Raw genomic sequence first — 115,343 nt, forward strand, 5'->3', positions numbered from 1 at the left:
TGTAGTGGGTGGGTGGGGGGCAGACGCCGGGCGCCTTTGTGCGCTACGTGTCCAATGGCGCCCCGCGCTGGTTTTCGATTGTTCGTCTGGCAAGCGGCAGCCCGACAACCGATCTCTAAATCGGTTCCGATGTCCAGCCGCGAATGCGAATGGTCGAGGGGTGGCGAAGCTAAGGCATCACATTTCCTGCGATGCGCACGCGATTTTACCCGACTCACGACTTCACTCCCGTCATGTTCACGCCGATGTCTCGGCGAAAACTCGAGAGGGATCTCCGGAACGGGAACCCGTCCGCCTCCAGCAGAAGGACAAACGTATACGCGGCAGCGCACGCTTTGCGAACGCACCTGCTTCAGCCGCGAAGTGGCCTAGCTACTCCAGAACTCCTAAACCCTCTCAAGAACGCCAACCCACCCGCGAACTGCGCGAGTGCCCTCAAGGCTGTACATTAGTAAACAGAAAATTAGGGATTTGTAAACTATAAGCGAACGGATATTTGATCAGGGAGCGGGTGCGGGCCATTCTTTAACGCAGTTGCTGAAAATTGTTCTTCAGAACCCTGCCCTTAACGTCTCCTGTCCAGCCCTTGCCATGTCGCAAATGTGAGCAACGTCAAGCGTGGCACTCCTCTGGCGGGATGCCACTTAGAACCTCGGATCAACGTTTCTCGATCTTGACGACACCTGGCAAATGGCGGTGAACTAATCGAGGGGTGGCGTGACGGACCGCCGCACGGAGCCGACGATACACAGATGACAAGCCACAAGCGCCTCTGCCTCAACATGATCGTTAAGAACGAGATGGCGAACCTTCAGCGCTGCTTCGCAGCGGTGGTCGACCACATCGACTGCTGGGTCATCGGCGATACCGGCTCGACCGATGGGACCCAGGATTTCATCAAATCCTACTTCGCTGCCCGCAACCTGCCGGGCGAGCTGCATGAGTTTCCCTTCCTGAATTTCGAGCAGGCGCGTAACGCAGCACTTGATCACGCCTACGCCTCGGCACTCGCTTACGACTATTTGCTATTTGACGACGCCGACATGGAACTGGTGGTCGAGAATGTAGGCTTCCGAGAACAACTCGTCAGTCCGGGCTACCGGCTGCTGCAGCGATCGGATTCCGGCCTGACCTATTGGAACACCCGCCTGGTCAGGCGAGACGCCGGCGCGCGCTACCACGGGGTGACCCATGAATATCTCGACGTGCCCGACGGTGTGCTGGAACTGCGCAGTGCCTGGTACAAGGACCACGCCAGCGGATCGAACCGGGTCGACAAGTTCGAGCGCGACGCGAGGCTGTTGCTCGAAGCTCTTGATAGGGATCCGGAAAATCAGCGCTATTGGTTCTATCTGGCGCAATCCTATCGCGACGCCGGGCGGACGGCTGAGGCTGCGGTGGCCTACGCCAAACGCGCCGCGATGGGCGGCTGGGACGAGGAAGCGTGGAACGCACGCCTGCAGGGGGCCCGCTGCTTGCGCAAGCTCGGCGACGAGCCAGGCTTCGTTGAGCAGGCGCTTGCCGCCTTCAATCAACGGCCGCAACGTGCTGAGCCGCTCTATGACCTGGCCAGGTTCTACCGCGACAAGGGAATGAACGATGCCAGTGTGCTGTTTTCCGAAGCGGGGCTGGCGATCAAGCGGCCCGAGCAGGACATCCTGTTTCTGGAGGACTACGTCTACACGACAGGCCTGCTGGAAGAGTTTGCGATCGCCGCGAACTATTCGCGCGATCCTGTGCGCAAGGACCGCGGCTTCGCGGTTTGCAACTGGCTGGCGCTGAGCCGGACCATTGGCGACGGCCCTAGGGAACTGGCGTGGTCCAACCTGTTCTTCTATGTGCAGCCCGCCAAGACGATGATGCCGTCCTTCAGCGCGCGTCCGGTGGGCTTCACGGCGCCCGATGGCTATCGACCGTCAAACCCGTCAGTGGCTCGATTGGGCGACCAGATCGTGCTCTTGCAGCGGACGGTTAACTACACCCTGGCCGAAGACAACCTGCAATACGACACGCCGGGCGGAGTTCCGGTTCACACGCGCAATTTCCTGCTCCGATTGAATGATGAACTCGCCATCCAGTCCGCAAGCGAGATTTTGCCGCCGGTTGATATGCCGGAACCCGCTAACGACCGTGTTCTCGGATTTGAAGACATGCGCCTATTCGCTTGGCGCAATGAGTTGTGGGGCATCTCTTGCGTGCGCGAATTGACGGAGGAGGGTTGGTGCGAGCAGGTCATAGCGCGCATCGACGAGAGTGGCTCCCGGCTGACCGACTGGCGCATGCTGCATCCGGCAGGACCTCGGCTGCACGAGAAGAACTGGATGCCGCAAGTCAAGCCAGGCACGGTGGGGGCAGAGGCAGAGACGCTGCACTTCATTTACCTCTGTGACCCCACGCGGATCGTGGACGAGCATGCCGCGACCATCAGCGAGACTCCCCCGGCCATTGCTGCCCAACGGTTCAGGGGCGGGACCCAGCTGATCGCCTTCGCGGGTGGTTGGCTCGCATTGGTTCATGAAGTGCAGTCGCCGGCTGAGGGGAGGCGACGTTACTGTCTGCATCGGTTCGTCTGGTTCGACGAAGTTGACACGTTGCGAAAAGTAAGCCTTCCGTTCTTCTTCGACAAAAAAGGCGTTGAATTCGCTGCGGGGCTGGCGTGGCACCCGGATGGAAGGCATCTGTTGATTTCCTACAGCATAACCGACAGCGAGTCCTGGATCGCGACTGTCGACGAGGCCGAGGTGAGATGGCTTCTGAAGAACATGGATGACCTGCCATCGGGTGGGGCTGTCACAGCGTCGAGGCTGACGCTGTCTTCTGCCGCCTCGCGGGCTCAAGCAGATTGTTCAGTATATGGCGGTCCGCCAGCTGAAGTGGGCATCAAGCCTGACCACACCGACGACAAAACCATAACTGATGTAGGCCAGGCGCTGCCAAGGGACAAGGATCTAGGGCCGGCCGGCACGAAGTCGACAGACAAAACCTTTGATGAGCTCGCGCTCTTTCTGCGCGATGTTGATTCTCCGCTGGAGCGGCGGACACGATCGCGCCAGTTCGACGCGCGGATGTCGCGCTTTCTTGGCAGCGACGACACAGCGCTTCCGCAAATCAACTGCTTCTACCAGGTGATGTCCGACAAGGCCGAGCATCGTACCCTCGTTGCCGCCATGACCTCAATGCGGGCAGTGGGCCATCCGGTGCGGGTGTGGAGCTACGCACCGGAGAAGCTTGCGTTCCTGGTCCCACATGGGGTCGAAATCCGCAATGCTGACGACGTCATGCCGCAGCCCTTGTTCGAGAGGATCGTCGCCGGCTCGGAGATCAGGTATTTTAGCGATATCTTCCGTTACGCCCTGCTCTACGAGCATGGCGGGCTGTGGATGGATTCCGACGTCATCCTGCTGCGGCCGTTCCCCTTTCGCGGCGAGCATTTCTTCAATCTGCAATGGCGCGGATCGCACAAAGGTCATTTTATTTGCGGCAACGTCATCTATGCAAGGCCGTACAGCCGTCATCTCAGGCAGCTGTACGAGTTGTCGATGGAGCGCTTTCACGCCTCACACGGCAAGGAATTTGGAGACATCGGCCCCAAGCTTCTGTCTGATTACATTGCGTCCGACGCAGGCGCCGAACTGCGGGAATGGGTGTTCAGCCCGATGTTCTTCAACGCGATCGACTGGACAGAGATCGACCGGTTCGACAAGCCGATAGCGGAATTGGCCGACTATTTGAACGATGACCGTGTGTTCGGCATTCACCTGTGGACGGCACGCAACGATGCGCGGCCGGGCGACGCAGGAGCGCCACTGATCTCGCAGTTGATCAATCCGCTCGACAGCTTCCCCACGCTCACCAATCTCGCCGATCGCTTCAACACCGACAGGAACCGGCATACAGGGAACCGACACGCTTATGCTCGCATCTACGATCGCCTGCTTTCGGGCCGGAGGTTGGCCATGCGTTTCCTCTTGGAGATTGGCCAGTCAATCAATCAGGCGCAAAGCACCCTGGCCGAAACGCCTTCGGTCGACTTGTGGAAGAGCTATTTTCCATTCTGCCGGGTGATCGGCGTCGACCTAACGGATCATTCGAGGTTCAACAAAGACAGGTTCGAATCGTTCGTCTGCGACCAGTCCAAGCTGGAGGATCTGCGTCGCGTCACCGCGAAGCTCGAACCGGGATCGCTCGACGTGATCGTCGATGACGGCAGCCACGCCTCGTTCGATGAGCAGCTCACGTTGCGCGAGTTTTTCCCTCTGCTTGCCGAGGGCGGCTGGTATTTTATCGAGGATCTCGACTGGCAGCCGCCGGGCGAGGATGCCGACAAGATCACTCCAACCAAGAACCTGATGCGAGAAATCCAGCAGCATGGTAGCGCGCGCTCTGTCGATCCGCTGGGGGTGAGCGCTCTTGCCGATGCATTCGCCGAAATCCTGTTTTTCGACAGCCATTATGAGTTGAATCGGGCAAAATTGCTCGGTGGGCTGGTGGCCATCCGCAAGGGGGTGCCGGGCATGTCCGTCAGGCACCATGTATCACGGCATCTTGAGTGAGGGGGATTCATTGAAAGTCGCCGTCTACACCATCGCCTTGAACGAAGCTGCAAACGCCGAGCGCTGGGCCAATTCTGCTGTCGAGGCGGATTATCGCATTGTGGCCGACACCGGCAGCACTGATGGTACGGTGGAACGGCTAATCGCTGCGGGCGTCACCGTGCACAGCATAGCGGTGCGCCCGTGGCGCTTTGACGACGCCCGCAACGCGGCAATGGCCCTGATCCCGGCCGACGTCGATGTTTGCTGTACCATGGACATGGACCGGTATCTCGAGCCAGGCTGGCGGGCGAAGCTCGAAGCGGCCTGGACCATCGAGACGACAGCCCTTTTTTGCCAGACGATCTACAGATCGAGAGTGGATGACCCAACACCTTTGCGAAGCTGGCCGGCGAAGAATTTTCATCATCGCTGGGGCTATCGGTTCAAGCGACCGGTCCACGAGGCGCTGGTCTTTACGGGAGAAAAGGAAGTCTCGGCGAACAGCAGCGATATCGTCATGTTTGAGGTGCAGGATCTCGCCAAGCCAACAAGAAACAGTTACCTGCCGCTGATGGAGGTAGCACACAAGGAAGACTCCGACGACGCTCAAATCTGTTTCTGGCTCGGGCGGGATCTGATGTGGGCTAACCAAGAAGAGCGGGCCGTCCAACTGCTTGAGCGCTACCTTGCATTGCCGACAAGCACCTGGCGAGAAGAACGCTCCGAGGCTATGCGTTACATCGCGCGCATGCAGCCGGAGGGGAGATTGTCCTGGCTGGACAAAGCCCGGATGGAAGCGCCGCACCGACGAGAAATCTGGCTCGACCTCGCAGAGGAGTTCCATGCTAAGGCCGACTGGCTGAACCTGTTCTGGGCCGCGACCAATGGGATCGAGAAGTCACACCGAACCGGTAGCTATCTGGACGACACGAATTGCTGGGGCTTTCGGCTGTTCGACCTTGGCGCGATTGCAGCATGGAAACTCAATTCGATGGATCGAGCCGTGGAGTGGGGACAGAAAGCGCTCGACCTCGACCGAGCCAACCAACGCCTCAAAAGCAATCTTAGCTTTTTTGTTCAGCGCAAACGGCAAGACCAGCTGGGTGACTTGACGAGGCGAATACGCAGCGATCTGTTCTCTCGAATTAGTCGAAGACCGGTCACGCTCGTGCAAGTCGGAGCGAATGATGGGACCGCGTTGAGCGAGCCTATCAAGCAACATCATTGGAAGGGGATATTGATTGAACCTGTCCCTTTCATATTCGAGTCTCTAAAAAGGACATACGAGGCCATTCCGGATATAATCACACTTAACGTTGCCGTACATGGCAGTGATGACGGTGGCTTTCAACCTTTCTATGCCGTAAAACCATTGAGCAACCCTCCAGTCTCATGGTATAATGGCCTGTCTTCCTTCAATAAAACTTTACTTCTGAGTCACTCCTCATCAATCCCGGATCTTGAATGCCTTATTGATGAGATGTTGATAAAGACGAGGACGTTGCGTGGTATCTTAACAGATTTGAACGTGGCCGATGTAGATTTTCTGATGGTTGATGCCGAGGGGTATGACGGCACCGTAGTTCGAAGCTTTCCTTTCGATATGTTTCGTCCCAAATTGATAATCTACGAGACTAGGCATCTTGAGATGGCTGACCGTGAACACACTGAAACGCTCTTGCAACAACAAAAATACTTCTGCCTTCACATGAACGATGGCGAAGATGTCTATGCGGTATCCGAGGATATAATGAGTAAAAGTGAAGCACGATTTCTCGAGTCTGTGATGGCCTCCTCTGAAATTCCGCTGTGAAAATTTGGGAGAATGTCTGACTTTGTCGAACCGTCCTATTAATTCGCCAGATGCCTAGATGGATAAAGAGAGAAGAGCTCGTCTGTTTACGATTTTTGGTACGGTGCTATACGTTGAGCCGTCATCAGGTGAGCTCCGGCATGGTGCACCTAATAGCGTGCCAGCGAATGTGGTTTTGGTTGCGGATCGACCCGCCTGGCAATGCCGCATCATGCACGATAACGGGTCCGAGCTCCTTCCGATAGAGTTTAGACCTGGTCAATCTGGGCGCCTAGCGATAGACCGAGATGGCGATTCACCGTCGCTCCGTATCATCACCTTGGAGAGAGGGCTCCTGAGCCTCCGATCCGAGCACTACTATCTCTGCGCCGAACCAAATGGCCAAGTCAACCTTTCGAGACTGAAGTGCAGCTTGTGGGAGTGCTTCTTATCCTCAGAAGACTGGTGCACTGCGTTCGCTTCCGATGCGGCGCCTGAGTTAGACGCGCAAATTGACTGGGGGGCCATCCGTCGAGCTATAATCGATCCAATGTTTAGGGTCCGCTCCAATCGAGCCCCGAGAGCGAAGAAGGTATTTTTCTTTGCTAATACGGAATGGTCAAATGGTCGCGTATACTACGACTTATGCAAGCGGTTGCACGAGAACGGGTACATATCGGACATCCTGAATTGGCGCATCTCGTACACCCGCAATCAAATAATAGATATGCTTGGGTACTACGACTTTATAATATCCGGTCTGGACGGCATACCATTTCTGATCGATAACTATCTTGTGGAACCTGACAGAATAATTGGTATATCTCATGGTGTATATTATGATTTTGATCTTCTTATACATAAAAAGGGCATCGGAATTTTCGATCAGCTGGCCAATTTTGGTGTTGTAAGTTACAGTATGGTGTCTGAGTCGGCGATTTTGGGAGTGCCACGGGTACCGTTGGTGACATCGTTGGGAATTAATTTCACAGAGTTTGATACTGCTATACCGGGCAGCCTCAGAACTGTCGGCTATGCTTCGTCAATGTCGCATAAAACTAAAGAAGGCATTGAGAAAAAGAGGGGGGAATTGGCCATCGAGTGCGCTGAGGGTGCTGGCCTTGATTTTCGGCCAGCGGGTAGTCACGAGAAGCCAGTGTCCTTCCACGATATGCCGGCATACTACAGCACTGTGGATTCGATTCTGATGACATCAATGATCGAGGCCGCTGGGCTCCCGGTGCTGGAAGCGGCAGCTGCTGGCCGCCTCGTCATTGGCACTCCAGTTGGCCACTTTCCGCTCCGCGCATATCAGGGAGGTGGCATTATCGCGCCGATTGATGCAGGGCGATTCAAGCTATTCACCATCAACGCATTATTATACTACAAAGCCAATCCCCAGGCATACGTGGATAAGTGTCATTCTATACGGGAAGCCGCCAAAATGTTTGATTGGGACTACATGATCGATGAATGGGTGGAGTTGATAGAGTCAGCCAAACCCGTCCGCGCCTAAAATGGTGGCCGGCAAGGGCCGTACAGCCCCCTGCCAAGGATCGCAATGACATTAATGGGGCTCAAGGTGCAGGATCTTTTCAATCTGACAAGTAGCAGCTACATGGCTCTGATGGAAGTGTCGCGCGAGGAAGAGGGCGACGACGCTGATATCCGCTTTTTAGCGCGTGCGGACGAGATTGAACCGGCGAGCCCTAGCGGCTGCTATCCAGGTAACGATGATCGCTGGTGTTTTCGGCTGAACCAAGTGCGAACGCATGCTGGCGCTTCAATGTCACGGACCCGGCGCTGGCGCGGAGCTAAATACGCTCGGACTTGATACGGCCAAACAGTGCTAGAGGACAACTCGGATTTTTTGGTTATACGAAATGACTTGCGGGCAGGAGCATGAGCAGTCTGTCCTTTGAGCCCGCGCGGTTGTTCACGGCGTTCGGCACCGTCATTTATGTCGAGCCCTTTACGGGTGAGTTGCGACACGGCCCCCTGGAGAGTAGTCCGCCGAACGCATTTTTTGAGCGGGGCGACCGTCCGGTGGGCGCAAGCGCGCACGGTCGGCTGATCCATGCCGTCGATGGTTCGGCCGAACCGATCTCCTGCTATTCTGGCACGTGTTTTTCCATCTCGCAGTCGCAGAGCGAAAGCCAGGCCGTCGATCCCACGGTATTTGAACTGATTCCGCTAGAGCGTGGTTTGCTGGCGCTCAAGTCGGCGGGCTTATTCTTGTCGGCCATACCTGACGGTCAGATGAAGCTCAGCGCTCTTGTATGCAGCACGTGGGAGCTATTCATCGCATCGGAGAACTGGTGCACTGAGAGTTCTGGAGGACTCGCTTTGAGCCTCCGTGACCCCACCCTCGATAGGAGAGCGATCGAGGGTTATGTCATTCATCCGGTAATACGGATGAACTCAAATAGGCGGCCTCATTCCAGGAAGATTTTAATTTACGGACATGCTAATTGCTCGCATGGCCGTATATATTATGATATTTGTAAGCATTTGCACAATGTTGGGTATATTTGCGATATGCTTGATTGCAGTATTAACCATATTGAATATATTCAGAGTATTATTCCCTACTATGACATGGTCATATCGGCCCTCGACGGTGTTTCTAGGTTGGTGGACGTTTATCGTGTTCCTTACGAAAAAATAATAGCTCTATCTCATCATGAATTCGACATTCGATTACTGATTGAGCAAAAAGGAATAAATATTTTTGAAAAATTCGCTAATTATGGGGTGGTCAGCGAATATGTTTACTGCGCTTCGGTGATGCGGGGCGTTCTAAGACCGCCAATGGTTGCGTCCTTAGGCGTCAACTACGACGAATTTTATACTGCAGTCTCAGAGCGCCTGACCACCGTTGGTTACGCATCAACGATGTCCGCTATGGCTTATGGCGTCGAGTGGAAACGTGGCAGACTGGCGAAGATGGCGGCGCTGGATGCCGGACTGGTCTTCAAGGTCCCCGGTTCGACATCCCACCAAATTTCATTTCACGATATGCCCAACTTCTATCAAAGCGTCGATGCTGTCGTGATGAGTTCCATCAACGAGTCCGGTCCCTTGTCGGTCCTGGAAGGAGCGGCGGCTGGGAGGCTCGTAATCGGTACGCCGGTAGGGCACTTCCCAATCAAGGCCGCCCAGGGGGGAGGGATCCTTGCTCCGGTCGAGCCCCAGAAGTTCAAAGAGTTCACAGCGGCGACCCTACGCTTCTATCGGGATAATCCGTCGGCGTATGTAGAGAAATGCAGATCGATACAGCTGGCCGCGCGAAAATTCGATTGGGAATATACAATTGCGGAGTGGGTTGAACTGATTGAATCAGCGCAGTCATCGAGTGCTGGAAAGCGAAAGGCACACCGACACATGGGTGAAGAAAAAGGTAATCATGCTCTGCACAAAGCCGTAATATGCGACATGGACTGGCTTTCATCGTACCTAGCTGACGAGCACGGCTACTTGATCGGTCTTTTGAACGAGCTCTATGACTTTGATATAATCGACTCCAGTTCGACAAATTTTTCCGACGAAGAAACCTTGAAGCATTTGAACTCTTATTCCGCGCTCTTAGTGGCCTATCAGGGAAAAGTCCCTATCCCGCTGGACCGCATTTCTGCCTACAAACTTCTTAAAGTTGACGATCTCGTAAGCTATGATTCAGGCTATGATGAACTGTTGAATTACCTTATTTCCTCGGCGGATACAATAATCAGCCCTTACGCTTACGAATTTAGGAATCACTTCGATCATGGTTCTGTTGTATGGGTGCCATATTCGTCATCTCTTGAGGGCTGCAAGGACCATGATCGAATCTCCTTCAATGAGGATCCTCTCCCCAAAATTCTGGTGTCCGGAAGCATCGCGTGGGATCGGCCCCTGAGGCAATATGCAGCTAGCTTAAACGACAGCAGGATCGATGTGTTAGGGCACCCAGGATATTGGAACAAATATAATGAGAATAGCAATGCCTTTGTAAAAACTAAATACTATGATGAGTTGTCTAAATACCTGTGTTGTTTCTGTGATGGTCACAGCTATCGCTACGTCCATCTCAAAAATTTCGAAATAGCCTCCGTTGGCTCACTGCTATTGACAGACCGCCTGATCGAAAAGGAAATGAACGCTTTGGGTTTTGTAGATTATCAAACATGCATTTTTGTTGATAAGGAAGACTTATTGGAGAAAATAGAATGGATAACTGATGAGCGAAACCGGTCTGCCGTGGATACAATCCGAAAGGCTGGAATGAGGCTTGCAAGAGAGCGGCACATGACGCGGCACCGAGCGCTGCAGATCAACGATCTGGTTAATTCGTGCGTCGAGGGGATCGCCTTTGAGAAAGGCGCTTCGCTCCGCACGAACTTGCATATGGCCCGGCTCGACTAAGTGTAGGGGAGAGTGCCCAATACATCAGTGATCACTTGGAATTTATGTCTGGCCGGCTCTGAGAGCTTGCTGACCCGGTCTCGCCTCTTCGTGAATAACGTATCAAACTCGACCGCATCACCATCGAAATTCGGTACCTGCCTCACCTGCCGTAGTGCGAAGCCGAAATCCCCCAACATGTCTACAATGTCACCGATTAGCTTCTGCCCTCGATATATCGGCACGAAATGCGTCTCCAGTTCGATGGCCAGGCAGGACTCGAGGAGGTGTCCAAAGCCGACTAGAACTTCGTACTCGAACCCTTGCACATCAATTTTTATCACGTCCGGAGAGGGAGCCTCCTGCATCCGGAATAGCTCGTCGTATCGAACACATTCAACCTCTTGCGTATCGATGGTTCGGAAGATCGGTCCAATCGAATAGTGCTGCAAGACCTCGAAATTTGGCTCCCTCAACGATGAACACCCCGACGCCGCAGCAATATGAAGTTTCTGAACGCCTGCCGCGTGCGCCAGCGCCTTTTCTACGACTCGGCCCCCGGGGATGCGGCTAAGGGTTTGCCTGACTAGTGCCGCCTCCGATGCTATGGGTTCGAAGACCACCGGCGTGATCTGTTCAGCCTTCAGCATCCACTTGAGTTGCAGCCCCCCTTGACCGCCGACGTCCACCAGCGTGATTCGCTCCTCTGCTGGTGTACGGGACAATTCGGTTTCTGCGTCAAACGCCTCAACCAGCACGCTCATGAGGACAAACTGCTCGCTCCCACTGCCAGTGTACATGGCCTGTCGGTTGTTGGAGCAGCCAATTGAGAGTGTGGGATGGCAACTCAGAAACGTTACCTCAACATCGAACGAGCCATCAGATAATTTCGCGACCGAAATCTTTTTGCTGATGCCATTGTTGATTACTGCGCCGTCGGCAGAGATCTCTGCAATATCTAAAGAGCCATAGTGGTGGATGTAGAAATTGGTGGTAGAATCAATGCAGAACTTGATCTGGACTTTCAGTTTTACAATTCTAAAGAGAACACCTGGATCATATACACGTAAAAGATGCCAGCCGTGCCGGGCGGTATCCGAGACAATAAGAGCTCCTTCTTCAAGGCGAATGGACATCTCGTGCGCCACCTGCCAACGTGAAAGATCATCTCCACTGTATGTTTGCGAAAAGATGGCCTCGCCCACTCCTGATTCCTATCCGCTCCCCGAGCCTTTGTCCTTGGTGGGCAGCATGCTAGTTTAGATCGGGCCGGTCGAACATTGGGAATCAAAGTGCGACGACGAGATTTCGTTACACTCTTGGGAGGGTTAGCGGCCGGAAAGGTGATTCTCCCCAGGTTGACGGATCGACACGCCGCCGCGGAGAGCTACGCAGCTATGGTCCCACCTACCACGCTTCCTGTCTCCCTCCTCACCGCCCCCATCGAACTCGCCGGCAATTGGGGTCACATGCTGCCACGCTCGGCCGAACAGGTCGTTGAGCGCATGCGGCACGCCTGCCTGGATGGCGTCCGCCTGCTGTCCGACCGCCAGCCGACGCGGCTGCGCGTCGATGAACATACGTCCGGCTCGCCGGCCGTGTGGCTGCATCCCGACGGCCCCAGCATGGCGTGGATCATTGTGGATATTGGCGAGCGCGACTGGTCGAAGCTCGCCTACCAGTTCGGCCATGAGCTCGGCCATGTCGCGGCCAACAGCTGGCAGGCCGATGCCAAGCCGGCACCGCCTTGCCAGTGGCTTGAGGAAGCAATGGTGGAGGCCTTTTCGTTGCGTGGCCTGGAGCGCTTGGCGAGAAGCTGGAAGGAGAACCCACCCTTTGCCGGCGACAGCGCTTTCGGCGATGCCATCGCCGAGTATCGCCAGAACGTCATTCGAGGCTATACCGCTCTCGCCGACAGCCAGGGGCTCACCGGCGACGCCGCCGCGTGGTTCGCCGGCCATCGCGGCGAGATCGAAATACCTGGCCTCAATCCATTCGCTCAGGCGATGTCGGTGACCATCCTCGCCGAATACGACCGGGCGCCGGACTGTGTCGAGGCGCTGGGCGCGCTCAACCGTTGGCCCGGCCGCACTGGTGTCCCGATCGCCGACTATCTGAAGCTATGGGAGGCGAGCTGTGTCGAACTGCAAGCCTCGCCTCGACTGCCGGTCCGCCTGCGCGAGCTCTTGCGCATCTCGTAATCAGGCACGGGGTGCCGGAAAAGTTCTCTCCGCAAGAGCAGGCGCGTTGAGTCTCCTGCCACTTGGCAGCCCGAGCGCGTCGTCTTGGCCGCCGATCCTGCGGCTATAAGTGAACTTACGACCTTACGACGACCTCTTTGCGTCGTCCTTACGGACACGCTGACCTCAGGAGGCGGCTGATCTCGTGAAACATCCCGGAGGCTCCAGCCCGCCTGTGCCATCCAGGCCACCGAATCAGCACCGGCTGCGATGCGCAGCGGTGCAGAGGGATCGTCGGCGGGCCGCCAGATCGCTTGGGCGATTTCAGATGATCGGGTCGTCGGACCCGAGCTGTCGCGGATGCTCGCCACGGTGTGCTTGATCATCGGCGGAAAGTCAGGATTGTCGCGGCCGCGCAGGTGCGGAACGGACACACGAAGCACCAGAAGCCTGGAGGGCACCGGACGCCAAACAACGGGCCGAGTCGAGACAATGTCACTCAGGCCCGCCCATTGTCGACATAGCCAACTGGGCGACAGCAACTAACTCTGCAGGGTCCGATCACGCCCTCGTTCGCATTCTCCCGGCTTATTGCGGTACCCACGCCACTGGGTTATTTTAGGAGTTGTGGGAACAGCACCTGCCATCCATCGCGGGTGCGACCTTGCCGTTTTGGGCAGATTGTGAAGTCTTTAACAGACCAGGTAGTCGCAAGCTGTGTCTTGTGCCCTCCAGGTCATGAGCAGTTAAGGATGCGCCATGCTGCGATGTTTTGCGTTCATTGCGGCCCTGATGCTCGCGAGCTTCACGGCATTCCAAGCTTGTGCCGATCGTAGGGTGGCCCTTGTCATCGGCAATTCCGAGTACCGCGAGATTCCGGCCCTCAAGAACCCGGACAAGGATGCCGAGGACGTGTCGAACACCTTTCGGCTGGCCGGGTTCGATGTGTTCGTCGCCAAGGATCTCACCAAGATCGAATTCGAAAAGCAGTTCCGCAACTACCTCGCAGCGGCGGACGGTGCCGACCTGGCGATCGTGTATTATTCCGGCCACGGCTTTCAGATCGGCGGAGAAAATTTCCTAATCCCGGTCGATGCATCGCTCAAGAACGCGGCCGACATTGAGGTCCAGGCCGTCAAGCTCGACGATGTGCTGCAGCAGTTGCGGACGAAATCGAAGATCCAGGTGATCATCCTCGACGCCTGCCGCAACAATCCGTTTCCGCGCAAGGACTATTGGTTGCGAGACCAGCTGATCGTTGCTGGCAACACCGGCCTTGCGCAGGTGAAAAGCTCGCTGAACACGCTTATAGCCTTCGCCACCGAGCCCGGCGCCGTCGCTTATGACGGAAATGGTGACCTCAGCCCCTTCTCCTCCGCCTTCTCCCGTCGCGCGCTGGCGCCGAACCAGGAGATACGCTCGGTCATGGCGGCCGTTCGCAGGGATGTGGTCGAGGCTACGGCCGGTAAGCAGGTGCCTTGGGAAAACTCATCGCTGATCGACGAGGTCGTCCTCATGCGTCGCGCCAACCGGCCTGCACTGCCGCCGGTCTTGGAAAAGGTCGTACCGTCCGGCGTCGGGCCTGTCGCGCTCGAATTGCCGGAGCCCGTCGACGTCGATGGCGGTGCGGTCACCGTCAGCATCGACAGGCAGCCGTCGCTGGGGCATCTGATTCTGGACGGCAAGCCGGTTGCGGCGGGGGAGCCGATTGCCGGCAAGGATCTCCCGCGATTGCGAATGGACGTGCCCAAAGGTGTGGGTGCCCAGGAACAAGTCGACATGCTGGCCTATTCAACGCGCGACAATTGGGGTGGCGAATCCCAGGGCATCCTGGTGTTCCGGGTCAAGAATGGTGAGGGTGCCGAGGGCAAGCAACTTATAGCCTCGCTGGAGTCCGAGCAGAAGCAGCAAGCGGTGGAACGCGGCATTCACATTGCCGGCGCCGCCGAAGCGATCGAGAATCGTGAAGTCCATGTTCCAGTTGGCGTCGGCCCGGTTCCGTTGCAAATGGATTTCCCAACCGCGGATCCGGCGGTCAGCCTGAAACTTGCGGGCTATCCGGCAACGGGAACGCTGTCGCTGCCGGATCGGACCTTGTCGCCGGATTCGAGCCTGATGGCCGATGAAGTCGATCACTTACGCTACGAACCCCAGATCGGCGCCGTCCAGCCACTGATCGTCGGCTTCGAGATCAGGGCCGACAACACGTCTTCGAAGCCGGCGACGATGAAGCTCTCGCCAAGCGTCGACCCCTGCGACAGGGAGGCCGGTGAGCCACTTGACCTGCAGGGCGTCGTCCCCGGTTTGTTGCCGAATGAGATCAGCAGCAACGCCGTGGACGTCTGCCGGGCGGCGGTGAAAGCCTATCCCGATGTTGCTCGATTCCACTACCAGCTCGGCCGGGCATTGCTTGCGGTTGGTAAGGTCGATGAAGCCAAGAAGGTGATCCAGGATGCTGCCGACAAGGGGCATGTGCGCGCAGTGTTCGAGCTGGGCTACCTCAACGCGACGGGAACGGGAATGCCCGTCAATCGCAAGCAGGCCAATGACTTCTATGCTGAAGCGTCCGACAAGGGCGATCCCTATGGGATGACCTCGTGGGGTCGCGCCTTGTTCAACGGATACGGCATCGAACGTGACACCGCCAAAGGGTTGGATCTGCTGCTCAAGGCGGCGGCGATGGGGCACACTTATGCCATGAACGATCTCGCCGCCATCTTCACCGAAGGCCGTAATGGTGTGCCTGCCGATGCAGCTCGCGCCGTGGCTTTCCTCAAGGCTGGCGTCGAGCGGCAGGACATGTACTCGATGAACCTGCTCGGCCGCAATTATCTCGCTGGCACGGGGGTCGAGAAAGACCCCAAGACAGCGCTCTCGCTTTTTCAGAAATCGATGGATCTCGGCCAGCCCTACGCTCCCGGCAGCCTTGCGCGCATGTACAGGGACGGTGTCGGCGTGCAGCAGGATCTTGCAGAAGCGCAAAGATTGTTCGAGCTGGCGACGGAGCGCGGCGATCAGTCGGCTGCGTATGATCGCGCAGCTCTGGAGATGCAAAGGGGCGAAAAAGCGGACCAGGTCATGGCGGTGCGCTATCTTGCCTTCGCGGCCGCGCTCGATCTTCGCAATGAGATTCCCGATGCCAGGAATACGCTGGCGAAGTTTGGCGCCAAGGCTAAGTCGGCAGCCTTAAAGCGGATGCGTGGGGACCTGAAGTCGAAGCTTTCGGCCAACGGTTCGTTGGACGATCAACTGATCAAGACGGCCAGAGCGGTCTGGGATCAAGCCAACCCGCGCCGGGACTTGTTCTGAAAACATGGAGGCAACAGGTGGGCTGGTCATTGAAGCAGGTAATCGTCGCAACGGTTCTGTCCCTTACGGTAGTAGGGTGCACCACCGTTGCACCCCCGGTCGAGCCGACGACGACGAAACATCGTGCGAAGTCGGTTCGCACGATGACCGCGCCAAAGGTGGTGAAGCACAAAAATGTGACCGCCAAGAAACTGCCCACACCGGTCAAGAAGGAAACCGCGCCTGTCATTGCGCCCTTGGGCGGCGGTAGCGGCGGGGGTGGCGGTGGCTGGGGATAGCGCCACCAGAGCGCACCACAAAGTGAGGGCAATCGTAGGTTTCGCAAGCGCTGGAACTTCTCGCCAAGCAGGGACAAGTGCTCTATGGTTGCCCTGTGCCGTTAGCGAGATCGGTGCCTGCGGGGGCGTTCCATGTTCGAAGTCGTTGCACTCTGGCGGGCGCGAGCAAAAGCGCAGCGTCCTGGCCTTATCGTCCTGGCAATACTTGGATTTATGTTCCTCGGACCGGAATCGGCGAGTGCCGCGCCGAACTGGACGCTCGATCCGGACGCTTCGGTGCTTACCTATCAGTCGGTCAAGAAGAACACGATCGTCGAAACCAACAAGATCAGGAATATCGCCGGCACGCTGACTTCCGCCGGTGATGCCAAGGTCAGCTTCGATCTCAATTCCGTCGACACCGGCGTCGACCTCCGCAATGTGCGCATGCGCTTCCTGTTCTTCGAAACGTTCAAGTATCCGACGGCCGAGCTGACGGCAAAGGTGGACCCGGCGGCCTTTGCCGACTTGCCAGCCAAGCGCCGCATCAAGGCAAGCTTGCCCTTCCGGCTCAGCCTGCATGGCGTCGACAAGGATCTGGAGGCGAGCGTCGTCGTCACCATGATCAGTGATACTCAGGTCTCGGTTGCTTCCGAGGCTCCCGTTGCGGTGCACGTGGAGGACTTCGGCCTGCTGCCGAACGTTGACAAGCTGCAGCAGGCCGCCAATGTGACGAACATAGTGCCCACTGCGTCAGTGTCCTTCGACTTCGTCTTTGTTGCCGAGGGCAGCAAGCCGGGTGCTGTGCAGACAGTCGCGGCCAACGCCGCCGAAGTCGGTCCCGTGGCCACCGACGCCGCGAAAGCCAATTTCAGCGACGAGGAGTGCCTCAACCGGTTTGCCGTTTTGTCGCGCACCGGAGCCATCTACTTCCGTGCAGCCAGCGCCCGACTCGATGCCAAGAGCCGTCCATTGCTCGCCGAGGTCGAGGGTGTCGTCGGCAAATGCCCGACCCTGAATGTTGAGGTCGCCGGCTATACGGACTCGGACGGTTCGCCAGAGGCGAACAAGGCGCTCTCCGAAAGGCGCGCCAGGGCGGTTGCCGATGCGCTGGTCGCCGATGGCGTGCAGCGCCGCCAGATCAGTGCCACCGGCTATGGCGAGGAGCGGCCGGTTGCCGCCAACGATACGGCAAAGAACAAGGCGCTCAATCGGCGCATCGAATTCTCCGCCACGAAGCTCGCGAACTGAGGTCAGGGTGGGCTCCCGTCCCTTGGCGTTTTGCGCAGGCTTGTTTCGCGGCACTGGCCTTGCCGCGATGGTCTTGCTTTTCACCTTGACCGCCGCCACTGCCGAGCGTCGTGTCGCGCTGGTGCTGGGCAACTCGCAATATCAGCACGCCGCGCCGCTCGCCAATCCCGCGCGCGACGCGCAGGCCATGGTCGAGCGCCTGCAGAACCTTGGTTTCGAGGTCGTCTCCGGTTTCGACCTCACCAAGCAGCAGACGCAGGCGACGGTCGCCCAGTTCGCCAAGCAGGTGCGCGGCGCCGATGTCGCCCTGTTCTTCTATGCCGGACATGGCTTGCAGGTCTCCGGCAAGAACTACCTGCTTCCGGTGGATGCCGCACTCGAGGACGAAACCTCGCTCGACTTTGAGGCCGTGTCGGTCGATTTTATTTTGCGTCAGATGTCTCGCGAGACCAGCATCAGGCTGGTATTTCTGGACGCTTGCCGGGACAATCCTTTGGTCGATGTGCTGGCCAAGACCGCGGGCATCAAAGGTGCAAGCAGCGGGCTTGCGGAAATTGGGATTGAGAACGGCGGTGCCGGAACGCTCATTGCGTTCGCTGCCAGTCCCAACCAGCTCGCCTATGATGGGTCCGGCGCCCACTCGCCCTTCACGACGGCGTTGCTTCAGCACATTGGCGAATCCAATGTCTCCATTACCGAAGCGATGAACAGGGTAACCAGCGACGTCTTCAGGGCGACAGGCGGTAAGCAGCGCCCCTGGACCAATGTCTCCCTGACCACCGAGGTTGTCCTGCACAAGGTCGATCTCAACGCGCCGCTGATCGTGGGTGAAGCGAGCACCTCGCCTGATGAAGCCAGCTCCGGGACGCGCAACACCGGCGGCTCGTCAGCCCAGACTGACGACCAGCTTGCGCTCGATGTTCTTCGAGCGAAGATCCCGAAGCTTGCCACTGACGGGCCAATCTTTTTCGATCGCCCGGTCACGTTCGGGGATCCGGTGATCGACGGCAAGAGCATCGCCCAATTGATCAAGGGCGAACCGCGTTTCAGTCCGGTCGAAGGTCTCGACAAGTCGGTGTGGGAAGGCAAGCACTGCGACAGCTGCCATGAGTGGAACGAGGCCCGGCTTTGCGAGCAGGCGAAGAATTTCGCTGCCAACGACGTCTCGGTCCTTCGCCTGCAGCATCCGCTGGGTACCCGATTCAAGGTCGCGCTGGCCAGATGGGCGCAAGGCGGCTGCCAGTAGTAGTGCTGGGCTGGTGCCAGCGACGAGGGAGGGCAAGCAGGGGAGGCGAACGGCGAACCCGTTACGCCTCAAGCTGAGCCATCTCGATGCCCATTTCGACAAAGGCGGAAAGCAAGGTAAATCGGTCCGCCAGCGCCGCGCGGGCCAGTCCCGCCAGGATTGCGGCATTGACGGCATGGGCGGCGGGGAATCCGCTGGACTCCATTTTGAGCGTCGGGTGACGCCATACCGCTGCCAGTGCGATCCAGGCGGCCGGGGTTGCCGGCGGCAGCTGCAAGGAATTGCTCAAGGCTGCTTGATGTTGAACATTGTCAGGCTCGCCGACGCGGGCATGGACAAGCGCTAGCAATTCGAGGTCCTGCCCAGCGAGCAGCTCGGCGACATTGCTCAAGCATTCATGTCCCCACCAGACGGCGGCTCGCTCGGGTAGCAGGTAGGCACAGAACGTGACTGCTTCTTCCGGCACGCGCCCGGCAAGCAGGCTGCGGCAAAAATCTAGGGGCGGCTGACCCGTCGCCAGCGATTTCATGTCCCTGGCGATGGCGGGACAAGCAATGAACAGATCCCGTGCCGTTCTGTACCCGAGTTCATTAGCCATGGCTGCCACATCCCCACGAGCCAGCAGAGAAGCACTCAAGCCTGTGGGCGAGCGCCGGTCAAGCGTCAGACCTCAACAGGTGGTCGCCACGAGCAGCATGCGTTTGGTCACAGACAATCGCTTCCCAATTTGCTATGGTAGGCGCCAGCAAATCCACTCACACTGGAGTGACGGTCATGCGATGGGTCAGTTCAGCCTTGGCATTAGCGGCCATGCTTCTTGCAACGCACGTCTGTGCCGATCCGCTTCAAAATTCGGAAGACATCGTGAAGTTCTTCGCCAATCAGCCCGGCAATCTCGGTGCCTCGCGCGGCATCTGCGTCGGTACGGAGGAAGAGTGCAAGAGCAAGGCGGAGAAGACCGGTTCAGCCCCACAAAAAGCTGGTCTCGACATGATGATCAATTTCGCCCTTGATTCGGCTCAACTCGACCAGATCGCGCGCACCGAACTCGATGAGTTCGCAAAGGCGCTCAAGGACAATCGGTTGAGCACGTTCAGCTTTGTCGTCGAGGGGCATACCGATGCGACGGGCTCGGATCGGTACAACCAGGACCTTTCGCAGCGAAGGGCGCAATCGGTGGCGGCATTCTTGACAGCCAACGGGGTAGAACCTGCCAGACTGGAAGCAATCGGCGTTGGCAAATCGCATCCGCGGGTCGCTAACCCTTACGATCCGGTCAACCGCCGCGTGGAGATGCGTGTCAGGACCGAGTAGGCTCGCCGACCGGCCGATCCTTAATTAGCCCGGCTCAAGCACACCTTGGATCGAATTGAGCAGCGCTGTTATCGCCTGCTTGTATTTTTCGAACTCCGGTGACGTCTGCCGAACTTCGGTGGTCGTCGCCGGCTGGCCCGCATCCGTCACCACGCGCGGCACTTTTTGACCCATCTTCCGCTCGGCCCAGTCGATGACATAGCCAGCGGTCTTGCCGATGAGGAAGGGATTGGCCTCGATCACCGCTGAACCCAAAACGGCGCTCAATTGCGACGTGCCGGACGCGGCCAGCACCTGGTGCGCTCCTTCCATGCCAAGGAAGTGGCACAGGTAAAGGCGACCCGCCGTTATCTGGTGGCCGCGGGCGCGCAGATAGGCTTCGCCTTCGCGCGCCAGATTGCGCACCATTTCACGCGACAACGTCACGTCATAGCGAAGCGCGAGCAGGTCGGCGGTCGAGAGCGAACGGGCTAGATCGGGACGATAGGTGTTCATCATCCGTATCCAGGTCTTGGTGATGAACTGGCCAGCCCCGGTTGCCGACGAGTTGGGATTCTTGGCGCGGGCGCTGCCGCCGCTTTCAACATGTACGATCCGGTCGGCTAGCGTTTCGACCGCGGCATCGCCAGAGCCTGCGGATCGGCCAGAGCTGGGGGACTCAGCGCTGGCAACCGTGGTAACCGTCCCGAGCGGATCGATCGCCTCGCCGTTTTGATAAAGTTCGAAATGCAGATGCGGTCCGGTCGAGAGCCCGGTCGTGCCAATATAGCCGATGACGTCGCCTGCCTTCACTTTGGTGCCGACGCCGCTGGCAATGGCGAATTTCTGCATATGGGCGTAGCGCGTCTCGCGCCCGTTTGAATGGGTGATCTTGACCAGATTGCCATAGCTGCCGCCGTCGCCTTGGAAGCTGATCTCGCCGTCGTAGGCGGCCATGATGGGCGTGCCCACGGGGGCTGCCCAGTCGACGCCTTTGTGGATTCGAACCGTTCCGAGGATTGGATGCCTACGCGGGCCGAAGGTCGACGTCATCACCCCGCTCACTGGCGTGATCATGCCGTTGGTGACGGTCTGCGAACGAACCTGATCATCGCCGGTGACGCAGGCATACTGCCCGTCGGCTTGCTGGTAGACGAAGCAGTCGAGGTTTTTGTCCTTACCCAGGACGCCGACGTAAAGCACCCGTCCGGAAATCTCGCCTTGGCCGCGCGGGGTCTGCGAGTAGATCAGCACCAGGCGTTGGTCCTCACCGGCGAAGGCGTCCAGATCCTGTCCTCTCGACAGATACATGATCGCTTCGCCGATCACGCTGGTCGGCACCTTGTTGCGCGCCGCCGTCGAGTAGATTGCGTCGAGCAGACGGTACTGCCGCTTCGGCCCACCCTGATCCGAACCACCGGAATAGTTGAAGAGGTCCTCGCGCACCCAGGGATCGACGCCTGCAACAAAGGCGCCCCCGACATTGCGGGTCAGTGTGCCGACGTAAAGGTTCCTTGCGTAGACGGAGACCTGCATCAGCGACATGGTCGTCGTCTCACGGTTCGGCCGGAAACCGCGCAGGGCCACCACAAAACCAGGCTCCAGCCGATCGCGGTTGAACACCGCTTTCAGCGCCTCGCCCGCAAGCCTGGCATCGTCCGCGGAGAAATGCGCGTCGAGCGCGACGCTGTCCAGACTGCGCTCGTTGAGAACTTTCACGAAAGTGTCCTCTGTTGCCTCGTAGCGCTGATAATCGCTGATGACGGTCGCGACCGTGGTGTTGTCCTCAATGGCGGTCTTCTCAAAGGCGGGCAGCGCTTTCTCGCCTTGGTCAATGGTCTCGCCCCAGCCGGCCTCGGGGTCGTCCGCGTCAGCTTTGAGCGCCGAACCCGGGGACATCTCCCCCCCTTCAGGCGCCGCCTGCAGGTCGTTCGCCAGATCATCGCGTTGATCCTCGGACGCGACGGCAGGTTCGGGCGCGGTCGGCTCGTGGCCCTCGGGTGCCGCGGCGGAGGGCTTCGGCGCAGCCTGCCGCTGCGCCTGGAAGAAGGCAAAGTCCTCCTGCGTGGAGGGGATCGTCGTCATGAACTTCTCGCTGGCGCTCAACATCACGTCGGACAGGATCTCGATCTGCGGCGAAGCCCCGGAACTGTCGAGTTCGGCCGGGCGCGCAATCGTGCGGCCCTTCGTGGCGGTCTCGTCATCGGGTGCCAGCGTGATCCACATCGGGTCACCGGCAAGATCGATGATGGCCGGCACATAGACCGAGGCGTCGGGGGGTATGTCATCCAAACCTTCGACGGGATGCAGCTCTTCATTCTCGTCGCCGAACGACCAGTCATCCCGGGTGAGATAAAACCCGGTGGCAATCGCAATGACGATGAGCGCGGCAAGGCCAGCAAGAAAGCGGTGCCAAAGTTTGCGTCTGCGCTCACTCTGGCGCGCCAGCTTCTTTTGTTTGAAGCTCGTGTCGATACGGTGCGTCACGGGCCGTTTCCGGTCAGGAAATAGGTCCAACGCACCTGCTCGAGCGTATCGACTTCGACGAAACGGGCCGCGATATGACCGCGCTGCCAGCACTCGTCGATGCCACGGATAGAGAAGCGGTGTCGATCAACACACATTTCGGTCGATCCGCTGAGGATCGCATGGCCGAACACGTCGGTCGCGTAGAGGTATACGTACCGGTTGGTCAGTTCCTCGCGGATGACGTTCACGCATTGGTTGGCGCCAATGGTCCACCAGCCATCGGTCTGGTCGGCATCGTCGATCTTTTGTCCGACGGCGAGATTGACGACGTCGAGGGTCTGGTTGCAGACGGTGAATTCCGCATGCGCGCTGTCGGTCGAGACGGCAAGGAGCAGTGCTGCGCCCAACAGCGCGGAAAACGCGACGCGGTTGGCCAGCAAGCGTCCAGACCAGCTACGCTTTATGCGTGCGGAAGGCGGGCAAAATAAATGCAGGGCGCGAAGGTCCATCGGCGTTCATATCTATCCGCCGAGCCTGAAATACTTCGCGGCGGCGGAGAATTGCGAGCCGTCGGCCTCGATCTCCTCGAGGATCTTTGGCAAAAGGTCGGAGGCTGGTGTCGGCCTGGAGAAGCTCGCGGCCCGAATGTCGTGCGGTCCGGTGATCACCAGCATGATCTGCGGCAGGGCTTTGCCGGCCGCCTTGTCGGCGGCGCCCAAACCAATCGGAATGCTGAAAGTCGCCTTGTCAGCCTGCGCCACCATGCGGTCATCAAGGTTGAAGGCGATGCCTCTGTGGTCGATCAGCATAACGTTGGAAACGAGCCCGCCATGGGTTGCCAGCGTGCCCCTGATCGGCGCGCCGTCCGGCACCGCCGTCCGGTCGAGAACCAGTTGCGGCCTTTCCACCTGGTTGCGGTCGAGCAAGCGCAGGAACCTGGTCACTTCACACTGGGGCTGGTCGATGACACGGACGCTGATATCGGGCTCGAGATGGAACCTCGACTGAAAGTCATTGAGCATCTGCTCGAAGGGCTGCACGGCGGTTGCGAAGCCTTCGATTGCGGCGGCGCTGGCGCTTTGGGATGTCAGCGACGCGTAGAAACAGTCGCCGCCACTGAAGTCGCGCACCCACAACGCACGTTGCGCCGTCTCGTCGACTGCCGCCGCTGGCGGCACCGCCGGCTTGGGCATGTTGATGGCGACGTCGGTGTGTTCGGGCTGCGTGGTCAACGGCGGCCGCGGTTGCTGGGACGGTTGCGGCGTGTTCGCCGCTGCGGTCGGCGCGGCTGGCAGCGGCTTGCTGGCGATCGCAGTCGGCGGCACCGGCTGAGCCGGCGGGCTGACCGGCAGAGCCGGCACTGGGCTTTGCGCAATCGTCGGCGATGAAGCCTCCGGCTTGGCCATTTTGGAAAGCTTATCGACCAGCTCGGTTGCGCTTGGTTTCGTCGCCGGCGGGTTTGCTTCCCGCGCCGGCTTGCCCTCTGCCTGCGTCTGACTTGCCGCCGACGTCCCCGGCGGCTCGCCGACTGGCTGCGGCGGGTTCGCCTTCGCCTCGGGCTTAGCCACCGACACCGCGTTTGACCGGGTCGCGGCCGGCGTCTCGGCAGGCTTGATCTCGACCGGCGGAGTAGCCGTTGCTTCGGGTTGAGCCATGGATGGTGCGGTCTCGCCGATGGGCGGCACCATAGGCGCCTGCCTGTCGGCGATCACCGGCTGGCCCGTCGGCTCCTGGCCGGCGACCTGCTGTGATTTTGTTGCCGATGGCAGCTCGGGGCGCGGGGTCGGCACCGGCATTTCGGGGGGCTTGGCCTGCTGCGGTCTCTGCTTGCCTGCTGCGTCCGCCTGGTCCGCGGCCGGTATTGTGGTCTTCACCTGAGCATCCGGCAGCGCAGGTGGCATTGCCGTTTGTTCGGTGGCAGCGTTGTCTTGTTTTGACGGCTCCGGCTGCAGCGGTGATGATGGCGCCGGCTGCGATGCTTCCGGTTGCGGCGTCTGCACCACCGGTTTTGATGTCAGGGGCTTGAGGGTCCCTTCGGCCGGCGGCCGCGCCAGGATGCCACTGACATAAAGGCCGCCTCCCAACAGGACCGCCAGCGTTACCAGGCCGGCAGCGATGGCTGGCATCCGCCCCGACTTTCGCGGCTCAGCCGGAACGGTCGTGCCGGGCGTCGACGCCGACGCTGCTTGCGACAGATGCGCCGGCCGCACATGCTCGACAAAGCGTTGTTCGCCCGGAGATGCCGAAGGCTCGAGCCTGGAGGTGGGCAGTGCCGTCCAGCCGGCGCGCGGCAAGCCGGAGCGTTCGCGCGAACCATACGATACGGGCGGCAATGTCAGCTCGACATCCTCGCCACGCGTTGCCCTGGCGATCTCGGCCATGCTGGCGGGCCGATCGCGCGGGTCGGGCTGCAGCATGGCGCCGAGGAGATCGTGGAACTCGGGATCGATGTCAGACAGGTCTGGGACGTTCCGGCGTTTTTCGATGACCTCGTACTGCGAGCCGCTCATGTCGAGTGGCTTTCCGCGCAGTGCGGCGGCGAGTACCAAGCCGAGACTATAGATATCGGACTGCTCACTGACCTCGCCGCCATAGAGGCCGAGCTGTTCGGGCGATACGTAATTGTATTTGCCGGCGAACTTCCCACCGATCAGCGTTTCACCGCCTGCGGTCGCCGAGCGAGCGATACCGAAATCAATGATCTTGGCGTGCTCCACCCGCCCGCCAGGCAGGATGATGTTGTCCGGCGAAAGGTCGCGGTGAATCGCGCCCGCCTGATGCACAGCCGCCAGCCCCGAGGTCAAGCGATGGCAAAGGCGCCGCACGTCTTCCCCCTGCATCGCTCCGTGACGCATCACATCAAAAAGTGATTGGCCGTCCACGAACTCCATTGCCAGGTAGGGGCGGCCGATCTTCGGATCGATGGTGAAGACGTGATAGCGAACCACCGCGTCATGCGACAGATGGTTGAGGATCGATGCTTCCTTGCGGAACAGCGACAGGATCGTCTGGTCACGGGCGAATTCGGGCAGGACGATCTTAATCGCCACGTGATCGCCGGTTTGGATGTTGTGGCCGCGATAGACTTCTCCCATGCCGCCGGACGCGATCCTCTCGTCGAGTTCGTAGATGCCGCTGAGCTGCGTGCCGGCGCCGGCATAGGTGACGTTGGTCGATATCCGCGTTTTATCGTCGTCGCTCATCTCGCGAGGCTCTCCGGTCCGGACCGATCCGGATGGGGCGCACGGTTGCGCCCGCCGCCGATCTTCACGAGTACGATGGTCACATTGTCCGTGCCGCCCCGCGCCAGCACCGTCTCCAGCAGGCTCCGGCACGCCGCCTGCGGCGTTGCCGATCTGACTGCGGCTTCGATCTCGGCGTCGCTGACATGAGCCGTCAGTCCGTCGGTGCTCAGGACGAAGACATCCCCCGCCATCAGCTCGCCCTGCTGGAAATCGACCTCGAGCTCGTCGCTCACCCCGACTGCATGGGTGATGACGTGGCGGCGCGGCCAGGTAAGCGCCTCTTGCGCGCTGATCATGCCGCGATCCACCAGTTCCTGAACCTCGGTGTGATCCTTCGAGACCTGAAAGATTGTCCCGTCACGGATCAGGTAGATGCGGCTGTCGCCGGCCCATAGGCCCGCGAACCGTCCATCCATGGCAAGCAAGGCGGCGAAGGTCGAGCCGATGGTGATGCCGCGGGATCGCGAGATCTCGCGGATCTCGGAGTTGGCGCGGCTCAGCCGGTCCTCGAAGCGCGCACGAAGGTCGGGTGCCGAGCTCGCTATGCCGATCGTTGCCAGATGGTCGACGATGCTGGCCGACGCGACCTCGCCGGCTTCGTGCCCGCCCATGCCATCCGCCACCACCCAGAGACCGGTCTGCGGCTCTATCAGATAGTTGTCCTCGTTGTGGTCGCGCACGCAGCCTCTATGGGTCACGCCGAAGCTTTCGATGGAAAGGGCGACAGTGCTCAATTTGCCACCTAGCGCTTCGCGAGCGTCCCCTGTGACCAACCCCGGGCAGCGTGCCCAGGCCACTTTGCCATAAGCGCATCCATTAGAGTACCAAAATGAGTGCCGCAGCCGGCGCTGCGCTTGTACAGGGCCATGTCAGAACGCCTTCGGACAGCTGAAGTCGGCCAGGGCTGACAACAGGAACGGATTTGCCGCCGGTCCGGTCTGGATCATGTAAGAGACGTCGCGTCCGCCGATCACGAAGCGGGCTTCGCCGCTGGCGGTGATGGTCGCCTTGTCCAGCAGACGCTTGAACGCCCACGGTCCCTCGAATTTGATAGCCGAGTCGCGGCCGGGCATTTGCGGCATCAAGGTGAGGCTGGCGGAAGCCGAGGCTGTGCTGTTTGGCCACGTCACCGTGCTCGGCGCGTTGTCCGTCTGGCTGCTCTGGATGGTCTGGCCGTCAACGTTGAGAAAGGCGTTGTCTGCGTCTCCATTGAGCGTAGACGGCGTGATGGTCATCGAAACCGAGGGCACAGAGCCGCCGGACGGGAAGAAGGCGCTGCGGATCTCTGCGGCCGACTGAAAGGATTTCAGGGTCGACTTCGCCAAGTCGTGGCCGGCGCGGGCATCCTGTCTCCAGGTCCATTCCTGGCCGCTCATGTCGATGAGCGACGCAAGGTTCTGCGCAAAGAAACGGTCAATCAGCCCGCCCGGCGCGAAAAGCTTTGCGAAATCCGCTATCGAGATCTCTTGCGTAGCGTCCCTTGCGAAGGGAAAGCGACCGCCGACCGCCTCCTCGCAGGCTCGTGTGACCGTCTGGTCGAGGTTCTGGTTGAGGTTGGCCAGCGAGGCTTCGGCGACACTGCCAGCAAACTCGTCCGCTGCCGAGTTGACCATGCGCGCAAGCGGCTTTGGAAGACGCGAGACATTGGCGCGCAGTGTGGAGATCTGCAGCTGCAGGTTGGCGTTGACGCGTTCGGTCTGTGAAGGATCGTCGGCCGAAAGCCTCAGGCTTTGAAAGATATCGCGGAAATTCCGCGTCAACGCATCGATGGGCCGCCCTCCGTTTGCGCCGCTGACCAGGGACTGGAACGATCGAAACTGCGCCTCGACGTTCGCCCCGGCACTGTGTGCGACAGCCGAGCCAGAGCCGGCACGGCTCTGCGACTTGCCGCCGGCGATCTGCAGGCCGATGCGAGCCAGGCCTTTGGCCATGCTGGCGAGATCCTCTTGCGCCGCGCCGCCTTCGCCTTCGACCATCTTATCCTTTGTCAACGCGGTCTCGTCGGCGATCGCCGTGGAGAGCTGAGCAAGAGGCGAGTCCGGCGCGGCGAGAGCGGAAAGCGACAGATATCGCGGCTTGTCTTCGAGCAATGCCTTGAACATCAGCTGGTCAAGGACGCCGTTCCACGCGGCGGAGAATTCCTTGCCGTAGCGGTCGATCAGTTCTGGACCGAGCTTGGGCAGATCCTGGTCGATGCCGCCCTGTTCCCCGCCGCCGCCAAGCACCCATTGGTCGTTGACGAGGATTTGCGCGATGCGCGAGAGCTGCGGCAGGAAGAAACGGTTGAAGCCATCGCGCGTGTAAAGCCCGGGAACGTCCAGATCCGCGAGATCGCCGCCATCCGCGCGTTCGAACACGAGCTGTGCCTCAGGGCCGGCTTTTGCTGCGACTGGGAAGCTCTGCAGCCTTGCCGCGTAGACCGCCGACTTGATCAGCGCTGAAGCGCGGTCGGCAAGGCTCATGCGGCCAAGCGAGCGCTGCGCGGCTTCGATCAATGGCTGGTTGAGCTCGAAGACGGGATCGTAGGCGTCATCCAGGGCAAGCATCGCGCGCAGATGCTTTTCGAGCTGCGCGCGGCCCTCGCGGTTGTTCTCGCCCGGATAGCGGTTCACTTCCCAATCCTGCTTCATCCAGGAAACAATCAACTCGTTATCGACCTTCGGAGCCTTTCCGCCGAGCATGAGATAGATCTTAAGCGGCTCGTAGAGTGCGATTGGATCGGCAATCTTGGCCTGGATGGTCCGCTCCGCCTGCACCAGGAGGCGGGAGCGGAATGTCCGCTCGAGCGCTTGCCGATAGGCATCCTTCGAGGCCGACAGCAGCCTGTCGCGCTGGCCAAGCCCGAACGTCTCCTCGATCGGCTTTCCCTGGTCGCCGGTCTCGAACCCCGCTGGCAGGTTGCGCAACTGGTCGAGCGGACCGATGACATTTTCGAGGTCGACGTCGCTCACCATAGTGCTCTTGAGCAGCGCATCGGCGCTGTCGCGATAGTGGGCCATGGACTGCCTGGTGGACGTGATCAGGGACTGGTTGGCGAAGAAGCTCAGCCCAAGCACGCCGAGCGCCGTCAACGTCGCCAGCGCAATCGTGGCGAGGCCACCCAATCTCGCAAGTCTGGCGCGCCGCTCGGCCACCCGGTCGAAAGATACCCAACCTGATTCCGGGAAGATCACCTTGGTCAGGAGATCGTGCAGGAAGAAGCTCTTGCCGGTCCCCGAAAGATGCGCCTGCGAGGCGGTGCCGAAGCTGCGCCCGATTGTGCCCAGTACCTGGTCGAACGGTGTTCCTTCCTGAGTACCCGAGGAGAAATAGAGGCCCCGCAAGCTGACATTCACCCGCGATCGGGAGGCATCGAACAAACTGCCGATGAAATGCGCGGTCCGGTTCCTGAGGGCGCCGAACTGCGCCGGGAAGTCGAAGATGGCGATGCGCGCCACCGGGTCGGCCTCTTCCTGCAAGCGCTCGACGAGTTCTTCTGCCAAGCGCTGCGCCAGGCCGTCGAACTCAGCCGCTGCCTCGCCGGCCATGTTCCTTGTGCGATCGGCGGTCTGGAACGTCGCGCCCCATACCTGGCGCCTGCGCACGTCATCAAAGCCGCCGAAATAATCCATGAAGCCCGACAAGAGGTCGGCTTTGGTGAAAAGCAGATAGACGGGAAACTGGATCTTGAGCGTCTCGTGCAATTCGCGCAGACGGCTCCTTATCTCGGTGACATGCGCATCGATATGCTGGTCGTCGAGGCTGATGAGATCGGCGAGGCTGATGGCGAGGATCACCCCGTTGATTGGTTGCCTGGGGCGGGTTTTCTTAAGCAATCCCAGGAATGCAAGCCAGCTCCCCTGGTCGCGTTCGCGGTCCGATTCGTGCGTCGTGTAGCGGCCGGCCGTATCGATCAGCACGGCTTCATCGGTAAACCACCAGTCGCATGACCGCGTGCCGCCGACGCCAGTCACCGGCTGGGCGTTGCCGGAGCCCGCAAGCGGAAAGTTGAGGCCGGAGTTGACCAGCGCCGTCGTCTTGCCGGCGCCTGGCGGACCAATGACGACGTACCAGGGGACATCATAAAGGAAGTTGCGCTTGCGGCTCGTCCGCCTGAGCGTCGCGATGGCTTCGCTCATGCGCGCTTCGAGCATCAGTGAATCGTCGTTGCGCTCGTCGTCGCGCGCAATGGCCGTTTCGAGCGCCTGTTGCGCCTTGCGTCTTTGCCAGAAGCCAATGCCGTAGAAAGACGCAAGCACGATCGCGGTCGTGCCGATGATGAGTGCCCTGAGCCACACCGACCCAAGCGGGCGGGTGTCGGCGAAGCGGATCAGGGGTCCGGCATACCAGACGGCGGCCGAGAAGCCGACCAGGGCAAGCGCGCTGAAGATCCGCAGCACCCAGCCGATCAGCTCCTCGCCGCGCCGGCTCATAACGCGTCCTGCTTTGGGAGTATCACGTCGACGCGGCGGTTCTTGGCCCGGCCGTCGGCGGTCGCATTGTCGGCAATGGGTTCGTCTTCGCCCTTGCCTTCGACGCTCAGGCGCGACGGGTCCTTCAATTGCTTGGCCATCATGGCCTGCACCGCTTTTGCACGTGCAACAGAAAGGTCGAAATTCGACTTGAATGTGCTCGACTTCTTCGGCTTCACGTTGTCGGTATGGCCGACGATTTTGATCGGTCCGGGTTCGGCATCGAGCGCCGAGGCGATGTCTGTCGCGATGGGCTGGAACTGTGCCGTTACCCCGGCCTGGCCGGGCACGAACAAGAGCTGGCTGCTGATCTCTACGACGATGAAGTCGCCCTTGGTGCCGACGCTCAGTCCACCGCCCGCGACCTCCTTGGCGAGTGCGGTGCGGATGCGTTCGATCTGCGTGGTGTTCGCAGCCGTAGGTGGTGGCGGGTCGGCTCGCGCCGGCTCGGCGGGCGCCTCTACGCTGGCCCGTTCAATCATAACCGGACTGGATGGATTGAGCGCCAGCAACTCGCTGGCAGTGCCATCGCCTTCGTCGGTGATCAATATCCTCAGCCAGAAAAAGGCTACCGTCACCAGGGTCGCGGCGGCGGCTGCGATCGCCCACAGCGGCAGCCGCCCTGCTGGCCTGGGCATCGCCGCCGCCATGCCTTGCCACCTGGGCGAAATCTCGTCTGCGGCACGCGGCCTAAAATAGCGCAGTGTGTCGTAGACGTCGCGCCGGACGCGCTCGAGTGTGTTGCGCTCACCCGACAATGCCCGATACTGGCCTTGGAAGCCCAGCGAAAGGCAGGCATGCATCAATTCGAGCAGGTCGCAATGCCCTTCAGGCTTGGCGAGGATATTGTTCAGCGCCTCGTAAAAGCCCGTCCCTGTCGGCTGCGTGTGGAAGAACTTCATCACCATACTGTGCCGCAGCCAGGTATGTTTGTCCGGCCAGGGCAGATTGCCGATGAGGTCGTCGGCGGTTTCGCAAAGCGAAAACTTGGCGATCCGCGCGTCTTGTTCGGCAATTCCGGCTTTGGCCGTGGCACGGTCGAAGCTATCGATGTTGTCCGCGATATGCTCGGCCAAAGCGGCCGCTTGGCGTTCGACCGGCATCAGCCGCAACTGGCCGAACAGCATGAGCAAGGGGGCTGCGGTGGCAAGGATGGGATTGGCCGCGGCATACTTCACGCCAGCGGTGGCGTGGAGCAAGGCATCCTGCTGCAACACCGGTCTTTTTGCAGCAACCGCTTCGTTGTCCTGAACAACCACGGTTCCCGACGACCAGCCGGGGGGCAACTGCCGGCCGGCGCCGGGGTCGAACACTGTCGATTCCCTGGCGGGTGAGGGGAGAGGGGGCACGCTTTGCAGACCGGAACCAGCGGGAGCCACGAGCGGCCTTTGCCTTGGCCGTGGCACGCGGATGACGGTTTTATCCGGAGGCTCGGAGGAATCGTCCTTCGAGCTCATCGGCGCACCACCGACGAAGTCCAACGGGCGTCTTTCAGACAGGAGGAAAGCGGCATAGGAGGCTCAGTATCAGCAGCGAGCCGGATGGAAGGTCTGATTTTGCCGAAACATGACATTCCTGCACACGCCCCAAGCCGCGCCGCTTGCCAGCTTGGCAAGCGCTCCTATGCCATTCTAGTCGCACAGGAAGCCGATTGAAATCGGAAAGCAGGATGTCAAGGAAGCGGCTTTTCCATGAAGTTGCATAGCGAGTGCTACCAACGCCATCTGGCGCGAGGCTATTTCTGCTTGCCAGCCTTGGCGTAGGCTTCGGCGAAATAGGCAAGAAAGACATCCAGCATGCCGTTTTCGTGCTTGTCTTCCATCGTCCGCCACGTCGCGACGAGCGCATCCCAGGCTTGGCTCTTCCTGGATGAAAAGGAGGCAGGCGGGATTCTTCTGGCGATTGCCTCCGGCGACAGGTCGTCGAGCAGCCTTGAGAGCGCGGCCTGCATGGCTGCGTAGGTTGCGATTTCGTGGGTCTTCAGGTCGTCGAACGCATCCTCGATGCTGCGTCTGGCATCCAGATAACCCGCCCGCCGCTTGGCAAACATGATTTCCAGCATGTCGTCGGTGCCCGGCACGAATTTCAGCGGGTTGTTGTCCGCGGCGCCGATCATCGTGCGATGCGCGCTCTTGGCGAGCACCTTGGCCGCCGCGCGCGCCTTGAGCAGCAAGGACAATTGCTCGACTGTGGTTCGCAAAACCGCGCCGATCTCGGCAGCGACATCATGCGGGTCGCGCGACGCCAACAGCTCCGGCGACAAGCCGGCCGCCCTGGCGATATCACCAAGTATCCGGTCGGCTTCCGCCGGCTGCTTGACTGGGACATCAGGGCCGGGGCTCGGCGCCGACGACATCGACATTTTCGCTGCCTGGCCCGGGCTGTGTTCTGCCGGTGTGGGCAACGGTGCGCTGCCGGGCTCAAGCGACCGTCCCGTCGAGGCCGGCAACTCGCGTTGCGTCGAGCCGGTCCTGGCTTGCGGATGACCGGCGCCAACGCGCTCTTCGTCGATCGAGACAGTGATGACATACTGGCCGATCAGCAGCCGGTCGCCTCGGTCTAATCGATGGGGCGCATTCAGGCGCTGGCTGGAGCCGTTGACGAAAGTGCCGTTGCGCGACAGGTCGTATAGCCAGAACGAGCCCGTCTGATAGCGGATTTCGCAATGCCTCCCCGAGATGAGTTTGGCAGGGTCGGACAGCGTCCAGTCGCAGTTTTCGCGCCCGATTTCGAAGCCGCGGTCGCGGGCGGCATAGCTCGTCGCGACCCCTGGCGGCAGCCGGTCGACATTGCTGATCTGAAGCGAGATGAACATTGAAAGCCACTGTCCCCTGAAACCAAGGCATTCTAGCAGCTTGCCGGCGCAGTGGGAGAGGCGCCTTCCACGAACAATGCTCGCCAGGTTCATGCGTTGCTTTTATTTGGTCTCCGTCGAAGATATGCTAGCTTGCGGCGGTCAGATGCTGTGAACGTGATGCCGTTCACGGAGCGGGGCTTCAATCCATCATCCCGGCGGCCGCGTCGAGGAGGGGCACGACCCATGCCGAATGAACGTGCCACGGTTCTACAGACGCCGGTTGGGGCCGATTTGCTGACCTTTACCCATCTCGTCGGCCGGGATGAGATCAGCCGATGTTTTGCCTATACCGTGGGGTTCGTCAGCAAGAGCCGTGAGATCGATCCGCTGAAGATGCTAGGCGGCGTCGTTTCCGTCGAAGGCGAATCCGATCCAAAGCGTTGGTTCAGCGGTCTGGTGTCAGACTTCAAACTTACCCGCATAGAGGATCGGTTGACCTATTACGAGGCCAGTGTCAGGCCATGGCTCTGGTTCCTCGGCAACACCACCGACTGCCGCATTTTCCAGAACATGACCGCTGTCGAGATCGTTGAAAAGATCTTCTCGAAATACGGCATCGCCAAGTTCGAGAAGCGGCTGCAGGGGTCTTATCCCTCGCGCGAATATTGCGTGCAGTACGATGAGAGCGATCTCGATTTTGTGCAGCGGCTGCTCGAGCACGAAGGGATCTTCTATTTCTTCGAGCACGACGAGGGCAAGCACACGCTGGTGCTGTGCGATGCCATGAGCAAGCTGAAGCCGGCGCCAGGCTACGACAAGGTGCTTTACAATTTCGAAGGCCACGGCTCGCGCCGTGATGTGGAATACATTACCGAATGGATTCCGGGCAGCGCCGTGCGTCCAGGCGCCTACGTTCATACCGACTATGATTTCGAGAAGCCCGGCGCTGACCTGATGGCGAAATCCGCTCAGCCCTTCGCCCATCAGGAGGCTTCGGGCGAAAACTACCGTCAGCCCGGCGCGCATCTCGATGTCGGGCGGGGCGATAAGATTGCGGGTATCCGCCGTGAGGAACTCCAGGCTGTGCACCAGCACAGCACGGCGGTGGGAACCGTCCGGGGCCTTTTTTCAGGCTGCAAGTTCACGCTCGAAAGTTTTCCTCGCGACGACCAGAACCAGGACTATCTCGTGACCAGCGCCGACTACCGGCTGTTCGATCCGGGCTACCGGACCCAAAACGAAGCCCACAGCGAGAATTTCAAGGTCGTGCTTGGCATCGCGCCCACCAAACTGCCCTACCGGCCGCCGCGGATCACGCCGCGACCGCTCATGCGCGGGCCGCAGACCGCGACCGTCGTGGGCCCGTCGGGCGAGGAGATCTTCACCGACAAATATGCTCGGGTGAAGGTGCAATTTCATTGGGACCGCCTCGGCAAGAAGGACCAGAACTCGTCTTGCTTCGTGCGTGTGTCGCAGACCTGGGCCGGCAGCGGCTGGGGCTTCATCCAGATCCCTCGCATCGGCCAGGAGGTCATCGTCGATTTCATCGAGGGCGATCCTGATTTGCCGATCATCACCGGTCGCGTCTACAACGCCGCTGAGATGCCGCCCTACGGACTGCCGGCCAATGCGACACAATCGGGCTGGAAGTCCAACTCGTCAAAAGGCGGCGGCGGCTATAACGAACTGATGTTCGAGGACAAGGCCGGCTCCGAGCTGGTCAATTTCCAGGCGCAGAAGGACCACCATCTGCTGATCAAGCACGATCGCAACAAGACCGTTCAGCACGACCAGTCCGACCGCATCGACCACGACGCCAAGCACTCTGTCGGCCATAACCTTGACGAGGACGTCGGCAACAACAAGACGGTCAAGGTCGGCGTCGACCAGACCACCAACATCGGTAGCAACGACACCGAGACCGTGGGCGCGAACCGTTCGCTGACGGTCGGCGCCAACGAGACCATCCATATCGGCGCCAATTCGTCGGAAACAATCGGGTCCAACCATTCTCAGACAGTTGGCCTGGTGCAGACGGTGACGGTGGGCGCGGCGCGAATCGACACGGTGGGCGCCACCGAGACAAGAAGCGTCGGCGCGGTGCAGACGAACACCATCGGCGCATCGAGAAGCGTCACCGTGGGTGCGGGGCAGACCCACAGCATTGGAGCCTCGGACAACTGGACGGTCGGAGCCAGTCAAATCGTACAAGTCAGCGCCGACCAGAACTTTGACGTTGGCGGAGCGCAGGCCCTGCAGATAGGGAAATCCCGAGCGACCAAAATTGCCGACGACGACGCCGCCGATGTCGGCGGCGGCCACAATCTGAAGGTGGGTAAATCCAGTGCGGTCGACGTCGCCGACGACGGCAGTTTCAAGATTGGGAAGAATTTCGCGATAGACGCCGGCGACTCGATTTCGCTGACATGCGGCAACGCATCGATCACGATGAAAAAGGACGGAACTATCTTGATCAAAGGAAAAGATATCACGGTCAGCGGATCCGGTAAGATCAATATCAAGGCGTCGAGCGACGTCACCATCAAGGGATCGAAGATCCACGAAAACTGACGGTGGTTTGGGTCGGGAGAGGCGGCGCTGTGCTCTTCGCCGGTTTGCCTGTCCGGCCCCGGCGATGCGATTGGCTGGTTGCCTAAAATGACGGTGCTGGAAAACATTGTCGGGGAACATGCCGAGCGCTCCGCCGCCTTATGGGCGCAGCGGGACAGTTTGGCGCTCGACGATCCTCCCGATCTGAACGCCGTAAGGGCCATCGATGACAGACTGGAAATTAATCTCGATGGCCTGAGGGTTGCTGGCCTCGCAGCTTGGCCGTGCGTCCTTTCTATGGACGAGGAAGCGCCTGGCAAAGGCGCGCTTTTTGTCGTGTCTTGGACGGCTTTCGAATTCGAAACCGCCGATCACGTCGCAAAAGTCGTCGAGATCGGTCGCACCGCAATCGATGGTCCGGCTGGCTTGCTTGGCGCCTTGGCATGGCACGAACCACGCAAGATTGGGGCATGGGTGCGGACTTGGATTGATGAGGGCGACTCGTTCAAAAGGCTTCTTGGAATGTCGGCCTGTCTGGCACACCGCGTCGATCCAAAGCAGGTGCTTTTGCTGCGACTTCGCGACCCCGAGACATCGGTTCGTATCGTCAGCCTTCGCCTCGCCGGAGAGCTCCGTCGTGCCGATTTGACGGCCGAAATCGCGAATGCGCTTACGGATGAAGACCAGCAGGTGCGTTTCTGGGCAGCCTGGACCTTGAACGAACTCGGCCAAAGCGGTCCGGGCCTTGCGGAACTTAGAAGGACGGTTGAGCGAGGTGACCACAATGGTGTGCTCGCTCTCCGAGCCGTAGTGAAGGCGACTCCCGTCAAGCAGGTGCGAAGCTGGATCGGAACTTTGCTCCGCCTGCCGCAAAGCGCCCCTTTCGGCGTAAGAGCAGTCGGCATGCTCGGGGATCGCGCTATCTTGCCGTGGCTGATCGAACAGATGGGCTATCCCGCCCTTGCCGTGGCGGCAGGCGCATCGCTGTTGGAATTGTTTCCAGAGGCGCGGTGGGTGGGCGATCTCTTCACCAACGATCCAGACGCGGCGGGCACTCACTTCCGGGAGTATTTCGGCGACAGGATCGCTAGGGTGCCGCTGAAGGACGGGGTACTAGACTGGGCGCGACGACTGGGCTACGTCGAATGACGTGGTTTTGCAACGACCTAGCGTCAATCCGCCGGATGCAAGCTATTCGAAGCAGCGAGCCGAGCTGTTGACAAGCGGAGTCTCCGGCGCGCCTAATGCCAGGTCCAAAGCGGCGCCCCGTCTTGCACGCAGCGTCCCCTGGGCGAAGGTCTGCGCCAGAGTCTCTGCTCCTAGAGGCTTGCCATGCAAGTATCGCATGCCCTGACCAAAATTCGTTTGGTTTTGCCGCCACCATGCTCGAATCTTACCGACATCTGGCCAGACGAGGTTCTCGTCGCGAGAATAGCCGGGCGGCAGGTTTGCGAGGTCCATGTCTCCAGGCGCCTTAACATGCATTGCTCGTTCCTCAAGCGAGATCCCGGTGATGGTCGCGAAACTTTCGCCGGCCAGCCGGGACAGATCGTGGTCGCGCATTCGTGTAGTCAGCCAAGGTACAAAGATGGGGTCCCCGACAACGGCTGCCCCGGCCGCGATCAGCCTCTCCTTCGAACGATCGCCTCGCAGTCCCAAAAGCCATTCCACGGCGTTTTGATGATCGGCTGCGCGCAGCATAAGTTGCGCGCCTTTCCAGCCGATCCCGTCCGCGCTGGCGTGCATGCGCAGGACCTCCAGTGCCTCACATCTGTCCCCTAAAAGCACGCAGGACCAAGCTGCCCAAAAGCCACATGTCTCGTCGGGGTCATGGAGAGCTGCCTTTATGTCTGAGAGTAGGTCGACGCGCCCAATCTCTCCCGCAAGGCGCAAGGCTCTGGCGCGCACTGCGGGGACTTCGTTGAACAAATTTGACAGACGGGTTGCCGGATCGATGCGACGAACCGAACATGCGGTTATCCCAAGCAGGCGCCTGGAAGGGAGCGGGTCCTCCAACAGCCACGGGATCCATTTCTGGACACGATGCGGCTCTACCCAGCCCAGCGCCGATACGACGGCGCGCAACAGCTGTGGTGATGCCTCGGCAAGATTGAGGATGTAACCGATCCGGTTTTCTGACATGCTCTCGAAGGCGAGAACAGCGGCCACGAAAGTCTCGCCTGGCTCATGATACCGGTCGAAAGCCGTCTCAGCGGCTTGCCACCCCCATTCGCCAGCAACACGCAGACCATCCACATGCGCCTCGATCCGATCGTCCACCCGTCTTAGATTCTTGAGATGCTGATCGGGAGCATCGACTGCTCTGTCACGTTGCAACCAGAGGAATGCCGCGTCTTCGGCATGTTGCTCGACGATATGCTCAATAACGTGGGGTGACATCCGAGGCTCTAGTTAAGCTGGATCGAGCCTCCTTTGATCTTGTTGGGACCGGACGAACGGCTGAGGATATAAGTGCCCCTCAAGATTATCTTGCCGGTGCGGGTCAGTGTAATGCTGGCTTTGCCGCAGCGAAGGACGATTTCGCGCTCAGCACAAAGTTCCAGTCGCTCGCCATCGAGGGTTGCGGCCACGTCCTCGGCGTCAACCGGCTTCGGATGCTGCAGGCGCCCCAGGATGATCGCCTGGTCCGGATCGCCACCCGCGAACATCACCACCACGTCGGCCCCAAAGTCCGTGGGCTCCAGCAAGATCGCTGCGCGAGCGATTGCTACCCTTGGTTCGATTCCGTCGGGAATTGATACCATTGCTTCGCCGGACTGGTCGCGTCCGATGAAGGTACCGATGATGAGGCCATTGCCGAGATTGCTGCCAGCGCTCGAAAAATTAGGGCGATCATTCATCGTGCTTAACCCCTTTCCAGACTTGTCCAAGCATAGTCGCGCACGAAAAACCAGGCAACTCCGCAAGGCTCACGCGGCCAGCGCGGCATCGGGAGCCGCCATTTGTACACACAGAACGTAGTTTTCCATTGTGCTGTATTTCACCTGCAGCGAATATTCCACGAAGTGCCAGGTTGCATAGCCGTCGAACTCTTCGTCCAGCAATTGATCCGGGGCACGGCCGATCTTTTGCGTTACCTGTTCTGGCGAGTCGTCGAACGAAAGCTCCTTCGGCAACTCCCCGGGCCAGCGTGCACCCTCTGCCTCGTGCTCCCGGTAGAACAAGACGTTTGCGAGCGACTGCTCGCGACCTCCACCGAGATAGCGAAAGCGTAGCTCTATGCCGAAGTGCCGTGTGAGGCTGGCGACCGAGCCGGTTTCGTCTTCCTCCAGATTCTGCTCCAGCCGTAACGGCGCAAAAGTCAAACGAACCTCGGGATCCATTAACGGCTTGGCCATCACGCGCGCGATCTGGGCGATGCTTGGAACCAGGGCGGCATCGTCGGCGTCGGCTGGCATGGCAGGGGGGCGCAGAAGGCAGAGAACAAATCCGATCCGCGCGCCTTCATCGACGTAGCTGACGGTCACCCGACACTCTGGCAGTTCCCAGGTGTCGCGCAGATAGGAGCGCCGGGTCGGTTCGTAAGTTGCGAACTTCGCCCTTACACCCTTCCTGTCATCGTCAGGCCCGATACTGAACGGCAGCCGTCCACGATACGGCTTGACGTCGGCATGATTGCGGTAAAAGTACACCTGCGAGAGCACCATGGGTTCGGTCGCGGCATCGAAATCATCCTCGCCCAGCAAGTATGCGCGCGCCACGAACCCGAGTTCCACGCCAAGCTGCAAATTGGTCAGCCAGTCTTCGGCCGAAAGTATCCGACCATCGTCGCCTTCGTCTATGTCCACCGAGGGCTGACGAATAATCTTCAGGCCGGCGAGAAGCGCCTGCACGTCGGGGTCGGTCGATAGTCGACCAAGAAGGTAAACTGATCTGCTGAAATCCATGAATTATGATCGCAATCGCGGTTTAAGCGGGTTCGGGCAGACTCAACATTAGGGCCTCGATCGAGGACCTGTCGCCCGTGTATTGCGCGGTGAGGGTGAGATTGCCTGATATGATCCAGCGGTCCCAGCCGATGTCGCTTTCTGTTTCACTTGGTTTTCCAAACTGAGCGCGCAAATCGGCCTGAGAGGAATCTCTTTTGATGCCGTACGGCAGTGGTCCGCCGTACGGGGCCGCCTTGTTCTTCTCCAGGCGGAGAACCACTCCGGTAAGGACGCAGTTGCCGGATCCGACTGGCGGCAGGTCCTCGAAGAGCTCAGCGTCCTGGAAATTCACGGTCATGCCCGTAATGTCGACGAGAAGATCCAGTTCGTCGCGAGGCATGACAAGCCTCTTGGTGACCCCAGCCGAGCGCAGCAGGGCTTTCACGGCCGGGTCTTCTGCGGTATGACCGAAAAGGCCAACCCAATCTTCGTAGTTCGTCTGAGCCATCGGAGTTCACCCTGTTGTGTGACTACTTGCATTCGTTCACGGCATCTCTGATCATCTGATCGAAGTCGAACTTCTTGAGTTCCTTCACCGCCTCCGCATAAGCTGGACCGCAGTCGGTGGTGTCCAGATGTTTCTGCAACGCCTTTGTATCCCGATTGACGGCCGCGGTCATGCTTTCCTTGGATTTTGCGTCCTGTCGGATTTGCGTCTTGGTGTTCTTGCTGCCGCAGGTCTTGCTGAACCCGCGATGGGATTTGCGGGGGATCACTATCGCCATGCCACGCGATTCGATCTTTCCTTTTGCGCATTCGTAAACGGCTGCAGACATTGTGTTGAACATGACTTTGGCTCGCTTGAAGAGCGTGGCCTTAGCCGGAATATGATCGCGTTCCCACACTCTCGAACCATCGGCTCGGCTCGCCTTGCCGTCGTTCTTGAGGCCGCCATAGCTTCCCACCTCGCCGCACTTGTGCATCGGCTTGGTGTCCGGAGCCTGCTTGTTTCCGGTCGAGGTGGCGGAGTTAGCTCCCATTGTTGGTCATCTGATCGCCGAGCAGTTGGATATTCTTGCCTTCTGCCTTCACGTCCATCGAGCCCGGCGCAACGAACTCGGTCTTTCCTTGCGTAGCCGACGATACCACGCCTCCGCCGGTGCCCTGGCTCGCCACGTCCGGCGAGGGGGCGCTCATGTAGTAGCTGCCTTTAATGGCTATTTTCTTCCCTTCGATCATTACCGTCGAGGTCGCGTCCGACAACCGGTCGGCGGAGCGTCCAAAGTTCGGTAGTGGAACAGGCACGAACGGCGCTGGCGGCCCTGGCATCTTGCAGACATTGGGCACGTCCGCAGGTGCCATATCGATACTTCCCTCAGTCACCGGCGTCTTGGGCGGATTGACCCCAACTGAAACCATCACGCGCCCTTTCTTGGGTTGCTAGGAAAGTCCAGCAGCATCACCGCCCGCTGGCCGCCTTCGGATCCGGCCCAGAGCGCCGCCCGCGAACCCCAACTGTAACCCTTGCTTGCGGCGGCGTGGGCAAGCGCCGCGAACAGCGGCCCCGACGCGGCGCCGACATCGCCCCAGCAGTCGGCCGGATGCAAAAAGTGCGTTGCCTGATCTGAAAGATGCTGTACTCGCAGGATTGAGTAGACCAACTCCTCGCTGCGGTAACGCTGGCCGTTGAGATCGCAATATGTATCGGTGATCTTGCGGTGGTCGCTCTCGATGGCGGGGCCAAGTCCAAGGAAGGCGGAACTCAGCCCCTCCCCGACGCAAACCTCCTCCCTGCCGTGCCGCTTGATAGTAATCCGCTCGGGCGCGGCGCTGACCGCGGTTAGCCGTCCCAAGAGTGCCAGGCCCAATTCTGATATCAGACTTTTGCTTGCCAGCAGGCAGGCGCCCGCCGCTTCTCCCGGGAAGAAGCCGTCTCGATTCGCCTCGGATTTGAGTTGCCCCGTCTCATCCATCCATTCGAGGGTCTGGTACTCGTGATAGGAATCCACCCCTGCTACAACCGCCAGATCCGTCTTGCCCTCATCGATCGCCTTGGCGGCGACACCAAACGCAAGCATGCCGGCAGCGTGTCCGTGGGCAAGGTATTGCACGCGGATATTCGCCGAGCCGAATCGTCCCATCACGGCACGGCCGAGCGTTTCGGCGACGCCGTCCGGCAACCCCGGCCGTGGCTCCGGCGCACAGATGATCAGGAGCGTTCTCAGGGCGTTAACTGATTGCGTCGCTGCCTGCGGCAGTTGCAGCAACGTTGAAAGCAGCAGTTCCTTCATACGCTCTGGCAGCGGCATATCAGGGCCCATGACCGCATCCTGCGCCAGTCGCATGGGTTCGCCATTGCGGTCGACGAAGAACGGATGCTCGGAAATTCCTGATATCCCCGCCCTCACCGCCGCCGCCGCGCTTTCTGGGCGCAGGCCAACCGGAGTCCGCGCTGCAAGGCCTGCCAGCCAAATTGGCCTCCGAGGGAAATAAGCTGCGAGGCTTGGCGGGGACATCGTCAATACCATCACATCAGCTTTTTCAGGCGGACAGTGGTTTGATCAAGATAGTCGATGTCCTTGTTGCATACGAGCCAACTTTGCCAGGCAATAACCACGCGCGGGGCATCCGGCTCTAGGATCACGGTTGCCAGCGTGCCCCGAGTATGAATCGTCTCGCGTTTAATGCGGGTGGTGAAGCCGAAGACCATTCGCGGCAGATGGAAGCGTATCGGGCCGTTGGGCGAGAGATTGATGATGTGGACGGGCTCGCCGCCGCGCAGGTAGCCGGCTACTTGTTGATCAGGCGGCGCACAGCAATAGTAGTGGGCATCGAGATCTTCCGCCCAGAGCGGGAAGCGAGTTTTCTGCCAGGCCTCATCATAGGTTCCGGCGAGTTCCCGGCGTGGTGACCAATGACAGGCCACGGCGTTGAAGCCAGCCGGTGCCGGGCGACTGGCGACGGACGAGACCAGGTTTGCAGGATCTTCTATGTTGGGGAGCGGTCGCCCGAGACAGCCATTTGGGTTGGAGATGAAGCCCTGCCCAACCGGATTCCTGGCTTCCAGTCGATGATCCTTCGGATTGCTGGCAGTACGATCCCAGCCACCGAAAGCGCGCTCATACTGAATCGGCATCGTGACGAACGGATCAGGGCTCGCAATAACGCGCTGTCCGGCAAGGTTCACGGTCCACCAGCGATTGCCGAAAACCTGCAGGCGCTTTTGCACCGGACCAACCTGAAATCCAACGTCGAGCTCCGTGGTCGGTCTACCATTCGGTGACCAGGCGGTGCCGTTGACGAGCACGTCAGTGCACGGCTTCACCCCAAAAAAATCGGCCTCATAGATCAGGCTTTTCTCATAGTCGCCGTCGAGGGGCTGCCCCTGTATAAACGGTGACACCTGATCGTCCGAGGGTCGCGTCCTTCCGTCCGGCAGTATATCGAAAGTGGCCTTCACACAGACTAGCCAGATCTTGTTTGCGGCCTTGTCCTGAACCCAGCTGCCCATAGCCGGGAATCCTGTGGTGTTGGAGACCTCCCACATCAGCCGGTCTTCCAGCTGCAGGCCAGCACCTGCTCGAGCCCGGGCCGCGGCGCTTGTCTGTCGACGTCGAAAATGTCCGTGTATGTGGTCCACATGACAAGATCGTCGATGAGATCGTCATTCTGTTCGATCAGCGGTACGGGCAGGGCTGCAAGCCGGGCGTCCAATTCGTCCGGTGTCAGCTCCCCCCGTTGCGCCGCAAAGGCCGCTTCCTCGATACTGTCGAACCAGGTGTCCGCGTAAGCCAGCTGAAGCGGAGCCGCGGCAAGCTGCGCCACGACGGTCAGCGGGAATTGCCTGCCAACCCCGTCGGCGCTCTGCAGGACGACGCCCGCCGAGGCGCCGAAGCAAGCGGGGCCAGCGAGAAAGCGAAGCGCCTTATCGTGCGGCCAGGCTTCCGAGCCAAACATCGGCACGATGTGCTGCGCCAGCCAGCGGTCCCATGTGCGCACAAAATCGCCAGGCAGCCGCCGGGTCACGAAATCGCCGGTGGTGGGCATCTTGCCGTAGAAGCCGGGCACGATCAGATCTGTGGCGGACATGTGAACTTCTTGAACATCTCGAGTGTGTATGGGTTCTCGACACTGGCGGCCTTGAGCTCGAAGTCGGCCCACATCCCCTTCGTGCCGAGCCGCAGACTGTAGACGTCAGTGAGCTTGGTCGCCGCGAAGCGGCCGCCGCGCAGCATTCTGAGCCAGGCCCAGCTGCCGGTTTCGTTGAGCATCACTTCAGGCGAGCCGTCGACCGGCTGGAAGGCAAGCGAGATCACCCCGGTGCCGTCCTTGCCGGGCCACGTCATCGGCTGCGGCCGGGTGGCATTGTTGTAGTAAACGAGGTTCTGGCCATCGAGGTTGAGCGTGACCCGCGCCGCGCCGGGTGCAAGGTCCTTGGGTTCCAGGGTGAAATTCATCACCGGGCCGGTGCCGCCTGGAAACAGGTCGTCGCGGATATGCCTGGCCTGCTCGAAGGCTGCGAGCGCCGCCGGGTCGAGACCGAAATCGGCCCGCCATTTCCACGGCTCGCTGGCGGTGTCGACGTAGTTGATCAGATGGTCGTTGATGAAAGCATCGATCAGGCCCGTCGGCCCGAACAGGCGCTGAAAGTCGCGCACATTAACGTCGACCGCGCTGTCGGCGCTGAATGGATAGCGGTTGTTGAGCGCCGCCTGGCAGAAGGGGAGTATGTCGGCCCGCCAGATGGCATTGAGCTCGTTGGTTACAGCCTTCTGCGACAGGCCACTGGTGTCGCCGGCAATACCGCCCAGCCAGTCGTTGACCGGCGAGGGCAGGATCTGTGCTTGTCTCGCAACCGCGCCCGTCAGTTCGGCAAGGCCGCCCTGCTTCTTGATCGCATCCTGGGGGTTGGGATTGGCGGTGACCGTCTGCAGCACGTTCGACAGCGCGGTCAGGGCCACGATCGCCGCGTCGAGCGCCGGCGGCTGGCCGTCGACCTGTGCGATGGTGCCTTTGAGCGGCTTGAAATGGTCAGCCACCAGGCTGCCGGTCATGTCCACCTGGTTGGCGGAGCCGGCGCGAGGCAGGAGCTTGGCGCCTGAGGTCACCACCTTGCCGAGCTTGCCAAGCTTGCTCAGCAGCTTCGAACCGGTCTTGGCGGCAGCGCCGCTTTGGCCCTCGGCCGGCGCCTCGTCGGAGCGGGTGAGGTCAGTCTCCTGCACCACTGCCGTCAACAGGCGCTTAAGCGCGGAGTCGGCGCTTGACAGATCCTTGAGGTTCTCACTGGCAATGTTGAGATCGGTCAGCGGTGAAAGCCGCATGTCCCGCAGGAAAGAGTCCCACTGCGCGATATAGTCGTCGTAGTAGAGCTTCAGGATGTCCTGGGAGAGGGCCGAGACCGACGTCTCCGAATTCTCCGCGCAGCCGCCGGCAAACACCGCTCGGTCCAACGCGGCCTGGCCGGCGACATCCTCGACTCGGTCGAGGATCGCGTCATGGAACCCGGCATAGGTATAGGGGCCCGGAACGCCAACACGCAGTGTTTTGTCGGAACGGCGCGCAAACACCTTGGCGCCGTTCGGCCCGGCGAAATTGGCCGGCACCCATTCCTTGACGGCTGCTACTTCCGGGTCGGCCAGGAGTTGCCTGTAGGCGCGCTCGGGCAGCGAGATCGTGCACACGGTCTTCAGCGCCTCTGCGACCAGTTGCTTGTCGGGGGCGATGTAGCTGTCATCGACTGCCATGCGGCCGATAGCGGCAAGCTGGTGCTCTTCGGCGTCGGCCGTGGGGAAGGGCGGCGCCGGCGCGAATTGCGGCAGACTGTTCACCCACCAGTTCTGGACGAAATCGGTGTCCATTTGCGACAGGCCAGTCATCATCCGGTACGTCTTCAGCGCGCCAAGCATGAAATCCGGATCGCGGATTTGCCGCCACATCGTAGCCTCGAGCAGGGCGACCATATGCGGCTCGAGCACGTTGCGCAGGGCATGGTCGTATGTATCCGTCTGTGCGCGCATCAACTCCGCCGACGCGGTCGGCCCGAGCAGGTTATGGACGCCGTCTGGCGGCGGCGTTCGTGCCGTCGCGACTGCGCCCATCGCCGCAAGCGCGCCATCCAAGGTCGGCTGCTCGACCGCAGCCGGCATGGCGGCCACCTCGGTGAGCGGCCGCTGTAGGGCTTCGAACTGGCCAGCCTGTTCGGCGATCGCATTGCGGTTGTCGAGGTAGGACCAGGTGAACAGGCCGCCGGCCAGCAGAGCCGCGAGCGCACAGGCGGCGGCAGCCCCGCGCCAGATCCAGGCGCGGCGACGCTGCGCCAGCGGATCGAACGTACCAAGGCCGGCCTCCTTGAAGATAACCTCGGTCAGAAGGTTCCTGAGGAAGAAGCTGCGCCTCTCGACCCGCGCCGCCGGCATGGCGCGGCGCGGCGGCAGGCCGAAGGAGGACGACAACGCCGCGGTCAGCCGGTCGATGGGAGCGCCTTCCTGGGTCGCCGATGTTAGATAAAGGCCGCGCGACCAGGCGGCTTCCTCATAGCGGCTTTCGCCGAATATTGCCTCGATCAATGTCTTGATCGGCTCGCCGAGGCTCGCCAGCTGGGCTGGAAAGCGGAAGATCTCGGCGCGCGAGGCGAGCTTGTCTTCGTCTTCCAGGCGTGGCACCAACCTCCGCTCCAGCTCGGTGGCGAGCCTGGATAGCTCCGCCTGGATCATGCCGGCGTTGACTTGGGCCTCGAGCGGAAAGGTTGTTCCCCATACCTGCTCGCGCGCGCTTGTCGACAAGCCACCGAAGAAGGCTTCGAAGCCTTTGATCAGATCTGCCTTGGTCAGCATCAGGTAGACGGGCAGGCGGATCTCCAGCCGATCATTCAGCTCGGCCAGTCGGCGGCGGATCTTGCGGCCGTGCGCCTTGATCGCTTCCTCGCCCTCCGAGAGCGCGTCGATCGACAGGGCGACAATGACGCCGTTGAGCGCTCGGCGGCCGCGGTGCTTTTTCAAAAGGTCAAGGAAGCCCAGCCATTCCGCGGCATCGACGTCCGGCTGGCTCTCCTGCTGGACGTAGCGGCCTGCGGTGTCGATCAGCACCGCGTTTTCGGAGAAGAACCAGTCACAATTGCGCGTGCCGCCAACGCCTTGCAAATCATCGGTGAGGTCGATCGGAAAATTGAGACCCGATTGGCGCAACGCCGTGGTCTTGCCGGTGGCCGGAGGTCCGACGATCACATACCACGGCATCTCGCGCAGGAACTTGCGTCCGCCGAGCTTGCGCCGCTTGAGCTCGGCCATCACCTCGCCGAATTTGGCGCCGACGGCTGCAACGCTCTCCTCGCCAGGGGTGAGCTGTTTTTCGGCTACGGGAGCTGCGATCTCGGCGACAAACATGCGATTGGCGCGGATGGCGCGCCGTTGCGCGATGATCAGCCAGATCAGCCATAAGATGATCAGTCCGGCGACAATGGCGATGCGCACATTGTCGGATTCGAATGGCGCGTAAGGACCGACCCTTACGATCGGGCCGAACACCCAGATCAACAGCGAAAGCAGTGCAATGCCGATCAGGGTCCACAGAAATCGCGAGGTGACGACCGCCCACAGGAAGCGCAGGATGAACATCTCAGAGCCTCTTCTCGACCAGGACCTCAACGCGCCGGTTGAGCGCGCGGCCCTCGCGCGTCGAGTTGTCGGCCACCGGATCGGTGTCGGCGCGGCCTTCGGAATGGATGCGCGCCTGTGGCACGCCAGCCTGCACCAGGAGGTCCCCTATGGTCTGCGCGCGTGCCTCCGAGAGCCGCTGGTTGCTCGCCAGCGGGTTGGACCGCTGCAGGCGAACATTGTCGGTATGGCCGATGATGGTGATGTTTCCAGTCAGCTCCTGGTTGGCGAGGATCACCTTGGCGATCGAGGCGATCAGCGGCTCATAGCCTTGGGACAGTGTCGGCCGCGAGGACTGGAAGAGCTCTGGGTTGGAGGACTGGATGATCAGCTTGGCCAGCGAGACGCTTTCGGTGCCGCTGAGCGCGCCCTTGAGGCTTGCCGGCGCTTCAGCCTTGAATGCGGGCAAAAGCGCGAAATCGACCGCCTGTGGCGGCTCAGGTTCGGGCGCATCCTGCTTTGGTGCGGCGCGGGTAACGTCCGCGCGAGATGCCGGCGGCAGGGTGCGCACCAGTGCGGACAATTCAACCGCCAGGCTGCTCAAGCTCATCGATAGGCCGATATAAGCGGCGGCGGCGATGGCAATTGCAGCAAGGGCCATCACCCATATCGGGACGATGAAGCGCTGTGGCTCGTCGGAAGCGACTACGCCTTTCCAGTTCGGCGATAGCGGCGCGCCGTCCGCGTCCGCATTGCGCAGGACGCGCGCGGCTGCCACACGCACGCCATTGAGCGAGCGGTCGCCGGCTCGGCCGGGCACCCGATACTTGCCGCGGAAGCCGAGCGCCAGGCAGTAATACTGAAGCTCCAGCATCTCGCGGTCGCGGTTGGGATGGCGCTCCAGCTCGTCAAGGCGGGTGAAAAACTGGGTGCCGGCATCGACGTCCCCACGCAGCATGACCACCAGCGGCTGGCGCGGCCAGGCGCTGGCGCCGCCCCATGGCGTGTTGAGCGCAAGGTCGTCGAGCAATGCCGCCACGGCCCATGCCGCCTGATCGGCGCGCTCCAGCGAGGAGCCCGCTGCCATAACGGCGTCGCGCGCCTGAACCAACTCGTCGAGCAGGCGTGTGCGCATTGCTTCGGGGTTTTCCGGCGCCAGAGCGCTTTCGAGCTCGGGGGCGAATTCGAGCAGTGGCGCGAAGATGTTGATGAGCGGGTTGGGATGGAAGCGCGCCCTCTTGACCGGAGCGCCTGGCGTCAGCGGCGCGAGCGGTCGCGGCGCAACGCCCGCCAGCCTGATGCGCGTGCGCTCGCGATCCTCCGACAGACCGAAAGGATCATCCCGGCTCATCACCTGTTCACCGAATAGCAGTCGACCTGGGGCTCGCTGTCCAGGACACCCGACACCCCAATGACGAATCCGGGCGCGTCCAGCAAGGAGGCCCAATGCTCGCTCTTCTGATCGAGCTCCAGGCACAGCCGGTCGCCATCATAGGGAATCTCGCGTGGCTGCGAATGGAGCGGTTTGAGCGGGATGCCCGGCAGGCGCGACTTCCAAAGCCCTTCGAACTGGTCCGCGGCGCCGACTGTCGCCTGGTTGACGAAGATCTTGCGCAGCGCGTCTTCCGAAAGCTCCGATCCGACGCGGATGACGATCCGGCTGGCGAGCAAAAGCTTGGGGTTGTCGATGCGTACTTTCCAGACATTGGTTGCGTGCCGCATCACCGGCAGCGCGCGCGATTTCGGTTCGATGTAGCGCAGGCTGAGGATGAGCGAACGCAAGGCGTCGGCCAGTGCCATATAGGCGGGGCCGGGGGCCATGTGGTCGTAGGCCGGCAGGTCGCCGAGCCGGCGCGAGCTCGAGCCGTAGGTTGCCATCTCGCCGGCGAGTCCGGCAAGTTCGAGATAGAGTTCGGCGGGATGAAAGACATCCTGCGCCAGCATATGGGCAAGGCGCGGGCGAGCGGCATTGGCCAGGTGCAGCATCAAGAGGTCTTCGACGCTACGGCCGGCGCCGCCCATCACCATCTTGCCATGCGCTTCGCCGATCTGCTCGAGGCCGGTGACGACCTCCTGCAGCAATTGCCTGTACCAGTGGACGGCGCCGGTGATCAGCGTCGGCGGCAGGAACGTCTCGTCGAGCGAGATGCCGCCGTCGGCGCGTACACCTTTTATGTCGGCGATCGGCAAGGCGGTATAGCCGCCGACCGATTTTCCGGGCGCAAGCAGCGCCGCTTGCGGCCTTGCGATCTCGATCTCCTCGGGATCGCCGCCAATTTGGACGGCATCGCGCACCGATACGATCTTGCCGTGGTAACGCGCGCCCGTCGAGGCCGCATGCGCCGGGTCGAATCCCACGCCTCCGGGGGGCTCGAGCGGCAGTGCGACCAGCACCGGCCCGGCGCCCGTGTCGGGCGTGACCGGTAGCGGCTTCGGCGCATCCATCAGGTCGGGAATGGAAAAAGGCGTGCCGTCCGGGAAAATGCCCCGGGCGGACACGATCGAAACCTGACCGGCGTCGAGCAGCGACTGGTCGAGGGCCAGTTGCTGGAACCCGAAAGTATGGAGCTGGCCGGCCCGCAATGCGCCGCGCACCATGCCTTCGAAGAACCGATCCTGCTGCTGGAAGTGTTGGGTCCTGAGAAACAGGCCCTCCGACCACAGCACCCTGTTTGCATCGCTCATGCCGCTACTTTCTGCATGCAACTATATGCTGCCTTACCGCTAGGCGGAAATGCCGCCCTTGCCCAGGCTGACGTTGACGGTGAATTTCGACCCTGGCGACACCGACTTGGTGGTGCGCCAGTTGCGTCCGCCTGGCTCGCGGATCAGCGCCACGAAGCCGAGCGCCGTCGCATTCGGCTCGACCGTGATGGTCTTGGCCACCGTTTTGCCAGGCGCAACCGAGATCGCGTCGGAGCCGATGAGGTCGGCACCGAGGGCCGAGCCCGCGTCGCCCTGCAGCGCGAAATAGTCGGCCGAGTTGAACTTGCCGGTGCTGGCAAGCCGCATCACCAGCACCGTTACCGGCCGATCGCCGCCGCCCGGCCCTGGATTCATCCCCGCACCGCCGGTCACATTGACGGAGATAACCGATGGTTTCGGCGGGCCGCTCTGGCAAGCCGCAAGTAGCCCCGCAGCGCCGAGGGCAACGACGAATTCGCGTCTGTCGATCATGTTCTACTCCTCCTCATATGCGTCCCTGAAGTCTGCGCCGATCTCGCCCAGGAAACTCGATTCGGCACTCTGGGCGATGTCGCGATGGCGTCTCTGATAGAGCTCCCACAGCTTGGCGTTGCGCCCGCCCGAGAGCAGATTGCTGATGGCGGAATTGGATTTGAGCTCTTCTTCGATGGCGGCTGGATCAAAACGGTCGATCATGCGCCGAAGTGCCGCCTGAACGCCCCGCCAGGCGCGTACGTGATGCTGTGCAAGGTCCTTCACCGCGTCGCTGATCGCCGCCTCGCCTGAGAGAAAGCCCGGGCTGCGTTCGGAGATGATGGTGACGACGACATCCTCGACCGTGGGCAGGAATTTAAGCGGATTGACCTCGGAGGCGCCGACCACAGTCTGGGCGACGCGCGCGCTTCCCTTCTCCTCGGCGCGTTTGCGCAGCAGCTGCATCAGGCCATCCAGCATCAGCCGGTATTCACGCCCGAATTTTTCCATTTCGGCGATCGCATCGCGCCCGGGAAAATCAGCCTCCTCGACGCCTATGCCGCGCAAGAACGCGGCACGAAGCGCCATATCGCTTGGCGCTGGCTGCGCAGCGGGCGCCGGCTTCGACGCTGGCGCGGCGCGGCGCGGCGCCGGCGATGCGGCTGCCTGCACCGGCATGTCCCAAGGATTGTCGGCGCGCGGCTTTTCAACCTGGTGCCGGGCACGTCCTGCCGGATCAGCGCCGTTGGTGACAGGCGGCGTTGCGGGGGGCCCGAAACTGAAATCGTCATCGAAGCTGGCCGGCTTCGCCGGCTGCCAGGACGCATCGTTGCGCGAAGACATGTCACCCAGCCCAAACGGATCCGGCTGACCCGCAGCCGGGCCGTCACCGGCCTGCGGCGTGGCCACAGGATCGAGGCTGAACGGGTCATCGAAGGCAGGCGAACTGCGCTGGTTCGATGCGCGATCGTAAGCCGCAGGGACAGGCTGCTCGAACGGGTTTGGCAGATCCGCCGGGCGGGGCTTGCGCGGTTCTTCCTCGATCTTGACCGAGAAGAAGTCATCGCCGCCGATGCTGGCCGGCGTTCGTGCTCCCGGAGGCGACCACGCCGGTATGGGATGGCTGGCGGCCGGGGCCAGGCCGACTGCGGTCTGGCTCATTTTGGACTGAACCTCGACGTGAAACACGTAGTCGCCCATGCGCAGCCGCATGCCGTTCTTCAGCCGCATCGACCTGCCAGGTCCAAGAGGGCTGTCGGCTTCATCGACGAACAATCCGCTGCTCGATGTGTCGGTCACGAAATAGCCGTCCCGGTCGCCCTTGATCGTGCAATGCGCGCGCGAGACGAACATGTCCGGGTCGTCGATCTGCCAGCCCGCATCGGCGCTGCGCCCGATCACCAACTCGCCCTCCTCCAGCCGGCTCTGCCGGACGACTTGCGAGCGGGGGCCCTGTTCCAGGGTCAGCAGCAGGCTCATGCGGCCGCCTCCGGCATTTCCGGCCGCCAGCCGACGATAGTGTGCAATCTCAGATCGTCGGCGTCGCCCATACTTGCGGGCCGATCCAGCCAGGCCGTGCGGCCAAGCTGGACGGTCCCGACCCGGGGCGGCGGTACAGCATCGCGCGCCAGCACGATGCGCAAATCGACATCGAGCGCCTCGCCGATCATATCGCGCACCGCCTTCTTGAACAGGCCGAGACGCCGCTCGCCAGGCAAGAACGACTTGAACTCGTCGAGGCTCAACGGACCGACGCGCAATTCGATCCTGCTCTGGCGGCTGAACACCCGCGGCCCGATCGTCGCGCCGCGTCCAAGTCCGGCATAGGCCTTGCCGAGACGCGTCTGCAATGCCATTGGAATGGTGATCCAGGCGGCAACGAACTCCTTGATCCGCACCGGAACCTTGAAGGCGGTCGCAAGGAACAAAGTAAGCCGCTCCACGCCGTCGACCTGACTGGCCAGCGACCCAGCCTGTCGCAGTCGCACAGCGTCGAGTTCGGGATCCTGCGTGCCGGGCAGGCCGATGCCGGACATGGCCTCCAGCATGGCGCGAACGCGCCCGCCGACGGAACGCTCGACCTGCACCGCTGGATGCGCGTCGGCCCAGGCGCGGTAGTAGAGCGCCATCATGCGGTGCTGCAGGATGTTGACGAAATCGACGAAAGTCGTGTCGCTGGTCTGCTCGGCATCGGCTCCGGTGAACCAGCGCTGCGAAAGCCGGTCGAGCACCCAGCGCGTCAGATGCAGCGGCATCGGTCCTTCCGGTCCAAGCAGCCCCAGATTGGCGACGGTCACCCTTGCCAGGGCCTTGTCCCCGCCCTCCTGGAACTTGACGACGTCGCGCGCCGAGAAGCTCAGATGCACATGCTGGCCCAGCCTCGCCGGCTCGCGCTCGGCCGTTCCGGAATGGCCGAACAACCCGCGGCGCTGCTCCAGCCGTCGCAGCAACTCGAAAAAGTCGAAGTCCTCCGACAACATTTCGGCGGCGACCGTTGCGGGCTGCGCTAGATCAGGTAGCGATTGCCGGGCGTCATCGGCCATGGCACATCCTCCTGCTTCTGCAGCAACCGCGTACGGGTCCGCACAAAACCGTTTATCCCCGCATGGCGGGCGAACAGCCGCGAAAGCAGGGCCGAAAGCAGCAGTGAGCTTTGCCCCGCCAGCACGGACTGGTCGACATGCAGCGTTACCTCGGTGCCGCGTCCAAAACACATTGGCCCGTCAATTTGCAGCCTCTCAATCACCGGGCGCGAATCAATGCGCACGATCGAATGCACGTTGCGGGCAAGGGCCGGATCGCCCCGATCGGCATAGAGGTCGAGCAAGGCATGCAGCGGATCGACTCCCCGGCCTTCCTTGGCAAGGCTGAGGAAGTTGAGCGAGAGCTGGGCCACCAGACGCCAGGCGAGATTGTCGGCGCGCGATTCGCCTTCAGCGCCGCCCGGCAGGGATGCCGGGATCGCCGGCTGCGGCGGCCGCAGCGCTCCAAGCAAGCGAACCGCTTCGACTGGATCTGCCGTCTCCAGCGTCAGCGTCGGCGTGTCGTCCAGGATCGGCAGGTCGCGATTGGTGCAAAGCGCCACGATGCCGAGACGCTTGAGCAGCCGGTTTGGCACGCTTCCTGCCGGCCGCGAGACGGCGATAAAGACGTCGTCGCCGGTGTAGGAGGTGCGGGTCAGGCCGTCGCGCCGCTCGTCCTCGGTGGCCCGGCGCGGACGCCGCTCGGTCGAATAGACCCAGCCGCTGCCGCGGTTCTGCCCCAGGCTGAACAATTCGGGAATCGTCGCCTCGCTGCTTTCGGCGTCGGCATCCTCGACTTGTGTGACCCGAAAGATCTCGAAATCCCGCGCCCGGGTGCGGTCGGCATGCAGCACCTGACGCGTTTTGCGCGGATCGATTTCGATGTCGTTGCATTCGCATTCGAAGAGATTGATGACCGGCGTCACGAACAACTCGAAATCGGCAGCCGTCACATCGGCGAGTTCTGGCACCGCACGCCGGAACAGGAAGATGATCTCGATCGCCGCCTCGCATGTGCGCACCACCGGCTGGAGGCCAGCAACCCGTACGTAATGGAAGCGCTCCGGGATCATAAAATATTCGCGCAGCAGCCGGTAGCCCTCGAAGGTCGTACGAGTTCGTGGCATCAACGCTTCGTCGTCGCGAATGCCTATCATTTCGGGCTCGGGCAGCGCTGATAGCGGATTGGCCTTGCCCTGGGCGCGCGCGCCGAGCGCCGAGCAGGCGCCGAAGATTGCATCGAAAAGCACCGGCGCCTTGGCGCGCCCGGCGAAATAAAGGTCGAGACGGTCGAGCGACAAGTCGCTGAGCTTTCCTTTTCCTGTCCGGGCGAGCGTTACCCGGAACGCCGCCTCGGCGCGCACGCCGCCGATCGGCGCGATTGCGGCGGCGGCGAGCGCGCTGCGATCCTGGAGATAGCTGACCGAGGTGACGGCGATCGGCCACAGCGTCACCTCCTGCGCGGTGGTAAAGGTGGAGCGTGTCGAAAGCCCTGGATGCAGGGCAGAGACCAGCCGTGTGCCGCGCGCGATGGCGTGACCTGCGAGCATCGACTGCACTTGCTGGCCGGGTTTTAGGACCGCCATCGCCGTCGCCGGCGCCGGCGCGACCAGATCGGGATAAAGCACATCGAGCACTGCGCGCGAGAAGCGCGAGCGCTCCGCGTCGACCTTCAGACGGGTCCGCGCCGCCAGGAAGGCGACGCCGTCGAGCAGCCGTTCGACATAAGGGTCGGGACATGGGACCGTGTCGAGGGAAAGATTGCGGGCGACCGCCGGATGCATGTCTGCGAATTCCGCCGCCAGGGCGCGGATATGGGTCAGTTCCTCTTCGTAATACTCCACAAAGATCCGATCCATCTCAGGTCTCCCTGAATTCGGTTCGTGCCAGCCCGTTGTCGAGATTGATCGTGGTGCGCAGCCGCATACGCTCCGGTGTGGGGGCCATGATCAGCACCGCGTCGATCTCGATCTTCAGGCCGATGTTTTTGTCGCCGAGCGTGACGTTGACGATCGTGGCACTCTCCTTCAGGCGCGGCTCGAAGGTGGCCAGCACCGCGCGGATCTCTCGTGCCAGCGAATCGCGGTCGAAATCCCGCGACGAACGGCCGGAAAAAGAGGGCACCCCGAAATTGACCACGCTTCGGCGCACCTGCGGAAAGTCAGTGAGCGAGGGCAGTTCGTCCAGGGGCTGTTCGTGTTCGGCGTCGGAGAGCATCGGTACGGATTCGAAGCGCTCGGTGTTGAACAGGGCCTCGATGTCGCGGCGCACGGCCTCTCTCAACACGCGTGCCGAAACGACCACGCCGCGGCCTTCGATCTCGGCGCGATGCTGGCTCTGGAAGACCAGCCGGTGCAGGCGCCGTTTTTGCTCGGATGTGAGTTCGGCGTCGGCGTCGATAGCGCGTGCGCTGCCGGCAAGAAGACCCTCGACGCGCTCGGCGCCGAGTTCTTCATCCAAGAGACGGCGCAGCCCCTCGATCTCCGACGTCAGCCCAGGCAAGTCGTTGACGAGGCGATCCCAAAGGGAAGGCTGGACCGCCTCGCGCCTTGCCCGCGAACTGCCGCCAGGCTGCGCTCTCGCGCCAGGCCGCCTGGTCTCACTTGCCGACATAAACGTCCATTTCGATCTCGTCGTCCTTGTCGTAGACGAACTTGATCTTCTTGTAGGCGAAGCTGACTTCTTCCTCGATCAGGTCCGCCTCGTCGGGAGCCTGCCGCATGTCGTATTCCATGATCGACGCGTCGGTGAGCGTCACAACCAGATAGTCGCTGGTCTCGCCGTCAATGGTGCGCCGTGCCGAAAACACCACCTCGTCGAGCGCCTTGTTCTCGAACAACGCCTTCTTCAGATATGGCGACGACTTGTCGTAGTGCTTGAAGAACTTGATCATTCCCATCGACACACGGCCGCGTCGCGAAAGCGAATTCGGATCATAAGGCGCCATCATCTTGTAATCGACGCCATGCACTTCGATCTCGTCTTCATGCCCGTCGCGCTTGCTGGGCCCCTTGATGTCGGGAACTTTCAAAAAACCATCAATCTTCATTGAAGGAGCATCGCTTCTGTCTGTGGTCGGCATTGTCTTTCTCCACCGCTTTCAAATGAAACAGGATGATGACTTCGCTGCGCTTCAGCCCTTCACGGACGGCAGTTCCGACACCAACCGCAGCGAGGCGTTGATGCCCTCCAACTGGTAATGCGGACGCAGATAGAAACGGGCGTTGTAGTAACCGGGTCTGCCTTCGACGCTGTCGACCTGAACCTCGGCCGCGGCAAGCGGTCGCTTGGCTCGCGCCTTGTCGTCGGCAAAGGCGGGATTGGCCAGCACGTAGCGGTTGATCCATTCGGTCAACCATGTCTCCATGTCGGTGCGTTCCTTGAACGAGCCGATTTTGTCGCGCGCGATCGCCTTGAGGTAATGCGCAAAACGCGAGACCGGGAAGAGATAGGGCAGGTTGGCGCTCAGCCTTTCGTTCGACTGGGCGTCGGGGTCGACCAGACGCCCGGCACGCGTCTCGTCGTCCTGAAGCGAGTGCGCCCCGATGAAGGCTGCGAGATCGGTGTTCTTGCGGTGCAAGATCGGCATCAGGCCGAGCTTCGCCAGTTCCGCCTCACGCCGGTCGTCGATGGCAACTTCGGTCGGGCATTTCATCGCAATCGAACCGTCGTCCGTCGGGAAAGCGTGCACCGGCAGGTTGAGCACCGTGCCGCCATTCTCGACGCCGCGGATCTGCGTTCCCCAGCCATAGAGCTTGTGGCTGCGGTTGATGTTCACGCCCATCGGGAAAGCGGCGTTCATCCAGACATATTTGTTGTGGTCGCCGCTTACCTCTTCCTCGAAGGTGAAGCCCTTCACCGGAACGGTCTCCGAGCCGTAGGGCAGGCGTGCCAATACGCGCGGCATGGTTAGGCCGATATAGCGGGCGTCCTCGCTCTCGCGCAGCGACTGCCATGAGGCATAGGCCGGGTTGTTCACGATCATTTGCAGGTCTTGCGGGTTCGGCAGTTCCTGCCAGCTGTCCATCCGAAACAGCCGCGGCGAGGCGGCCGCGATGAAGGGGGTGTGCGCCGAGGCACAGACACCCGAGATGTTGCGCAGCAGGCCGACGTCGCGCGGGTGGTTGGAGAACTCGTAGGCGCCGATGATGCAGCCGATCGGCTCGCCGCCCAGCATCGAGTACTCGTCGGTGTAGACTTTCTTGAAGATTGGGCTCTGGTCCCACATCTGGCCTTCATAGTCTTCCAGCGTGTCGGCCAACTGCTCCTTGGAGATGTTCATCACCCGGATCTTCAGCTTGGTATCCGTCTCGGTGTTGTTGATGAGGTACCAGAGACCCCGCCAAGTGCCCTCCATCTCACGCACTTCGGGGGCATGCAGGATTTCGTTGACCTGCGTCGTCAGCATCTTGTCGATGCCCGCGATCAGCGACTTGATCGACTTGATCGCGTTGGACGAGATGGTCGTCGTCTCGGATCGGGACTGAGCGGCCAGCGCCAGGTTGCGCACCAGTTGCTGCAGCTTCTCGGTGTCGTCCTTCCTGACCTTGAAATCCTTTTCAAGCAGGCCGCTGAATTCACCCAGATCTATGGCCTCCGCCTCGGCGGTTGCGACTGCGGTCTTTTGCTGTTCAGCCATGACTTACTCCTCGCCCTTGCCGTCGGACATCGCCTGGCTGGCGATCTTGCTCAGCAAAGGCTCGTTGTTGAGAAGCTGCGCAATGCGCTTTTCAGCATCGACGCGGCCATCCATGAAGCCCAGCAGTTCCTCGAGTTGCCGCCGCATCTTGAGGATCTCGGCCAGTTGCGGCACCTGCTCGGCGATCTTGTCGGGCGCGAAATCACCCATTTTGGAGAAGGTGAGATCGATCGCCATTTCCTCGTCCCGCTCGGCACCTTCGGCTTGCGGCAACGTGTTCTTCACGCGCGCCTTCACGCGCGGTCCCATCGCTTCCATGAATTTGGGAAAGCGGTTGGCGTCGGTTTCGACGAAATTGCGATCCAGAACCGACTTTGAAGCTTCCTTGGTCTGCGAGGCGCCGGAAAGGTCGGCAATGACAGCCATGACGAACGGCAACTCGATAGTCGTCGGGCTGCCGTAGGTTTCGACGTCATAGGCGATCTGCACGCGCGGGGCGCGGTTTCTTTCGATGACCTTCGCTTTGCTCTCTGCTGGCATGATTGTTACCTTTCATCCTTCTGGGCCGGCTTCTTGGGATCGGGAACACCGGCAAGCAGCCGGAATTCCTTCAGCCCCGACGGGGCGAGATCTTCCATCAGTTCCACGAAATCCATATGCACCATGCGGCGGACGCGCCGGGCGAGATGCGGGATCGGGCTGGACGGCTCGGTGCGATCGTAGAATGCGACCACGAGGTCGAGGCATTTGACGACTTCGTCGCGCGAATTGAGGCGCTCAGGCAGGCCGATGCTGGTTTCCGCCAAGTTTGCCACACTTGCCATCGTCTCGGCTCCATGGCCATTTCGGGTGGGTGTCGATGCCGGTTGAGACGGCTGCGCTGCAGGCTTTGCGGCACCGTTGGCGACCGCGCTGGCACTGGTATTCCACTCCAGCGTCGTCAGCAGTCGCTGCAGGAACTTCTTCAAATCCGGAACGGCTGCACCATTGCCGTCGATGCGGGCATTGAGCGCAGCATCTACCGCCTGCAACGCCGAAATGGCGGCGCGCGCATCGCGCAAAAGCGTCATGATGGCGTCGGCGTCCTGATCGGCCTGCGCCGCGCATCCCGTGCGTACCCGGTTCAGCATCTGGTTGTGGGCCGAAGTCAGCGCCGCCCTTTCGGCCGCCCCCAGGCCGGACGCAGCTTCCTGGAGCATGACGCGCTCGTCGAGCGCGGCCTGTTCGAGGTCTCGCCCGCTGATCGGCCCGATCGCACGCGGTGAGAAGAACACGGTCTGCCTCAGGTTGGCCAGCAGGCCGTCCTGGCCGTTTTGGAGCTCAAGCAGCGCATTGATGCGTCGCAGCGCCGCGTCGCGGCCCGTGGCGGCCGTGCGCAAAGCCGGGTGCATCGTATCCCAATACTGGTCGAACGTCCTTGCGATCAGGTTCAACCCCTGGGCGAGGCCCGCGAGCCTCTCTTCGTTGGCCAGCGCGCGCGTGACGATCACGAGAAGGCGCAAATCCCGGCCCCGCGATTGTAATTCTTCGGCTTTTTGCAGGACGGTCGCCCAGTCGACCGAAATGGTTGACTGCGAAGCCTTGTTGCCGCCCTCGTGAACGACCTTGATCTGTGCTTCCGTCAGCCGCTCCAGCTCGTGAAAAGCCGGGTCGTTGCGCAAATCCACTCCCGACGGGTTGTCACCGTCCAGAGGATTCAGCCAGAGTGCGAGATCAACCACACTTACCCCCCGCAAGCCGCCCCGTGCCCCCCATATGACGTAACGTTATCATCGGTCCCCTGCCACGACAATTGAGCAGATGCTCGAAAACTAACAGAAGCTGAATGCTCAGTTATCTTTCAACGAAACCCATGGGCGATCGGAGGACCCGGTATGCGCAACGTCGTTGGCATCGCAGTGCTGGTTCCTAGCGGGAGTTTGCTAGTCTTGTGTAACGACAAGGTGCCGCCCGAACGGGCCAAAAGGGCCCGCTCGTCACATGGCTTTGTCAAGCAGCCGCTTCTGTGGCAGGGTAGGGTCAGCAGATTTCGGGGGCAGGTTCGAATGGAACAGCGCCGGTCGTCGCAGAGTTTCAAGCGCAAGGAACTCGTTGCGAAGCTCAATCCCACGGGGGTGCGCGCCTTCAAGGCCGCCGCCGACACGGCCAAGTTGCGCGGCAACCCTTATGTCGAACTGGTCCACTTCGTCCAGCAACTGGTGCTATCTGAGCGCTCGGACGTGCAGATGATCGTCGCTAATGCCGGGCTGGATGTCAGCCGGCTGACGGCAGATATGACCCGTGCCGTCGACAAGCTGCCCTATGGCGCGACCTCGCTGGAGGAATTCTCCGATCACATCTTCCACGCCATCCAGGAAGGCTGGAACCTGGCCACACTGGAATTTGGGGTCGAGGAGGTGCGCAGCGCGCATATTCTTCTGGCATGCCTGAAGACACCGGTGCTGGACGGTCTAGTTTCGAAGATCAGCGCTGAATTCGACAAGATCGACGCGGATGGGGTTATCGCCCGCTTTTCGGATGTGGTCGAAGGCTCTCTCGAAGCCGGCTCACCGCCTGCCGCAGTTGCCGCCGAAACGTCGATGAATCGGGGCCGGGGGGGCGACTCGGCACTCGCCAAATACGCCACCGACCTCACCCAGCGCGCCCGCGACGGCAAGATCGATCCGGTCGTCGGACGCGATGCGGAGATCCGCCAGATCATCGACATCCTGATGCGGCGCCGGCAAAACAACCCGATCTTGACCGGCGAGGCGGGTGTCGGCAAAACGGCGGTCGTCGAGGGCTTTGCCTTGCGCATTGCCCAAGGCGACGTGCCGCCGGCGCTTCAGAACGTCAGCGTACGCATGCTCGATGTGGGGCTGATGCAGGCGGGCGCCAGCGTCAAGGGCGAGTTCGAAAAGCGGCTGAAGGCCGTCATCGACGAGGTCCAGCAGTCAGAGATCCCGCTCATCCTGTTCATCGACGAAGCCCACACGCTGATCGGCGCCGGTGGCGCGGCGGGAACCGGCGACGCCGCCAATCTCCTCAAACCCGCTCTGGCGCGCGGCGAGCTTCGCACCATCGCCGCCACGACCTGGGCCGAATACAAGCAGCACATCGAGAAGGACCCGGCGCTGACCCGTCGGTTCCAGGTCGTCAAGATCGACGAGCCTTCCGAAACGGTCGCCGTATTGATGTTGCGCGGTGTCGCCGGCGTTCTCGAGCAGCACCACCAGGTGCAGATCCTCGACGAGGCGATCGAGGCCTCGGTTTCGCTTTCGCACCGTTATATCGCGGCCAGGCAGTTGCCCGACAAGGCGGTCAGCCTACTTGACACCGCCTGCGCGCGCGTTGCCATCTCGCAGCACGCGACGCCTGCCGAGGTCGAGGACATTCTGCGCCGTCGCCAGGCGCTCGAGGTCGAGGAAGGGATCATCTCCCGCGAGGCGGCGATCGGCATCGACGTGACCGACAGACAGGCGCGCGTAAAGGCCGGGTTGGCGGAAGCCGAGACCGCGCTTGCGGCAGCGCAAGAGCGCTGGGACCGAGAGAAGGCGCTTGTGAGCGCGATTCTCGATCTGCGCGCCAAACTCCGTGGCGAGGGCATGCCCCTTGAGGCGCAGGAAAGCGGGGAAGCTCCGGGGCAAGCTGTCGACGCGCCAGCGGGCGAGGCGCCTAGGACACAGGCTGCCCACGAGCCTGCTCCTGCGCCCGATACCGCCGCTGATCTGGCGCGGCTTCGCGAATTGATGGCGGAACTCGCCGCAGCGCAGGGCGAGACGCCGTTGATCCTGCCCTCGGTGGACCGTAACGCGGTGGCGGCGGTTGTCCAGGACTGGACCGGCATTCCGACCGGAAGGATGCTGTCCAGCCAGACCGAGAAAGCGCTCAAGCTCGCGGCTACCTTGTCCGAGCGCGTGGTCGGTCAGGACCATGCGATGGAGATGATCGCGCGGCGCGTGCAGACCAGCCGCGCCGGTCTCGGCGCACCGGAAAAGCCGGTCGGCGTGTTCCTGCTTTGCGGCCCCTCGGGCGTCGGCAAGACCGAGACAGCCCTGGCGCTGGCCGAGACGCTCTATGGCGGAGAGCAGAACCTGATTTCAATCAACATGTCGGAGTTCCAGGAGGCGCATACGGTCTCGACGCTGAAGGGCGCGCCGCCCGGTTATGTCGGCTATGGCAAGGGCGGCATCCTGACCGAGGCCGTGCGGCGCAAGCCCTATTCGGTGATTCTGCTCGATGAGGTCGAGAAGGCGCATCCCGACGTGCACGAGATCTTCTTCCAGGTCTTTGACAAGGGAATGATGGACGATAGCGAAGGGCGCAGGATCGACTTCAAGAACACGCTGATCCTGCTCACCTCGAATGTCGGTTCCGAGGTCATCATGGACCGCACGAGGAACGGCACCCTGCGCACCGGCATCGACGATCTGGACACTGCTTTGCGCGGTCCGCTGCTGAAAGTGTTTCCGGCCGCTTTCCTCGGCCGCGTGGTGACAATCCCTTACTACCCGCTTTCGGACACGATGATCGAGGCGATCACCACACACCAGTTCGGCAAGATCGCGCGGCGTCTCAAAGCCAGCAACCAAGCAGAGTTGGTGATCGGCGAGGGTGTCATGGACATGGTCAAGGCGCGCTGCACCGAGATCGAATCTGGTGGGCGCATGATCGACGCCATTCTCACCAACACGCTGCTGCCGGAACTCAGCCGCAGCGTGCTCAATCGCACGCTCGAGGGCAAGAAGATGACAAAAGTCATCGTCGGCGCCTCGGCGCAAGGATTTACCTACTTGTTCGAATAGAGCCCGAGATGGGATTCGCGGTCACGCATTCGCGCAATCTAAGATCTTGAAGCACAATGCATGGACGGACGCCGTTAATCAACGCACCTTCGCCGCCAATCGGAGCTCTGCGTGGTCCGCAAATGACGCGCAGCCGCAGAGAGCGTGCCGTGCTTGGCGACCGCGAGCACAAATCTGAAATCATCCCAGTTCAATGTGCCCGCCACCTTTGCGGCTTGGACTGTCGGCTCGCATCCCGGCCGAAACGGCGTCTCATTCGTCAGGCGAGCCTCAGCCCAATTCCTCTCCGCACTGTCACAGAATCAACGAACAAAGGAGCGCCATCCGTAACTCGTATCGTATGATGTTCGTTCTCTGGATCGACGCTAGACAAATACGCTCACCCTTGAGCAGTGCTGGACCAGCGTTCACTCTCGACGGACGCGCTCGAACCATGGGGGCCGTCCTCTCCCTCCAACGCGTAAGCGCCCGGCTGATCCCTGCGCCTTCACCCGGGTGCGACACCGCAGGCCGAGCAATCGGTTCGCGCGGCTCAATGAGCAGTGGGAGGTGGCGATCTGGTAGCAGTGGCGAAATGCTGGCGCGAATGCGCGCGCCGCGCCAACTCATTCGGATCGCAGAGTCACGCGACTAGAAGGCGACCTTCAGTCCGAGCTTGGCGCCCATAGTGGAACTGTCGGACGACACCTTACCACGGACTTCGCCGTTGACGGTCGTCAACTCCGAGACCTTCAGGTTGAAGCCGGCCGACAGCGCCGCGGAAAAATCGGCATCCTCAAAGGAGATCGTCCTGGTGTCGATTTCGGTCGTGTTCTTGTAACCGAAACGCTGCTGCAATTCGGCCCGTGCATAGGGGCTGAACACCATCCCGTTGCTTAGCTTGTAGTCGCCATAGATCCCAGGCTCGATCTTAAACGCGCCAAAGGAAAGCCGGCTCTTGCCGAACTGGTTACCGCCGCTGTCGGTAAAGGAATCGCCGCGGAATGACACGCCAAGCAGGCCACCACGCAGGTCGAAACGGGTGCGCTCGCCCAAGGTGAAGATGTGGCCGACCGATCCCGTAACCGCATAGCCCTCGGTGTCATAGCTGCCTGTGGTGCCGAGCACGCCGTTGGTCACGTCGCTTCCGCCGAAGAAACCGGAGGCGGAGACCAGGGCGTAATTGGCGTCCTTGCGCAACAGCGCGTAGCCGCCGAACATGCCGGCCTTGTTGGTGCCCTCGCCTATGGCGTCAAATCCACGGAACGCGCCAAGGTTGACGTCTGTCGAGGCATAGCCGGCGAAAATACCGATGTTGAGACCATACTCATTGTCGAACTGGAAATGCTTGGCGGCATTGAAATCCAGGCTGATCGCGGCCGAAAAATCATTGGCATCGAAGCTCGGACCGGGGCCATTCAAACCGCCGCCACTGATAGTGTAGCCGTCATGCTCGCTATGAGCGAATTGGCCGGAGGCAAAGACGCCGAAGCTGGACGAAACCGGCACCATTCCGGATCCCGATGCGGGCGAAAGGGGGAGGTCAGCATCGATCGCGTCGCGGTTTATGCCGTAGAGAGCATCGATTGCCACCGTGACCGCCCCGGCGTTGGTGGCGCTGATCGGCGCCGCCGCAATACCGAAATTGGCCGGCGTTGCGCGCAGGAACAAGCCCCCATTCGGGCCAGTGACGATCGCATAGGTGAAAAGTGAGCCCAGGGTGCCTGGAGTGCCTTGGATGTTGAAAATCCCGGCGATCGGCCCGCCGGTCGAGACGATGATCGGAATATCGGTCGCCTGCGTGAATTGGGGCGTGCCCAGCAGGTTGACGATGATGGTGTTGACCCCGGTGGCCGAAAATGCGTTGGCGACGAGTTGATCCGACTGCAGCGTCTGTTGATTGATGTCGAGGCCGATGCTTGCTCCATTGAGGGTGAGGCCGCCCAGCGTCAACACGTCATCGGCGGCACCGTCCGTCAGGTTGATCAGCGAATTCGTCGCGATGATCGAACCTGGCATAGTGACGTTGCCGTTGATGAACAGCGTCGAGCCGTTGCCGAGATTGAGTTGGTTGATGCCTTGCGTGCCACCGCTGAAACGGAGCGTGGAATGGTCGGCGGAGAAACTATCGAACCCTGCGAAATTCTGGCTTTTGCCGCCGGCAGCAAGGTCGGTATCGGTGACGGTGCCATTGGCATTGGTTCCACTGAAAAGAACGTGATCGCTCAGATTGAGCGGATCGACCGCGCCGGATCCGTTGATGATCAGCGTGTCGGGTCCAAGGCCAGTGATGTCACCGCCGATGGTTCCGCCGGAGAGCTGGACGTGGTCTGCGTCGATGCCACCCATGATGGTGCCGCCGGAAACCGAAACTTGGTCGAACCCGGCTCCGCCGCTGACATTGCCGTCGACGGTGCCACCAGATACCGTGATCGTATCATTGCCTGCGTCTCCGGTCACGGCGCTGTGGACCGTGCCACCGCTGATAGCCAGCGTGTCGTTGCCATCGTCACCGCTCAGACTAGCGTCGAGGACGCTCCCGGTCATGGTGAAGTGGTCGTCGCCGTCGCCAAGCCCGATGGCACCTCCTCCTTCCGAATCGCCGTGAATAATGGCGCCCTTCTTGATGGTGACGCTGTCGGCGCCGCCATTTGTCAAAACAGAACCCGCGACAATGCCGCCGTCGCCATCGGCCAAGCTTGTATCGTGTCCTATGATGATGGTGTCGGCGCCATCGCCACCGATGACTGAGCCGCCAATTTCACCGCCGGTCAACTCCAGCGAATTGTTGCCTTCGCCAAGGGAGACGCTCAGAATGGTGCCGCTGTGGATGGTGACCGTGTCATCGCCCGCACCAGTGTCGAGATTGGCATCGACTTGCGGCGCAAACGGCTCACTGTTGAAAACCCCATCGGACATGTCGAACCGGTCGTTGCCGCCAAGGAGTTGAATGGTCCCCGTGCCCGGCTGCAAGGAGGTCGTTACCTCCGAGCTTATCGGCGGCAGGCCACTTACGCTGGGTGTCGCCGTACTGTTGTTCAGGATGCCGCCAACGATGTTCACAACGTCGTCGCCATTGCCGTCATAGTCGTTGACGATGACAGTCGACGAACTGTTGTCTTGCCCTTGGTAACCCTCGAACCCCGTCGTGAATACGCCGCCGAAGTCCTGGACAGTTCCGGCTGTGTTGCACGAGGCCGTGACGGACGTCGTTTGGAAGGTCGTTACGGCGGAGACGCCAGACCCGACTGTTGTCGAGGCGCCCTCGGCGGTGGCGGTGCAGGCTGCCGCGCCAGACATTTGGAACGTGGACGCTGCCGCTAACGCAAGCAACGGGACACCCCCCAGTTGATAAACCCTGCGCGGCACTCTCATTCGACCTCACTTACGAGAAATCGATACCGTCACAAATTAGGCTATTAAAATCGCTCGGCGACCCATCTGGTGGGTTCGATGCCTTGCTGACCGGAAGTGTACGCGGCGCGCTGCCCTATGGCAATGGAAAGGCGTTCGCCCTCAGACCATTGTAACGCCATATGTGGCGACAAGGTCACTATCGAAAACTCCGATCGAACTGCTGACATGGCAGTACATCAACGTCAGAGGAGACTGTTACAGCTCAGAATAGGCTGCCGAAACGGTCATATCTCCTGCATGGGCGACCTTGCGGTCAAAGCTCGCCCATATTTCGCCGCCACATTGCTGCGCCCAGCGGTGGCAGAAAGAAAAATCGGTCGGCAAATCCACATCGGGCGTCACGATCTTTGAAAACGGCGTCAGAAAGCTGTCGAACTGTGCGGTGTATTTGTTGTTTTTGTAGCGAGACCGGTTCACCGTTTCCGGAAGTTTCTCGATTATCTCGGTGACGCAGTCGCGGGACACCAAAAAGACGCCCGTGCCGCATAGCGACACCCGGACGAAGCCGCTCATCTCCTGGCGGGGTTCGATGATGGTTCCGACGAACTCCAGACTCCGTGCAAAGGCCTTTTCGAAGGGCAGTTTCGACAGCGAGTGAAGTCTGCGGAGATCGATCAGGCGCCGAGGATACAAAGTGCCGACCACCGGCTTCTCAAGCGCCAGCATCGCGGCGATAAGATCAGGCGAAAAGCCCATATCGCTGTCGATCATCAGGATGTGGCTGCAATCCGGTTTGTTGTAGTAGAAATTGGTCAGCAAATAGTTCCGGGAAAATGGGATATCCGTGTACTCGATTTCGGACAGCGTGAAGGCGTAGCTGGACAGGCTCTTGTGGGTCAGGGCTGCGAACAGGCTGCGGACGAACACGCTTTTGTAAGCGGCTCCATAAACCGGCAGCGCAAGGTTGATCTTGGTTGGCATTTTGTCCTCCACAATCCAGCGACTGAGCGCATACAAATCCCTTTCACCTATCTTTGATACGATTCTTGGTATAAAAATCTGCTGGCCTTTGGGGGCGCAGGTCCAGACGCTCGGGCAGGATTGCGTTTTGCGTCGTGGTGCGCTGTTTGGAAGGCTGCGAGATCAACATTGACGCAGGCCGGACCGAGCATGCTGACATGACCCATCGCCTCAGACTCTTGTTTCGTATCCCGCTGCTTCTGCTTCTGATGCTCCTTGGCTCGGCCGGCGCTCGCGCGGCGGTCGAACAGACCGCGTCGCCGCAACCACGCAACCGGCTGGCGATCGTCATTGGCAATTCGAACTATCAAAGCACCCGGCTTGAGCATCTCCCCAATGCAACAAACGATGCCATAAGGCTTTCAGGGAGCTTGAAGCGGCTGAATTTTGAAGTCCTGACTGGGACCGATCTTTCGACCCAAGGTTTTGCCAAACTCCTGCAAGACGCTGAAGCGCGGTTACCGAGCGCCAGGGCCGTTTTGATTTTCTATGCCGGTCACGGCGTCCAACTGAATGGCGAAAACTACCTGCTCTCGGTTGATACGCCCGATCCTGAAAGCCTGGAAAAACTGACGGGCAGCGCCATCAAGCTAAATGATGTGATCGCGCGGTTCGCGCGACGCGACCGCCAGACATTCATATTCCTGGACGCCTGCCGCAACAATCCGCTCGGTTCTGGCAGCGGCGCGAGCAATGGTCTGGCGCAAGTTGAAGTCGGTGAAAATACATTCGTTGCCTTTGCCACTCAGCCTGGAAATGTCACGGCAGATGGCGGCGGCGAAAACAGCCCGTTCACCACCGCACTGCTGAAGAATGTCGAGATCCCCGGGCTCAGCATTTCGGACATGATGATCCGTGTGCGCAACGAAACTGAGGCGCTGACGGTCGGCCGTCAAGTGCCTTGGGATCAATCCAACCTGCGCGAGCAGTTCTATTTCACCGAGCAACAGGTGCTCGATCCGGGACAGTTGAGCGCAAGCCTTTCACGCATCCTGGCAGACCCCACAGCAAAGAAGAGGTTGCAGGTCGAACTTGCCTCAAATGACCTGCAAACAGCCGTGGTCATCGTTGGACAGACGTTGCGGTCGGTCGAGATTCCCGCACCGTCATCCAGTTTGGCGCAGCCTGTTGGCACTCAGGTTGCCAATTTGTCGCCCGCTGAAGGGGTTGAAGACGCTCGCCAAAGTGTCGTCTCCGGTCTCGAAACCCTTATAATCGGCGCGTCCGCGGGCGTGGGGGACAAGGACAAGACGGCCGATCTTGCACGCAACATTCAGACGGAACTTCGTCGCCTGGGCTGCTACCGGATGCAGGTTGATGGGGATTGGGGCACGGGCTCAATTCGTGCTCTCACTGACTACTACAAAAACACCAAGCAGGTCGCAGCAACGACTGAGCCGAGCGTCGGACTGCTCGGCGATCTCTTTCTGCGCTCAGGCAGAATCTGCAAGCAACCGGTCATCGTCAAGGCCAAGCCGGCTAAAGTGGCGTCGGATGCCGCCCCGTCGCGCAACACCCCCAGGGGGATGACTGCAAAACGCTCGCCAGCCGCGCCGAGACGTCCCGCGGCTCCCCCACCCGACATTTCCGGGGGCATCGGCATTGGCGGTGTATTCTAGGCCGCCTTTGCTCACGCCCTCACTTCCCACGGAGCGAACGGGAATGACGGGGCCTTGGGGGTGCTTCACCGCATCGTCTAGCCGCCGTTCCCTTGCAGTGTGTTGCGCCAGATCTGTGCAAGCCCGGCAACCCGGCCGGTCTACAGCGTCCATTGCCCCAGTCGCCAAGGTCGCTCAAGCGACACGAGAGCTGATGGATGCAGTGAGGCAACGAAAACGAGACGGCGTATCACTCCAGTCGGAGACAGCTATGATCTGGCCCACTGAAACGGAGCGACTGAAGTACGTTTTGGGAAGGTTGGTGGGGCCCTGCTGAACACGGCCGATAGCGCCTGCGGACGCTTCGTGGTGATCGCGGATGTGCGTAACAATGTTTGAAGTTGCTAATTTCTTATCATCGCCGAGCAGCCTATCATCCTAGGTTTTCAACGGCTATGCGCTGGAACCCAGTTGGAAAATGCACGTTTCTCTTATGGTCACTTCAACGACCACACGGAGGATCAAATGAACATCAAGATGCTCACAATGGGCGTGCTGACGCTTGCCATGATGAGTGGTTCAGCACTTGCCGCTAACAACACATCCGCTCTCGACGATCCGGCGAAGATGTCGCCGTTCTTCACCGATGCAGGCATGAAAACGTTGAGGTCGGAGGCGGATTTCAAAACCGCTTGGATGTCCATGAAGCCCGATGAACAGAAGGCGGTACTGAAAGACTGCGGCGATACTACGCTTAACAAGGCGCATGCGGATTTCTGCGCTATGGCGAAAAAGATGGGCGGCTAAATTTAGCCTTTGAGGCCAACAAAAACGGGGGTGGACTGTTTGCCCGCCCCGCAGCGTGATCGCGCCCCGCGTCGCGATGATAGCGCGATCTTGGCGGCTCCGTTGCATAGCTATGATCGTTCAACGACGAGCACCGCGCCATTGCTCGTTTGAAGGCCCCCTGGGTCTTGAAGCACGGCAGCACGGGTCTCAAGTCGCAATGACCTCGGTTCTGCGTCGTGGCGACAGTGCTGCATCTTCCGCTGGGGCCGTGCCGCGGACGCGCTGCTCATCGAGCCAACCGGCGGCAATATAGGTAGATGCTGGTGTGAGGTAGCGTTGTCGAGGTCGGGAGCGCAATCAAACTCCGACAGAAATGACCCGACTAATCGCCAGGTGTGCTTTCCGAAGTGAGATGATTAGCCCTGCCGAGCATCGCCGAAATTCTGGGCTGCACTTGAAAGGATTTTACGAGATCGCTTTATAAGCCGCTGGTTTTGCTCGATAATCTCCTGAGTTTCCTTAATGCGGCGTTGCGTTTCATCCAAGCGGTTAACCAGCTTTTTGGTGTCGTCCATCTTTTGCATGAGAATGGCCGCCTTATCGTGATGTGTAACCTACTGCGTTAGCAACTCGCGCGGGCGGGAAATTGTTCCTTAGCCCAAGTCACGCGGCGCGGATGCAGCAGGCGATATCCCAACAGCAGCTACAATCTTTTGCATTTCGCCTTCCGATAGTGTCACGTGCTCCCGATTAAGGAGGGCACTCGCGCGTCGAGAGTACGTGACCCTTCAGCAAAACGAACTCGTCGCTCAAAGCGAAAAAGATGCGGACTTGAGCGATCCAGCAAGCAAGGCGATCCACTCGCCGTTCAGGCAGATCGTTGGAAAGGGAAGGTTAGTGGGGGAACATGTCCACTTCTTCGCGTTCTGTCGCATGTCTCAAAATCCAGATAGGTTAATATCGGTTCGCAGCAAATCAAGGTTCGGGAGCGGGCCGCACCAACTCCTGCGGCCTTCCCTAGTGACCCTGCCCGCTGGCTCCAGCCAGCGGGCTTTTTCGTGCCCGAAACACTACTGAGGGAGGAGGTTAACCATACAGTGGTCGATTCCGACGGGATGTGCCACGCCCTATGGAAGGCCCGTCGCGGGAGCGGCGGGCTTTCCTGATGCTGTTTTCATCTCGGCACAATTTGCATGGCGCCGAATGGCGTTCTATTCTCCGCATTGGTCACCAAGGTCCGGCAATTGCCTTGATTCTGTCTACAGACGCCGCCGCTGCCGTGAATAGACGCGGCCGGCTTGCGCTCTCTCCTTTCATCGCAGGCGGCTGACAAGGCTCGCTAGCTCGGCGCAGTTTCGCCGCCGCGGATAAGGCGAGGAGCCCCCAGGGCTGATCAAACGCGAGCGACTGTCGTCCGTGACTGCCCGGTCGGGGGCGTCGATAAGTCCCGCCGCCGCCACCGGTCCCTTGATATAAGTGGAATGTGTTCAAAGCCCGCAAGCTCTCGCCAGCGGGTCCTTTTACTGCACCAGTGACATTGCACTTAGGTGGGCGTGCCTGGGTCGCGCGGCATCTGCTGGTTAAGGAGTGTGGCTAGTGCCGTTACAATCTGCACGACGGCAAATGGCTTTGAAATCATGACGCTGTTTGGGACGCCCTGTTCAGCCCAATGGGGGGCACTGTCACCGCTGACGTAGACAACTGGCATTGCTGGTGAGGCGTGGCGGAAATATCTGGCGAGTTCCCATCCAGATTTTCCGTTCCCGAGACGAACGTCAGTGACCAGGGCGCGGATATTCGACGGGTCTGTGTCAAACACCTCGATCGCAATTTCCGCGTTTTTCGCACGAACGACCTCGAACCCAGCGTCCTCTAACCCGGATTCGATATCCATTAGGATCAGCGGCTCATCCTCTACGACCAAAATCACAACGCCAACTCACCGGTTCCCCTCAATGGAGGGCATCTTGCGACCTATCAGAAGATTAGTCCATGCTAATAGCCTCCGCTATTGACGTTAAAGGCGTGGGTGTCCGTCGCCGGCGAGAATTACCGGTAGCGGACGTATGGAAGTGAACATCATGCTTTCGCCGCTAACAGGCAGCTGAAGCATGGATTCCATCAAGGACCACCTTCGCAACATCCGTGATAGCGGCGGCTCGAAAGTTACTGGAGCCTGAAATTCCGCAAAGGCCGCTCTTTGGCGGCTGCATCAATGAGCGGAACGTAACATCTCTCGGCGGCTTATGCCCCGATGAGCACTCGCGGCGTCAACTTCCTCGACAGGTGGCTAAGCAGCAATCTGTCAGGCCTCGCCAGTTCAGACGTGATTACGGTTGCGGAGGCGATTGAAAAGCCTTTCGCCGACGCGAAGGCGATCGGGATCAGTAGCACCGAAATTGAGGAGGAGACCGGCAGCGTTTACGAAACAGTGCTCGACGCCATCGTTCATCATGGAGCGGGCGGGCTGTAGCCGCGAACGAAGATGCGCAAAAGAGGGGCAGACGACCGGGCAAGCGGGCGGCGGCGTAAAGCCCCGGTCGTCTATAGGCAACGTCAGCTGAGCTTGGAGGCACGCCGGCGCGGAGGGATGCGCTTGGAACGGCGCTTCTCCACGCTATGCCCATCAGCGGCGCCTACAATGGGGTTGCCGGCATATGGTGAATGAGCCGCTGCTATCTACAGGCACGCATTCCACCATTCTTAAGAGCACGGTCGGGGGCCTGCACTGGCCAATGTCGGGGTTTGCCTCACGTCTCCATCAAACAGTGCGACAAGCCTTCGTCGCCTGGCCACCCGCTGGTGGGGCTTTGTTATTTCCGCTTTGGAAATGCGATCACCTTCGCCTCCAGGCTCCGGCTCCAGCGGCTCATGAACGGGCCGCTCATGCCAGAAGACTTGGCGCAGTTCGCGCTGATCAACCCTTTGGCCACAGGGACGTGCAGTTGTAGAAGTGCAGATGCTCTTCAATATGCTGGGCGCTGTGCAACTTGCCGGGAATAGGCGGACCAAGCTCGGACAGCTTTGTCATGCGGGCTGCAACATCCCGCCCTGGTAAAGGTTCCGCAACCATTTTAGCCAAAACTGATTGAACTGCGGTTCGTGAGTGCTGTGTATGGGTTTGAAGGTTCAGTAAGCGGCTGATGCCGATCCTGGTTGAGAAGCCTCCCGAGGGCGAAGAATGGATTCGCGAAGTCAAGTGTGACGGCTATCGATCTCAGTTCACCAAGGATGAGGGCGGCGTGCGGATTTTCACGCGGCGCGGACTCGACTGCACGGCCAGATACCGAGACCTCGCCAAGGCAGCCGGCGACCTCAATGTCGAAAACGCCACCTTAAACGGCGAGATCATCGTGCTGAACGAGGCTCGGATCTCGGACTTCGGCCCGCTGCGCAATGCCATCACCAGCCGGCAGCATGACCTCTATTTCGTAGCCTTTGATCTGCTGCACCTCAACGGCCATGACCTTCGGGATGTGGCGCTGGAAGACTGTCGCGACATCCTGGCCGACTTGATCCCGCCGCACACCAGGATCCACTTCTATCAGCCTTTGCCCGGCGATGCTGCATTTTCCACCTTGTCGAGCAGCCCGGGCTGGAGGGCATGGTGTCGAAGCGCAATGACCGTATATACCGGAGCGGCCCATCGATGAACTGGGTGAAAGCAAAATGCCATACGGTGGCTGAATACGAGTTACTTGGCGTCGAACGTGAGCCGGGCAAGCCAGCCTTCGCTTTGATGGCCGATCGGAAGACCGGCCAGTGTGTCGGTTCTACCTTCACCAATTCCAGCCGAGCAATCCGAGAACGGCTGTGGAAACGCGTCCAGGAGCATGTGCGACCGGCGCCCAAGGGCATGAAGCGGCCGGCAACGCAATAGGTCAAGCCCGGCATCATCGGCCGTGTGAAGCATTTGCGAGGCGAGGAGGATTTGCGGCACGCTACATTGCAGAACTTTCGCGAGGAATGAGTAAGATGGTCGTCGCAAAGAATGATCAGGAGCGCATCACCTGTGCCTACGCCTGGATGTATGGCCAGCAGGCGCGCAAGGATGGCAAGGAACGCGCCGTGCCTGAGTATTGGCACGAGCATGCCGAGGCCTGGCTACAGGGCTTCGACGGACAGCCTTTAGAAGGGCCGGGTGCAGCGCCCCTTAGCAGAGGCGGAGCTTGACGAGGCCGCCATCGGCAAGCCGGGAAAGCAAAGCGCCGATCGACCTTATCGCCGAATGAGCACGCGCGGTGCGCCGTGCCATGGCCGCCCCGATCAATGATGCGGATTCAAGTTCGCTCATCCGCCGAGGTCGAACAGATGGGCAAACAGCTTCTCACTTTAAAACGGCGCGCCAAGCCTGGACTTATCCGATCATCATCCGCGAGGAGCTCTCGGCCAACATGGCGGGGTTTCCTGGGACTCGTGCCTGGTTGGGGATGGTGGCGGCCGCCCACTACCGGTCATCTCCCGCGGCGAGACCGTCGCCAGTAATGGAGGCCATTTAGGAAAAGTACGCCGACAGCACCACGGGCGAGTTGGTGCGATCCTTCGCTTGTCGGCCGAGGCCGACGGATCTCCGTGATGTTTGAACAACCGTCCTTTGACGCCCTCTCATCCGGACCGATGGTATTCCATTGGGCTAACCCACTCCCCTTTCTGAGCCGCACCGCGCTAGCACCCGAATCAGGTCAAATGTGGCGGAAATACAACTGCACGCGCCGGGAAGCTCTGCTACCAACGGACAGGTTATGGGGGCCACTATGAAAAAGCTGCTTCTTGGTCTGTCGCTGTCTCTGCTGGCGTCCTCGGCGTTTGCTGCCGACGCCATCGTCGGAGAAGCCGCGCCCATTTTTATTTGGACAGGCGGGTATGTCGGCGTCCAAGCAGGATATGCTTGGAGTGATGGCAACATACACCAAAATAATGGACCGGGGTTTATTGAGTCAGACCCTGACGGGTTCCTTGGGGGTGTCTTCGCTGGTTATAACTATCAGATGTCAAACGACGTCGTGATTGGTGCGGAACTGGACTTCGTGTCCGCCAATGTCGATGGCAGCGGCCAAATATTTGCCGCTCCTGGTCTGCCATTTCCGGGCGGCGTCGGGACTGAGGAGCTCAACTGGAGTGGGGCGGCAAGACTTCGCCTGGGATATGCCGCCGATCGCTTTCTTCCCTACATCGCGGGTGGCGTTGCATTTGGAGACATCGGCATCAGCAGTAACACCGGCGTAAGTTCTTTCGGAGATACATTCACGGGATGGACGATAGGCGCGGGCTTGGATTATGCCATGACGGCCAATCTGCTGCTGCGCGCCGAGTATCGCTATACTGACTTCGGCAAGGAAGCATTGCCGGCGGGGGTTGTTGATCTGACTACCAGCGAGGTTCGCTTAGGCTTCGCCTACAAGTTCTAGTCCTCTGAGCCCAATAGAGCCTGTCGCTTACCGCGATGGGCCTTTTGCGCAAGGATTAGCCGCTGACTGGCTGTTGTGAGCTTCGGCGATTTAGAGCTCGCATAGCTTTCCGCCCATCTTCGAGATTTACCTTCATAGGCAAAGGTAAAGGTGACAGTCACGTATCGGCCTTCGCGTTAGGTTCGTTCGCCCAGCCTTCAGGCAATCGGTCAAAGACACCAACCCTACTTAAAGCTCAGTGGGGGAATCACGCCGAGCTGTTTTTGGGAAGATATGTGCAACGACCAAGCGCACGAGGGAGCTAGGCGCAACGCAAGTCCCCAAAAAAGCCTTCACTGGGTATTTGGCCCGTTCGGGGGAAGGGTACTCCGGGGCAGGCAAGGGGCGCTGGTTTAGGGCAGCGCCTCCTTCGATGTCGTCGTCGCAAGTAGAGCGATCCTGGCAATAGCGAGGACGCGCCGTCGCGGTCGCACCTTTGGGAGGCGCACGACTGCCTCTGCATTCTGCATCCTGGGGCGCGTCTGCTTCTTTACCACTCGCAGGCTCGTTCGGGTAGGGCAGGATCGGAAACCTGCCGGTCTAGGCAATGCCAGGATGCTTTGGCGGCGGCTTGTTGCTCGTTCAATAGCAACCGATTGAACCCCGGGAGCTAATGCGACCGCGACGCTTTGAGTTTAGTTGAATAATGTCGGCCCTGTTGACCGGGCAAAACACCAGGCGACCTCGTTAAGTGACGTCCGTGATGGTCTACCGATGAGCGGCTTTACGACAACTCGCAGCGCCCGTCGGGCGCAGGATTGCCTCATAGGAACCTTTAAGAAAACCGGCCGTTGTTGGCGGTCCACCAGACCACAAAGGGGGCCACTTGGACCAGGATGATGCGGCACCGACACCGACTGGCGTACCAGGATTGGACTATGTCCTGCGCGGGGGATATGCCAGATACAGATCGCATCTAATCGAAGGACGTCCAGGCTCAGGCAAGACGACGCTCGGCCTGCAGTTCTTGATCGAAGGCGTCGCGGCAGGCGAAACCTGCCTCTACATCACCCTTTCTGAGAGCAAACGTGAGTTGCTTGCGGTCGCAACTCGTCACGGCTGGACCCTCGACGGCATCGTAATCCTTGAACTTGTGCCTCCGGAATTGAGCCTCGATCCATCACAGTTGCAGACGCTGGTGCACTCTTCCGACCTGGAACTCGGCGAAACCGTTCGATCCGCGCTGGCGGAGATAGAAACGCTGAAGCCTGATAGAGTTGTTTTCGACTCTCTTTCGGAGATTCGCCTTCTTTCGCAAGGTTCTTTGCGGTATAGGCGGCAGGTTCTGGCCTTGAAAAGCTTTTTCTTGCTCAACGACGCGACGGTCCTGCTTCTAGATGATCTCACCGCTGAGCATGACGACTTCAATCTACATTCCATTAGCCACGGCGTGATCCGCATGGAGCAGCTATCGCCAATCTATGGCAGTGAGCGCCGCCGTCTGCGGGTCATCAAGATGCGCGGTGTCGAGATCCGAGGTGGGTTCCATGATTTTGTCATCCGCCCCGGCGGAGTGATTGTGTTTCCGCGGCTGGTCGCGGCCGAACACGAAGAAGGATTGCACGGTCCCCCAGCCCTCAGCGACAGTTCTGTGGACGCACTCATGGGAGGCGGGCTCGCTAGGGGTACCAGCACCCTGTTGATTGGCCCCTCTGGTGTTGGGAAATCCACTATCGCCTCATCCTATGGCCATGCTGCGTTGTTGCGGGGTGAGCGCGTGCTGGTGCTCCTATTCGACGAAACCAAACGGATCTTTCTGACGCGTGCTGCCGGTGTTGGATTGGATCTGCAGAAGTTTGTTGACCAAGGGGCGCTTCTCCTCGAACAGATTGATCCAGCCGATTTGTCCCCGGGCGAACTATCAACCCTGATTCAAAAGGCCGTCGAATTGTCCGACGTGCGCATTGTTGTCATCGATAGCCTCACCGGATACTTAAACGCCCTAGCGGAACAACAGTATCTTGTCCTGCAAATGCATGAAATTTTGACTTACCTCAATCACAAAGGCGTTGTGACCATTCTGCTGCTTGCCAATCACGGGCTCATTGGCAACATGTCCGTCCCGATTGACATCACTTACCTCTGCGATGCGGTTATGCTGCTTAGGTTCTTTGAGAGCGGCGGTCGGCTCCGACGCGCGATCTCTGTTGTCAAGAAACGGGTCGGGCCGCATGAGGACACCATCCGGGAATTCAGGATCGGTAGCCAAGGTCTTGCTGTGGGAGAGCCACTGGCAGAGTTCCGGGGAATTTTGACGGGCGTGCCACTTTTCGAGGGAAAATCCTCGGAACTTCTGGACGACAAGGACCGGGCATGAACGCCCGTGAGGGAGACGTGCTAATCCTTGCTCCGCTCGGGCGAGATGCCAAGCTAGCGGCCTCCATTCTCGCCGAAAGCGGGATCTCTACACATATCTGCAAAACCCTTGATGAGGTGGTGGCAGCACTCGAGACTGCCAGATGTCTCGTCGTCACCGAGGAAGCTTTGCTTCACGCTGATCGTACTGCGTTGGCAGCCTGGCTCGACATGCAGCCGGCTTGGTCGGACTATCCGATCGTATTGCTGGTGATGCGGGAGACGGAGTTCGACAAGCGGCTAAATTTTCTCGACCGGCACTTGATCGTCCTTGAACGGCCGTTCCTGGCCTCGAGCTTGGTCAACTCGGTCCGCTCGGCACTGCGTGCCCGCAGCCGCCAATTAGAAGTCAAGTCGTACATCGAACAGAAGCAAGAAGTGGCTGATCGCCAGAAATTGTTGATCCGGGAACTCCATCATAGGGTAAAGAACACTCTTGCCAACGTTCGCGCCATGATGAGCGCCACAGCGCGAACGAGCGGGCGGGTGGAAGACTTTGTCCGCGACTTTTCGGCACGAATTGTCTCCCTCGCGGACACACATTCCATTCTGACTGACGACTACTGGCAGACCGCGTCTTTGCGCCAGCTTCTTGAGGGAGAACTTCGCCATTACGACACGAGCGGCTCTTCACGGGTCGTGCTTGAGGGGCCCGATGTAGCGCTGGTCGCCGACATTGCCATTCCTGTAGGCATGGCATTTCACGAGCTCGCCTCCAATTCCTCCAAGTACGGAGCTTTGTCCCGGCCGAACGGGCGGGTTGAGGTAAGTTGGTCGATCGAACGGGCCAGCGATCACCGGGTCGTTGCGTTGCGTTGGCGAGAAAGGGATGGACCTACAGTGCAAGAACCAAAGCGAAAGGGCTTTGGCACGGTACTGCTGGAAAAAGTTGTCGCTGTGCAGTGCCAGGCGAAGATCAATTTAGTCTACGACCCCGATGGGTTGCAGTTCGACATGGAGCTTCCGGTGCGAGATACCCGGCTCGTTCCCGCCTACGGATAGGAACGACACGAATGCCTAAATCCTCTCGTCAGGCTCGAGATAGCGGTCGAGCTCGGACAACCGATGCGTAGGTCTCGCCAGCTTCGCTCTCGCCAACTCCGTAAAGATCGCGCTGGCGGGCAATCGGCGATGCAGCTTTTCGACGGCGGGCTGTACCGCGGCAATGATACTGCCGGTTTGGCTCGATCCGCCGGCAGCGATAAGAGAACCTGGCAGGAGGATGTCACCTATTCGAACCAGACCTTGTCGATCCATAGGCTTGGGCGCTTGGCGGCATGCTGGATCTGCACCGTCGCCGTGCCCATGCCCATTTCGACTCTCGCTGCCTCGATGAGAGCGCTGCCGTCGGCTGAGACGCGGAGGCGCATTGTCGTGGGAAAGCGGAGACGGGACAGTAGGCAGTCGCCACGCCGATCAGCCATTGGCCGTCGCACTGAGACCGAGGCTCTCGTGCCTGAACCATCCCCGTCGGCGGCAACCTCGCATTCGAGCGCGAGCAGCGCCTGCTCGTCTTCATCGAGACGCGACGGCCGACTGTTCTCAGGCATGCCCTTATTGGTCGCCTGGTCGATCAGGTACTAGGGTCTAGGCCTAGTTCATCAGGATCGAGCGCTTCGCCTCCAGCGCCAGCGTCAGATCGCGGACCAGGTCCATAGGCGATGTCCAGCCATCCGAACCGGAGGATCGTCGGGAGTGGCCGCACTGTCGAGGGCGCGCCCGCAGCACTCCTGAAGGACGGCAAGTCCGAGCCGATCAAGCACAGCATCCGAGAAAGCTCGCGTCGAACTCCCGGCCTGTGCAGGCATCTCATCGAGCTGCAGGCAACGGCCTTTGCCGACCAGCCCGATCGGGGAGACGCAGGTCAGCCCCTGCTGCTCGGCGTAGCGGATGGCCGATTCCAATGTCGGAAAGCCAAGCTCGACCTGGGCCAGCGTGTCATCGCCGCTCGTCTAGCCCACCAGGGCTCGGCGAACGGCGCAGTGCTTCGCTCGAAACGAGGCGCCAGCCCCCCAAGCGTGCCTTGCCGGACGTGGTCAATGCGCGCGACCGCATCGTCCGGGAAGAGCGAGCGCTTCATCGAAAGGCTTGTGCAAGTTGTCGTTCGACGGCCACCCCTGTGGGTTATAACCTGGTTCGGTCTGTCGACCTGTCTGGTGTTCATCCCTGCCTGCCTGAAGGACGCTGCCGGCGGCGGCCAGCTGCCCGCCGCCGGCGCCTGCCACGGGTTAGCTCTTGATGGCGATGCGCTTGACCTGCGACTGCGCTCTCTCGCTCTTGGGCAAGGTCACGGTCAGCACACCATTGCTGAAGCGCGCGTCGACCTTGTCGTCCTTGACCTCGTAGCCGAGTGGGATGCGCCGCTCGAAGTGGCCATAGAAACGCTCGGAGAACTGCCGGTCCTTGTCCTCCGTCTCGGAGTGTTTTTCGCCCTTCAAGGTCAGCACTCCGTCGTCGAGCAGGACTTCGATGTCCTTCTCTTCGAGGCCAGGTATCTCGGCTGTCACCTTGATCTCCTTCTCACTGTCGGAAATCTCGACGCTCGGCCAACCGCCGCTGAAGGCGGAAGGAGTGTTGAAAGAGGGAAGGTTCGAGCCGAAGCCGCGAAAGACGTCGTCGAACAGCCGGTTCACCTCGCGATGCAGCGACAGGAACGGGTCGCGCTCGCTATCGCGGAACACAGTTGGAGCCTGGTTGCCGTTGCCTCGGTTCCAGGGGATCAGATCACGGACATTCATTGTTCTTCTCCTTCTGTTTGTTCGTTTGTTTTCCCGCCGGCGCCGGGGAGTGCCCAACGCCGTGCCCAATGTGCGCTTTGGGGGCGGCTTTAGGCGGCCTGCTTCTCGGTCTCGATCTGCTTCGTCTCGACCTTGGGCAGCGCCTCGCCGGCCGCAATCTTGATCTTGCGGGGCTTCATTTCCTCGGGAATCTCGCGCTTGAGATCGATCGACAGAAGGCCATTGACTAGGCTTGCGCCTATGACCTTCACATGGTCGGCCAACTCGAAGCGGCGCTGGAAAGAACGCTCGGCCATACCGCGATGCAGATAATGGCCGGTGTCCTCACCAGCCTTTTGACCCGACACCATGAGCATGTTCTGCTCCTGGGTGATGGTCAGATCGTCCTGCGAGAAACCGGCCACCGCCATGGTGATGCCGTAGTCGTCCTCGCCAGTCTTGGCGGTGTCATAGGGAGGCCAGTTGTCGATAGTTTCGACGCGGCTCGCAGCCTCCAGCGCGTTCAGCATTCGGTCGAAGCCGATGCTCGACCGGAACAGGGGAGAAAAGTCGAGAGTGGTTCTCATAGCCACATCCTCCTTTGAGCAATATGGATACAAGGTCTTCGGCCGCCGGATGCTCTCCGGCCGGCATACCGGCCCCGATGACGCCGGCGGTCATGATTTAGTTCACTGGATTGGCTGTTCAAGAGGCCGGCGTCTTACTACGAGGCCTTTAACCTGAACCCGACTGCGTGATGATGCGGACCCTGCCCCTAGCGAGTGCAGCATTGCTCTGAACGTCTGATACGCGTTGTGAGTTGTGAAGTGCTCGTGCCGAGATATAGCGCGCGTGCCGGGTCAGAGATCGTCTGAAGCACTTCGCGAATGCCGGCGTCTTCGATCTCGGAGAGGTCCAGCGCGATGGTCGCGCCGGGGACGGGTCAAATGACGGAGGCGTGAAGTTGTAGGTGCAGGTTCGGGTCATAGCGCCAGCGCCCGCTTGAGATCGTCGTGTTCGAAGGCGCTGGCCATCCGTGTAATTTCTGCAGAGCGGGCGCCCGCCGCCTTGGCGGTTTCACGCCACGTCGCGGTCACGGTCGCGACCTCTTTGACGATTGCGCGGGCCTGCTGCAGTGTGAGGCCGAAGAACTCCGAAGCCGCCTCAAGCAGGTCGAGCGAGCAGGTGCCCTCGTCCAGGTCGATGTTCGTCGTCAGCACACGCGCCTTGAGATCGGTGGGCACAGGATTGAGGTCGTAGGCGGGAGAGAGAGACCATCCCGCCTTGCCGAGCCAAAGGAAGCCATGGTTGCGCAGGTGGTCGTCGACATTGGAAATCAGCACGTTGAAGACGACCCGCCGATAGAGGACATGAGCGTCGGTCTTCCCCTGCGCGCCATGTTGCGTAAGAGCGTCAACGATCTCCGGGTAGCTGCCGCGCTCACCGTCCTTGGCGCCCATCATGGCCATCGCTGACAGGAAAGGAATGCGGATCGAGTCGGAACGATCGAAGCGTCGGGACAGCATCACCGCCTTGCCGGCAACCTCGATTAGCTCATGATGCGGCGTGGTAATGCCGGACTGCTCGGCCAGCCGCAGCGCGATCTCCTCCCATGTCTCCATGCTATAGTCGTCTGTCTCCTTCGGAAATTTGGCGATGGAGAGGTGTCCGTGCTGGTCGATGACCGATGCTTTCGGCCTGGCGCCGCCGAGGGAAGAGCCGGGGGCGAAGATGAGTTGAAGGTCCTCGTCCGTCTCCTCGTCCCGGAGGATCCGTTCGGTGATCTGCAGCAGCCGCCCGAGTTCGATCAGGGCGGGGACGCCGGCGCGGCTAGGCGCCTGGAACGTCTCTTCGCCTGCCCAGCGGAATCTGAGGGCACCCAGGCGGGTCTCGTCGGCGACGCCCAGCAGGTAATCGCTTTCCGCAAGGGTGCGAACGGCGCGACCTTCGCGTTCTGCAAGACGGCGCTCGGCGCGCTGCATAAGACGGCGCCCCCATGTGTCGGGCGCTGAGTCTCCTATGGAGCCGAAAGTCACCAGTCCGGCAGGAGGGGCGAAGGCACCGCGGGTCAGGGCAAGGGCGGGCTCAAGCGAGAACCGGTCTGGATTGGCGAGCCACGCGCCATCGTATTCAAAAAGGATAGTCTCCGTGCCTCGAACGCGATTACTCCTCGCCAGGCCGATAGGGCGCGTGCGTCCGTCCAGGGCGATATGTACCTCGAAGTCAGCCATCGCGAGATGATCCGACTGCTCGCTTGAGATGGACGTGCTTGGGCAGTTCCGCGCTGGCCAGCGCTTGTCCAACCGGGTCGTTGCCTATGTCGGCTATCTGGCCAAGACCGTTGAGCAGGCCGAGCGCCTGAAGGACACCTGCATAAATGCCGATGCTGACATTGGTGTCCCCAGCCTCGACCTTTTGCAGGGTCGAGCGGGACGTGAAGGCGCGCTCTGCGACGACAGCCATTGGCAGCCGCCGACGCCGACGGGCATCGTGGATGTCTGCACCAAGCTTGCGCAGGACGCGCCGCACAGCGGCGGGAGGGTTATGTGGTGTAGGCATTTGAAACCTTCACACTACAAATTAGCGAGATATGTAGCATGAAGCTTACAATTCTCCTAGCCCTCGCGCGATAGCCATCCCATTGAGGGAGGGGGGTGGCGAACCAAGCACGTGACGCTATAATTCCGAGAGGCTGAATCGTGGCCGGCGTTGTCTAGCGTAGAGACGGCGGTGCGGCCGAAGTGACTTTCGGGGTGTTGTCGCCGCCGTGCCTGCCGATAGAACCACAATTTTCGCGATCTGGCAGAAAAAGCCAATGGTTCGGAGGCCGGTACTTTTGACGGCCTATGTAACAGTATGCGGAAATCGAGAAAATATTTTAGTCAATACATCCATGTGCTTAACGTTACGACTGATAATCGAGTGAGCATGGTAGTCCTTTCGCGTGGCCAAGCGCGGATACAGCCTTGCCTGATTGGGACCAGATCGCGGCGGGGATCTGGCCCAGACCGACGACGTTGGGGAGGCCCGGTCCGGACACAGCCGCGTATCACGATCGGCGGATCGTACTAGAGGCGGAACGATTGGGGGGCTGGCTTGATCCCTCAGTATCCGCCGAATCCCTGATCCAGCCGCTTCAGGCGGGGACGCTGGGCGTGGACCAAGTGGGCGCACGAACCCTGTCGGCGGCGGTGAGGGCGCACCGATTCTCTTCATCTCCGCCCAGGTGACAGGTGAGCGGCGCCTGGTCGCTCACGACCTCCGCGGCCGCCGCTGACGCTTCGGCGGTGGTCGAGCATCTCGACTTGAGGAATGAGCCCCGTCGAATCCCTTCATCAAGGCCTAAGCAACGCACCCAGCCTTGCAAAGATGCCGCCATTCATAGCGGCGCGAACACGAAGTGCTACCCATCCGGCCTTCATCGTTGCGCCGACATGACAATGGCAAACAATGTCGTGCAATTGCCAGTTGGACAGTTCGAAAAACTTCCGGGCCGCACCATAAGTATCGTCCTCCAGGCCCTGCGCCCTCAGAATTGGGTCTTCGAACGCAACGCTGATCGGCGACGAAAGGCAACGCGCTTCGTTGCGGTCATGGGGGCTCATATATTCCGTGCCCGGGAGCGCTCCAAGGCATCGATCTGGTTGGTGTTCAAGGAGGTTTGCCCAGCGCTCAAGGCGTTGCCTACGAGTCATTGCTGGATATTCCGCGTTCACCTCCGCGATAACGTTCAGTTGTTCAAGTGTCTGGTGTTTCATAGCAAGCTGCTCCCATTGGGCCAGGTTTTCCTTGCTTTCCGAGATCGCGACAGGCCCGGTCGCCATCGCCAAGGCGTGAACCTTGCTTTCTCGGCAAAGTTCCATGGCGTCGAAAATTTGGGTGCCGCTGGCGGAGCCTCGCCGTCAACCCGGAAGTTGCCATCACCAGGCTCTCGAGCCGCAGGCTCAGAAGGCGCGAGCCACCAGGCTGGGAAAATCTGCCCTGGGCCTGCCGAACCCATTGGGAGACGCAAAATATCTGAGGGACCGCAGGCGCGCGGAGCGAATCCGATTGGCGGGACAAAAATATACCGGAGGCAACGGAGCAGTCGCGCTCGCCCAACAAGGTGGACTCTCGATTTCGGCCGACACACGGTTCTATGGTTGGCCATCAACCGCGCGGCCGCATTACTTCGGGTTCCGTTCGGCCGCCCGGCCGTTGAGGCACGGAAGAAGCGCTCTAGCCTGTTGGGCTTTCAAGCGCATATCCACCCAGTCTGACGGTGCGAATGACGTCGTGGTGAGGAGACTGCTTGATCGATCTTCTTAGCCGACTGATGTGAACGTCGACCGTGCGCGGGCCGACATAGACATTGCTGGGCCAAGCAGCCCCGATCAGTTCTTCACGGCTGAGCACCTTCCCCGGGTGCTCAAGCATATGCCGCAGCAGCTTGAACTCGATCGGCCCCAGCTCGATTTCCCGACCGCTGCAGCGTACATGATGCGTGTCGATCTGCATTTCTATGTCGCCATGGCTCAGCGATAGCGCGCTCTGCAGTTGCAATCGCGAGCGCCGGTCGGCTCCGAGCCTGGATCGCAGGTAGTCCAGCAGCTTGGCTGGCGCCAGCGGTCTGATGAAACTCTCATCGATTCCCGATTTCAGCAGCACAATGTGTTGGGGTTCCGCACCGGGCGCAATCAAGGCGATGACTGGAAGGGTACTGGTCCTGTCATCCTGTCTAAGCCGGGCGCAGCTATCCGCCATCTGATTGTCCGGCCGGCAGTCCAACAGCAAGGCCTGAACGGACAGTTCGGCGGCCAACTCGAGCATCTCGTCGACATTGGTTGCTAACGCGCTTTCAAAGCCGTCCACCGCAAGAATGTGGCTCAGGATCAGATAGAACTCCGCGTGATCCGAGCATATGATGATCAGTGGCTTCATGGCGTCGCTCGCGTTCGGCGGGTCGCTCGGTAGGTTGCTGGTCCCTCGTGCGCACCCGTTTACCCAACCATCTACCGGGGTTGCAAAACATCCGGCTTCGACCTTTTTCCTGTCGCTGGCCTGACGACAGTCAGCTCCTCAGCACGCGGGTGCTTTGCTGGTCCCGCACATCTGTGGGCCAGCCAACTCAGTTCAGTTGATGATTGGCAACTGCTCTGGAGAGAGCTCACTCAAAAACTGGACCCCGGCCTCGCGGATATAGATGACCTCTTCGAACTGGAAGACAGCGCCATTGATCTCCAGCTTGGGCTCCAGGTGCAAGATCATGCCAGGTCTTATCGTTTCTGGATTGGCCTTGGAGATGGACGGAGGTTCTGTGACATCGAGACCTCCACCGTGCCCGATACGTGAAACAAGCCCATAGGCGGGCGGAAGGCCGGCGTCAGACCAAAGCTGCTCGAAGGCGCCGAAAACATCCCCGCACGTCATCCCGGCCCTGACGCTTGTTGCAAGGGCCACGGTCAGCGCACGCGTTCGTTCGTAGGCCTCTATCTCCCAGTTTTCCGGCGCCCCGCCGCGAGCGATGCGGTTTCTGTCGGCAGGGTAGCCCCCATAGGTCGAGCGAAAATCCGTCCACACATACTGGCCAGCCTGCAGGGGATGCAGGCCTGGCGGGCGGCCGTAATTGAACTCGCCCCTGCAGAATGTCATGGCGATCGGATCGGCACGGTCGGCGCCGTTCATGATGATGCGGGCCTGGATCTGCCGGGAAAGCTCGACCTCGGTAATGCCGAGACGCGCCTGCGAAACAGCATCGTCGAAAGCTGCATTGACGATCTCGAAGGAAACGCGCTTTAGATCCGCTTCGAACGGCGATTTGATCATGCGCGTTCGCCACAGCATATCGACCGCGCTCTCAAGCCTGTGCCCGCGCGCCCTCAAGCCGTCGACGATCTCCAGCGAACCGCGACCGGCCATGTCCTGTCCATAGTCAACCGCGACCCGTGCAGTGGCGGCCAGGTCGCCGGTTCGGACCGCTTCGACGATGGTTTGCGCGCCTTCGGCCAGATACCCCGCGTAGTACACGATCGCGAAGGGTCGGTGCCGCGCTTCGAGATTTCTGGTCTCGATCCTGTTGGCGATGACGCGGACATCCTGATGGTCTATCACCAGGAACAAGGGGCGCGAGTGATAGCCCCAGGACAAGGTCCTGTAGTCGGTGAAGTATTCGACATTCTTCTGGTCGGTGAGGACCAGCGCGTCAATATCTTCGTCTGCCATCTCGCGTCGCACCGCGGCAAGCCGCCTGGTCAGCTCGGCCACCGCAACATCGGGTGAGGGTGAAACTGGAAGCATGATTGCCTGCTCCTGATCTAAAGCTCGTCGCGTCAGCCGGACGCCGGGTCGGTTCTCGTCCGCCGCTTGGGGGTTGCGTGATCGGCGTCGATTTCGACCACGCAAGCCAGCCGGTCGAACGGAGATTCGGTTATGCCGAACACCGAAACAGACCTTTCGGTGGTGCTCAGCCTGTAGAGGCGACGAAGGGTCGGATATCCGTTCGGAAGCGCGAACGTCTGCTGTGCTTCATTCGAGGCCGGCGCGGCATCGATCAGCAGCTTGGTCTTGGTGAAGCGCGTGCCGTGCTCGCGCAGGACATCGCCGATGAATTTGTCCCTGAACTCCTCAAGCATCTGATCGCTCACCGGGTGAGGCAGATAGGATGTGTCGTACATGATTGGTGTGTCGTCGGCTAAGATCACTTTGCGCACGCACAGCATCAATCCAGTGGGCGGCTCAAGCACGTCGAAGGCTGGGTCTTGTATTTTTTCGCGCGTCAACGAGATGAGCTGAATGGACGGCTTAAGGCCGAGCCGCAGGGCGTTGTCATAGGAGGTAAGAGAAAAATCGAGATCGCGAATGAACCGTCGCTGCTCCCGGACAAAGGTCCCCAACCCGGGTACCGACCGCAGGATTCCGGCCGACTGAAGATCCCGCAGCGCCCGCTTGATGGTGATTGCGCTGACGCCAAAGTCCTCGGCCAGCGCTGCGGCGGAAGGCAGCGGCTGACCGGCACCGTATTGCGCATCCCGCACCCGGCGCGTGATCTCCTGCCGTACGGTTTCATGAAGAGCAGTCCCGATCTGTCCGGCCATTCTCGCCCTCGCAAGGTATACTAGGAATACCTAGCGCAACGATAAGGCGATGTCCATCCCCACGCAGGCCGGAGCGCCGAACGCGGATTTAACAAAAATAAAACTTATCCTTCACCTGATCTTGACATACCTGATATACCTGGTCTACCTGATAACCTCGACGTTGACGTGGAGAACACCGCATGCCCAACACGGTCGGACTGCTCAGGAAAATGGCAACTGCTGCTACGGCGGCCTGCGCTATTCTCGTTGCAGGCGCGAACAGCCTCAGGGCTGAAACGACAGGTGAGCGGGTCTTGCGCGAGGGCAAGATCGTGATCGGCATTTCGAATGGCGCGCCGTGGGGATACCGCGGTGCCGACGGCGAGCCGGAAGGCTTTCACCCCGACCTGATCAAAGCTGCGTTCAAAGGCCTCGGCGTCGATCGGGTGGAAATCGTGGTCACCGAGTTCGGCGCCCTTATTCCCGGCCTGACGGCGCAGCGGTTCGATGCCATCGCGGCCGGACTCGCCATCACGCCGCAACGATGTGAGCTCGTCGCCTTCAGCGACCCCGATCTGAAGATCGCCGACGCCGCCCTGGTCGCCAAGGGCAATCCGAAGAACGTCCACAGCTATGCTCAGATCGCAGCAAATCCTCAGATAAGGTTTGGGATTGGGCGAGGCAGCGTGACGGCCAAGAATGCTGCGGCCGCCGGTGTCCCCGAAAGCACGATGCTGCTGTTTCCCGACATACAGTCGAATGTCTCGGCTCTGCTCACAGGCAGGATCGACGTCGCCGCATTTTCAGCGCCGACGGTGGCTCGCATCTTGTCCGACCCAAATGTCAACGGCATCGAACGCGCATTGCCGTTCCAAGGCCTGCAGGAGAACGGCAAGGAACGCTTCGGCTATTCAGCTATTGCCTTCCGCAAGGAGGATGGCGACCTTCGTGACATGTATAATTCCCGTCTCAAACTCTTGAAGAGCGACGGAACCCTGGCCCACATCATGGCCAAGAACGGCTTCAGCCATGAGGAGGCAGCACCGGATCTGACCAGTGAGCAGGTTTGCGCGGGGCAGGGCTGACCGGACGCCCCGGGGATCGGCGGCAAGACACGTCGCGGCATCAGCGCGGACGGTCAGGCTCTCGGAGCACGGAGCGGCAGGATCAGGGATGTGCAGGCGTGACTATCGTTGAGATATTGGTCGGAATTTTCGCCGGCTTCCGGACCACGGCAACGGTAACCCTACTGGGCCTGCTGTTTGCCGTGCCCTTCGCCTTGATCTTCGGCGTGGCGCAGTATCTGACACGCGGCATCGCTCGCATCGCCGTCAGCGCCATCATCGAATTCTGGCGCAGTTCCGCAGTCATCATACTGCTGTTCGTCTTTTATTATGCGCTCCCTATCATTGGTATCCAAATGCCAGCGACTATTGTCAGCGCCATGGTGCTGGGGCTCAATGCGGGAGGATACGCCAGCCAGGCCGTCAGAGGCGGACTTCAGTCGCTAGACCGGGGGCAGATGGAAGCTGCCGCGGCCCTCGGCCTGCCGCGACGCCACATCCTTGTATTGATCGAACTCCCTCAAGCGTTGACCAGGATGGCACCGACCTTCATCAACCAGTTCATCCAGCTGGTTAAAGGAACGGCGCTCGTTTCCCTCGTTACGCTGACGGACATGACCTTTCGGGCAAAGGAGATCGCCGAGCTCCAATACAATCCCGTCGGCGTCTACACATCGCTTCTGCTCGCCTATTTCGTAGTCTGTTACCCAGTCGCGCTATTTGGCCGATGGGTCGAGCAGCGCATCGGCGTGGCAACGAGGTTATCCAGTGACCTTTGATCTCGAATTCGCCCTCTCGACCGTCCCCACCATCCTCAGCGTCATAGCAACCACGATCGGCGTGGCGCTGGCGAGTTGCGCGGGAGCGTCGGCGCTGGGCTTCTGCCTCGAGATCACCAGGCGGGCGGCGTCCATTGCCGGCTATGTGGTGCGCTTCATGATCGACTTCATCCGGTCCACGCCGGTGCTGGCATGGCTCTATTTTCTCTATTTCGTGCTGCCGCACTACGGGATCACGCTGCCGGCGCTGTTGGTCGGCACACTGGCACTGAGCGTCTATTTCAGCGGCTATCTCGCCGAGGTATTCAAGGCGGGCATCGACGCTATTCCTGCAGGCCAGGCCGAAGCCGCCAAGGCGCTGGGACTGAGCCAGACTGACATCGTGGTATTCATCCTGGCTCCCCAGATGTTGCGCAACGTCGCGGCCCCGGTCGGCAGCTACTTTGTCTCGATCCTGAAGGCTACGCCCTACCTCGCCGTCATCGCCGTACCGGAGATGCTGGGCAAGGCGTTGGATATCGCCTCGGACACCTACCGCTATGCCGAACCGCTGACTGTGGCCGGCATTGCCTTCCTTCTCCTCGCGCTCGCGGTCGCATGGCTGGTCGGCCGGATTGAACGCCAGCTGCTTGGGCCGACTAGAAGATGAATGAGCTCATGCGACAGGGCAGCTCCCAAACCACCGATATCGGGCAGGCAGCTGGCGCGCCAAAATCCGCCCAGCCGCCAGCGCTGGAGACGGTAGCGCTCAACAAATGGTTCGGCAGCTTTCACGCTCTGAAGGACGTCGATCTCGTTGCGGCGCAGGGCGCGCGGATTGTGATTTGCGGTCCCTCCGGATCGGGAAAATCGACGCTCGTCAGATGCCTGAATGGCCTGGAGACCTTTCAGAAAGGCGCGGTTCGGGTTGGTGGCGTGGATCTCAGTCGAGACCACAGGCAATTGCGGAGACTGCGGCGCGGGATTGGCATGGTGTTTCAGCAGTTCAACCTGTTTCCGCATTTAACGGTGATGGCCAATTGCACCCTTGCTCTGAAGCGCGTGCTCGGCCAATCGAAGACCGGCGCCGCAGGCATGGCGCTTCACCATCTCGAACGGGTGAGGGTTGCCGACCAGGCACACAAATATCCCAGCCAGCTGTCCGGCGGCCAGCAGCAGCGCGTCGCGATCGCTCGCGCGCTGTGCCTGAATCCCAAGATCATGCTGTTCGATGAGCCGACCTCTTCGCTTGATCCGGAGATGGTCAAGGAGGTGCTCGACGTCATGACCGACCTCGCCAGGGACGGCACCACCATGCTTTGCGTCACCCATGAAATGGGCTTTGCCCGCGAGGTCGCCGACCAGATCGTTTTCATGGACCAGGGACGCATTGTCGAGCTCGCGTCCCCGACAACCTTCTTCACCGCGCCAAGCCAGGAGCGGACGCGGCTTTTCCTGGACGAGATGCTTCGCTGAATGGAGAAGGTAGACATGGCCGCTGAGACACGGATCTGGACCCCGGTTGACTACGAGGCCGACGGCAAGCAGTCGGACTGTCTGAGGCTGCCGCATTCGACCGACCTGTCCGCTTACGGTTTCGTACCCATACCGCTGGTCTGCATTAAAAATAGCGGCGGTCCAACGGCGCTGCTCATCGCTGGCAATCATGGCGACGAGTATGAGGGCCAGATCGCCCTTTGCAAGCTCGCCCGCGAGATCCGCCGTGACCAGGTTTCGGGGCGGCTGATCATCCTTCCGGCGCTTAACTTTCCCGCCGTCGCCGCCGGCCGCCGGGTATCGCCGCTCGACCAAGGCAATCTCAATCGTACGTTTCCCGGCGATGCCGCCGGTTCGCCCACCCAGATGATCGCCCATTACGTGTGCGAGGTGTTGATCCCGATGGCCGACATCGTCGTTGATCTTCACTCTGGAGGGCGCTCACTCGATTATGTGCCGAGCGCGCTCGTGCGGCCGGGGCGGACCGCCGAGGAACATGAACAACTGCTGCGTCTATTGCGGCTGTTTGGCGCCCCCATAAGCTTTGTCAGCGATGGCACAGGGGGTGGCGGACTGACCACCCTGGCGGCGGCGGCGCAGGACAGGGGCGCGCTGGTTCTAACCACCGAGCTTGGCGGCGGTGCGACCTTGTCCAAAGAAGGTCTGGCGCTCGCCGAATCTGGATTGAAGCGCCTGCTGAAAGGCCACGGAATCTTGCGCGAGGTCGTCGTCCAACCGGCTCCGCCGACGCGGGTCATGACCGTCAAAGGCCATAGCGCCTTCGTCTACGCCCGCGAGCGCGGTATCTTCGAGCCGGCCGCCGATATCTGCGATGAGGTGGTCGGCGGCCAGCTTGCCGGCCACATTCACTTTCCCGACCTGCCGACGCGCGAACCCGAAACGCTGCTCTTCGAAAGCTCCGGACTCGTCGCGTGCCGCAGGGCGCCATCGCTTACCGAGCCCGGCGACTGCCTGTTCAAGGTGATGGCCGACCTGGACGCCCGACCAAATCGGCTGGCACATGCTTAGCTCGGAGCCTCGGCTCAATCCGCGCGTGAGTGGGATGCGCTGTATTCGCTGCCACGCCGTGTTTGCCGTGGCGGATTACTTCGAAGGTTGCCCGGCCTGTCTTGAACAGAACATGCCGGCAAGCCTGGCGATAGAGTATGAGGAATTCCCCTGCTGCCTCGAGCGGCCTTCTGAATGGCAGGTCTACCCGTCCTGTCCGACCTTGGGTGAGGGCAACACACCTCTGGTGGGGATGGACGAGCTTGCACATGAGGTCGGCGTCCGCGCGCTCCATGTCAAGAACGAGGGCACCAATCCAACCGGGTCGCACAAAGACCGCATGAGCCGGTTTGTCGTCCAGCGCGCGTTGCAGAGCGGCGCCTCGACGGTTGCCGCCGCCTCCAGCGGCAATGCCGGCGTGTCACTTGCCGCCTACGCGGCTCAGGCGGGGCTCGACTGCGTGATCGTCACCACGCCTGAGATGAACCCGAACTGGCGGCGAGCGATCGAAATGCACGGCGCGACCTTGCTGGCCGCGCAAACACCGCAACGCCGCTGGCAGGTGCTCGCCGATCGCGTCCGCGCCGGCGACTGGTATCCGGCCACCAACTTCATTGTTCCGGCAGTAGGCAGCAATCCGTTCGGGGTGGATGGCTACAGATCGCTTGCTTTCGAGCTGTTTCTTCAGCTTGGCGCCCAGGCATGCAGCGACGTTGTCGTTCCGACATCGCGGGCGGATCTGCTTTGGGGCATCGCGCGCGGCTACCGCGATCTGCAAAGGTCCGGTCTCAGCGGCGAGCCGCCCCGCATCCATGCCGTCGAGCCCTTCGCACGCATATCAAGAGTACTTGCGGGCGCCGATTACCGCGGCCACTTCGAAGGTCATTCGGCTTTGACGTCGATCGGCGGATCGACGGTCACCTACCAGGCCGTTGAGGCGATTGCCGCGTGCGGGGGATCGGCAGTTGCCGTTGAGGAGGAACCGACCTACGACGACCAAGCGCGGCTGGCGCGCTACGGTCTTTATCTCGAACTGTCGAGCGCGGCAGCCTTGACCGGCTTGCGAAAGTTGGTCGCGCAGCGCACGGTCGGGCGGGAAGCCGCGGTCGTGCTGGTCGGCACTTCGAGCGGCGCTTCAGAATATCGCGCTTTTCCCAACGCCATTGCCTCTACAGACTAGTCTAGCAGAGCTTCGTTGCGGCTTGCGGTCACATCAGGGCATTTCCGCCTTATGCAGAACGCGCTAGACCAGCAACGGCGATGATCATCTTCAGCCTGCCCGCAGCCGATCGGGCTGTCTCGTCTGGGCCGCATTTGGTGTTCCGCGCCGAACGGCGGCTTGCGCCTATCTCGCCCGTTCACAGCGCAAGCTGAGCACCCTGTGGGTGAACGGCCGCGTCGGCGGCTGGCGGCACTTCCACCGGGCTCTGGTGCTCAAGTGGGACAGAACGGGCCCAGAACGGCCATTGGCGGTCAGTACCAATATACGCTAGAGGTTGGCGCCGGAGTTTCGCCGCGCTTGGCGCGGCAAACCGGTGCCCGTCCGCGTTGGGGACGCTCGGACCTGGGAACCGACCATGAGCCCAAGGAAGGGGCTGACACGTCAGCCAACCTGTCGCCTGGCATTAGCGATATCGAGGCGCTAGTTCAGCCCCGCGACCGGCATCGAACAGGGCGCGATTTGCGTCCCCGACAGCGGAGAGCTTACCCACTTGCTCCAGTGCCGGGATACAGATCGTGTCACCCTGCCGCAGGCCAGCCAAGGATGCGTTGACGACGTCACCCGGCTCCATCACCGGCACATTGGGCCTGAGGACCGGCTTGCCGTCGATATCATGGAATTCTGTCCTGACGACGGCGGGACAAAGCGCCTGGACGAGAATACCTTTGCCCTGCAGTTCAGCCGCGAGAAGCTCGCTGAACATCGTGATGAAGGCTTTGGTGGCGGCATAAACCGAGCGCTTCGGCATGAACGGGGATTTCAAGCTTCCACTGAAGCAGAGCAGGGAAGAGACATTGATGATGGCGCCTTCGCCGCGCGCAATCATCGCAGGAAGTGCCGCATGCGACAGACGCATGACCGCAGTTACCTGCACCGCAACCTCTTCCTGGGCGCGGTCGATCGACAGGTCGACGAAGGGCATGTAAGTCTGGAACCCGGCACTGTTGACGAGTAGCGACACGTCCCCGGCCTGGATTCGCTGCTCCACCATGTCGAGGCCATGCGACTGCGCCAGATCGGCGACGATGATTTCCGCGGAGGCGCCAGCGGCCTTGATCTCGCGGGCTACCGACTCGAGCCGGTCCCGTCGGCGGGCGACGAGCACGATGTCGTAGCCGTCGCTGGCCAGGCGCTCGGCAAAAGCTTTGCCGATTCCTGAGGATGCGCCGGTAATGACAGCGACGCCCAAAGAACTCCCTGTGGAATTGGTCACGTCCGTCCTCCTAATGTCCCGTGCCGATGAATTGACCCTGATTGTCCAACACTACCGCTTGCGGTCGGTTTTGTACTGGCCAATCTCGTCCTGAGCTCAGAGCGATGCTGCTCCTTGAAGACAGGATAGGGCTTTCTAGCGCGGCCATGCCGACAGCCACACGTCCCGAGTACACACGGACCGCGCCTGACACCGCCCTTGATGAAGCCAAATCAAGTGTGGCATTCACACGGCCGTCGCACTGTCCGGGTTTCGTAGCTTTCGAGGAGGAAGGTTATGTTGTACCCTGGTCAGTGCTGGGGCCTTGCGAGATCGATATGCTCTCTCACGTGTGCCGTATTGTATTCACGAGAACCGCACGCCCCTTGACTCGCAGCAGGCCTAGCGCATCGCGTCACACCTGCTCAAGCTGTTTTATCAACGGTCTGATAACCGAAGAGGAACTGCTGGACGCTGAAAGGAGCCGGCCGGACGGCTAAAGCAGCCGCTCCAGCATTCGGAGCTCCGGTTCCCGGTCGACCGCGAGCTAGGTAGCGCTCAACCCCTGGGTGCACATCTGCTCAGTCTTCCCACTGTGGGCCATTCAGAAGGCCGCCGCGGTGGTGCTGCGGTGCACGCCAAGGCGCGGGACGAGGAGCTGGGCAACTTCCTGGCCGAGGTGCAGATGGCTCTCGGCCACAACGTTCCGGGGCGAGGCCAGGAGCGCACTTGTAGCTCCGGTAAACCGAGACAGAGCGGATACTCACCTGGTGGGGGTAGAGAAAGCTCATGCCGCCCCGGCGGCCGACGCGTTTGTTGTCGCGCAGAGATCAGCCTGGACCCCTGGTGCTGCGAACGCAATATATTAGCAGTAGCTTGACGAAATGATTGGCCGCTCCAGAGTCATAGTTATGGCAAAGGGCATCAAAATCGGCGACGAGGTCGTAATCACCGCCACCGTGCGCAAGCGGGTCACTGAGGACCGGGTGAGCGTTTCCATCCCCTCCTATGGCCAACCCCACTCGGTGATCGACCACACAACGAAGGTACAGAAGGGGCAGCATATCGAGTTGATTGGCAACGTCATCCACATCGACGAAAACAGCGTGACGGTGAACCTGGGCGCTCCAGTCACAGTCGACGCCGCTGTCGTCAGGCTGGTGAGCGCTTACAAGCCGCCAACCAGAAGGGCGCCGCTGGACAAGCCGACATGACGCCGGCCCGTTGTGCATCATCCTGCCCGCACTTGCCGCTGGTGGGATCTCCCAAACAGGGCCGGAGCTAAGCCATCCTCTCATCGTTAGGGCGGCCAACGTATAATGGATGGTCCATGATGCATGACGGCAAAGTCCTAGTGGTCGAAGACGAGCCTGTCATATTGCTTGACCTCGATTTCGCGCTGACCAACGCCGGCTTCAACGTCGTTGCTACCAGCAACGCCGCAGGCGTGATGAGCACCACTATGGAAGAAGACATACAAATGGCCAGAACTGGAGAAGCGCGAGCGCTTGGGCAGCATCGCAGCCCAGTTGGTCATCGTATCCGGCCCAACCAAGGGCGGCGCGTGAGCTGCGCGACGATGAAAACCTACCAGAGACCCATCCCGACCAAGCGTGAACGTTGGTCCGATGCTGCGGCCGCGACTTCTTCGCCGATCACCGTCTCAGGCGCGATCGACTAACCGGAGCATCTGCCTTTCACCACCTGCCCGCTGGATCACGCCGGCGGGCTTTTTTGCTTGCGGCGGGAACCGATTGTATCGGCCCAAGTTCATTCGGTGGCGCCCCTCGACACCCCCCGGACAGGAGCGGCGGAGAGTTGGTCGAACAGCTTTCAAACAAAGCCCGCCACTGTCCCCTCAGTGGCGGGCTTTGGTATGTTTAGCGCGGCGAGGTGGGCTTGAGTACCTACCTGAGACAGCGGCTCGCTGAAATCAAAGCTGCTCCCAACTTCGCAGGCGCCTGCGAGCTAAGCGCCGGGCTTCGCTAGGCTGGGTCTCCGCTGCCTCGCGGGGCTATGCATCGAGCGGGCATGCCGCCGGCACGCCGCTTAGTCGAGGCCCAGATCACAAGTCGACCCCGGCGCGGAGCCTTTGGCACCTGGAATGTCGATATGCGCCGGCAGGTTTGTTCGTCTGACTGCCAGGCGGAAGTCTCGAATCCCCGTGCAGCGCATTTCATTGCTGATCCATACCATCAGAAGTCCGGTCGTTGCGCATCCTCGAATTCCGCAATAGGGAAGTCGAGGGGACAATACAGGAGTTACAATTGACCAATACCGAGAGCTTTGACCCGATAGGTTTGACGGCCGAGATCGTGGCCGCATATGTCCAGAACAATCCGGTTCCGACCGCAGGCTTGCCTGATCTGATTGCCAGCGTGCATGCCGCGCTGTTGAAGCTGGAGCAGCCGGAGATCGCCGCCAAACCAGCGCCGGTCGCTGCTGTGAACCCAAAGAAGTCTGTCTTTCCCGACTACATCGTCAGTTTGGAGGACGGCCGAAAATTCAGGTCGATGAAGCGTCATTTGGGTCTGCTTGGCATGACGCCCGATGAATACAGGGCCAAATGGGGCTTGGCCAAGGACTATCCGATGGTCGCGCCAAGCTATGCCGCCCAACGGTCCGCCTTGGCGAAATCGATCGGGCTCGGCCGCAAAGCCGCCCCGCCCAAACCGGCGCGGGCGAAGCGGAAAGCGAATGCATAAGCGGCAGGGCGTTCATTGTTCGGCGCTTGGTTGAGCCGCCAGGCAAATGAGCAACGGAGCGATCTCTCCCTGCTTGAGCAAACCCACGGACCGGATGAGTTGATCGAGCTCGGCACGCGAAAGGATGTCGCGGCCGAGGTCGTGCAGCTTTTCGCCTACGGCCAAGTCATCCATCGGGTTGTTGGCGTCGCCAAGCGGTAGGGGCACGTCAATGACGCGCTCGCGCGCTCCAGCAACCATGGTCACTCGCGCTGGCGTGCGCCGCGGAAAAATCCCGGCCAGGTCGTGGGGGTAGCGGATTTCGACTTTCGCCGCGAGCGCCACCACCTCCGGATCCATGAGCGAGCAAGGACGCAAGGGGCGGAAGGCGGCCGCGCCGCGCAGTGCGGCCAATGCCGCGGCAAAAGGCACTGAAAACTGTCCGCCTTCGAGCGACTTCGGTGCGATTTCGTTGGGCAGTTTCCGCGCTTCTGGAAAGATCTCCACGACGAGGCGGTCGATCGGCAGCCCTGGATCACGATCCGCAACGAGCGCGAGCACGGCATCGATGACCGGGTGCGTATAGCGGCAGGCGGCGTAGGGTTTGAGGTAGGTCTCGGCGATAAGCCAGCGGCTGCCAAGGTCGGCGGTTAGGGCGCCGACATCATAGGCGTGGGCCCGGTCCAGCAAATCGATCGAGCCGCTCATGCCAGCCTCGGCCCGGCCGGCGGCGAAGACCGCCGAGACCGTCGACCACGGGCTGCTGCCCTTGACGGAGCTTGCCTGGCAATCGCCTTGCGGCAGGTTTTGCGGCGCTTCGGCGCCGGCTATCGCGAGTGCATGGGCGAGCTGGTCGACTTGCATACCGCGCAGCCATCCGATGGCGGCCGCGACGCCGAAGCCAGTCCATTGGCCGCTGGCAAAGCTCATCGTATCGGTGAAGCGGCGGGCGGCGGCGATGCGCAGGGCAACATCATAGCCTAGCGCGGTCGCGGTGAGCACATCACGACCATCGCTGCCCAGCCTTGCCGCTTCCATCAGCACGGCCGGGACGATGGCAGCACCCGGGTGACCCGCCGCAAGACAATGGCCGTCATCGACGTCGAGCGAACTCGCCGCAGCGCAATTGGCAAACAGGGCGCCGAGCGGATGCAGCCCGGCCTCGGCGAACCAGGCATGTGCCGCACCTGCTCCAAAACAGGCTCTGGCGGCAATGCGCGACAGCCGCGCATTCTCGGTCGGCACGCGCCGCCGAGGAGAGCCGCGATCGTATCGAGAATGGCGCGTTGAGTCTTCTCGATGACCATATCAGGCAGGTCCCGGCGTTGCCAAAATGGAAAGCCCGCACTCGCGGCGACGCTCAGCCGCAGCCGCGCGGAATCCTTACCGTCAGAATGGTTTGATCGCCGATTGGGCCGTGGAAGATTTGACCAGTGTCGCTGAAACCCGCATTGAGATAGGCCGATTTCGCCGCGGCATTGCGGATGTTGACGGCAAGCATCAGCCGCTTGACCCCGGGGCGCTTCCGCCGCAGCCACGAGATCGCCAGATCCACTCCGGCGCGGCCGTAACCCCTACCTTGCAAGGTGCGACAAACGCGGAAACTGTGCAATGTGACCGCGTCGTTTGGCGCCCACAGGGGCAATGCAAGTCTCTCGCGAAGAATGAAGAAGCCGACCGTCTTGTCGGCGGCGACAATGGCTAGGGGGTGCTCAAACTGCGGATAGCGGCTGTTTTGCAGTCCGTCAAAGACCACATCCACGTCGCCGGCGAACTGTTCCTGCTCAGGATCGAGCAGCAACGTCTTGATGGCAGCCCGATCGCAGAGCGCCACGCGCTGCAGGCTGATCCCGTCCAGGCGCGACACGATCGACGTGGCCCGCACCTTCCCAGTTGTCGTCGCGCCGGATGTCGATGGCGATCTCATGGCTTTGTCCTCGCTTCACATGGCCCGGTCAGCCGGCGATCATCGTCGCTGGGCGCGTCGATGGGGCTACCAGGGCGCCGTTGCATCACAGGATTGCGCAGCTTGCGGCCGCAAACAGGCCGGCGAGACCCGGAAGAGGTGGCGGACCGGCATGGCATGTGGGGCGCCCACCACACCCCGGCCATTGCATCATCGGCGCACGAAAGCCTCAAAATCCATTGCTTTGTCCGCCGCCCAGGTTAAGCCCATCATCGGCCCGCGCCAGGACTTGTTGCAGCGTTCTGCGCCTCCAGGAGAAGCGGGACCATGCTGACATCGGCTCGCTCGGCGCGCCGACAGTGACCGGGAAGGCAGGCAGTGGACTCGGCCAGCCAGCAATCGTTGCAAGCCATTGCTGGTCGTAGACAGTCTCGACATAGCGGTGGCCCTCGTCTGGAAAGAGCACGACCACCTTCTTGTCGGGATTGTTGTGAGACCACCATTGGGCAACCCTGTAAGCGGCGCCACTGGTCGGGCCCATGAAAAGCCCGTGCTGGCGATGAAGCTGATGGGTGGCTTGGAAGACCTCCACTGGCGTCAGCCAGTGGACCTCGTCGAACTGGCTGTGATCGACATTGGCGGGAAGGATGTTGCCGCCCAGACCGCTCAGGTTGAGCCTACCACTCGGCTGGCCAAACAGCACGCTGCCGGGCGTATCGACGCCTATCGCATGCAGATCGGGAAACAGCGTGCGCAGGTAATGCGATGTGCCGCTCATCGAACCACCCGATCCGACCGGGCCGACCAGGCAGTCCACCTTGCCGACCCTGTCGATCAACTTTTCGGCGACCTTGCCGTAGGAGAGCGCGTTGTCGCGATTGTCGTACTGCGAGGGCCAGTAGCTGCCGGGAATATCGCGCAGATACTCGTGCAGACGATCGAGGCGCGCTTGCTGCAGCCCGCCCGCAGGCGCTGGGCTGTCGACGATCGCCACCTCGGCGCCGAGTTCGATAAGGCGCCGATGAAGATGGCGATCGAGCGCCCAGTCGCTGACCAGGATCAACCTGTAGCCGTGCTGTACCGCCAGCATGGCGAGGGCAAGGCCAAAGGTTCCAGACGAGGATTCGCAGATTATCCCTCCCGGTCTCAACCGTCCCTGTTCGACGGCGCGTTCGAGCATGAAGCGAGCCGGTAGAAGCTTCATCAGGAAGAAAGAGGCGCTGAAGAGAGTGGCGCTGAGCGGAACGAGGCGAGGACCCTCGAATTCTTCCAGCCTGCGCATCAACATGTGGACAGACATCATGCTTCTCCCCGCGCCCCAAAGTGGTCAGTGACGGAAGATTGCCGGGTCGAAACCAGACCCTCTCAAAGCGTCCGCCGCGCCATCGATGTTTGCCGAGGCTTTTGGATCGAGCCCATCGAACATCAGTCCGACGACCGTGCCGCTATGGGCGACCTGGATGCCGACAGCATCGAAACGGCAGCCGATGGCTTCGATCTCGTCCAGACCGGGCTTTGGCAGGAAGCGCTCGTTGATGCGCGCGCTTGCCGTCGCAACTCGGCCAAGCATGCGGATATCCGCATGCTTGATGGCCGTGCGCAGCAGGCTGCGCAGCGGCCGGAAGGTCTCGATTTCCGAGGCATCGTAGCGCGCCGGCTGGTATTCGAGTGTGTCGACGGTCACATCCGGCGTTGTGTCGACGCTGATCAGATCGACAGGAGGCAGAGGTCTGCGGAAAGCTTCCAAGACGATCCCGTCACGATGGGCGAACAGCACCGCCTGTTGTTTGAAGAGGGTGGAGTCACAGGCCGTCTCGGCGCTGACCGCGATGCGCATGACCTCGTCCGACGCCGCCTCGATCTCCAGCCACCCCAGCACAGCCTGGATGCTCGCAAGCACGTCGGCCGTGGACGATCCCATGCCGCGGCCGACCGGGACGTTGCTGTCTATGGCGAGATTCCCGCCGGTGCCCCTTTGGCCAAACCTTGCGATGGTCAATTCCGCGGCGCGCCTGGCTTTGTCGCACGATTCCGGCGTCACAGCCACGAGATCGCCGTCGCCTGCGCTGAACCTGGCCCTCGATTGCAGCTGACGACAGGGGAGCGAGACCAGCGCGCGCCGCAGCCGAGCGCCGTCGTCCTCGAACAGGCCCTGAACCAATTCGCCGTGGTGGCCGAAGGCCACGCCAATTCCAGCTCCGTCCAGCATGAGACGACCCCTAAGAACAACGTATTAGATTATCCTGATGTAAACTCTGCCAGAGACTTTCATTTTAGGCGCCGGCGCGCAACAACAAACAAACTAAGCTTTTGTGCTATATACGTTACACCTTGTTTGTCTAGTATGTTAAGAGCATTAAGCCTAACCGATAAAGGAACACGGCGATCACTCCAAAGATATCGGGGTTACAGGCGGCGCATCAGCCGGGATTTGGAAGCTGCTGGGATGATCAGGACGGACTGCGTGCCAGCGCGTATCCGGCGAGCCTGACGGTTCGGATAGCGGCGTCCCCAGAACATTGGCTAAGCTGCTTTCGCAGCTGGGAGATGTGGACATCGACCGTGCGCGCGCCGACGCCGCGGTTGCGCGCCCAGGCAGCGCCGATCAATTCGGCACGGCTGAGCACCCTCTCCGGGTTCTCCAGCATGTGGCGCAGCAACTTGAACTCGATCGGCCCGAGCGCGATCTCCTTGCCGGCGCAGGAAACGCGATGGGTATCGAGCCGCATTTCGACATCGGCGTAAGCAAGGGGTCGGCCATCCTGCGTCGCTGGCTCTGGCGTCAGGCCGATGGCGAGCCGGGAGCGCAGGTCCTGGAGCAGCTTGGCTGGCGCGAAAGGCCTGACAAAACACTCGTCAATCCCTGACTGCAAGAGCTGGATGAGCTGCGCTTCCGCGCCCGCATGGACCAGGGCCACACACGGGAGGGCGCCCACCGCGGTATCCTGCTTGAGCCGGCCACTTTGTGCCGCCAAATGGTTGTCCGCCCTGCAGTCCAGCAACACCGCCGCGATGGGTTTTGCGCAGACGAGCGCCAACACGTCGTCGATGGAGGCGGCAAGCATGGGAGTAAAACCGTCGACCTCAAGAATGTGGCTCAGCAGAAGATAGAAGTCGGCATCCTGCGAGCAGATGGCGATCAATGGCTTCATGAGGCCACCCAGTCTTTCGCCCGCGATACAGAGCAGTTTGGCAGATCGAATCCGGCGTGCCGGGGGGCAGGATGGCAGATTGGGTCGGCGATGGCAATAACTCCGGATCAAAGCTCATGCCCGTGTTCGCCGCTTCGACGTCAGAAGCTTGCGAACCGGCCTCAAACTCTCACTCAATCGTACCACATAGACTTGGCGAAGGGCATTTTCTCATGCTAGATTCTGGTGATCCGATGCCCGCGCCATAGTCTTTTCGATATGACGAAGCCTGCTATAACCAACGCGTCGCCGCGCGCCAGCATTCACCAAACCATGAACAGACCAGGATGAAAACCAGCATCGACCACTTGCCGGAGCACAAGCAGGAGGAGCTCGCCCGCGTGGTCGAGATCCTGCATGCCGAGTTCGAGGACGCGCTGGCGGAGAGCACCGCCGAATGGAAGAAGAGCGGCCGCATCCTGAAGATCATCCTGTTCGGCTCCTATGCCCGCGGCGACTGGGTCGATGAGCCGCTGACGATGAAGGGGTATCGCAGCGATTTCGATCTGTTGGTGATCGTCAACAACAACAAGCTGTCCGACTTCGCCTACTGGTACAAGGCCAAGGACCGGCTGGAGCGCGACCGCGCCATCAAGACGCCGACCAGCTTCATCGTCCACAGCCGCCGCTTCGTGAACACGGCGCTGCGACAGGGGCAGTATTTTTTCACGGACATCCGCCGGGAGGGCGTCGTCCTCTACGAACTCGATGAAGAGCCTCTGGCTGAACCAAAACCACTTACGCCGAGAGCGGCGTATGAGACAGCCAAAGAACATCTCGAAAGCCGACTTCCTGGAGCGAAAGGTTTCCTCGACACCTTCCTGTATGTTCTGAAGCAGGATCGACAGAAAGAAGCGGCGTTTCAACTTCACCAAGCTATCGAACACACTTACTCAACACTGTTGCTGGTGCTTACGAATTACAGTCCACCGTCGCACAAGCTTACGTTTCTGCGAGCCCTGGCGGAGGACCAGGATCGAAGATTGTCAGAGGCCTGGCCACGCGATCAGCAGCGCCATCGTGCTTGGTTCAACACGCTGAACGAAGCCTATGTGAAGGCCCGTTATTCAAAGCACTACGAGATTAGCGAAGAGGCACTTATCTGGTTAGGCGAACAAACTGCGGAACTCCAAAAATGCGCTGAACAGACCTGCTTAGAGCATCTGGTGCGGATGGGGGAGGCAGCAGGCGTCTAGGCGGCAAGTTTTTACCGAGGCGCGGCCGCCGACCCCCAAAATTGAAGTCCGCTAAGCGCCCTGATGTAGCTCGTTCGAGCCTGTGGCACGTTCGCAAACCCTGCACTCCGCCGGACTCACATATTTGCCTTTTCTGACCTCTCGTCGGGGCCACGCGTCGTGAATGAGGGCTGCCTCAACCTTCAACCAACCTTGCCAAGGTTGGGGTCGAGCGTTCGAATCGCTTCACCCGCTCCAGTTTCCTCAAGGAAATTAAGCACTAGACCAGGGCCACCACGGGGTGGCCCTTTCTATTTTCGTTCTGGTCAACACCTGGTCAACACGGTTGATCACGCTCTCGCTGGATTCTCTCCGTGACGAGGCGTGAAATTTTCGTCGCCATGGATCCATTCCAGTTTTCTGACAATCTTCTGACCAAGGGCCTATTGGCCAAGCCGATCGCGAGCGCGCCCCACCGAGTGCTGTAGCGAGCGAGCGGCGGGTGCTATCGAATTACCGCCGGATTGTAGTCCGTCGGGGCGCGATTACGATTTGGCCCGGGCGGGGTTTGGCTTACGGGCGTTCTTTGCCATCCCCTTTGCCGGCACCTTCCGGCCGAGCCCACTCGATTTCGCCAAAGCCGACCGTTGAGCTGCGTAGTTCGGTGCCACCATTGGGTAGTCCAACTTCAACCCCCACTTTTCCCGGTACGCTTCTGGAGTCAGCTCGTAGTGCACGGCAAGATGGCGCTTCAGCGATTTGAACTTCTTCCCGTCCTCTAGGCAAATAATGTAATCTGGGAACACCGACCTCTTCGGATTAACCGCTGGAGCCTGGGTCGGCTTCTCAGGTTCGACACCCCGCCCGATTCTCGCGAGCGACGAGTTCACGCTTTCGATGATATCCGGGAGAGATGCGACAGGTACGGGGTTGTTGCCGACGAAGGCGGACACAATGTCCGCGGTGAGCTCCATCAATTGGCTCCGGTGATCGTCGATTTCTTCCGACACGCGATATCTCCTATCTGCCGCAAACCAAACCTCTTAGCTGGTTTTCCGAAAAATTCCAGCCACGGACCGACCTTCCAATCGGTCAAAGGAAAGGGCAGAAATGCGCCGCCTTCTCGTTCCAGTCTAATTACGAATCTGGGATCAGGAGTTCGATCCTCTTCGGGCGCGCCAGTCGGAATAACTGATACAATTGATAAACGTGGCCTCTAAGGCCGACCCCAACCGGCTTAAGTGCCGAAATTGAGCGGTTATGAAATAACGGATGTCCCTTCGCGCCCTGTCGCACCGTGGCGAATGCAGGGCAGGACGGGCGTTCTCCTAACGGAGGCAGCGCACGCACAACAACGAGCATTAACCAAAGGCTGGGTCGAGCATCTGAACCGCTTTATCAGCTTCAGTATGCCCCGGGCCGGCCGCGGCGCTCGGCCGCGCCTTCCTCCTTCAGGGCCGCGACCAGCTTGGCTGCGGCCTCCCAGTGCTTGGCAAAATCCCTCCGCGTCCCTGCCCGACTCCGGCAACAACCCGGCAAGTCTCCCGCGATCGCTTTCAAGTCGCGCAGTACCGAAGCTATGTGCGGCCACGGGAAGTCCGTAGGGTCACCGATATCTCGATCAGCGCCGACAATCATCTCCAACTTAGCGATGACCCCGACGAGCGACGTAGCCGCGACTTCAGGGATAGAATCTTGAAGCTTCAGAGCGTCGGTCATCGCAAAGACCTCGGCCTCACGCGCAACCGCATACGCCCCTGAATCACCGACGGTACGCCTTGCTCGGCTTTCAGCCGGGTTTCGTGAGTCTTCGGTCAATCCCCGAATTCCGGTATTGACCATCATTCGGCTCTCTAACCTCTGCTGCACGCGACATAACAGCAGGGAGACATACCGAGCCATTTGCCAATCACTCAAGAGAAGAAGTGCAGGGTCGGGTAGTGCTGCCTGTGGCAACTCTGTGTCGTGGCGGCTTTCTTTGGCGTTGAGCTCAAACTCGCCTAGCCGCGGTCCCATTGCATTTGCAGACCGGGCAGGTACGCTCCCGCCGGTGACGAAAGACAAAGTCGTGGTATTGTCGGAATCAGCCATGATCCGAGCTCCAGACAGCTTGGATGTGGTCAGGCCGGACGACGTGTTTCGAGCACGTCGTTCGGCTGCGAAGAGCGAACCACATTTACGTACATACCGTACATTACGGACATCCTGATTGTCAAATACGCCTGAACAACATGTTGACACTAAAACTGAGCGCTTTGAGTTGCGCCTCTCAAGTGACTTGCTTACGCGCGTCGACGAGTGGCGTCGCAATCAGCCAGATCTTCCCACGAGATCGGAGGCATTCCGTCGGCTGGTAGAGGCAGGGTTGGCTTTGAAATAGTTAGCGGCCGGACCGTTGAATACCGCACTTGGGTCGGCGCCGACTTCGCCTCTCATAACGAACTTTCAATCACTCCAATTCGGATCCCTTAAGCTCGCCGGCCTGGCACCAGTGCGCTGGTGCAGGCAATGCGACGACATCGCCAGGCGATAAGACGACTAATCGCTTCTGCACGCCGTCAGCCGCTTTGGCTGTCCCTAAGGCAGCGCCAAGCCTGATTGCCAATTCGGCCTCGACTTGCATATGTTAGCTAATGTTGTGGGGAGGGTTTGTTGGCAGAAAACAATATCATTAATGTCGCTGTTCACGATCTACGAAAGGTCGCGGACAATTTCGAAATTGTTTTGGGTAACTCGCATTTACGTGTTACCGATCCGGTGCAGCGCGTCGTAGATCAGCTTCATCAGCTATATGGGCGGCGGACCTCGAAATCGCACGGGAAGTTTTCGGATGACGAAGACAACTACCCGACCCAACGCCACCTGCGCGAGTACATTAGTGCGGACGCAAATAATTTTGGTGTTCTCACGGAAGCGTTGATGAAGACCTTGGCGGTGAACGCCGGGGCCAAGGCAGCTGCTACCGGCGGGCATGTGTTTTTCGCACATTTCGCGCGAGAAGAACGGCACTTTCTGATGGTCGCCATCGTCAACGACACACTCGGCGCCGCGCTAACACGGCAGCACGACGTTCAAGATGTGACGCACCTCGACGTCGACGGGTTCCGATTCGCTGGGCGCATTAATATTACCAGTTGGACAAACAACGAGGATCGATACATCGGCTTCCTCAAGGGTAAGGGGAACGTTGCTGAATATTTTCAAGCGTTCCTCGGGTGCGTGGATTCGGTCCAAGAGAAGGCCGATACCCGCAATCTCGTCGACGCCCTGAAATCCTTCGCCAACAAGCGAGGCCTCGAACTCGAAGCGAGGAACGCCTTTCTGGCTAAAGCTAAGGAGATCTGCGACCGCGCTGCATCAAAGCGGGAAGAGCTGTCGTTCGAAGCTCTAACGAATGAGCTCGTCCCGGACGATCCAGACAGCCTTCGCGACTACCTTGCCGACCCGGACCTGATGCTTAACGACCGCTTCATTCCTAACAAAGCGATCCTCAATACCTTGGTCCGCTTTAAGGGACGAACGGAACATTGGTTCATCGAGTTCGACCGAGACGCTATCTCAGCAGGGGAGGTCACTTACGACCAAGATAAGCAGACGCTCACCTTGCGAAATCTCCCGGACGAACTGAAGGAAAAGCTGAGCGGCGAATACGGAGATGCCTAGGATCATATGGCCAGATCTGGAAGCAGTATATGCCGTCACCACCTTCGATGCTGACGACAAGGGACGCGTTACAATCGCAACCGAGCAGGTGCTGAAAACGCTGCTGTTGGTCGATCAGGACAGCGACGCCGCCGCTGATGCGGGGATGGAACTGCTCAGCGAGAGCGACGAGCTCGCACTCGGCAGGACTGTGCAAGTTCAACTAAACGCACCGCGGCACTCGCTGGGGCGGCTCGCCAAGACGTTCAGCAATTTGATTGCTGGGCCGAAAGCTCGTGTAGAGGAGCCCCAAAACTATTTTATCATCAAAGATCGAGTGACGGCAGAAACTCAGCCTCCTGTGGAGCTGCAGGTTAGGTACCGAGCCGCCCTTTCACTTGTGGCCCTCTTGGCAAAAGCTGCTGCGTTTCTGGATGGCGTCCAACAGGAATTGGTATTCTTCCGTGACGGACGGATTGCGATTTCGGTCGACTACGATGTAAGTGACCTCGAGATATTGAAGCCGACCGATGTGCAAGCCCTGATTGCCCTATTCGAGGATCCAATTCACCTCGAACAGAAGCTGACCATTCTCTCAGAGGCGGTGATTGATGCTGTGGCCGGCCTGCCATCGCCACAACGATTTCGACATGTCATCCGCGAAGTAAAAGATATCTCCGAGAAGGTGTCGGCCGGTTACCGTCTTTTCGCCTCCAGCTTTACGTACTCCAAGATCAGGCGGGAAGTCGAAAGTGCTCAAGCAGAATTTATCGCCCGAATGCACAAAACCTTCGTCGACCTACAGGGCCAGATTCTCGGTATTCCCATTGCGACGATCGTAGTTGCGTCTCAATTAAAGGCTGCGAAGGACTGCGGCGTCGAGCTATGGACAGACACTGCGGTGGTGGCAGGCGCTTGGATCTTTGTGGTCTTTCTTATCGCATCGATCGTGAACCAATGGCTCACCCTTAACGCAATCTCCTTCGAGTTTGAGCGTCAGCAGGAGCGGCTGAAGACTGACTTCGCTGGGGTGACGAGCAATTTCAACGATGCGTTCACCCAGCTTAAGAACAGGGCAAGTTGGCATCGCTTGGTCTTCGTGGTGATTGGTTCAGTCGGAGTTGGCGGTGCCATATTTGCGACTTGGATCGCGGGAAAGCTAATAACCGTCGACGTGCAGACCTGCTTTTGATCGTTCGAATGGGCACAGACTGAGCGTCCGCTCTTAAAGGGTCGAATCCTCAAGCCGCCACTCCGTGCAGGGCTCCTGAGCCTGCTGGGCAGCAATGTACACCTTTGTCACCAACCAGCGAACCGACGTCATTCCAAGTCCCGGCATTCATTTATATGTTCCGAGCCAAGGCGAGGTGGCGGTGCCTACGTCCCGACCCGCTGCAGTGAAAGGAGATCGGATTGTTGTCGTTCCGAATGCAAAACGCTTGGAAGAACTCGGCGCAGCCGAAATAACTGCTCCGTCATCAAAAATCGAAATTAGAGAGATTTAGCTTGGCTGACGACGTGGAAGATGAGCGCATCGATATTGCCAGTGCGGTGCAGGCACTCGAGGTCACCGCTTTTCGCACCCGAGGCAATTTCGGTCTACTCGACCCCGAAAAAGATCAGCCGAAACGCAGTCACCTCACCTGGAGCGGCATCCTGCCAGTTGTTCGACGTGACCTGCCTAGCTACTCAATGTCGCGCGACACTTACGAGAACATTTGGGAAGCCATTGAGCAGGAGGCGCCGCCCCGCCTGAAGGAGGTCTTCAAGGCGGCGCTTGAAGCTTGGCGGTTGAAATCCTGGCCCGCCTTTCAGCGTGATCTGGTGAGCGAAACCGCGAAGGACTTCGGCAACTATCAACTAACCGAGCAGCGGCTGCGCGAACATCTTAATAAGTGGCCCGAGTTGCGGTTTGAAAAGGACGTCATCAAGGCAGGACTGCGGAAGTTGCGGAGTCCGGGCTCGACTCTGGAAAAAGCCGTGAGAGATCTCCAGGAACTCACCGGCGACCGAGAGGATGCAACCGCCGCGATGGTGGCGATCACATCGACGCAAGGCTACGGCCGTCAGGGTTTAGTAGCCGAACTCCTCAAAACCTGGGTGGGTACCAGCGTGTGGGGGCAGTTGATGACAGCGCTGTGGGTGGACGTTCCCGAGGCCGAGGAGTTGCCGAGAGACGTGGTCGAGGTCGCGTACCTGCTGCGACAACTGCCTCTGATATCTGGCCGGTCCCTTGATGGCTTTGTCCTTGCAGATATGGCGGGTGCATCCAGAGCAGCCTGGCGGCGCTCACTTCGGGAAACCATCGGTAAGGATATCGAACTGAGGGCGGCTGTTACGGAGGCGCTGCTGTGGTTCGCAAGCCCCAATGAGGACCTTCTTGCTCAGTTCACGGCGCTGGAGATCAACGAGCCGGACCCTGCAACCGCAATCTCTCCGTTCCTAGCCCACGGCTCCAGACTTGTTGGCCTTCGGGCTCGATCGGCGTTGGACTTGTTGTCCAAGGCCGCTGATCCCATGGAGTCGTTACTCACTCGGGACGACTCTGACAACAGCGACAGCATGACCTTGCCGCACTCACGCACTTGGCTCGGTGATGCTCGCCTTGAGCAAATGCTGCGCGTTGCTTTTTCAAATGCGGCATCCAGCATGGCAAAAGAGGTGCCGCTGACCGCATCGAGCGGAGAAGAAAACCTTGTCGGCAAACTGTTAGAACGCCTGCGCGGCGTGTGCGAGCGGGTAACCCGCGACGCGGCAGTGCTGGCGAGAGAGACGGATCGCGGCGAAAGGTTGATGGTCAGCCTGTCGCATCGTGTGATCGGTAAAAGCGAAGAGGGAAAGGAGGGCCTTGCAAAAGGGCATCGCTTCTCGACTGACGTTACGCTGATCGTCCGCGCGCGCAGAGGCAGCGCGCCGCCTTTCAGCCAGCGCGCGACCTTCGTTCAAGCGAAACGGATACGGCGGAGCGATTTGCCCGAGAACGTTCACTATGTTGTGGATATGAGTCAGATGAACGACATTGCGGAACAGACGACCTCAAGCTTTCTTCTTGCAGTCGGACCGGATGTCGCGGGCGTCACCATGCCGATTGTGCCGGCCCAACTGATGATTGATCGCTTCGGGACGGATGTGAGCAAACGCCACATCCATCCCGATATGGTTTCGCGCCTCGGTCGTAGCCTGGCGGACTGGTTGGTAGACGATGTCATCGGCTTGTGGACGGGCGACCCGCGGCTCGATGCGGTATCTAAAGCAGCTTTTGGCTGCGGTGACCGTGACAGCGTCATCGTCGAGATCGAAGTGGCTTTAGTATCTACTGAGCCCGATGTGGAAATGGAAAAGGGCAGGCGATGACGCTTCTCTCCCTCTGTGAGGCAGCCCTTCCAGTATGTCCGCCATCTTTCAATTTGGATTGTCGCTTGGCATGGGCGTTACTCGGAGTGGACTGCCTTCATCAGGGCATCGAGGAGTGGGACCAGGCTCGAACATCCTGAGCCACAGATCTGATTTCTGACCCGCTTCCAACGGGTCGCAATGCCGACCAGCTTGGCTGGCGGAACTGGCAGACCGAAACTGCTCGATAGCGCGATGCCGAAGATGGCACCTCCGCTTTTGCCATACTGGTCACGCGCCTGGACGTCGCCTCGCTCGCCGCGCACGCCCTCCTTCTTGTCGAAGAGCACCTCGACACGACCGTCCGCTGTCTCGGCAGCAAAGTTCGAATATGCCTCCATGCGGGTATCAAGAGTCATCTTGTCCAAGCGGCGCGCCGCTGACGCCGGATAGCCGACCACCGTGGCGTAAAACCGTTCCCCCGGCGGCGCGACCCTATCGAGTGAGCTCGCGGGCAGGAACGGCCGGTGCGAGAGCCAGTTCCTCTCTTCGTCAGACAGAAGTTTGACTGCCAGATCTGCGTCCTCGTCTACCTCAAACTGCCCATGCAATGGCCGGGACAGTCCGTCGGCGCCGAACAGGAACAACGGCTCTTGACCGTGGTCGCTCATAACATGTTCGGCGGTGACTAGGCACTTGGTCCCAAAGTAGTCCAACAGGACGGCGCTGCCGACAACATAGGGTTGCAGGCGCGCGGTCGCGCCGACGATCGGCACCACGCAGTCACGCAGCAGTGCAATTTGGCTGTCTACCATCGCCCGAGCGGTCGCGTTGATCGGAAATTTGAACGTGACCGTGACCTCGCGCTCGCCCGTGCGACGGACGCGCGTGACCATCACTGCCGACACATCGTTAGAAAACTATTGCTCAGCATCACAATTCCCGAAGGCGACCGACCCCCAGCCGAAACGCATACAAGCTCACCCGGCCGAGGCTGGAATGGTTCCCGTGGCCGCCGAGTTCATCTCATAGAGGGACTTGTGAGGCAAGCGCGGCGAGTACACTAAGGCTTTGGATGACGGCGCACGCGGGCGTGAAAGACCGGACGGTCGGCAACCTGCCACTATAGTCGTTGCGTGAGGTCGGCGGCGGACCTGACATAGGGCGTAACAGCGTCGGCACAACGTCGCCGCGAACAACGGGCGCAGGCAGGCGACTTGGTTCGGCAAATTGCCATTCTCTACACAAAACCAATCGTTTGGCAGTAAATCGCACATTGCGCCACAAGCCCGCAACGTGGGGAAGTCAGCGAAAAACCAAGCAAAAACAATCGACCGACAGAAGCGCAATGTGCGCCCTTTTATCTTGCCGTCTTAATCGGTTGTGCTTTGCGAGAACTATTCGCCATCGTCGTTCCTCTCCTAATATGCGATCAATACACTATTTTATACTCTATGCCACGATTCTGGCGTCGAGCCCCGATGCGCCGTGCAGTCTCTGTGCTCATCGACGGGATGTTTTTGGCTGTACGATAGCAGCGGACGAACCATCGCAGCGCACACGTCCATCGGACTGACAGAGTGTCGTCACAAGCAATCGAGCGCGGTCCAGACATCAGTAAATTGGAGCCGCCGCCGGCAGGAACGTGCACTCCAGTGTTCTTGTCTGCATCGGTCTTCATCCGCCGAAGTGCGTACCTTTGTCTCAGTCCGTGCCTGTGAACGTGCAAGGTACCATTAATCTTACTGCGCTCAGGCCGCGCATCGACGCGCCCCGACGGATCGTCGATCGCGCTCATGAAACTGGAGCGCCTCATTAGGAATTGCCCAGAAGCGACGGCACAACGGCCGCCGCTCCGCGAAGCGGAAGCATCAGCTTTTGCAACCGACAAGACATTTCCCCCGCGACACGCAAGCTCCCGCATCACAGCTCCGCCGCCTGCGCATCGCCCGCCATCGCTCCTATCTAAGCCGATTTATTCGCGCACGTGATGCGGATGCCGAGGGCCTTCAACGAGGGGCGAGCGCGTTTTGGATTTCGAAGTCTTTGCTTCTCCAGAAACGTTAGACCCCAATACTCGACGTCTGATCACTTGTCTAAACGCTCGTAGGTCGCGCATATTTCACCCCATCCGTCGCGAAGCAGTGTGCGTGCAGATAAGGGAGGGAAGAGGTGCAGGCTGATCGGCTCGAAAGCGGTGTATCCGCATGGTGAGTCTGCACGACCTCGGCATGGACGAGGATGGCGGGATGAGCGAGGCTGTCTCCATCCTTGTCGGCCCGAATGGCTCGGGAAAGAGTTCCGTGCTCCTAGATATTGCCACGCGTTACCGCAGTGGCCGCAACGTGGCGGTTGTCTGCAACACCCCACATGATCGATTCACCGGTCTGCGAGGAGTTAAACGTATTTCGGTCGGACGGAGCGACCAATCACCCAAGAACGTAGTGAAAAAGGCTGTCGCAGATACTCTCAACGAAACTGGCTCTGCATTTTTTCAGATCAGTGCGATCCTAGATCATTGCGGCTACGAAGCACGGTTCGGCTTCGAGATCAGCCCTCACATCTACTACAAGCTCACGACCGATGAACTACGCGAGCAATTACGCGCCCAGTTTTATCCGGATGCCCCCGATCGGGGTTTCGATGTGCCGGTAGGGGATGTTGTCGTTGAAATGGGGATGTCCTTTCTCCAGCGGCACGAACCTGAGGAACGGATTTGGATCGATGCCAGGAACTCCGTGTTCGAGTTCAGCCGCGCACGCGAGTTTGCTTCAGTGCTCAAGTTGGAATCAACACTCCGACGCTGGCGCGTGATCAGTGGAATCCGAGTGCTGCTCGAACGGAAGAACGGGGAGGTGTGATCGAGATGCAGCATGCGAGCTCTGGCCAGCTCGCGCTGATCTCTTCACTGCTCTTTCTGATCACCAATGTCGGCGACAAGCCACTCATCGTAATCGACGAGCCTGAGAATAGCCTTCATCCAAGCTGGCAGCGGGATTACATAGGGAAGATTCTTGCCGCGATGAACTTCCGTGGTGCTTCGCTCATCGTCGCTACCCATGCTCCACTCGTTGTCACTGGGGCGCTTGCCGACAGTCCGGACTTGGTTTCCGTGTTCGAGGTGCGGGACGGAGCTACGAGGCGGCTCCCAATAGAAACGGGCCCCGCTTCGCCGAACAGCATTGAGGAAATCCTCTGGCGGGCGTTCGAGGTCGTGACCCCGGCCAATCATTTCGTGAGCGAGCAGATCGTCGATGAGATATCTCGCTTCGAGAAAGGCGAGGTCCCAAAGGTTCAGGTCTTGTCGCTTATCGAGAGGATGGAGGCAGAGAGCTTCGACGAGCGCCAGAAGGGATTCTTCGCGGCAGTTAGAGGCCTACTGGACAAGATCGAAACCGGGTTGGCTGAGGGAGCGGACGGCCATGGATGACGCCTACACGCCGACGCTTGAGGATTTCGCATTCACTGATTCAGAAATGGAAGTGATCACGGCGGCGCTCGAAACCGAGAAACCTTGGGACTGGAAGGCAGGCGATGAGCGGGACGAAACGGTCAAGATCATCAAAAAGAAGATAGAGACTTTTCATCTTGGGCGGCACAAGGACCAGTGTTGTTACTGCAGGCGGCACCTCGGTGGGGCTGGTTATTTCATGATCGATCGCGAGCACGTCCTGCCAAAGTCTGTTGGCGCTTTCCGGCTGCTCTCGTTCGAGATTTGGAACCTCGGTGTATCCTGCAAGCGATGCAATATGCAGTACAAGAAAGAGCGGATTGACTTCGTCATCGATCAGGCCGACGAAGGGGCTCGCAAGAGCAGCCACAACTATCGCTTAATTCACCCGAACTTCGATAACTACGAGAAACACTTTGATCACTACATGCTGCAAAAGAACGGCGTGACCTTGCAGAAATTTACTAGGCTGGAAGGAAGCGCAAAGGCTGAGTATACGTATGACTTCTTCAATCTTCGCGGTCTCGAGGTGGGCAGCTTCGATGAAGCACAGGGTGTGGCTCAACAGCATCAAGGTTTGGGAAAGGGAGCGCTTGAAGCCCGCTCCCTAGCCGAGGATTTTGGCCAGTAGTACGGTCGGCCGGCGATCGCCGTCGGCCTTGAGCGGATGTTTTCGCAGATGCCTAACGTAGCTGAAGCCCTAAGAATATTCGCGCCTGAAAAATGGGGCGAGGTTGATCGCTTTCTCACCTTATGGCCCACGACATATCAATTCCAAGGCCATCAGAAGCGCGTGCTTGCGGGCGTAAAGAACCACTTCCACAAGGCGCTGACCCTTTTCACCATGGCGGAATCGCTTGTGCCAAGTCTGAAGATTGACGAAGCCGAGCTCGATAAGCATGGGTTTACGCCAGCGCAGAATGCCAGAAACCTGGCTGCTGTGCTGGAGGCGGTGATTACCGAGCTGTACTCGGTCATTGACTGCACCGCGAAGGTTCTACACATCGTATATGGACCGAGCTCCATGCGATATCGCGACTCCACCCGGCGTCTTTTTGCTGAGGTTGACGCAATCACAGGATCGTTTCCCGAAAGGCTTAAGGCCGCAGTCCGGGCGGCGACTTGGTATGATGACCTACGTCATATTCGCGATGAGCTGACCCACCGTGACGTGGGAAGCTGTTCGAAAGATCGGGAGACTGGGGTTATCAGATACTTCCATTCCAGCCTGTGGGACGGGGAGCGGCAAAGGCCTATCGACGACATCTTTGGCTGGACTAAATCCAACGTCGACGCTGTCAACGCGTTCATCGGTGTGACCTTCAATGAATTGAACGCCTCCATCACCAGTGGAACCGTCACGCAAATGTGCGGGATGGTACAAGGGCGCATGTTGATGCGCGTGCTGGACGTCTCGGAGCCGATCGATTTCAACAACGGGGTGTGTCTGTCTGCGCAATGGTTCACGCAACCGGGCAATCCCTATTGTCCGTTCGCCGAGAGCTGCGGCGCGTTTCAGCGTCGAGCAATCGCTGACCAGGCTCACGAGGTAGGGGAATCTTGATCGTGCAGCACAAAGTTGCTCCGCTTCATGATGAACGCGCCGCAGCCCAGGGCAATCGGACGGCAAGCGCCAACGGACGGCCATCCCGCGTGGCCGTCTTTGAACTCGGCAGCCGCGTTATGTTGATAAGGAGAAGTCTGCCGGCAACTTCCGGGCTAGCACAATTCCGTTTGATCGGCTCTAATCATCATCAACATGGGTGGAGCTACGGGGGGTAGCGCTTGGGACTTCGCGCGACGACGCTGGTTGAACTATCAAACGAAGTGCTCGGTCCGAGGGGCGGGCCATTCGAACTAATGACCGACGATCCCAGAACTGAATACGTTGCCGGCGTGCTGCGACCCGAACCTTTCGGCAGCTCGTCGCCTCCCGATCCGGACGGCCAGGCTCCGGAGCTGGTGTCCGAGGCCGTAGGCGAGGAGGATGACGACGAGGTCCTAGTAGGCACCGCTCCCACGTCTCCTTCCATCGATCCGAGCCAACCGCCACGATCAGCCGGTCTTTCGTTCGTCGTAGAGAGTGTCGCTCCAACTATCAGGGTCTGCGCGACCTGGGCGCGATACATTGCCGAGGACAGCGGCTGGCGCCGTCGTGCCGATTTGATCTTAACCAACTGGCTGGATGCATTAGTCACGCAACGAGTCTTTGAGCGCGATGGCGTTGAGCTCAGAATTGAAACCAGCCCGATTCGGAATGGGGGGCGTCGCGTTAGTATCTGGTTGATCAACGTACATCGCGAAACAGAGCGGGGCCGTTCGGGACCTGCCGAGCATATCTTCCAACCCCAAATCCGCGTGTTGATCGGTCGAGAAACTAAGCTTCTCCCCATGAAGAGCGCTGTCGCGGCGGCTGACGATGAGCAACGTGGGCTTGATCTTTTATATGACGGGCGCGAGGCGTTCGCCCGTGGCCACATGTGCGGAGCCGTCTGGCGGGCCGTGGACCCGGAGCGCGACGCTGGTGAGCGCGAGGCCGATCGCCCGTCGGCCGCACCT

91 protein-coding genes and 1 pseudogene (1 of these 92 running past the window's edge) are annotated in these 115,343 nt (G+C 60.3%); 40 read left to right on the forward strand and 52 right to left on the reverse strand.

The features are described from left to right. The first annotated feature begins 752 nt into the window (after nt 1-752). From FJW04_RS18670 to FJW04_RS18685, 4 genes are all read left to right on the forward strand, one after another. A complete protein-coding gene (locus tag FJW04_RS18670) occupies nt 753-4,553 on the forward strand; it encodes a glycosyltransferase (RefSeq protein ID WP_140715931.1) in 3,801 nt (1,266 codons plus the stop codon). A 10-nt stretch (nt 4,554-4,563) separates the two neighbouring features. Further along, nucleotides 4,564-6,348 carry an FkbM family methyltransferase gene (locus FJW04_RS18675; protein WP_181172984.1) on the forward strand — a complete coding sequence of 595 codons (1,785 nt, stop codon included), beginning with the start codon at nt 4,564-4,566 and terminating at the stop codon, nt 6,346-6,348. Between the two features lie 706 nt (nt 6,349-7,054). Next, a complete protein-coding gene (locus tag FJW04_RS18680; RefSeq protein ID WP_140715937.1) occupies nt 7,055-7,843 on the forward strand; it encodes a glycosyltransferase in 789 nt (262 codons plus the stop codon). 386 nt (nt 7,844-8,229) lie between these two features. Continuing rightward, a complete protein-coding gene (locus FJW04_RS18685; RefSeq protein ID WP_140715940.1) occupies nt 8,230-10,731 on the forward strand; it encodes a glycosyltransferase in 2,502 nt (833 codons plus the stop codon). On the opposite strand, the gene FJW04_RS18690 is transcribed toward FJW04_RS18685, so the two are convergent. Beyond that, nucleotides 10,728-11,915, reverse strand: a complete 1,188-nt coding sequence (locus tag FJW04_RS18690) for an FkbM family methyltransferase (protein WP_140715943.1) — start codon at nt 11,913-11,915, stop codon at nt 10,728-10,730. The genes FJW04_RS18685 and FJW04_RS18690 overlap by 4 nt on opposite strands. Nucleotides 11,916-12,107: 192 nt before the next feature. Here FJW04_RS18690 and FJW04_RS18695 point away from each other — a divergent pair, with 192 nt between their 5' ends. The 4 genes from FJW04_RS18695 to FJW04_RS18715 all read left to right on the forward strand — a co-directional run bounded on the left by FJW04_RS18695 (nt 12,108) and on the right by FJW04_RS18715 (nt 18,953). Further along, nucleotides 12,108-12,911: a hypothetical protein gene (locus tag FJW04_RS18695; RefSeq protein ID WP_246673897.1), complete on the forward strand. Its 804-nt coding sequence runs from the start codon at nt 12,108-12,110 to the stop codon at nt 12,909-12,911. 816 nt (nt 12,912-13,727) lie between these two features. After that, on the forward strand, nt 13,728-16,199 hold the full coding sequence (locus FJW04_RS18700) for a caspase family protein (protein ID WP_246673898.1): 2,472 nt from the start codon (nt 13,728-13,730) through the stop codon (nt 16,197-16,199). A 410-nt stretch (nt 16,200-16,609) separates the two neighbouring features. Then, nucleotides 16,610-17,707 (forward strand): OmpA family protein, encoded by a 1,098-nt coding sequence (locus FJW04_RS18710; protein WP_140715953.1) that lies wholly within the window; start codon nt 16,610-16,612, stop codon nt 17,705-17,707. 67 nt (nt 17,708-17,774) lie between these two features. Further along, nucleotides 17,775-18,953, forward strand: a complete 1,179-nt coding sequence (locus FJW04_RS18715) for a caspase domain-containing protein (RefSeq protein WP_181173000.1) — start codon at nt 17,775-17,777, stop codon at nt 18,951-18,953. 61 nt (nt 18,954-19,014) lie between these two features. Here FJW04_RS18715 and FJW04_RS18720 read toward each other — a convergent pair whose 3' ends face one another. Next, nucleotides 19,015-19,551 (reverse strand): hypothetical protein, encoded by a 537-nt coding sequence (locus FJW04_RS18720; protein ID WP_224644303.1) that lies wholly within the window; start codon nt 19,549-19,551, stop codon nt 19,015-19,017. Between the two features lie 176 nt (nt 19,552-19,727). Here FJW04_RS18720 and FJW04_RS18725 point away from each other — a divergent pair, with 176 nt between their 5' ends. Next, the gene (locus tag FJW04_RS18725) at nt 19,728-20,267 is read left to right on the forward strand and encodes an OmpA family protein (RefSeq protein WP_224644304.1); all 540 of its coding nucleotides are present in this window, start codon (nt 19,728-19,730) and stop codon (nt 20,265-20,267) included. Between the two features lie 24 nt (nt 20,268-20,291). Here the strand turns inward: FJW04_RS18725 and FJW04_RS18730 are convergent, their stop codons facing one another. The 7 genes from FJW04_RS18730 to tagH (FJW04_RS18760) all read right to left on the reverse strand — a co-directional run bounded on the left by FJW04_RS18730 (nt 20,292) and on the right by tagH (FJW04_RS18760) (nt 33,226). Beyond that, a complete protein-coding gene (locus FJW04_RS18730) occupies nt 20,292-22,733 on the reverse strand; it encodes a M23 family metallopeptidase (RefSeq protein ID WP_140716178.1) in 2,442 nt (813 codons plus the stop codon). After that, nucleotides 22,730-23,224 carry a DUF1036 domain-containing protein gene (locus tag FJW04_RS18735; protein WP_181171465.1) on the reverse strand — a complete coding sequence of 165 codons (495 nt, stop codon included), beginning with the start codon at nt 23,222-23,224 and terminating at the stop codon, nt 22,730-22,732. The genes FJW04_RS18730 and FJW04_RS18735 overlap by 4 nt, the downstream gene beginning before the upstream one ends. A gap of 12 nt (nt 23,225-23,236) precedes the next feature. Continuing rightward, on the reverse strand, nt 23,237-25,918 hold the full coding sequence (locus FJW04_RS18740) for a serine/threonine-protein kinase (RefSeq protein WP_140620096.1): 2,682 nt from the start codon (nt 25,916-25,918) through the stop codon (nt 23,237-23,239). Beyond that, the gene (locus FJW04_RS18745; RefSeq protein WP_140715958.1) at nt 25,915-26,694 is read right to left on the reverse strand and encodes a PP2C family serine/threonine-protein phosphatase; all 780 of its coding nucleotides are present in this window, start codon (nt 26,692-26,694) and stop codon (nt 25,915-25,917) included. The genes FJW04_RS18740 and FJW04_RS18745 overlap by 4 nt, the downstream gene beginning before the upstream one ends. Before the next feature lie 135 nt (nt 26,695-26,829). After that, complete coding sequence (tssM, locus tag FJW04_RS18750) at nt 26,830-30,372, reverse strand: type VI secretion system membrane subunit TssM (RefSeq protein ID WP_181172985.1); 3,543 nt, start codon at nt 30,370-30,372, stop codon at nt 26,830-26,832. Then, the gene (tssL, locus tag FJW04_RS18755) at nt 30,369-31,724 is read right to left on the reverse strand and encodes a type VI secretion system protein TssL, long form (RefSeq protein WP_348641984.1); all 1,356 of its coding nucleotides are present in this window, start codon (nt 31,722-31,724) and stop codon (nt 30,369-30,371) included. The genes tssM (FJW04_RS18750) and tssL (FJW04_RS18755) overlap by 4 nt, the downstream gene beginning before the upstream one ends. 422 nt (nt 31,725-32,146) lie before the next feature. Continuing rightward, the gene (gene tagH / locus FJW04_RS18760; RefSeq protein WP_140715962.1) at nt 32,147-33,226 is read right to left on the reverse strand and encodes a type VI secretion system-associated FHA domain protein TagH; all 1,080 of its coding nucleotides are present in this window, start codon (nt 33,224-33,226) and stop codon (nt 32,147-32,149) included. A 225-nt stretch (nt 33,227-33,451) separates the two neighbouring features. Here tagH (FJW04_RS18760) and tssI point away from each other — a divergent pair, with 225 nt between their 5' ends. Both tssI and FJW04_RS18770 read left to right on the forward strand, forming a co-directional pair. Next, nucleotides 33,452-35,779, forward strand: a complete 2,328-nt coding sequence (gene tssI / locus FJW04_RS18765; RefSeq protein WP_140716182.1) for a type VI secretion system tip protein VgrG — start codon at nt 33,452-33,454, stop codon at nt 35,777-35,779. Between the two features lie 87 nt (nt 35,780-35,866). Further along, nucleotides 35,867-36,907 carry a HEAT repeat domain-containing protein gene (locus FJW04_RS18770; protein WP_140715964.1) on the forward strand — a complete coding sequence of 347 codons (1,041 nt, stop codon included), beginning with the start codon at nt 35,867-35,869 and terminating at the stop codon, nt 36,905-36,907. Between the two features lie 42 nt (nt 36,908-36,949). Here FJW04_RS18770 and FJW04_RS18775 read toward each other — a convergent pair whose 3' ends face one another. The 21 genes from FJW04_RS18775 to tssA form a co-directional block, all read right to left on the reverse strand. Next, a complete protein-coding gene (locus FJW04_RS18775; RefSeq protein ID WP_140620078.1) occupies nt 36,950-38,158 on the reverse strand; it encodes a TIGR02270 family protein in 1,209 nt (402 codons plus the stop codon). Between the two features lie 8 nt (nt 38,159-38,166). Continuing rightward, nucleotides 38,167-38,619, reverse strand: coding sequence for a DUF6484 domain-containing protein (locus FJW04_RS18780; RefSeq protein WP_140620077.1), 453 nt, complete (start codon nt 38,617-38,619; stop codon nt 38,167-38,169). Nucleotides 38,620-38,688: 69 nt separating this feature from the next. After that, the gene (locus tag FJW04_RS18785) at nt 38,689-39,666 is read right to left on the reverse strand and encodes a hypothetical protein (protein ID WP_140715966.1); all 978 of its coding nucleotides are present in this window, start codon (nt 39,664-39,666) and stop codon (nt 38,689-38,691) included. Nucleotides 39,667-39,688: 22 nt separating this feature from the next. Then, nucleotides 39,689-40,156 (reverse strand): hypothetical protein, encoded by a 468-nt coding sequence (locus FJW04_RS18790; RefSeq protein ID WP_140715968.1) that lies wholly within the window; start codon nt 40,154-40,156, stop codon nt 39,689-39,691. A 22-nt stretch (nt 40,157-40,178) separates the two neighbouring features. Next, complete coding sequence (locus FJW04_RS18795; RefSeq protein ID WP_140620070.1) at nt 40,179-40,688, reverse strand: hypothetical protein; 510 nt, start codon at nt 40,686-40,688, stop codon at nt 40,179-40,181. Continuing rightward, a complete protein-coding gene (locus FJW04_RS18800) occupies nt 40,678-41,067 on the reverse strand; it encodes a PAAR-like domain-containing protein (RefSeq protein WP_246673924.1) in 390 nt (129 codons plus the stop codon). The genes FJW04_RS18795 and FJW04_RS18800 overlap by 11 nt, the downstream gene beginning before the upstream one ends. Beyond that, nucleotides 41,067-41,993 (reverse strand): beta-ketoacyl synthase N-terminal-like domain-containing protein, encoded by a 927-nt coding sequence (locus tag FJW04_RS18805; protein ID WP_181172986.1) that lies wholly within the window; start codon nt 41,991-41,993, stop codon nt 41,067-41,069. The genes FJW04_RS18800 and FJW04_RS18805 overlap by 1 nt, the downstream gene beginning before the upstream one ends. A gap of 182 nt (nt 41,994-42,175) precedes the next feature. After that, nucleotides 42,176-43,195, reverse strand: coding sequence for a DUF2169 domain-containing protein (locus FJW04_RS18810; RefSeq protein ID WP_140620064.1), 1,020 nt, complete (start codon nt 43,193-43,195; stop codon nt 42,176-42,178). Beyond that, nucleotides 43,195-43,737 (reverse strand): type VI secretion system-associated protein TagF, encoded by a 543-nt coding sequence (tagF, locus tag FJW04_RS18815; protein ID WP_140715972.1) that lies wholly within the window; start codon nt 43,735-43,737, stop codon nt 43,195-43,197. Before tagF ends, FJW04_RS18810 begins: the two co-directional genes overlap by 1 nt. After that, nucleotides 43,719-47,261, reverse strand: coding sequence for a type VI secretion system membrane subunit TssM (tssM, locus tag FJW04_RS18820; protein WP_140715974.1), 3,543 nt, complete (start codon nt 47,259-47,261; stop codon nt 43,719-43,721). The genes tagF and tssM (FJW04_RS18820) overlap by 19 nt, the downstream gene beginning before the upstream one ends. A gap of 1 nt (nt 47,262) precedes the next feature. Further along, entirely contained in the window at nt 47,263-48,591 is a 1,329-nt protein-coding gene (gene tssL, locus FJW04_RS18825) for a type VI secretion system protein TssL, long form (RefSeq protein WP_140715976.1), read from the reverse strand. Next, nucleotides 48,591-49,925, reverse strand: a complete 1,335-nt coding sequence (gene tssK, locus FJW04_RS18830; RefSeq protein WP_140661232.1) for a type VI secretion system baseplate subunit TssK — start codon at nt 49,923-49,925, stop codon at nt 48,591-48,593. Before tssK ends, tssL (FJW04_RS18825) begins: the two co-directional genes overlap by 1 nt. A 39-nt stretch (nt 49,926-49,964) precedes the next feature. Continuing rightward, nucleotides 49,965-50,417, reverse strand: a complete 453-nt coding sequence (tssJ, locus tag FJW04_RS18835) for a type VI secretion system lipoprotein TssJ (protein WP_140715978.1) — start codon at nt 50,415-50,417, stop codon at nt 49,965-49,967. Between the two features lie 3 nt (nt 50,418-50,420). Then, the gene (gene tagH / locus FJW04_RS18840; protein WP_140715980.1) at nt 50,421-51,878 is read right to left on the reverse strand and encodes a type VI secretion system-associated FHA domain protein TagH; all 1,458 of its coding nucleotides are present in this window, start codon (nt 51,876-51,878) and stop codon (nt 50,421-50,423) included. Then, entirely contained in the window at nt 51,875-52,942 is a 1,068-nt protein-coding gene (gene tssG, locus FJW04_RS18845) for a type VI secretion system baseplate subunit TssG (RefSeq protein ID WP_140620051.1), read from the reverse strand. The genes tagH (FJW04_RS18840) and tssG overlap by 4 nt, the downstream gene beginning before the upstream one ends. After that, on the reverse strand, nt 52,906-54,780 hold the full coding sequence (tssF, locus tag FJW04_RS18850; protein ID WP_140715982.1) for a type VI secretion system baseplate subunit TssF: 1,875 nt from the start codon (nt 54,778-54,780) through the stop codon (nt 52,906-52,908). Before tssF ends, tssG begins: the two co-directional genes overlap by 37 nt. Nucleotide 54,781: 1 nt before the next feature. Beyond that, on the reverse strand, nt 54,782-55,534 hold the full coding sequence (gene tssE, locus FJW04_RS18855; RefSeq protein WP_140620047.1) for a type VI secretion system baseplate subunit TssE: 753 nt from the start codon (nt 55,532-55,534) through the stop codon (nt 54,782-54,784). Then, complete coding sequence (locus FJW04_RS18860) at nt 55,521-55,970, reverse strand: Hcp family type VI secretion system effector (protein WP_181166515.1); 450 nt, start codon at nt 55,968-55,970, stop codon at nt 55,521-55,523. Before FJW04_RS18860 ends, tssE begins: the two co-directional genes overlap by 14 nt. Before the next feature lie 84 nt (nt 55,971-56,054). Beyond that, complete coding sequence (gene tssC, locus FJW04_RS18865; protein ID WP_140620043.1) at nt 56,055-57,560, reverse strand: type VI secretion system contractile sheath large subunit; 1,506 nt, start codon at nt 57,558-57,560, stop codon at nt 56,055-56,057. A 3-nt stretch (nt 57,561-57,563) separates the two neighbouring features. Continuing rightward, nucleotides 57,564-58,100 (reverse strand): type VI secretion system contractile sheath small subunit, encoded by a 537-nt coding sequence (tssB, locus tag FJW04_RS18870; protein WP_140620028.1) that lies wholly within the window; start codon nt 58,098-58,100, stop codon nt 57,564-57,566. A gap of 5 nt (nt 58,101-58,105) precedes the next feature. Further along, nucleotides 58,106-59,281, reverse strand: a complete 1,176-nt coding sequence (tssA, locus tag FJW04_RS18875) for a type VI secretion system protein TssA (protein ID WP_140715984.1) — start codon at nt 59,279-59,281, stop codon at nt 58,106-58,108. 324 nt (nt 59,282-59,605) lie between these two features. Here tssA and tssH point away from each other — a divergent pair, with 324 nt between their 5' ends. Beyond that, complete coding sequence (tssH, locus tag FJW04_RS18880; protein ID WP_140715986.1) at nt 59,606-62,344, forward strand: type VI secretion system ATPase TssH; 2,739 nt, start codon at nt 59,606-59,608, stop codon at nt 62,342-62,344. Between the two features lie 630 nt (nt 62,345-62,974). On the opposite strand, the gene FJW04_RS18890 is transcribed toward tssH, so the two are convergent. Both FJW04_RS18890 and FJW04_RS18895 read right to left on the reverse strand, forming a co-directional pair. Continuing rightward, nucleotides 62,975-65,623 (reverse strand): autotransporter, encoded by a 2,649-nt coding sequence (locus FJW04_RS18890; RefSeq protein ID WP_246673899.1) that lies wholly within the window; start codon nt 65,621-65,623, stop codon nt 62,975-62,977. 312 nt (nt 65,624-65,935) lie between these two features. Beyond that, a complete protein-coding gene (locus FJW04_RS18895) occupies nt 65,936-66,661 on the reverse strand; it encodes a hypothetical protein (protein ID WP_140620019.1) in 726 nt (241 codons plus the stop codon). Nucleotides 66,662-66,858: 197 nt separating this feature from the next. On the opposite strand from FJW04_RS18895, the gene FJW04_RS18900 reads away from it, so the two are divergent. Together FJW04_RS18900 and FJW04_RS18905 are read left to right on the forward strand one after the other, a co-directional pair. Further along, nucleotides 66,859-68,319 carry a caspase family protein gene (locus tag FJW04_RS18900; protein WP_140715990.1) on the forward strand — a complete coding sequence of 487 codons (1,461 nt, stop codon included), beginning with the start codon at nt 66,859-66,861 and terminating at the stop codon, nt 68,317-68,319. 504 nt (nt 68,320-68,823) lie between these two features. Further along, entirely contained in the window at nt 68,824-69,105 is a 282-nt protein-coding gene (locus FJW04_RS18905; RefSeq protein WP_140661237.1) for a hypothetical protein, read from the forward strand. Nucleotides 69,106-69,503: 398 nt separating this feature from the next. Here the strand turns inward: FJW04_RS18905 and FJW04_RS29985 are convergent, their stop codons facing one another. Then, the gene (locus tag FJW04_RS29985; protein ID WP_181166506.1) at nt 69,504-69,671 is read right to left on the reverse strand and encodes a hypothetical protein; all 168 of its coding nucleotides are present in this window, start codon (nt 69,669-69,671) and stop codon (nt 69,504-69,506) included. 959 nt (nt 69,672-70,630) lie between these two features. Continuing rightward, entirely contained in the window at nt 70,631-71,017 is a 387-nt protein-coding gene (locus FJW04_RS18910) for a response regulator (protein WP_224720258.1), read from the reverse strand. A 324-nt stretch (nt 71,018-71,341) separates the two neighbouring features. Between FJW04_RS18910 and FJW04_RS18915 the strand changes: the two genes are divergently transcribed. From FJW04_RS18915 to FJW04_RS18940, 7 genes are all read left to right on the forward strand, one after another. Continuing rightward, a complete protein-coding gene (locus FJW04_RS18915; RefSeq protein WP_140620012.1) occupies nt 71,342-71,560 on the forward strand; it encodes a DUF768 domain-containing protein in 219 nt (72 codons plus the stop codon). 670 nt (nt 71,561-72,230) lie between these two features. Next, nucleotides 72,231-72,740, forward strand: coding sequence for a hypothetical protein (locus tag FJW04_RS30645; RefSeq protein ID WP_246681384.1), 510 nt, complete (start codon nt 72,231-72,233; stop codon nt 72,738-72,740). Then, nucleotides 72,737-72,967 (forward strand): hypothetical protein, encoded by a 231-nt coding sequence (locus FJW04_RS30650; RefSeq protein WP_348641985.1) that lies wholly within the window; start codon nt 72,737-72,739, stop codon nt 72,965-72,967. The genes FJW04_RS30645 and FJW04_RS30650 overlap by 4 nt, the downstream gene beginning before the upstream one ends. Before the next feature lie 95 nt (nt 72,968-73,062). Then, nucleotides 73,063-73,260, forward strand: coding sequence for a hypothetical protein (locus FJW04_RS18925; protein ID WP_140824493.1), 198 nt, complete (start codon nt 73,063-73,065; stop codon nt 73,258-73,260). Nucleotides 73,261-73,841: 581 nt separating this feature from the next. After that, entirely contained in the window at nt 73,842-74,495 is a 654-nt protein-coding gene (locus FJW04_RS18930; RefSeq protein WP_140715992.1) for an outer membrane protein, read from the forward strand. Nucleotides 74,496-75,360: 865 nt separating this feature from the next. Continuing rightward, a complete protein-coding gene (locus FJW04_RS18935; protein ID WP_140715994.1) occupies nt 75,361-76,851 on the forward strand; it encodes an ATPase domain-containing protein in 1,491 nt (496 codons plus the stop codon). Further along, a complete protein-coding gene (locus FJW04_RS18940) occupies nt 76,848-77,891 on the forward strand; it encodes a sensor histidine kinase (protein ID WP_140715996.1) in 1,044 nt (347 codons plus the stop codon). The genes FJW04_RS18935 and FJW04_RS18940 overlap by 4 nt, the downstream gene beginning before the upstream one ends. A 227-nt stretch (nt 77,892-78,118) precedes the next feature. Here the strand turns inward: FJW04_RS18940 and FJW04_RS18945 are convergent, their stop codons facing one another. The 5 genes from FJW04_RS18945 to FJW04_RS18975 all read right to left on the reverse strand — a co-directional run bounded on the left by FJW04_RS18945 (nt 78,119) and on the right by FJW04_RS18975 (nt 82,165). Continuing rightward, the gene (locus FJW04_RS18945; protein WP_181172987.1) at nt 78,119-78,439 is read right to left on the reverse strand and encodes a hypothetical protein; all 321 of its coding nucleotides are present in this window, start codon (nt 78,437-78,439) and stop codon (nt 78,119-78,121) included. A gap of 678 nt (nt 78,440-79,117) precedes the next feature. Next, complete coding sequence (locus FJW04_RS18960) at nt 79,118-79,627, reverse strand: Hsp20/alpha crystallin family protein (protein WP_140620004.1); 510 nt, start codon at nt 79,625-79,627, stop codon at nt 79,118-79,120. Between the two features lie 89 nt (nt 79,628-79,716). Continuing rightward, the gene (locus FJW04_RS18965; protein ID WP_140715998.1) at nt 79,717-80,193 is read right to left on the reverse strand and encodes an Hsp20 family protein; all 477 of its coding nucleotides are present in this window, start codon (nt 80,191-80,193) and stop codon (nt 79,717-79,719) included. 396 nt (nt 80,194-80,589) lie between these two features. Beyond that, a complete protein-coding gene (locus FJW04_RS18970) occupies nt 80,590-81,837 on the reverse strand; it encodes a HipA domain-containing protein (protein WP_140716000.1) in 1,248 nt (415 codons plus the stop codon). After that, nucleotides 81,830-82,165 carry a helix-turn-helix transcriptional regulator gene (locus FJW04_RS18975; RefSeq protein ID WP_140716002.1) on the reverse strand — a complete coding sequence of 112 codons (336 nt, stop codon included), beginning with the start codon at nt 82,163-82,165 and terminating at the stop codon, nt 81,830-81,832. The genes FJW04_RS18970 and FJW04_RS18975 overlap by 8 nt, the downstream gene beginning before the upstream one ends. A gap of 467 nt (nt 82,166-82,632) precedes the next feature. On the opposite strand from FJW04_RS18975, the pseudogene FJW04_RS30370 reads away from it, so the two are divergent. Beyond that, nucleotides 82,633-82,776 (forward strand): annotated as a pseudogene (locus FJW04_RS30370) (SOS response-associated peptidase); the annotation flags it as partial. 165 nt (nt 82,777-82,941) lie between these two features. Here FJW04_RS30370 and FJW04_RS18985 read toward each other — a convergent pair. The 4 genes from FJW04_RS18985 to FJW04_RS19000 all read right to left on the reverse strand — a co-directional run bounded on the left by FJW04_RS18985 (nt 82,942) and on the right by FJW04_RS19000 (nt 86,679). After that, entirely contained in the window at nt 82,942-83,364 is a 423-nt protein-coding gene (locus FJW04_RS18985; RefSeq protein ID WP_140620125.1) for a hypothetical protein, read from the reverse strand. 460 nt (nt 83,365-83,824) lie between these two features. Further along, nucleotides 83,825-84,526 carry a response regulator transcription factor gene (locus FJW04_RS18990; protein WP_140661243.1) on the reverse strand — a complete coding sequence of 234 codons (702 nt, stop codon included), beginning with the start codon at nt 84,524-84,526 and terminating at the stop codon, nt 83,825-83,827. Between the two features lie 192 nt (nt 84,527-84,718). Next, nucleotides 84,719-85,882, reverse strand: coding sequence for a M24 family metallopeptidase (locus tag FJW04_RS18995; RefSeq protein WP_140620123.1), 1,164 nt, complete (start codon nt 85,880-85,882; stop codon nt 84,719-84,721). 32 nt (nt 85,883-85,914) lie between these two features. Next, complete coding sequence (locus tag FJW04_RS19000) at nt 85,915-86,679, reverse strand: GntR family transcriptional regulator (protein ID WP_140619994.1); 765 nt, start codon at nt 86,677-86,679, stop codon at nt 85,915-85,917. Between the two features lie 182 nt (nt 86,680-86,861). Here FJW04_RS19000 and ehuB point away from each other — a divergent pair, with 182 nt between their 5' ends. The 6 genes from ehuB to FJW04_RS19030 all read left to right on the forward strand — a co-directional run bounded on the left by ehuB (nt 86,862) and on the right by FJW04_RS19030 (nt 92,168). After that, nucleotides 86,862-87,746, forward strand: coding sequence for an ectoine/hydroxyectoine ABC transporter substrate-binding protein EhuB (ehuB, locus tag FJW04_RS19005; RefSeq protein WP_224643165.1), 885 nt, complete (start codon nt 86,862-86,864; stop codon nt 87,744-87,746). Between the two features lie 98 nt (nt 87,747-87,844). Next, nucleotides 87,845-88,504 carry an amino acid ABC transporter permease gene (locus FJW04_RS19010; RefSeq protein ID WP_140619992.1) on the forward strand — a complete coding sequence of 220 codons (660 nt, stop codon included), beginning with the start codon at nt 87,845-87,847 and terminating at the stop codon, nt 88,502-88,504. Next, entirely contained in the window at nt 88,494-89,153 is a 660-nt protein-coding gene (locus FJW04_RS19015) for an ABC transporter permease subunit (protein ID WP_140716004.1), read from the forward strand. The genes FJW04_RS19010 and FJW04_RS19015 overlap by 11 nt, the downstream gene beginning before the upstream one ends. 8 nt (nt 89,154-89,161) lie before the next feature. Next, the gene (locus FJW04_RS19020; protein ID WP_140716006.1) at nt 89,162-89,959 is read left to right on the forward strand and encodes an amino acid ABC transporter ATP-binding protein; all 798 of its coding nucleotides are present in this window, start codon (nt 89,162-89,164) and stop codon (nt 89,957-89,959) included. 15 nt (nt 89,960-89,974) lie between these two features. After that, on the forward strand, nt 89,975-91,009 hold the full coding sequence (locus tag FJW04_RS19025) for a succinylglutamate desuccinylase/aspartoacylase family protein (RefSeq protein WP_140619987.1): 1,035 nt from the start codon (nt 89,975-89,977) through the stop codon (nt 91,007-91,009). Further along, complete coding sequence (locus tag FJW04_RS19030) at nt 91,002-92,168, forward strand: pyridoxal-phosphate dependent enzyme (RefSeq protein ID WP_140661246.1); 1,167 nt, start codon at nt 91,002-91,004, stop codon at nt 92,166-92,168. The genes FJW04_RS19025 and FJW04_RS19030 overlap by 8 nt, the downstream gene beginning before the upstream one ends. A gap of 445 nt (nt 92,169-92,613) precedes the next feature. Here the strand turns inward: FJW04_RS19030 and FJW04_RS19035 are convergent, their stop codons facing one another. Beyond that, nucleotides 92,614-93,423: an SDR family NAD(P)-dependent oxidoreductase gene (locus FJW04_RS19035; protein WP_181172988.1), complete on the reverse strand. Its 810-nt coding sequence runs from the start codon at nt 93,421-93,423 to the stop codon at nt 92,614-92,616. Nucleotides 93,424-94,313: 890 nt separating this feature from the next. Between FJW04_RS19035 and FJW04_RS19040 the strand changes: the two genes are divergently transcribed. The 3 genes from FJW04_RS19040 to FJW04_RS19050 all read left to right on the forward strand — a co-directional run bounded on the left by FJW04_RS19040 (nt 94,314) and on the right by FJW04_RS19050 (nt 96,107). Next, a complete protein-coding gene (locus tag FJW04_RS19040; RefSeq protein WP_140619981.1) occupies nt 94,314-94,616 on the forward strand; it encodes a hypothetical protein in 303 nt (100 codons plus the stop codon). Between the two features lie 116 nt (nt 94,617-94,732). Next, the gene (locus FJW04_RS19045; protein ID WP_140716010.1) at nt 94,733-95,083 is read left to right on the forward strand and encodes a hypothetical protein; all 351 of its coding nucleotides are present in this window, start codon (nt 94,733-94,735) and stop codon (nt 95,081-95,083) included. Between the two features lie 586 nt (nt 95,084-95,669). After that, a complete protein-coding gene (locus FJW04_RS19050; RefSeq protein WP_140716184.1) occupies nt 95,670-96,107 on the forward strand; it encodes a MucR family transcriptional regulator in 438 nt (145 codons plus the stop codon). Between the two features lie 12 nt (nt 96,108-96,119). On the opposite strand, the gene FJW04_RS19055 is transcribed toward FJW04_RS19050, so the two are convergent. From FJW04_RS19055 to FJW04_RS19075, 5 genes are all read right to left on the reverse strand, one after another. Further along, nucleotides 96,120-97,331 carry an MmgE/PrpD family protein gene (locus FJW04_RS19055; protein ID WP_140716012.1) on the reverse strand — a complete coding sequence of 404 codons (1,212 nt, stop codon included), beginning with the start codon at nt 97,329-97,331 and terminating at the stop codon, nt 96,120-96,122. 115 nt (nt 97,332-97,446) lie between these two features. Next, on the reverse strand, nt 97,447-98,013 hold the full coding sequence (locus FJW04_RS19060; RefSeq protein ID WP_140716014.1) for a GNAT family N-acetyltransferase: 567 nt from the start codon (nt 98,011-98,013) through the stop codon (nt 97,447-97,449). A gap of 208 nt (nt 98,014-98,221) precedes the next feature. Beyond that, the gene (locus FJW04_RS19065; RefSeq protein ID WP_140716016.1) at nt 98,222-99,292 is read right to left on the reverse strand and encodes a pyridoxal-phosphate dependent enzyme; all 1,071 of its coding nucleotides are present in this window, start codon (nt 99,290-99,292) and stop codon (nt 98,222-98,224) included. Between the two features lie 27 nt (nt 99,293-99,319). Further along, nucleotides 99,320-100,201: a GHMP kinase gene (locus tag FJW04_RS19070; RefSeq protein ID WP_140716018.1), complete on the reverse strand. Its 882-nt coding sequence runs from the start codon at nt 100,199-100,201 to the stop codon at nt 99,320-99,322. A gap of 241 nt (nt 100,202-100,442) precedes the next feature. Beyond that, nucleotides 100,443-101,135 carry a response regulator transcription factor gene (locus FJW04_RS19075; protein ID WP_181172989.1) on the reverse strand — a complete coding sequence of 231 codons (693 nt, stop codon included), beginning with the start codon at nt 101,133-101,135 and terminating at the stop codon, nt 100,443-100,445. Nucleotides 101,136-101,470: 335 nt separating this feature from the next. Here FJW04_RS19075 and FJW04_RS19080 point away from each other — a divergent pair, with 335 nt between their 5' ends. After that, the gene (locus tag FJW04_RS19080) at nt 101,471-102,379 is read left to right on the forward strand and encodes a nucleotidyltransferase and HEPN domain-containing protein (protein ID WP_140716022.1); all 909 of its coding nucleotides are present in this window, start codon (nt 101,471-101,473) and stop codon (nt 102,377-102,379) included. 524 nt (nt 102,380-102,903) lie between these two features. Here FJW04_RS19080 and FJW04_RS19085 read toward each other — a convergent pair. Then, a complete protein-coding gene (locus FJW04_RS19085; protein ID WP_140716186.1) occupies nt 102,904-103,332 on the reverse strand; it encodes a MucR family transcriptional regulator in 429 nt (142 codons plus the stop codon). A gap of 430 nt (nt 103,333-103,762) precedes the next feature. Next, the gene (locus FJW04_RS30375) at nt 103,763-104,449 is read right to left on the reverse strand and encodes a hypothetical protein (RefSeq protein WP_246673901.1); all 687 of its coding nucleotides are present in this window, start codon (nt 104,447-104,449) and stop codon (nt 103,763-103,765) included. A gap of 561 nt (nt 104,450-105,010) precedes the next feature. Here FJW04_RS30375 and FJW04_RS19095 point away from each other — a divergent pair. The 3 genes from FJW04_RS19095 to FJW04_RS19105 all read left to right on the forward strand — a co-directional run bounded on the left by FJW04_RS19095 (nt 105,011) and on the right by FJW04_RS19105 (nt 109,354). Next, nucleotides 105,011-106,021 (forward strand): nucleoid-associated protein, encoded by a 1,011-nt coding sequence (locus FJW04_RS19095; RefSeq protein WP_181172990.1) that lies wholly within the window; start codon nt 105,011-105,013, stop codon nt 106,019-106,021. Then, nucleotides 106,014-107,192, forward strand: a complete 1,179-nt coding sequence (locus FJW04_RS19100; protein ID WP_140716026.1) for a hypothetical protein — start codon at nt 106,014-106,016, stop codon at nt 107,190-107,192. Before FJW04_RS19095 ends, FJW04_RS19100 begins: the two co-directional genes overlap by 8 nt. Nucleotides 107,193-107,506: 314 nt before the next feature. After that, nucleotides 107,507-109,354: a hypothetical protein gene (locus FJW04_RS19105; protein WP_140716028.1), complete on the forward strand. Its 1,848-nt coding sequence runs from the start codon at nt 107,507-107,509 to the stop codon at nt 109,352-109,354. A 77-nt stretch (nt 109,355-109,431) separates the two neighbouring features. Here the strand turns inward: FJW04_RS19105 and FJW04_RS19110 are convergent, their stop codons facing one another. Continuing rightward, nucleotides 109,432-110,229 carry a hypothetical protein gene (locus tag FJW04_RS19110; protein WP_140716030.1) on the reverse strand — a complete coding sequence of 266 codons (798 nt, stop codon included), beginning with the start codon at nt 110,227-110,229 and terminating at the stop codon, nt 109,432-109,434. Between the two features lie 1,311 nt (nt 110,230-111,540). Here FJW04_RS19110 and FJW04_RS30380 point away from each other — a divergent pair. The 5 genes from FJW04_RS30380 to drmA all read left to right on the forward strand — a co-directional run. Then, nucleotides 111,541-112,194, forward strand: coding sequence for a CobW-like GTP-binding protein (locus tag FJW04_RS30380; RefSeq protein WP_246673903.1), 654 nt, complete (start codon nt 111,541-111,543; stop codon nt 112,192-112,194). 5 nt (nt 112,195-112,199) lie between these two features. Further along, on the forward strand, nt 112,200-112,763 hold the full coding sequence (locus FJW04_RS30385) for an AAA family ATPase (protein WP_246673926.1): 564 nt from the start codon (nt 112,200-112,202) through the stop codon (nt 112,761-112,763). After that, nucleotides 112,756-113,415: an HNH endonuclease gene (locus tag FJW04_RS19120; protein WP_140716032.1), complete on the forward strand. Its 660-nt coding sequence runs from the start codon at nt 112,756-112,758 to the stop codon at nt 113,413-113,415. The genes FJW04_RS30385 and FJW04_RS19120 overlap by 8 nt, the downstream gene beginning before the upstream one ends. A 48-nt stretch (nt 113,416-113,463) precedes the next feature. Continuing rightward, entirely contained in the window at nt 113,464-114,348 is an 885-nt protein-coding gene (locus FJW04_RS19125; protein ID WP_140716034.1) for a hypothetical protein, read from the forward strand. Between the two features lie 221 nt (nt 114,349-114,569). Continuing rightward, nucleotides 114,570-115,343: the 5' portion of a DISARM system helicase DrmA gene (gene drmA, locus FJW04_RS19130; protein WP_140716036.1), read on the forward strand. It continues 3,216 nt past the right edge of the window; only the first 774 of its 3,990 coding nucleotides appear in the window; the start codon lies at nt 114,570-114,572; the stop codon falls past the right edge of the window.

Origin of the sequence: Mesorhizobium sp. B2-7-3 (assembly GCF_006440715.1) — a bacterium.
In the GTDB taxonomy this organism is placed as follows: domain Bacteria; phylum Pseudomonadota; class Alphaproteobacteria; order Rhizobiales; family Rhizobiaceae; genus Mesorhizobium; species Mesorhizobium australicum.

Coding starts and splice junctions, on each gene's coding strand:
- FJW04_RS18670 (WP_140715931.1), top strand. CDS start 753: ATGACAAGCCACAAGCGCCTCTGCCTCAACATGATCGTTAAGAACGAG.
- FJW04_RS18680 (WP_140715937.1), top strand. CDS start 7,055: ATGCTTGGGTACTACGACTTTATAATATCCGGTCTGGACGGCATACCA.
- FJW04_RS18685 (WP_140715940.1), top strand. CDS start 8,230: ATGAGCAGTCTGTCCTTTGAGCCCGCGCGGTTGTTCACGGCGTTCGGC.
- FJW04_RS18695 (WP_246673897.1), top strand. CDS start 12,108: ATGGTCCCACCTACCACGCTTCCTGTCTCCCTCCTCACCGCCCCCATC.
- FJW04_RS18710 (WP_140715953.1), top strand. CDS start 16,610: ATGTTCGAAGTCGTTGCACTCTGGCGGGCGCGAGCAAAAGCGCAGCGT.
- FJW04_RS18715 (WP_181173000.1), top strand. CDS start 17,775: ATGGTCTTGCTTTTCACCTTGACCGCCGCCACTGCCGAGCGTCGTGTC.
- FJW04_RS18720 (WP_224644303.1), bottom strand. CDS start 19,551: ATGGCTAATGAACTCGGGTACAGAACGGCACGGGATCTGTTCATTGCT.
- FJW04_RS18725 (WP_224644304.1), top strand. CDS start 19,728: ATGCGATGGGTCAGTTCAGCCTTGGCATTAGCGGCCATGCTTCTTGCA.
- FJW04_RS18735 (WP_181171465.1), bottom strand. CDS start 23,224: ATGGACCTTCGCGCCCTGCATTTATTTTGCCCGCCTTCCGCACGCATA.
- FJW04_RS18740 (WP_140620096.1), bottom strand. CDS start 25,918: ATGAGCGACGACGATAAAACGCGGATATCGACCAACGTCACCTATGCC.
- tssM (WP_181172985.1), bottom strand. CDS start 30,372: ATGAGCCGGCGCGGCGAGGAGCTGATCGGCTGGGTGCTGCGGATCTTC.
- tagH (WP_140715962.1), bottom strand. CDS start 33,226: ATGTTCATCTCGCTTCAGATCAGCAATGTCGACCGGCTGCCGCCAGGG.
- tssI (WP_140716182.1), top strand. CDS start 33,452: ATGCCGAATGAACGTGCCACGGTTCTACAGACGCCGGTTGGGGCCGAT.
- FJW04_RS18770 (WP_140715964.1), top strand. CDS start 35,867: ATGACGGTGCTGGAAAACATTGTCGGGGAACATGCCGAGCGCTCCGCC.
- FJW04_RS18775 (WP_140620078.1), bottom strand. CDS start 38,158: ATGTCACCCCACGTTATTGAGCATATCGTCGAGCAACATGCCGAAGAC.
- FJW04_RS18780 (WP_140620077.1), bottom strand. CDS start 38,619: ATGAATGATCGCCCTAATTTTTCGAGCGCTGGCAGCAATCTCGGCAAT.
- FJW04_RS18785 (WP_140715966.1), bottom strand. CDS start 39,666: ATGGATTTCAGCAGATCAGTTTACCTTCTTGGTCGACTATCGACCGAC.
- FJW04_RS18790 (WP_140715968.1), bottom strand. CDS start 40,156: ATGGCTCAGACGAACTACGAAGATTGGGTTGGCCTTTTCGGTCATACC.
- FJW04_RS18795 (WP_140620070.1), bottom strand. CDS start 40,688: ATGGGAGCTAACTCCGCCACCTCGACCGGAAACAAGCAGGCTCCGGAC.
- FJW04_RS18800 (WP_246673924.1), bottom strand. CDS start 41,067: ATGGTTTCAGTTGGGGTCAATCCGCCCAAGACGCCGGTGACTGAGGGA.
- FJW04_RS18805 (WP_181172986.1), bottom strand. CDS start 41,993: ATGCGACTGGCGCAGGATGCGGTCATGGGCCCTGATATGCCGCTGCCA.
- FJW04_RS18810 (WP_140620064.1), bottom strand. CDS start 43,195: ATGTGGGAGGTCTCCAACACCACAGGATTCCCGGCTATGGGCAGCTGG.
- tagF (WP_140715972.1), bottom strand. CDS start 43,737: ATGTCCGCCACAGATCTGATCGTGCCCGGCTTCTACGGCAAGATGCCC.
- tssM (WP_140715974.1), bottom strand. CDS start 47,261: ATGTTCATCCTGCGCTTCCTGTGGGCGGTCGTCACCTCGCGATTTCTG.
- tssL (WP_140715976.1), bottom strand. CDS start 48,591: ATGAGCCGGGATGATCCTTTCGGTCTGTCGGAGGATCGCGAGCGCACG.
- tssK (WP_140661232.1), bottom strand. CDS start 49,925: ATGAGCGATGCAAACAGGGTGCTGTGGTCGGAGGGCCTGTTTCTCAGG.
- tssJ (WP_140715978.1), bottom strand. CDS start 50,417: ATGATCGACAGACGCGAATTCGTCGTTGCCCTCGGCGCTGCGGGGCTA.
- tagH (WP_140715980.1), bottom strand. CDS start 51,878: ATGAGCCTGCTGCTGACCCTGGAACAGGGCCCCCGCTCGCAAGTCGTC.
- tssG (WP_140620051.1), bottom strand. CDS start 52,942: ATGGCCGATGACGCCCGGCAATCGCTACCTGATCTAGCGCAGCCCGCA.
- tssF (WP_140715982.1), bottom strand. CDS start 54,780: ATGGATCGGATCTTTGTGGAGTATTACGAAGAGGAACTGACCCATATC.
- tssE (WP_140620047.1), bottom strand. CDS start 55,534: ATGTCGGCAAGTGAGACCAGGCGGCCTGGCGCGAGAGCGCAGCCTGGC.
- FJW04_RS18860 (WP_181166515.1), bottom strand. CDS start 55,970: ATGAAGATTGATGGTTTTTTGAAAGTTCCCGACATCAAGGGGCCCAGC.
- tssC (WP_140620043.1), bottom strand. CDS start 57,560: ATGGCTGAACAGCAAAAGACCGCAGTCGCAACCGCCGAGGCGGAGGCC.
- tssB (WP_140620028.1), bottom strand. CDS start 58,100: ATGCCAGCAGAGAGCAAAGCGAAGGTCATCGAAAGAAACCGCGCCCCG.
- tssH (WP_140715986.1), top strand. CDS start 59,606: ATGGAACAGCGCCGGTCGTCGCAGAGTTTCAAGCGCAAGGAACTCGTT.
- FJW04_RS18890 (WP_246673899.1), bottom strand. CDS start 65,623: ATGTCTGGCGCGGCAGCCTGCACCGCCACCGCCGAGGGCGCCTCGACA.
- FJW04_RS18895 (WP_140620019.1), bottom strand. CDS start 66,661: ATGCCAACCAAGATCAACCTTGCGCTGCCGGTTTATGGAGCCGCTTAC.
- FJW04_RS18900 (WP_140715990.1), top strand. CDS start 66,859: ATGACCCATCGCCTCAGACTCTTGTTTCGTATCCCGCTGCTTCTGCTT.
- FJW04_RS18905 (WP_140661237.1), top strand. CDS start 68,824: ATGAACATCAAGATGCTCACAATGGGCGTGCTGACGCTTGCCATGATG.
- FJW04_RS29985 (WP_181166506.1), bottom strand. CDS start 69,671: ATGCAAAAGATGGACGACACCAAAAAGCTGGTTAACCGCTTGGATGAA.
- FJW04_RS18915 (WP_140620012.1), top strand. CDS start 71,342: ATGAGCACTCGCGGCGTCAACTTCCTCGACAGGTGGCTAAGCAGCAAT.
- FJW04_RS30645 (WP_246681384.1), top strand. CDS start 72,231: ATGCCGATCCTGGTTGAGAAGCCTCCCGAGGGCGAAGAATGGATTCGC.
- FJW04_RS30650 (WP_348641985.1), top strand. CDS start 72,737: ATGAACTGGGTGAAAGCAAAATGCCATACGGTGGCTGAATACGAGTTA.
- FJW04_RS18925 (WP_140824493.1), top strand. CDS start 73,063: ATGGTCGTCGCAAAGAATGATCAGGAGCGCATCACCTGTGCCTACGCC.
- FJW04_RS18930 (WP_140715992.1), top strand. CDS start 73,842: ATGAAAAAGCTGCTTCTTGGTCTGTCGCTGTCTCTGCTGGCGTCCTCG.
- FJW04_RS18940 (WP_140715996.1), top strand. CDS start 76,848: ATGAACGCCCGTGAGGGAGACGTGCTAATCCTTGCTCCGCTCGGGCGA.
- FJW04_RS18945 (WP_181172987.1), bottom strand. CDS start 78,439: ATGCCTGAGAACAGTCGGCCGTCGCGTCTCGATGAAGACGAGCAGGCG.
- FJW04_RS18960 (WP_140620004.1), bottom strand. CDS start 79,627: ATGAATGTCCGTGATCTGATCCCCTGGAACCGAGGCAACGGCAACCAG.
- FJW04_RS18965 (WP_140715998.1), bottom strand. CDS start 80,193: ATGAGAACCACTCTCGACTTTTCTCCCCTGTTCCGGTCGAGCATCGGC.
- FJW04_RS18970 (WP_140716000.1), bottom strand. CDS start 81,837: ATGGCTGACTTCGAGGTACATATCGCCCTGGACGGACGCACGCGCCCT.
- FJW04_RS18975 (WP_140716002.1), bottom strand. CDS start 82,165: ATGCCTACACCACATAACCCTCCCGCCGCTGTGCGGCGCGTCCTGCGC.
- FJW04_RS18985 (WP_140620125.1), bottom strand. CDS start 83,364: ATGAAACACCAGACACTTGAACAACTGAACGTTATCGCGGAGGTGAAC.
- FJW04_RS18990 (WP_140661243.1), bottom strand. CDS start 84,526: ATGAAGCCACTGATCATCATATGCTCGGATCACGCGGAGTTCTATCTG.
- FJW04_RS18995 (WP_140620123.1), bottom strand. CDS start 85,882: ATGCTTCCAGTTTCACCCTCACCCGATGTTGCGGTGGCCGAGCTGACC.
- FJW04_RS19000 (WP_140619994.1), bottom strand. CDS start 86,679: ATGGCCGGACAGATCGGGACTGCTCTTCATGAAACCGTACGGCAGGAG.
- ehuB (WP_224643165.1), top strand. CDS start 86,862: ATGCCCAACACGGTCGGACTGCTCAGGAAAATGGCAACTGCTGCTACG.
- FJW04_RS19020 (WP_140716006.1), top strand. CDS start 89,162: ATGCGACAGGGCAGCTCCCAAACCACCGATATCGGGCAGGCAGCTGGC.
- FJW04_RS19025 (WP_140619987.1), top strand. CDS start 89,975: ATGGCCGCTGAGACACGGATCTGGACCCCGGTTGACTACGAGGCCGAC.
- FJW04_RS19030 (WP_140661246.1), top strand. CDS start 91,002: ATGCTTAGCTCGGAGCCTCGGCTCAATCCGCGCGTGAGTGGGATGCGC.
- FJW04_RS19040 (WP_140619981.1), top strand. CDS start 94,314: ATGGCAAAGGGCATCAAAATCGGCGACGAGGTCGTAATCACCGCCACC.
- FJW04_RS19045 (WP_140716010.1), top strand. CDS start 94,733: ATGATGCATGACGGCAAAGTCCTAGTGGTCGAAGACGAGCCTGTCATA.
- FJW04_RS19060 (WP_140716014.1), bottom strand. CDS start 98,013: ATGAGATCGCCATCGACATCCGGCGCGACGACAACTGGGAAGGTGCGG.
- FJW04_RS19065 (WP_140716016.1), bottom strand. CDS start 99,292: ATGTCTGTCCACATGTTGATGCGCAGGCTGGAAGAATTCGAGGGTCCT.
- FJW04_RS19070 (WP_140716018.1), bottom strand. CDS start 100,201: ATGCTGGACGGAGCTGGAATTGGCGTGGCCTTCGGCCACCACGGCGAA.
- FJW04_RS19080 (WP_140716022.1), top strand. CDS start 101,471: ATGAAAACCAGCATCGACCACTTGCCGGAGCACAAGCAGGAGGAGCTC.
- FJW04_RS19085 (WP_140716186.1), bottom strand. CDS start 103,332: ATGGAGCTCACCGCGGACATTGTGTCCGCCTTCGTCGGCAACAACCCC.
- FJW04_RS30375 (WP_246673901.1), bottom strand. CDS start 104,449: ATGGCTGATTCCGACAATACCACGACTTTGTCTTTCGTCACCGGCGGG.
- FJW04_RS19100 (WP_140716026.1), top strand. CDS start 106,014: ATGCCTAGGATCATATGGCCAGATCTGGAAGCAGTATATGCCGTCACC.
- FJW04_RS19110 (WP_140716030.1), bottom strand. CDS start 110,229: ATGGTCACGCGCGTCCGTCGCACGGGCGAGCGCGAGGTCACGGTCACG.
- FJW04_RS30380 (WP_246673903.1), top strand. CDS start 111,541: ATGGTGAGTCTGCACGACCTCGGCATGGACGAGGATGGCGGGATGAGC.
- FJW04_RS30385 (WP_246673926.1), top strand. CDS start 112,200: ATGCAGCATGCGAGCTCTGGCCAGCTCGCGCTGATCTCTTCACTGCTC.
- FJW04_RS19120 (WP_140716032.1), top strand. CDS start 112,756: ATGGATGACGCCTACACGCCGACGCTTGAGGATTTCGCATTCACTGAT.
- FJW04_RS19125 (WP_140716034.1), top strand. CDS start 113,464: ATGCCTAACGTAGCTGAAGCCCTAAGAATATTCGCGCCTGAAAAATGG.